Origin of the sequence: Caenimonas koreensis DSM 17982 (assembly GCF_009646335.1) — a bacterium.
In the GTDB taxonomy this organism is placed as follows: domain Bacteria; phylum Pseudomonadota; class Gammaproteobacteria; order Burkholderiales; family Burkholderiaceae_C; genus Ramlibacter; species Ramlibacter koreensis.
The window spans coordinates 1-111,581 of the sequence record NZ_WJBU01000004.1; the positions used below are offsets into that span (position 1 = coordinate 1).

The 111,581-nt window shown below is 63.4% G+C and carries 110 protein-coding genes (1 of these 110 running past the window's edge); 61 read left to right on the top strand and 49 right to left on the bottom strand.

Annotated features, from left to right (window positions below; all coding sequences use genetic code 11):
- Positions 1–253 precede the first annotated feature (253 nt).
- A complete protein-coding gene (locus tag GHT07_RS04300) occupies positions 254–514 on the top strand; it encodes a hypothetical protein (RefSeq protein WP_153583839.1) in 261 nt (86 codons plus the stop codon).
- The gene (locus tag GHT07_RS04305; RefSeq protein WP_153583840.1) at positions 490–960 is read left to right on the top strand and encodes a hypothetical protein; all 471 of its coding nucleotides are present in this window, start codon (positions 490–492) and stop codon (positions 958–960) included. The genes GHT07_RS04300 and GHT07_RS04305 overlap by 25 nt, the downstream gene beginning before the upstream one ends.
- A 70-nt stretch (positions 961–1,030) precedes the next feature.
- Here GHT07_RS04305 and GHT07_RS04310 read toward each other — a convergent pair whose 3' ends face one another.
- The gene (locus GHT07_RS04310; RefSeq protein WP_323740804.1) at positions 1,031–1,795 is read right to left on the bottom strand and encodes an IS1595 family transposase; all 765 of its coding nucleotides are present in this window, start codon (positions 1,793–1,795) and stop codon (positions 1,031–1,033) included.
- 83 nt (positions 1,796–1,878) lie between these two features.
- On the opposite strand from GHT07_RS04310, the gene GHT07_RS04315 reads away from it, so the two are divergent.
- Positions 1,879–3,279, top strand: a complete 1,401-nt coding sequence (locus GHT07_RS04315) for an ATP-binding protein (protein WP_153583842.1) — start codon at positions 1,879–1,881, stop codon at positions 3,277–3,279.
- A gap of 71 nt (positions 3,280–3,350) precedes the next feature.
- Here the strand turns inward: GHT07_RS04315 and GHT07_RS04320 are convergent, their stop codons facing one another.
- Both GHT07_RS04320 and GHT07_RS04325 read right to left on the bottom strand, forming a co-directional pair.
- Positions 3,351–3,869: a superoxide dismutase family protein gene (locus GHT07_RS04320; RefSeq protein WP_153583843.1), complete on the bottom strand. Its 519-nt coding sequence runs from the start codon at positions 3,867–3,869 to the stop codon at positions 3,351–3,353.
- A 32-nt stretch (positions 3,870–3,901) separates the two neighbouring features.
- Complete coding sequence (locus GHT07_RS04325; RefSeq protein WP_228488182.1) at positions 3,902–4,489, bottom strand: gamma-glutamylcyclotransferase; 588 nt, start codon at positions 4,487–4,489, stop codon at positions 3,902–3,904.
- A 106-nt stretch (positions 4,490–4,595) separates the two neighbouring features.
- Here GHT07_RS04325 and edd point away from each other — a divergent pair, with 106 nt between their 5' ends.
- Positions 4,596–6,416: a phosphogluconate dehydratase gene (gene edd, locus GHT07_RS04330; protein ID WP_153583844.1), complete on the top strand. Its 1,821-nt coding sequence runs from the start codon at positions 4,596–4,598 to the stop codon at positions 6,414–6,416.
- A complete protein-coding gene (eda, locus tag GHT07_RS04335; RefSeq protein WP_153583845.1) occupies positions 6,407–7,048 on the top strand; it encodes a bifunctional 4-hydroxy-2-oxoglutarate aldolase/2-dehydro-3-deoxy-phosphogluconate aldolase in 642 nt (213 codons plus the stop codon). The genes edd and eda overlap by 10 nt, the downstream gene beginning before the upstream one ends.
- Before the next feature lie 53 nt (positions 7,049–7,101).
- Here eda and gloA read toward each other — a convergent pair whose 3' ends face one another.
- A complete protein-coding gene (gene gloA / locus GHT07_RS04340; protein WP_228488183.1) occupies positions 7,102–7,488 on the bottom strand; it encodes a lactoylglutathione lyase in 387 nt (128 codons plus the stop codon).
- 82 nt (positions 7,489–7,570) lie between these two features.
- On the opposite strand from gloA, the gene GHT07_RS04345 reads away from it, so the two are divergent.
- The gene (locus tag GHT07_RS04345; protein WP_153583847.1) at positions 7,571–8,785 is read left to right on the top strand and encodes an amidase; all 1,215 of its coding nucleotides are present in this window, start codon (positions 7,571–7,573) and stop codon (positions 8,783–8,785) included.
- Between the two features lie 15 nt (positions 8,786–8,800).
- Here GHT07_RS04345 and GHT07_RS04350 read toward each other — a convergent pair whose 3' ends face one another.
- The gene (locus GHT07_RS04350) at positions 8,801–9,346 is read right to left on the bottom strand and encodes a PaaI family thioesterase (protein WP_153583848.1); all 546 of its coding nucleotides are present in this window, start codon (positions 9,344–9,346) and stop codon (positions 8,801–8,803) included.
- A 67-nt stretch (positions 9,347–9,413) separates the two neighbouring features.
- On the opposite strand from GHT07_RS04350, the gene GHT07_RS04355 reads away from it, so the two are divergent.
- From GHT07_RS04355 to GHT07_RS04365, 3 genes are all read left to right on the top strand, one after another.
- Entirely contained in the window at positions 9,414–9,869 is a 456-nt protein-coding gene (locus GHT07_RS04355; RefSeq protein ID WP_153583849.1) for a MarR family winged helix-turn-helix transcriptional regulator, read from the top strand.
- On the top strand, positions 9,862–11,082 hold the full coding sequence (locus GHT07_RS04360; protein WP_153583850.1) for an MFS transporter: 1,221 nt from the start codon (positions 9,862–9,864) through the stop codon (positions 11,080–11,082). The genes GHT07_RS04355 and GHT07_RS04360 overlap by 8 nt, the downstream gene beginning before the upstream one ends.
- Before the next feature lie 74 nt (positions 11,083–11,156).
- Positions 11,157–11,756 (top strand): thioredoxin fold domain-containing protein, encoded by a 600-nt coding sequence (locus GHT07_RS04365; protein ID WP_153583851.1) that lies wholly within the window; start codon positions 11,157–11,159, stop codon positions 11,754–11,756.
- A gap of 22 nt (positions 11,757–11,778) precedes the next feature.
- Here GHT07_RS04365 and GHT07_RS04370 read toward each other — a convergent pair whose 3' ends face one another.
- From GHT07_RS04370 to GHT07_RS04410, 9 genes are all read right to left on the bottom strand, one after another.
- A complete protein-coding gene (locus tag GHT07_RS04370) occupies positions 11,779–12,591 on the bottom strand; it encodes an SDR family NAD(P)-dependent oxidoreductase (protein WP_153583852.1) in 813 nt (270 codons plus the stop codon).
- Positions 12,588–13,238, bottom strand: a complete 651-nt coding sequence (locus GHT07_RS04375; RefSeq protein ID WP_153583853.1) for a 2-dehydro-3-deoxy-6-phosphogalactonate aldolase — start codon at positions 13,236–13,238, stop codon at positions 12,588–12,590. Before GHT07_RS04375 ends, GHT07_RS04370 begins: the two co-directional genes overlap by 4 nt.
- Positions 13,235–14,140: a 2-dehydro-3-deoxygalactonokinase gene (locus tag GHT07_RS04380; protein ID WP_153583854.1), complete on the bottom strand. Its 906-nt coding sequence runs from the start codon at positions 14,138–14,140 to the stop codon at positions 13,235–13,237. The genes GHT07_RS04375 and GHT07_RS04380 overlap by 4 nt, the downstream gene beginning before the upstream one ends.
- On the bottom strand, positions 14,137–15,057 hold the full coding sequence (locus GHT07_RS04385) for a sugar kinase (protein WP_228488184.1): 921 nt from the start codon (positions 15,055–15,057) through the stop codon (positions 14,137–14,139). The genes GHT07_RS04380 and GHT07_RS04385 overlap by 4 nt, the downstream gene beginning before the upstream one ends.
- Before the next feature lie 11 nt (positions 15,058–15,068).
- Entirely contained in the window at positions 15,069–15,467 is a 399-nt protein-coding gene (locus GHT07_RS04390; protein ID WP_153583856.1) for a type II toxin-antitoxin system VapC family toxin, read from the bottom strand.
- Positions 15,467–15,712: an antitoxin gene (locus GHT07_RS04395; RefSeq protein WP_153583857.1), complete on the bottom strand. Its 246-nt coding sequence runs from the start codon at positions 15,710–15,712 to the stop codon at positions 15,467–15,469. Before GHT07_RS04395 ends, GHT07_RS04390 begins: the two co-directional genes overlap by 1 nt.
- 68 nt (positions 15,713–15,780) lie before the next feature.
- Positions 15,781–16,815: an L-idonate 5-dehydrogenase gene (locus GHT07_RS04400; protein ID WP_153583858.1), complete on the bottom strand. Its 1,035-nt coding sequence runs from the start codon at positions 16,813–16,815 to the stop codon at positions 15,781–15,783.
- A gap of 16 nt (positions 16,816–16,831) precedes the next feature.
- Positions 16,832–17,602, bottom strand: coding sequence for a glucose 1-dehydrogenase (locus tag GHT07_RS04405; protein ID WP_153583859.1), 771 nt, complete (start codon positions 17,600–17,602; stop codon positions 16,832–16,834).
- Positions 17,599–19,335 carry an IlvD/Edd family dehydratase gene (locus GHT07_RS04410; RefSeq protein ID WP_153583860.1) on the bottom strand — a complete coding sequence of 579 codons (1,737 nt, stop codon included), beginning with the start codon at positions 19,333–19,335 and terminating at the stop codon, positions 17,599–17,601. Before GHT07_RS04410 ends, GHT07_RS04405 begins: the two co-directional genes overlap by 4 nt.
- Before the next feature lie 181 nt (positions 19,336–19,516).
- Here GHT07_RS04410 and GHT07_RS04415 point away from each other — a divergent pair, with 181 nt between their 5' ends.
- The 6 genes from GHT07_RS04415 to GHT07_RS04440 all read left to right on the top strand — a co-directional run bounded on the left by GHT07_RS04415 (position 19,517) and on the right by GHT07_RS04440 (position 25,632).
- Positions 19,517–20,893 (top strand): ABC transporter substrate-binding protein, encoded by a 1,377-nt coding sequence (locus GHT07_RS04415; protein WP_153583861.1) that lies wholly within the window; start codon positions 19,517–19,519, stop codon positions 20,891–20,893.
- A gap of 49 nt (positions 20,894–20,942) precedes the next feature.
- On the top strand, positions 20,943–21,809 hold the full coding sequence (locus GHT07_RS04420) for a carbohydrate ABC transporter permease (RefSeq protein ID WP_153583862.1): 867 nt from the start codon (positions 20,943–20,945) through the stop codon (positions 21,807–21,809).
- Between the two features lie 12 nt (positions 21,810–21,821).
- The gene (locus GHT07_RS04425) at positions 21,822–22,676 is read left to right on the top strand and encodes a carbohydrate ABC transporter permease (protein WP_153583863.1); all 855 of its coding nucleotides are present in this window, start codon (positions 21,822–21,824) and stop codon (positions 22,674–22,676) included.
- Between the two features lie 101 nt (positions 22,677–22,777).
- The gene (locus GHT07_RS04430; RefSeq protein ID WP_153583864.1) at positions 22,778–23,848 is read left to right on the top strand and encodes an ABC transporter ATP-binding protein; all 1,071 of its coding nucleotides are present in this window, start codon (positions 22,778–22,780) and stop codon (positions 23,846–23,848) included.
- Positions 23,845–24,585 (top strand): FadR/GntR family transcriptional regulator, encoded by a 741-nt coding sequence (locus GHT07_RS04435; protein ID WP_323740796.1) that lies wholly within the window; start codon positions 23,845–23,847, stop codon positions 24,583–24,585. The genes GHT07_RS04430 and GHT07_RS04435 overlap by 4 nt, the downstream gene beginning before the upstream one ends.
- A 246-nt stretch (positions 24,586–24,831) precedes the next feature.
- Positions 24,832–25,632 (top strand): transglutaminase-like domain-containing protein, encoded by an 801-nt coding sequence (locus GHT07_RS04440; protein ID WP_153583865.1) that lies wholly within the window; start codon positions 24,832–24,834, stop codon positions 25,630–25,632.
- Here GHT07_RS04440 and GHT07_RS04445 read toward each other — a convergent pair.
- Positions 25,606–26,166 carry a Rossmann-fold NAD(P)-binding domain-containing protein gene (locus GHT07_RS04445; RefSeq protein ID WP_323740797.1) on the bottom strand — a complete coding sequence of 187 codons (561 nt, stop codon included), beginning with the start codon at positions 26,164–26,166 and terminating at the stop codon, positions 25,606–25,608. The two genes, GHT07_RS04440 and GHT07_RS04445, sit on opposite strands and share 27 nt — an antisense overlap.
- A gap of 7 nt (positions 26,167–26,173) precedes the next feature.
- Positions 26,174–27,940, bottom strand: a complete 1,767-nt coding sequence (locus tag GHT07_RS04450; RefSeq protein WP_153583866.1) for a DEAD/DEAH box helicase — start codon at positions 27,938–27,940, stop codon at positions 26,174–26,176.
- A gap of 314 nt (positions 27,941–28,254) precedes the next feature.
- Between GHT07_RS04450 and GHT07_RS04455 the strand changes: the two genes are divergently transcribed.
- Positions 28,255–30,459 (top strand): DUF1631 family protein, encoded by a 2,205-nt coding sequence (locus tag GHT07_RS04455; RefSeq protein ID WP_153583867.1) that lies wholly within the window; start codon positions 28,255–28,257, stop codon positions 30,457–30,459.
- A gap of 112 nt (positions 30,460–30,571) precedes the next feature.
- Positions 30,572–31,096, top strand: a complete 525-nt coding sequence (locus tag GHT07_RS04460) for a CesT family type III secretion system chaperone (protein WP_153583868.1) — start codon at positions 30,572–30,574, stop codon at positions 31,094–31,096.
- Here the strand turns inward: GHT07_RS04460 and GHT07_RS21265 are convergent.
- On the bottom strand, positions 31,059–31,316 hold the full coding sequence (locus GHT07_RS21265) for a hypothetical protein (protein ID WP_194792819.1): 258 nt from the start codon (positions 31,314–31,316) through the stop codon (positions 31,059–31,061). The two genes, GHT07_RS04460 and GHT07_RS21265, sit on opposite strands and share 38 nt — an antisense overlap.
- Positions 31,317–31,413: 97 nt before the next feature.
- Between GHT07_RS21265 and GHT07_RS04475 the strand changes: the two genes are divergently transcribed.
- On the top strand, positions 31,414–33,468 hold the full coding sequence (locus GHT07_RS04475) for a hypothetical protein (RefSeq protein WP_194792820.1): 2,055 nt from the start codon (positions 31,414–31,416) through the stop codon (positions 33,466–33,468).
- Positions 33,469–33,501: 33 nt separating this feature from the next.
- On the top strand, positions 33,502–35,163 hold the full coding sequence (gene ettA / locus GHT07_RS04480; RefSeq protein WP_153583871.1) for an energy-dependent translational throttle protein EttA: 1,662 nt from the start codon (positions 33,502–33,504) through the stop codon (positions 35,161–35,163).
- 103 nt (positions 35,164–35,266) lie between these two features.
- Here ettA and GHT07_RS04485 read toward each other — a convergent pair whose 3' ends face one another.
- Positions 35,267–35,830, bottom strand: a complete 564-nt coding sequence (locus tag GHT07_RS04485) for a YidB family protein (RefSeq protein WP_153583872.1) — start codon at positions 35,828–35,830, stop codon at positions 35,267–35,269.
- 97 nt (positions 35,831–35,927) lie between these two features.
- Here GHT07_RS04485 and GHT07_RS04490 point away from each other — a divergent pair, with 97 nt between their 5' ends.
- From GHT07_RS04490 to lpdA, 5 genes are all read left to right on the top strand, one after another.
- The gene (locus GHT07_RS04490) at positions 35,928–38,186 is read left to right on the top strand and encodes a DUF1631 family protein (protein WP_153583873.1); all 2,259 of its coding nucleotides are present in this window, start codon (positions 35,928–35,930) and stop codon (positions 38,184–38,186) included.
- A 137-nt stretch (positions 38,187–38,323) separates the two neighbouring features.
- Positions 38,324–39,559, top strand: a complete 1,236-nt coding sequence (locus GHT07_RS04495; protein ID WP_153583874.1) for a 3-methyl-2-oxobutanoate dehydrogenase (2-methylpropanoyl-transferring) subunit alpha — start codon at positions 38,324–38,326, stop codon at positions 39,557–39,559.
- 2 nt (positions 39,560–39,561) lie between these two features.
- Positions 39,562–40,605 (top strand): alpha-ketoacid dehydrogenase subunit beta, encoded by a 1,044-nt coding sequence (locus GHT07_RS04500; RefSeq protein WP_194792821.1) that lies wholly within the window; start codon positions 39,562–39,564, stop codon positions 40,603–40,605.
- A gap of 85 nt (positions 40,606–40,690) precedes the next feature.
- Positions 40,691–42,016 carry a dihydrolipoamide acetyltransferase family protein gene (locus tag GHT07_RS04505; protein WP_153583875.1) on the top strand — a complete coding sequence of 442 codons (1,326 nt, stop codon included), beginning with the start codon at positions 40,691–40,693 and terminating at the stop codon, positions 42,014–42,016.
- 4 nt (positions 42,017–42,020) lie between these two features.
- A complete protein-coding gene (gene lpdA, locus GHT07_RS04510; protein WP_153583876.1) occupies positions 42,021–43,418 on the top strand; it encodes a dihydrolipoyl dehydrogenase in 1,398 nt (465 codons plus the stop codon).
- A 24-nt stretch (positions 43,419–43,442) separates the two neighbouring features.
- On the opposite strand, the gene GHT07_RS04515 is transcribed toward lpdA, so the two are convergent.
- From GHT07_RS04515 to GHT07_RS04535, 5 genes are all read right to left on the bottom strand, one after another.
- On the bottom strand, positions 43,443–46,409 hold the full coding sequence (locus GHT07_RS04515) for a type I restriction endonuclease subunit R (protein ID WP_153583877.1): 2,967 nt from the start codon (positions 46,407–46,409) through the stop codon (positions 43,443–43,445).
- Between the two features lie 16 nt (positions 46,410–46,425).
- Positions 46,426–47,715 carry a restriction endonuclease subunit S gene (locus GHT07_RS04520; protein WP_153583878.1) on the bottom strand — a complete coding sequence of 430 codons (1,290 nt, stop codon included), beginning with the start codon at positions 47,713–47,715 and terminating at the stop codon, positions 46,426–46,428.
- A complete protein-coding gene (locus GHT07_RS04525) occupies positions 47,712–48,764 on the bottom strand; it encodes a virulence RhuM family protein (protein ID WP_153583879.1) in 1,053 nt (350 codons plus the stop codon). Before GHT07_RS04525 ends, GHT07_RS04520 begins: the two co-directional genes overlap by 4 nt.
- Positions 48,761–51,148: a type I restriction-modification system subunit M gene (locus GHT07_RS04530; RefSeq protein WP_153583880.1), complete on the bottom strand. Its 2,388-nt coding sequence runs from the start codon at positions 51,146–51,148 to the stop codon at positions 48,761–48,763. Before GHT07_RS04530 ends, GHT07_RS04525 begins: the two co-directional genes overlap by 4 nt.
- Before the next feature lie 108 nt (positions 51,149–51,256).
- Complete coding sequence (locus GHT07_RS04535) at positions 51,257–52,261, bottom strand: P1 family peptidase (RefSeq protein WP_153583881.1); 1,005 nt, start codon at positions 52,259–52,261, stop codon at positions 51,257–51,259.
- A 120-nt stretch (positions 52,262–52,381) separates the two neighbouring features.
- Here GHT07_RS04535 and GHT07_RS04540 point away from each other — a divergent pair, with 120 nt between their 5' ends.
- Complete coding sequence (locus tag GHT07_RS04540; RefSeq protein WP_153583882.1) at positions 52,382–52,648, top strand: hypothetical protein; 267 nt, start codon at positions 52,382–52,384, stop codon at positions 52,646–52,648.
- A gap of 30 nt (positions 52,649–52,678) precedes the next feature.
- Complete coding sequence (locus GHT07_RS04545; protein WP_153583883.1) at positions 52,679–53,749, top strand: DMT family transporter; 1,071 nt, start codon at positions 52,679–52,681, stop codon at positions 53,747–53,749.
- A 13-nt stretch (positions 53,750–53,762) separates the two neighbouring features.
- Here the strand turns inward: GHT07_RS04545 and GHT07_RS04550 are convergent, their stop codons facing one another.
- On the bottom strand, positions 53,763–53,912 hold the full coding sequence (locus GHT07_RS04550) for a hypothetical protein (protein ID WP_323740805.1): 150 nt from the start codon (positions 53,910–53,912) through the stop codon (positions 53,763–53,765).
- A gap of 179 nt (positions 53,913–54,091) precedes the next feature.
- Between GHT07_RS04550 and GHT07_RS04555 the strand changes: the two genes are divergently transcribed.
- The 3 genes from GHT07_RS04555 to GHT07_RS04565 are packed head-to-tail and all read left to right on the top strand — an operon-like array spanning position 54,092 to position 55,546.
- Positions 54,092–54,595 (top strand): GFA family protein, encoded by a 504-nt coding sequence (locus GHT07_RS04555; RefSeq protein ID WP_153583885.1) that lies wholly within the window; start codon positions 54,092–54,094, stop codon positions 54,593–54,595.
- A gap of 7 nt (positions 54,596–54,602) precedes the next feature.
- Positions 54,603–54,947, top strand: coding sequence for a DOPA 4,5-dioxygenase family protein (locus GHT07_RS04560; RefSeq protein WP_153583886.1), 345 nt, complete (start codon positions 54,603–54,605; stop codon positions 54,945–54,947).
- A complete protein-coding gene (locus GHT07_RS04565) occupies positions 54,947–55,546 on the top strand; it encodes a 2OG-Fe(II) oxygenase (protein WP_153583887.1) in 600 nt (199 codons plus the stop codon). The genes GHT07_RS04560 and GHT07_RS04565 overlap by 1 nt, the downstream gene beginning before the upstream one ends.
- A gap of 3 nt (positions 55,547–55,549) precedes the next feature.
- Here GHT07_RS04565 and GHT07_RS04570 read toward each other — a convergent pair whose 3' ends face one another.
- Positions 55,550–56,512: a Bug family tripartite tricarboxylate transporter substrate binding protein gene (locus GHT07_RS04570; RefSeq protein ID WP_153583888.1), complete on the bottom strand. Its 963-nt coding sequence runs from the start codon at positions 56,510–56,512 to the stop codon at positions 55,550–55,552.
- A gap of 88 nt (positions 56,513–56,600) precedes the next feature.
- Here GHT07_RS04570 and GHT07_RS04575 point away from each other — a divergent pair, with 88 nt between their 5' ends.
- The 5 genes from GHT07_RS04575 (at position 56,601) to GHT07_RS04595 (ending at position 63,689) form a co-directional block, all read left to right on the top strand.
- Positions 56,601–58,295, top strand: a complete 1,695-nt coding sequence (locus GHT07_RS04575) for a long-chain fatty acid--CoA ligase (protein WP_153583889.1) — start codon at positions 56,601–56,603, stop codon at positions 58,293–58,295.
- A gap of 83 nt (positions 58,296–58,378) precedes the next feature.
- Positions 58,379–59,374: a catalase family protein gene (locus GHT07_RS04580; RefSeq protein WP_153583890.1), complete on the top strand. Its 996-nt coding sequence runs from the start codon at positions 58,379–58,381 to the stop codon at positions 59,372–59,374.
- A 144-nt stretch (positions 59,375–59,518) separates the two neighbouring features.
- Positions 59,519–61,036, top strand: a complete 1,518-nt coding sequence (locus tag GHT07_RS04585; protein ID WP_153583891.1) for an ATPase domain-containing protein — start codon at positions 59,519–59,521, stop codon at positions 61,034–61,036.
- The gene (locus GHT07_RS04590; RefSeq protein WP_153583892.1) at positions 61,036–62,730 is read left to right on the top strand and encodes an ATP-binding protein; all 1,695 of its coding nucleotides are present in this window, start codon (positions 61,036–61,038) and stop codon (positions 62,728–62,730) included. Before GHT07_RS04585 ends, GHT07_RS04590 begins: the two co-directional genes overlap by 1 nt.
- Positions 62,731–62,792: 62 nt before the next feature.
- Positions 62,793–63,689 (top strand): ion transporter, encoded by an 897-nt coding sequence (locus GHT07_RS04595; RefSeq protein ID WP_323740798.1) that lies wholly within the window; start codon positions 62,793–62,795, stop codon positions 63,687–63,689.
- Positions 63,690–63,701: 12 nt separating this feature from the next.
- Here the strand turns inward: GHT07_RS04595 and GHT07_RS04600 are convergent, their stop codons facing one another.
- The 3 genes from GHT07_RS04600 to GHT07_RS04610 form a co-directional block, all read right to left on the bottom strand.
- The gene (locus GHT07_RS04600; RefSeq protein WP_153583893.1) at positions 63,702–64,091 is read right to left on the bottom strand and encodes a DUF488 domain-containing protein; all 390 of its coding nucleotides are present in this window, start codon (positions 64,089–64,091) and stop codon (positions 63,702–63,704) included.
- 29 nt (positions 64,092–64,120) lie between these two features.
- Positions 64,121–65,035: a diacylglycerol/lipid kinase family protein gene (locus tag GHT07_RS04605; RefSeq protein ID WP_153583894.1), complete on the bottom strand. Its 915-nt coding sequence runs from the start codon at positions 65,033–65,035 to the stop codon at positions 64,121–64,123.
- Positions 65,036–65,103: 68 nt separating this feature from the next.
- Positions 65,104–66,447 (bottom strand): NAD(P)/FAD-dependent oxidoreductase, encoded by a 1,344-nt coding sequence (locus GHT07_RS04610; protein ID WP_153583895.1) that lies wholly within the window; start codon positions 66,445–66,447, stop codon positions 65,104–65,106.
- 41 nt (positions 66,448–66,488) lie between these two features.
- On the opposite strand from GHT07_RS04610, the gene GHT07_RS04615 reads away from it, so the two are divergent.
- From GHT07_RS04615 to GHT07_RS04655, 9 genes are all read left to right on the top strand, one after another.
- Positions 66,489–67,508: a methionine synthase gene (locus GHT07_RS04615; protein WP_153583896.1), complete on the top strand. Its 1,020-nt coding sequence runs from the start codon at positions 66,489–66,491 to the stop codon at positions 67,506–67,508.
- Positions 67,505–68,659 (top strand): serine hydrolase domain-containing protein, encoded by a 1,155-nt coding sequence (locus tag GHT07_RS04620; RefSeq protein ID WP_228488185.1) that lies wholly within the window; start codon positions 67,505–67,507, stop codon positions 68,657–68,659. Before GHT07_RS04615 ends, GHT07_RS04620 begins: the two co-directional genes overlap by 4 nt.
- 12 nt (positions 68,660–68,671) lie before the next feature.
- Positions 68,672–69,199, top strand: coding sequence for a cupin domain-containing protein (locus GHT07_RS04625; RefSeq protein ID WP_153583897.1), 528 nt, complete (start codon positions 68,672–68,674; stop codon positions 69,197–69,199).
- Positions 69,196–69,999, top strand: a complete 804-nt coding sequence (locus GHT07_RS04630) for an SDR family NAD(P)-dependent oxidoreductase (RefSeq protein WP_153583898.1) — start codon at positions 69,196–69,198, stop codon at positions 69,997–69,999. The genes GHT07_RS04625 and GHT07_RS04630 overlap by 4 nt, the downstream gene beginning before the upstream one ends.
- A 146-nt stretch (positions 70,000–70,145) precedes the next feature.
- Positions 70,146–71,408, top strand: a complete 1,263-nt coding sequence (gene egtB / locus GHT07_RS04635) for an ergothioneine biosynthesis protein EgtB (protein ID WP_153583899.1) — start codon at positions 70,146–70,148, stop codon at positions 71,406–71,408.
- A gap of 65 nt (positions 71,409–71,473) precedes the next feature.
- Positions 71,474–72,400 carry an L-histidine N(alpha)-methyltransferase gene (gene egtD / locus GHT07_RS04640; RefSeq protein ID WP_228488194.1) on the top strand — a complete coding sequence of 309 codons (927 nt, stop codon included), beginning with the start codon at positions 71,474–71,476 and terminating at the stop codon, positions 72,398–72,400.
- A 13-nt stretch (positions 72,401–72,413) separates the two neighbouring features.
- On the top strand, positions 72,414–72,695 hold the full coding sequence (locus GHT07_RS04645; protein WP_153583901.1) for a DUF427 domain-containing protein: 282 nt from the start codon (positions 72,414–72,416) through the stop codon (positions 72,693–72,695).
- Positions 72,696–72,705: 10 nt separating this feature from the next.
- Entirely contained in the window at positions 72,706–74,088 is a 1,383-nt protein-coding gene (locus GHT07_RS04650; RefSeq protein ID WP_153583902.1) for a mercuric reductase, read from the top strand.
- Positions 74,089–74,191: 103 nt separating this feature from the next.
- Positions 74,192–74,920, top strand: coding sequence for a 2OG-Fe dioxygenase family protein (locus GHT07_RS04655; RefSeq protein ID WP_153583903.1), 729 nt, complete (start codon positions 74,192–74,194; stop codon positions 74,918–74,920).
- On the opposite strand, the gene GHT07_RS04660 is transcribed toward GHT07_RS04655, so the two are convergent.
- From GHT07_RS04660 to GHT07_RS04685, 6 genes are all read right to left on the bottom strand, one after another.
- Complete coding sequence (locus GHT07_RS04660; protein WP_153583904.1) at positions 74,886–75,218, bottom strand: YqjK family protein; 333 nt, start codon at positions 75,216–75,218, stop codon at positions 74,886–74,888. The two genes, GHT07_RS04655 and GHT07_RS04660, sit on opposite strands and share 35 nt — an antisense overlap.
- A gap of 2 nt (positions 75,219–75,220) precedes the next feature.
- Positions 75,221–75,607 carry a phage holin family protein gene (locus GHT07_RS04665; protein ID WP_153583905.1) on the bottom strand — a complete coding sequence of 129 codons (387 nt, stop codon included), beginning with the start codon at positions 75,605–75,607 and terminating at the stop codon, positions 75,221–75,223.
- Between the two features lie 11 nt (positions 75,608–75,618).
- Complete coding sequence (locus GHT07_RS04670) at positions 75,619–75,933, bottom strand: DUF883 family protein (RefSeq protein WP_153583906.1); 315 nt, start codon at positions 75,931–75,933, stop codon at positions 75,619–75,621.
- 64 nt (positions 75,934–75,997) lie between these two features.
- Complete coding sequence (gene bktB / locus GHT07_RS04675) at positions 75,998–77,182, bottom strand: beta-ketothiolase BktB (protein ID WP_153583907.1); 1,185 nt, start codon at positions 77,180–77,182, stop codon at positions 75,998–76,000.
- Positions 77,183–77,254: 72 nt separating this feature from the next.
- Positions 77,255–78,010 (bottom strand): SDR family NAD(P)-dependent oxidoreductase, encoded by a 756-nt coding sequence (locus GHT07_RS04680; RefSeq protein WP_153583908.1) that lies wholly within the window; start codon positions 78,008–78,010, stop codon positions 77,255–77,257.
- Between the two features lie 33 nt (positions 78,011–78,043).
- Positions 78,044–78,694, bottom strand: coding sequence for an RluA family pseudouridine synthase (locus tag GHT07_RS04685; RefSeq protein WP_153583909.1), 651 nt, complete (start codon positions 78,692–78,694; stop codon positions 78,044–78,046).
- Between GHT07_RS04685 and GHT07_RS04690 the strand changes: the two genes are divergently transcribed.
- From GHT07_RS04690 to GHT07_RS04700, 3 genes are all read left to right on the top strand, one after another.
- Positions 78,693–79,061, top strand: coding sequence for a DMT family protein (locus GHT07_RS04690; protein WP_153583910.1), 369 nt, complete (start codon positions 78,693–78,695; stop codon positions 79,059–79,061). The two genes, GHT07_RS04685 and GHT07_RS04690, sit on opposite strands and share 2 nt — an antisense overlap.
- A 73-nt stretch (positions 79,062–79,134) precedes the next feature.
- Positions 79,135–79,779 carry a DUF47 domain-containing protein gene (locus GHT07_RS04695; RefSeq protein WP_153583911.1) on the top strand — a complete coding sequence of 215 codons (645 nt, stop codon included), beginning with the start codon at positions 79,135–79,137 and terminating at the stop codon, positions 79,777–79,779.
- Positions 79,780–79,796: 17 nt separating this feature from the next.
- A complete protein-coding gene (locus tag GHT07_RS04700) occupies positions 79,797–80,807 on the top strand; it encodes an inorganic phosphate transporter (protein ID WP_153583912.1) in 1,011 nt (336 codons plus the stop codon).
- Positions 80,808–80,823: 16 nt separating this feature from the next.
- Here the strand turns inward: GHT07_RS04700 and GHT07_RS04705 are convergent, their stop codons facing one another.
- The 3 genes from GHT07_RS04705 to GHT07_RS04715 form a co-directional block, all read right to left on the bottom strand.
- The gene (locus tag GHT07_RS04705; RefSeq protein WP_153583913.1) at positions 80,824–81,366 is read right to left on the bottom strand and encodes a GNAT family N-acetyltransferase; all 543 of its coding nucleotides are present in this window, start codon (positions 81,364–81,366) and stop codon (positions 80,824–80,826) included.
- Between the two features lie 119 nt (positions 81,367–81,485).
- Positions 81,486–81,932 carry a TM2 domain-containing protein gene (locus GHT07_RS04710; protein ID WP_153583914.1) on the bottom strand — a complete coding sequence of 149 codons (447 nt, stop codon included), beginning with the start codon at positions 81,930–81,932 and terminating at the stop codon, positions 81,486–81,488.
- Positions 81,929–82,462: a GNAT family N-acetyltransferase gene (locus GHT07_RS04715; protein WP_153583915.1), complete on the bottom strand. Its 534-nt coding sequence runs from the start codon at positions 82,460–82,462 to the stop codon at positions 81,929–81,931. Before GHT07_RS04715 ends, GHT07_RS04710 begins: the two co-directional genes overlap by 4 nt.
- Before the next feature lie 121 nt (positions 82,463–82,583).
- Between GHT07_RS04715 and rpsP the strand changes: the two genes are divergently transcribed.
- The 6 genes from rpsP (at position 82,584) to GHT07_RS04745 (ending at position 86,548) form a co-directional block, all read left to right on the top strand.
- Positions 82,584–82,850 carry a 30S ribosomal protein S16 gene (rpsP, locus tag GHT07_RS04720; protein WP_153583916.1) on the top strand — a complete coding sequence of 89 codons (267 nt, stop codon included), beginning with the start codon at positions 82,584–82,586 and terminating at the stop codon, positions 82,848–82,850.
- A gap of 10 nt (positions 82,851–82,860) precedes the next feature.
- Positions 82,861–83,427 (top strand): ribosome maturation factor RimM, encoded by a 567-nt coding sequence (rimM, locus tag GHT07_RS04725; protein WP_323740799.1) that lies wholly within the window; start codon positions 82,861–82,863, stop codon positions 83,425–83,427.
- A 31-nt stretch (positions 83,428–83,458) separates the two neighbouring features.
- Positions 83,459–84,205 (top strand): tRNA (guanosine(37)-N1)-methyltransferase TrmD, encoded by a 747-nt coding sequence (gene trmD / locus GHT07_RS04730; protein WP_153583917.1) that lies wholly within the window; start codon positions 83,459–83,461, stop codon positions 84,203–84,205.
- Between the two features lie 135 nt (positions 84,206–84,340).
- Positions 84,341–84,733, top strand: coding sequence for a 50S ribosomal protein L19 (rplS, locus tag GHT07_RS04735; RefSeq protein WP_153583918.1), 393 nt, complete (start codon positions 84,341–84,343; stop codon positions 84,731–84,733).
- Between the two features lie 79 nt (positions 84,734–84,812).
- Positions 84,813–85,523: a CoA pyrophosphatase gene (locus tag GHT07_RS04740; RefSeq protein WP_153583919.1), complete on the top strand. Its 711-nt coding sequence runs from the start codon at positions 84,813–84,815 to the stop codon at positions 85,521–85,523.
- A 32-nt stretch (positions 85,524–85,555) separates the two neighbouring features.
- The gene (locus GHT07_RS04745) at positions 85,556–86,548 is read left to right on the top strand and encodes a CobD/CbiB family protein (RefSeq protein WP_153583920.1); all 993 of its coding nucleotides are present in this window, start codon (positions 85,556–85,558) and stop codon (positions 86,546–86,548) included.
- Here the strand turns inward: GHT07_RS04745 and rsgA are convergent.
- Genes rsgA through GHT07_RS04760 form a run of 3 tightly spaced genes read right to left on the bottom strand, consistent with a single transcriptional unit; the run spans position 86,545 to position 89,074 of the window.
- Positions 86,545–87,465, bottom strand: a complete 921-nt coding sequence (gene rsgA / locus GHT07_RS04750; protein ID WP_194792822.1) for a ribosome small subunit-dependent GTPase A — start codon at positions 87,463–87,465, stop codon at positions 86,545–86,547. The genes GHT07_RS04745 and rsgA overlap by 4 nt on opposite strands.
- On the bottom strand, positions 87,465–87,815 hold the full coding sequence (locus GHT07_RS04755) for a 4a-hydroxytetrahydrobiopterin dehydratase (protein ID WP_228488186.1): 351 nt from the start codon (positions 87,813–87,815) through the stop codon (positions 87,465–87,467). The genes rsgA and GHT07_RS04755 overlap by 1 nt, the downstream gene beginning before the upstream one ends.
- Positions 87,812–89,074 carry a M48 family metallopeptidase gene (locus tag GHT07_RS04760; RefSeq protein ID WP_153583922.1) on the bottom strand — a complete coding sequence of 421 codons (1,263 nt, stop codon included), beginning with the start codon at positions 89,072–89,074 and terminating at the stop codon, positions 87,812–87,814. The genes GHT07_RS04755 and GHT07_RS04760 overlap by 4 nt, the downstream gene beginning before the upstream one ends.
- 37 nt (positions 89,075–89,111) lie before the next feature.
- On the opposite strand from GHT07_RS04760, the gene orn reads away from it, so the two are divergent.
- Positions 89,112–89,711 carry an oligoribonuclease gene (orn, locus tag GHT07_RS04765; protein WP_153583923.1) on the top strand — a complete coding sequence of 200 codons (600 nt, stop codon included), beginning with the start codon at positions 89,112–89,114 and terminating at the stop codon, positions 89,709–89,711.
- Between the two features lie 204 nt (positions 89,712–89,915).
- Positions 89,916–91,727 carry a DEAD/DEAH box helicase gene (locus tag GHT07_RS04770; protein ID WP_153583924.1) on the top strand — a complete coding sequence of 604 codons (1,812 nt, stop codon included), beginning with the start codon at positions 89,916–89,918 and terminating at the stop codon, positions 91,725–91,727.
- A 73-nt stretch (positions 91,728–91,800) separates the two neighbouring features.
- Here GHT07_RS04770 and GHT07_RS04775 read toward each other — a convergent pair whose 3' ends face one another.
- From GHT07_RS04775 to GHT07_RS04795, 5 genes are all read right to left on the bottom strand, one after another.
- Positions 91,801–95,004, bottom strand: coding sequence for an efflux RND transporter permease subunit (locus tag GHT07_RS04775; RefSeq protein ID WP_153583925.1), 3,204 nt, complete (start codon positions 95,002–95,004; stop codon positions 91,801–91,803).
- A 10-nt stretch (positions 95,005–95,014) separates the two neighbouring features.
- Positions 95,015–96,151: an efflux RND transporter periplasmic adaptor subunit gene (locus GHT07_RS04780; RefSeq protein ID WP_323740800.1), complete on the bottom strand. Its 1,137-nt coding sequence runs from the start codon at positions 96,149–96,151 to the stop codon at positions 95,015–95,017.
- Between the two features lie 141 nt (positions 96,152–96,292).
- The gene (locus tag GHT07_RS04785) at positions 96,293–97,528 is read right to left on the bottom strand and encodes a multidrug effflux MFS transporter (RefSeq protein ID WP_153583926.1); all 1,236 of its coding nucleotides are present in this window, start codon (positions 97,526–97,528) and stop codon (positions 96,293–96,295) included.
- A complete protein-coding gene (locus GHT07_RS04790) occupies positions 97,525–100,161 on the bottom strand; it encodes a Mur ligase family protein (protein ID WP_153583927.1) in 2,637 nt (878 codons plus the stop codon). Before GHT07_RS04790 ends, GHT07_RS04785 begins: the two co-directional genes overlap by 4 nt.
- Positions 100,158–101,267, bottom strand: a complete 1,110-nt coding sequence (locus GHT07_RS04795) for a CaiB/BaiF CoA transferase family protein (protein WP_153583928.1) — start codon at positions 101,265–101,267, stop codon at positions 100,158–100,160. The genes GHT07_RS04790 and GHT07_RS04795 overlap by 4 nt, the downstream gene beginning before the upstream one ends.
- A 36-nt stretch (positions 101,268–101,303) precedes the next feature.
- Here GHT07_RS04795 and GHT07_RS04800 point away from each other — a divergent pair, with 36 nt between their 5' ends.
- The 3 genes from GHT07_RS04800 to dbpA are packed head-to-tail and all read left to right on the top strand — an operon-like array spanning position 101,304 to position 104,836.
- The gene (locus GHT07_RS04800) at positions 101,304–102,188 is read left to right on the top strand and encodes an FAS1-like dehydratase domain-containing protein (RefSeq protein ID WP_153583929.1); all 885 of its coding nucleotides are present in this window, start codon (positions 101,304–101,306) and stop codon (positions 102,186–102,188) included.
- Positions 102,166–103,398, top strand: coding sequence for a CaiB/BaiF CoA transferase family protein (locus tag GHT07_RS04805; protein ID WP_153583930.1), 1,233 nt, complete (start codon positions 102,166–102,168; stop codon positions 103,396–103,398). The genes GHT07_RS04800 and GHT07_RS04805 overlap by 23 nt, the downstream gene beginning before the upstream one ends.
- Before the next feature lie 49 nt (positions 103,399–103,447).
- Positions 103,448–104,836, top strand: a complete 1,389-nt coding sequence (gene dbpA, locus GHT07_RS04810) for an ATP-dependent RNA helicase DbpA (RefSeq protein WP_228488187.1) — start codon at positions 103,448–103,450, stop codon at positions 104,834–104,836.
- A gap of 24 nt (positions 104,837–104,860) precedes the next feature.
- On the opposite strand, the gene GHT07_RS04815 is transcribed toward dbpA, so the two are convergent.
- Positions 104,861–105,280: a hemerythrin domain-containing protein gene (locus GHT07_RS04815; protein WP_267237588.1), complete on the bottom strand. Its 420-nt coding sequence runs from the start codon at positions 105,278–105,280 to the stop codon at positions 104,861–104,863.
- A gap of 229 nt (positions 105,281–105,509) precedes the next feature.
- Here GHT07_RS04815 and GHT07_RS04820 point away from each other — a divergent pair, with 229 nt between their 5' ends.
- Entirely contained in the window at positions 105,510–105,893 is a 384-nt protein-coding gene (locus tag GHT07_RS04820) for a VOC family protein (protein WP_153583933.1), read from the top strand.
- Between the two features lie 24 nt (positions 105,894–105,917).
- On the opposite strand, the gene GHT07_RS04825 is transcribed toward GHT07_RS04820, so the two are convergent.
- Complete coding sequence (locus GHT07_RS04825) at positions 105,918–106,406, bottom strand: CreA family protein (RefSeq protein WP_153583934.1); 489 nt, start codon at positions 106,404–106,406, stop codon at positions 105,918–105,920.
- Positions 106,407–106,581: 175 nt separating this feature from the next.
- On the opposite strand from GHT07_RS04825, the gene GHT07_RS04830 reads away from it, so the two are divergent.
- Both GHT07_RS04830 and GHT07_RS04835 read left to right on the top strand, forming a co-directional pair.
- The gene (locus tag GHT07_RS04830; RefSeq protein WP_153583935.1) at positions 106,582–107,409 is read left to right on the top strand and encodes a hypothetical protein; all 828 of its coding nucleotides are present in this window, start codon (positions 106,582–106,584) and stop codon (positions 107,407–107,409) included.
- Between the two features lie 100 nt (positions 107,410–107,509).
- Complete coding sequence (locus tag GHT07_RS04835) at positions 107,510–109,681, top strand: PKD domain-containing protein (protein ID WP_153583936.1); 2,172 nt, start codon at positions 107,510–107,512, stop codon at positions 109,679–109,681.
- 18 nt (positions 109,682–109,699) lie between these two features.
- On the opposite strand, the gene GHT07_RS04840 is transcribed toward GHT07_RS04835, so the two are convergent.
- Positions 109,700–110,212, bottom strand: coding sequence for a hypothetical protein (locus tag GHT07_RS04840; RefSeq protein ID WP_153583937.1), 513 nt, complete (start codon positions 110,210–110,212; stop codon positions 109,700–109,702).
- A gap of 6 nt (positions 110,213–110,218) precedes the next feature.
- The gene (locus tag GHT07_RS04845) at positions 110,219–111,061 is read right to left on the bottom strand and encodes a peptidoglycan DD-metalloendopeptidase family protein (RefSeq protein WP_194792823.1); all 843 of its coding nucleotides are present in this window, start codon (positions 111,059–111,061) and stop codon (positions 110,219–110,221) included.
- Positions 111,062–111,378: 317 nt separating this feature from the next.
- On the opposite strand from GHT07_RS04845, the gene GHT07_RS04850 reads away from it, so the two are divergent.
- On the top strand, positions 111,379–111,581 hold the 5' end (the start) of the coding sequence (locus GHT07_RS04850; protein WP_153583938.1) for a hypothetical protein. 1,258 nt of this gene lie beyond the right edge of the window; only the first 203 of its 1,461 coding nucleotides appear in the window; its start codon is at positions 111,379–111,381; its stop codon lies beyond the right edge, outside the window.

Genomic DNA, 111,581 nt, shown 5'->3' on the forward strand with positions numbered 1-111,581 from the left:
GTTGGGGTTCGGGGGGGGGGGCGGGGGGGGGGGGGGCCTTTTCCCTCCGTGTCCCCCGCCGGCCCTAGGGGCCGAGCTCCTCCTGCGTGAAACGGCCACCCACCGCCCGACGCACTGTCCCGAACAGGAGTGAAAGAATCCGCAGGATTGGCTTTGCCGTACCCCCCAGATGACCGGTCCTCATCAGATTGAACTAGAGAAGCAGTGTCGTTACTAAGTGTCCGTGAACGACTTTCCCATACACTTGCACCCCATGGCCCTTTTTGTGATTATCCCGACTGTCTCCGACACTTCGGCGCTCGACAAGGCGATGACGCGATATGAAAAAAAGGCATACCAGCTTCCGCGTGGCGAGTGGCTTGTCGCATATGAGGGAACTTCGCGACAGCTTTCTGACGAACTGCAAGTGACTGACAACCAACTCGGTGTTCCCTGTGTAATCCTTGGATTCGGCAGCTACTTTGGCCGCGCGGGGAAAGACATTTGGGAATGGATTTCAGTCAATTCGGCGTAATGGCAACTCGAAACCCAACTCGCCAACAGGCACAGGAAGTCACGCCTGAGGCAGTCGAACGGCCGACGACCCCTACACCGATGGGGTCGGACTACTCGCATTTCGTGTGGACGCAGCTTAGCGAATTGCAACGTGCAGTCGGCGCGATCCAGGAATCACAAGCGACGCTTCAAGGTTGCATCGAAAAGCTAGAAGAAAAACTCAGCGGCAAGCTGACGAAGGTCACGGACGACACCGCGACCATCATAAGGGTCCATCACACCACGAAATGGGTAGGCATCGTCCTTTTGAGCATCGGTGGGTTTGCCTTAGGTGGCGTACTCTACGTGGCAAAAGAGGTGTGGGAATTGTCGAAGCCTTTGATCATTCAAAAGCTGACGGCGGCACCGACCCCACCGGTGCCTGTTACGCCAGTCGCGCCAGAAAAGGTCGAGAAGCGCCGATAGAGACTGGGGACCGCTCGGACGCGTCTACATTTTTGGCGGGATGAGAACGCCGACTGCCCGCTCAAACGCCTCACCGGTCTCGTCGGCCTCCAACTGCTTCGTTATTTCGATGAAACGCGCCAATTGCACCGGGTCGCTCGACGGCAGCTAGCCGCGCTTTCGTTTCTGTGCGACCGACTTTGGCTTTTTCCTTGTTGCCATCGGCCTTCGCGTTGAGTGCGATGTTCGCCCGCAGAATGGGAATCAGCGTGGTCACCTTCAGATCGATCGAGCGCGCCTTGCCGGTGGCGCGATCCACAAGCGAAAGCGCCTTCATTTTGTGCGTGCGGCCGAGCTTGCGCTTCTGGCCCTTTTGGCGGGGTTCCTTGTTTCCGATGAACGTTTCGTCCACTTCGACCGGGCTACCGGTGACGCCGAACAGGTCCATGCCGCAATCCCTCGTTGCTTCGCGAATGCGATGCGACAGGAACCATGCGGCCTTGATCGTGATGCCGAGCGTGCGCTGAAGTTGATTGGTCGACGTTCCCTTGTTGCCCGATGCAATCAGGTAGATCGCTTGCAGCCAGTGGCGCTGGGGCAGGTGCGACGACTCAAACACCGTACCGACCTTTGCTGTAAAGGGTTTGCGGCAGGCGTAGCACTTGTAGACACCGATGTGAGTCGAAGCGCCATTCAGCTTGCCGCTCTGGCCGATAACGCCGCACATGGGACATACGCGACCCTTCGGCCATAACCGCGATTCGATGAAGTCATGGGCGGCTTGCTCATCGTGAAAGAACGGTTGGCGAGGGCGGTCATGTTTTAGACCTTCGAAATGCCTTGCGACACCGGTTATTTTGTATTAACCGGTGTATATCGCGATAAATATCAAAAATATGATAGATTTACACCGTTTAAAAGATAAAGAACGGGTGCCAAATGGACTTCATCGCCGCCAACGAAATCACCGGTGCCGAACGGGATCGCCTGCTCACGCTGGAGGAAGACACGTTCAATGACTTGAAGGCAATTGAGGTATCAACCAAGAAACTCTCTGCCGCTGTCTCAGCTTTCGCGAACACCGCCGGTGGCGACCTCTACATCGGGATTGCCGAAACCGAGTTCATGGGCGCGAAGATGCGGCATTGGCACGGGTTCAAAGATCAGGAGGCGGCCAACGGCCATATCCAGTCGCTTGAAGCGCTTTTTCCACTCGGTTCCGAGTATTCCTATGGCTTTTTGCGCGCCCCGGGCTCAGAGGGCGTTGTTCTACACGTTCAAGTGCAGCGCACGGCGCAGATTGCCAAGGCGCATGGGAATAAGGCCTACGTTCGGCGCGGCGCGCAAAACCTCGAAGTTAAAGGGAAGGCACTTGAGGCGCTAAGACTGGCGAAAGGCATCGACAGCTACGAGAAGCAAACTGTCAACGTCAGCGCATCTGTCGTTATCAACTCGCCAATCCTGCGCGACTTTGTGAAGCAGGTGGTGCCGAATCTGGAGCCGAAAGTTTTCCTACAGAAGCAGAACCTCATCAAAGGGAACAAGCCAACCGTTGCGGCTCTGCTGCTATTCGCCGAAGAGCCGCAAGCGGCGTTGCCGAAGCGGTCGGCCATAAAGCTCTATCGCTATGCAACGTCAGGCGCGCCAAGTCGCGAGACGCTGGTAGGAGTGCCCAAGTCAATCGAGGGACCGGTGGTTTCGATGATTCGACAGGCTGACGTGGAAACGGTGCAAATGATCGAGGGAATAAATAAGCTCGGTCCGCGCGGTCTTGAGCCAGTGAAATACCCCATTGAAACATTGCATGAAATTCTGACGAACGCCGTTCTGCACAGAGACTACAGCATCGCCTCCGACGTTCATGTCAGAGTATTCGATAACCGCATTGAGGTTGAAAGCCCCGGGATGCTCCCCGGGCAAGTCACCGTAAAAAATATTCTGGACGAGCAATTCGCCAGAAATGGGATGCTGGTGAGGATGGTCAACAAATTCCCCGACCCGCCAAACAAAGATGTGGGCGAAGGGCTTAACACGGCATTCAAAGCGATGCAGAAACTTCGCCTGAAGGCGCCGGTGATCGATGAGACTGAAAACGCAGTCCGAGTCGATATCAAGCATGAACCAATGGCGTCTCCTGAGCAGTCGGTAATGGACTACTTGGAGAATCACACAGAAATCAAGAACGGCATTGCCCGGGAGCTAACCGGGATCACGTCTGAGAACTCCATGAAGGATGTGTTTCTGCGGCTGGCGAAAAGCAATCTGATTGAGCGCGTGCCAGACAAGAAAGGCGCGGCTGCCGCTTGGCAGAAGAAGCCGCGCCCACCGGTGGCCGCTTAAGACATTCATGAACCGGTGGCTCAGCCGCCGGTTTCCCCCTTGGGTACGGCAAATCCAATATCGCGAAAAAATTAGACCCCTGAAATCACAGCACAAGCCAGGCGAGGCCCCGAATTGCCCGTAGGCTGCGTCTTGAAATCATCCGGGTCGCGGTGAACGATCAAACCGCGGCCGACGATGTCAGCTGCACCCGAACCAATCGTCATCGTGGTCGCTGAGAAGTTGATCGTGGCGACACCATTCGCGTCGGCCTTCAAGCTCGGCAAGTCACCCACGTGATGCGAACCCATGCCGTGCTGGCCATGCGGCGTGGCAGAAGGATTGAAGTGACCGCCCGTGCTCATGCCATCGCCACTGGAGCAATCGCCCTTGTCGTGGACATGGAAGCCATGCTCGGCGTTCGGCTTCAAGCCGCGAATTTCACCAGTGACCTGAACAACACTGCCTGATTGCGCGAAGCGCACGGCCCCGCTCGTCGTGTTGCCCTTGGTGGGCTGCAGGTTCGCCGTGGCGATCGGGCCCGACATGGATGCGCACGCGCCTAGCGTGGCGCATGCGGTTGCGATGAGTGCGATGTTCAAGAGTTTCATTTTTGTCTCCTCAGGTTGTGCAAATGATGGGCCTATCGCTCGATGAGCTTCAGGAGCTTTTCCAGCCCGCGGTCGTGAATGTTATGCCGCTTCAACTCTTCCAGAGTCCGATGCGCGTACTCATGCGTCGTGCCATAGATGCCGGACGCCTCCATGAAGATCCGCCGGTATTCCTCTTCGCTGAGCACCCCCGTGTGCTGCGGACTCTTGCGCGACAGCGTGAATGCCAGCGCCTTCACGGGGCCGGATTGCGTATGGCACTCCAGCCACCTCGGGTCATACACGGCGAGCGACATCTCGCGTGCCCAAAGTTGGGCCAGCACCTCGCGACCCTGCGCGCGCGCAATGCGAAACACCATGCCCTGGCAACTGCCGCCCGACAGCATGCCGAACACCAGGCCGGGTCGCTCAGGCGTGCCGCGATTGATGCGGCTCCACATCTTCAAGGCGCGGTGCCAGCCATGGACCTTCGCGGGCCGGCGCTCCTCAAACTCGAACTCCGGGCGCCAGATAAGTGAGCCATAACCGAAGACCCACAGGTCTTCACGCTCGCCCCATTCCTGGAGCGTCTGTGCCAGCATGGCGGCAGGGTCTCGCAGCGGCATGAGCGGTTCGGCCATGGCGAAACTGTACCGTGGATGTTGCGCTGGCAGCGTGTGAACGTCCCACTTGCCGCCGAAAGCGCCTTTAGTGCTGCCTGTGCTTTCAGGTTAGGATGAAAACACGATGAAACTCCACCCCGTCGTCGCCGCTGTCACCCAGCGCATCCGCGAGCGAAGTGCGCCCGAACGCAACGCTTACCTCGACCTCATCGACAAGATGGCCTCGCGTGACCGCGGCTCGGACAGGCTGGGCTGCGCCAACGTTGCACACGCCTTTGCGGGCCTGCCGTCCAACGACAAGTTCCGCATCGTCGAAGAGCGTGCGCCCAACATCGGCATCGTCAATGCCTACAACGACATGCTGTCGGCCCATGCGCCGTACGGCACCTTCCCGGACCTCATCAAGGACGAAGCGCGCAAGCACGGTGCCACGGCGCAGGTGGCAGGCGGCGTGCCTGCGATGTGCGACGGCGTGACGCAAGGCACGGCAGGCATGGAGCTCAGCCTGTTCTCGCGCGACGTGATTGCGATGGCCACCGCCGTCTCGCTGAGCCACGATGTGTTCGATGCGGCGCTCATGCTTGGCATCTGCGACAAGATCGTGCCGGGCCTGTTGATCGGCGCGCTGCAATTCGGCCATTTGCCCACGGTGTTCGTGCCCGCAGGGCCGATGACAAGCGGCTTGTCGAACAGCGCCAAGGCCAAGGTGCGGGAGCAGGCCGCGCAGGGGCTCGTAGGCCGTGCGCAATTGCTGGAGGCAGAGTCGAAGGCCTATCACTCGCAGGGCACGTGCACCTTCTACGGCACGGCCAACAGCAACCAGATGCTGATGGAGGCAATGGGCCTGCATGTGCCTGGCGCTGCGTTCATCAACCCCGGTACCGGGCTGCGCGAGGAGCTCACGCGCGAGGCCGTGCGCACGGTGCTGCAGATCGTCAAGGCGAAGCGCTTTGCGCCGATTGGCCAACTCGTTGACGAGCGTGCGATCGTCAATGCCATGTGCGCGCTGCTTGCCACGGGCGGCTCGACGAACCACCTGATTCACTGGGTGGCGGTCGCGCGCAGCGCAGGCATCACGATCGACTGGGATGACTTCGCGCAGCTGTCGTCCGTCGTGCCGTTGCTGGCGCGCGTGTATCCCAATGGGGCGGCCGACGTGAACCAGTTCCAGCATGCGGGCGGCCCCGGCTACGTGATCCGTGAGTTGCTCGACGCCGGCCTCATGCACGAAGACGTGTTGACGGTGCGCGCTGGCGGCTTGCGCGAATACACGCGCCTGCCAGCCGAAGACGAGGCGCAGAAGCTCACATGGGCCGACATTGGCGCATCGCGCGACACCGACGTAGTCCGGCCTGCCAGCGATCCATTCAGCGTGACGGGCGGCTTGAAGCTGCTCACGGGCAACCTCGGCCGCAGCGTGATCAAGGTGTCGGCGGTGCCGGATGACCGGCATGTGATCGAAGCGCCCGCGCGGATTTTCAACGCGCAGGAAGAACTGACTGCCGCTTTCAACAACGGCGAGCTCACGCAAGACGTCGTGTGCGTTGTTCGCTGGCAAGGCCCGCAGGCCAACGGCATGCCGGAGCTTCACAAGCTCACGCCGCCACTCGCGGTGCTGCAGGGCAAGGGCCTGCGTGTGGCGCTGGTGACGGACGGCCGCATGAGTGGCGCATCGGGCAAGGTGCCTGCCGCCATTCATGTCTCGCCCGAAGCGGCAGCGGGTGGGCCGCTTGCCAGGCTGCGTGATGGCGACATCGTGCGGGTGGATGCAGTGGCAGGCACGCTGCAGGCGCTGGTGCCGCATGACGAGTGGGCGGCGCGCGAGGTTGCCGTGATGCCGCAAGCGCTTCGTGACGCGAATGGCCGTGGCATGGGACGTGAGCTGTTTTCCTCGTTCCGGCGCAACGCACTGGCCGCAGAACATGGTGCGTGCACATGGCTGTGACACTCACATCGCCGGAGGTGATGAATGATGCGCCGGTGATCCCGGTCATCGTGTTGAACGATGTCACGCATGCGGTGCCGCTGGCGCGCGCGCTGGTCGCCGGAGGCATTCGCATGCTGGAGGTGACGCTGCGCACGCCTGTGGCGCTGGCGTGCATTGAAGTCATCGCACGCGAGGTGCCTGATGCGGTGGCGGGCGCAGGCACTGTGCGCAGCGCGTCAGATGCGCAGGCGGCCGCATTGGCAGGCGCGCGCTTTGCGGTGAGCCCGGGTTACACCCACGCGGTGGGGCGCGCGTGCCGCGAGGCCGGCTTGCCCCTGCTGCCGGGTGTGGCCACGGGCGGCGAGATCATGGCGGCGCAGGAAGACGGCTATAGCGAGCTGAAATTTTTCCCGGCGATGCAGGCAGGTGGGGCCGCCATGCTGCGCGCCTGGCATGGGCCTTTTGGTGATGTGCGCTTTTGCCCGACGGGCGGCGTCACGTTGGCGAACGCGCCAGAGCTGCTGGCGCTGCCGAATGTCGCGTGCGTGGGCGGCTCGTGGCTGACGCCAGCCGATGCCATCGCGCAGGGCGACTGGGCGCGGATCACGCAGCTGGCGCGGCAGGCCACGGCGCTGGTACGCCGTCGTTAAGCCTTCGCTCAGGTACCGTCGCTAAGCCCTGGCTTAGGTGCCGCGGCCGGGCCTCAATCGTCGCGCTGGATCAGCTCGATCTTGTAGCCGTCCGGGTCGGTCACGAAGGCGATCACGGTGGTGCCGCCTTTTACAGGCCCGGCTTCGCGCGTGACGTTGCCGCCGCCGGCCTTGATCTTCTCGCACGCGCCGTACACATCGGCAACGCCCAGCGCGATGTGGCCGTAAGCCGTGCCCAGCTCGTAGCTGTCTACACCATAGTTGTAGGTGAGCTCGATCTCTGCGTGGTCGGGGTTGGTGCCGTAGCCGACAAAGGCCAGCGAATATTTCTGCTCGGGCCGCTCGGTGGTGCGCAGCAGTTTCATGCCGAGCAGGCGGGTGTAGAAGTCGATGGAGCGCTGCAGGTCGCCCACGCGGAGCATGGTATGGAGGAGTCTCATGCGGCGATTATGGGCAGAAGTGCGTGCAAGCGTTGCCGTTGGCATGCAACCCCGGTAAGCTGGCTGGAAAACAAGGCACAGCATGGCGAACGATCAGCGACTCATAGCGCAACTGGCAGCGATCCGCGCTGCCGAACCTGAACTGAAAGCCTTCGCATGCGTGGCCGGTGATGCGCCCGCTGCCGCTGCAGCCGCGCTGGCGGACGGGCCGCTTGCGGGCCGGCTCATTGGCATCAAGGACATCTTCGACACGGCCGATTTGCCCACGCAATATGGAACGCCCATCTACGCAGGCCACCAGAGCGCATCAGACGCAGCCATCGTCGCCGTGATTCGCGCGGCAGGCGGCGTGATCGCCGGCAAGACGGTGACGACCGAGTTCGCGTTTCTTCACCCGGCCGCCACGCGCAACCCGGTGGCGCCTGGATGCACACCGGGCGGGTCGTCGGCAGGGTCCGCCGCCGCAGTCGCCGCGGGCCTGATCGACTTTGCTGTCGGCTCCCAGACAGGCGGTTCCACTGTGCGGCCCGCGTCGTACTGCGGCATTGCCGGCTTCAAACCCACCTTCGGCTTGTTGCCGACACCGGGCATGAAGTGCTTTTCATGGTCGCTCGACACGGTGGGGCTGTTTGCCGAGACAGTTGAAGACGTGAGTGAGTTCGCGCAGGTTGCCAGTGGCGGCCGCATCCCGCCGCCCGAGCAGCGGCCCGCCAACCATTGGCGGGTGGGCATTCCGTCGAACTATCCGTGGGGCGAACTGAGTGCGAGTGCAAGCATGGCCATGGAACGCGGCGTCGAGGCACTGCGCGCCGCCGGTGTGCAGGTGGTGGAATGCGAGATGCCCGCCTGGGTAGGCAGCGCATTCGTTGCGCACGATGCCATCCAGGCCTGGGAGGCCGCACGCTCGCTGAAATTCGAAATGGCCCATCACGAGGCGCAACTCTCGCCGTTGTTGCGCGACTATCTGGCTGCGTGCCTGCGGGTGACGGATGGCGACTATGCGGCGGCGCAGTTTGCCGCGCAGCAAGCCCGCGATGGTTGCCGCCTCTGGATCGACGGAATCGACGTGTTGCTGACCCCGGGCGCGCCCGACGAGCCGCCTGAAGGTTATGCGTCGACAGGTGCTTCCACCTTCAACCGTGCCTTCACGCTGTTGGGCACGCCTGCCTTGAACGTGCCCGGCGCCGTGGGCGTGAACGGCCGGCCCATGGGCGTGCAGGTGATTGCGCCGCCCAGTGAAGATGCCGTGTGCCTTGGTTTTGGCGCGTTGATGCAGGACTTGCTCTTGCGTGTCTGACAGCAGGCGGGGCCCTTACTTCAACTCGAACACCAGGCATGTCGTCGTGCCCTGTGCGTACAGCGTCCCGTCGGGGCCGTAGAGCCGCGCCTCGGCAGTAGCAAGCTGGCGGCCGCAATGGATGACTTTGCCTTCGGCCCGCACACGCGGCGCCTTGTTGCCGATGGCCCGCACAAGATTCACGCCCAGCTCTGCCGTCGTGTAGCCGCGGCCCACCGGCATCATCGTGTGCACGGCGCAGCCAAGCGCTGAATCGAGCAGCGTGGCGTACCAGCCGCCGTGAATGCCACCCATGGGGTTGAGGTGCTCGGGGCTGGGCGTGCCCTGGAACACGGCGCGGCCCTCGCTGACTTCCATCAGCTGGAAGTTCAACGTCCTGGCGATGGGCGGGTAGGGCAGCTCGCCACGCAGCATCGCCTGCATCACTTCAAGGCCGGTCTTTCCGGCGACCTGGTCGGGCCGGGCGACGCCGGGTCCATGTGCCTCGGCTGCGTGCAGGCGCGCTTGCACTTCAGCTTCCTGCGCAAGCCACGCCTGGAGTTCGTCGGGTTTTGTCGTCATTCTGGATGGCCCATTCACTTGTCTGTTTTTACTTGCATATGCAACAGTTGCAGCTACAATAATCAGCATGGACACTGCTGTCAAGCCCCAGGGCTGCACCAACATCAAGCTGCGCCAGCTGATGCGCCGCGTGGCGCAGCACTACGACGCAGAGGTCGGCAAGAGCGGGTTGAAGGGCACGCAGTATTCGCTGCTGTCGTATGTCGTGAAGCTCGGGCCGATCCGCCCCGGCGATCTCGCTCGCGAAATGCGTATCAGCTCATCCACACTCACCCGCAACCTGCGCCCGCTGATCGACGCGGGCTATATCGAGCAGGGCCCCGGTGCTGATGCGCGCAGCCGCCTCGTGAGCGTCACGGCCGCTGGGCGCGACAAGCGCCAGGAGGCGCAGCGTCGCTGGCGTGTTGCACAAGAGGGCCTCAACCAGATGCTGGGGCCGCGCCGCGTGGTGGAGTTGCACGCGCTGCTCGACGAATGCATGGACCTGCTTTCACCCCTTCCTGATGGAGATACCGATGACTGATGCCGCTGCTGACCGCAAGCGCGCCATGTTCTGGCTGGTGCTGCTTGCTGCTGCTGGTACCTTTGCCCTGACCATGGGCACGCGCCAGACGATGGGCCTGTTCATGAGCCCGATGAACACCTCGACGGGCCTGGGCGTCGGCAGCATCAGCCTCGCCTTCGCGTTCGGCCAGCTGTGGTGGGGCCTGACGCAGCCTTTCGCAGGCGCATTTGCCGACAAGATCGGCGCGGGCCGCGTGCTGTTCATAGGCGCTGTGCTGGTGGCGCTGGGCACATTCATCACGCCCTACATGACGACGACGCTCGGCCTCATCTTCTCCATTGGTGTGTTGTCTGCGGGCGGTGCCGGCATGGCGGGGCCGGCGGTGTTGATGGCGGCGACAACGCGCTTGATTCCGCCTGAGCGGCGCGGGTTGGCCACGGGCATCGTCAACGCGGGCGGCTCGTTCGGCCAGTTCATCATGGCGCCGATCGCCGGCTGGCTGATGGTGTCGATGGGCTGGTCGAGCGCGATGCAGGTGCTGGGCCTGGTCGTGCTGTTGTGCCTGCCGGGCGCCTTCCTGCTGCGGGGCAATTCGCTGCAATCGGCGCCCGCGGGCCAGAAGGTCGTGGGCACGGGCGAAGCGATCCGCACGGCGCTGCGCAACCGCAGTTTTCTCTTGCTGGCAGCAGGCTTTTTCGTCTGCGGCTTTCACGTCGCGTTCTTGGCCACGCACCTGCCGGGCGTGATCGCCGCGTGTGGCTTGCCCGTGCAGTACGCCGCGTGGTCGCTGGCGATGCTGGGGCTTTTCAACATTGTCGGCAGCGTGTCCATCGGTTGGGCGGTGGGGCGCTGGCGCATGAAGTCGCTGTTGTCGATGCTCTATGCCGCGCGTGCGCTCGCCGTGCTGGTGTTCCTGCTGTCACCCAAGACGGGGCCCGTGGTGCTCATCTTCGCCGCCGTGATGGGTGTGACGTTTCTCTCCACCGTGCCACCCACAGCCGGGCTCGTTGCCAAGTTTTTCGGCACGGCGAACATGGCGACGCTCTTTGGCATCGTCATGCTCACGCACCAGGTCGGTGGTTTTCTTGGCGCGTACCTGGGTGGCCAGATCTTCCAGGCTACCGGCTCGTACGACTGGGTCTGGTACATCGACATCGTGCTGGCTGTGGGCGCAGCGCTGGTTCACATGCCGATCCAGGAGGCCAAGGTCGTTCGGGGTGCGGCTGCTTAGGTTTGCTGCTGCTGCGCAGCCCGCCAAGAACCACAGCAACCCGCACAACAACAATTTCAGGTGAAAATCAGCCCATGAACCTCCTCAAGCCCGTTGCCATTGCCGCTGCCCTCGCGGCCAGCTTGTTGCTCACCGCGTGCGACAAGACCCCCGACCCCGCAGCCGCCGCTGCCGCCGCCAAGGCCGCACCAGCACCCGTGACCATCGACGCGATCAAGGCCGAGACCACCGGCTTTACCGTCGGCTCGCCAATGAGCGTGCGCACGGTGTATGTGTTCTTCGACGCGCAGTGCCCGCATTGCGCAGCACTGTGGAATTCCGCCAAGCCCTTGAAGAGCCAGACAAAATTTGTCTGGATTCCGGTGGGCGTGATCAACAAGGCGAGCACCACACAAGGCGCGACGATCCTCAGCTCGAAAGACCCGTCGGCCACGATGGAAGAAAACGAGACGTCCATCCTGTCGAAGCAGGGTGGTATCTCCGCCGGCTCGGGCATCGACGACATGGTCGCCAAGGTCGGCAAGAACACAGAGCTGTTCAACAAATTCGGCTTCGAGTCGATTCCCACCGTGGTCGCGCTGCACGCGCAGACTGGCCTGCTGGTGAAGAAGGAAGGCTCGATGCCTACGCCGGAGCTTGCGAACTTCCTGGGCCTGGCCCAGCCCGCGCAATAAGCACGGGCGCCTTCGTGCCGGGCTACACCGGCACGACGTAGTTCAGCGTCATCCGGCCGCCATCGACCACGATGATTTCGCCGGTGACGTAGCTCGATGCGTCGCTGGCGAGATACGCCACTGCATCCGCGATTTCCGAAGGCTCGCCCAGCCGCCGCATCGGCGTGCGGCTCAGGATGCGCTGCTTGGCCTCTTCGCTCGTCAACACGGCCTTGGCAGCCAGCTCCGTTGCAATCGTGCCCGGCGCCACCGCATTCACACGCACACCCTGGTCAGCCAGTGCCAGCGCCATCACGCGCGTGAGCTGGTTGATGCCGCCCTTGCTCACGTTGTAGCTGGAGATCGTCGGGATGGTGAGCATGCCGTTGACCGAGCTCATGTTGATGATGCTGCCGCGCCGCACCTTGGCCATCTCGCGCGCCACGGCCTGGCCCATGAGGAACGAGCCTTTGAGGTTCACGCGCAGCACGGCGTCGAAATCGGCCTCGGTCACTTCCAGAAAATCGGCGGCCTTGAAGATGCCGGCGTTGTTCACCAGCACATCGATCTGGCCGTAGGCTTCGAGCGTGCGTGCGATGACGGCATCGACCTGCGCCTTGTCACCCACATCGCAATGGATGTAGAGCCCGCCGACGTCATCGGCCAGCGCCTGGCCGCGTGCGTCGTCGATGTCCACGATGACGTTTCTGGCGCCTTCGCGTGCGAAGCGCCGCACGCACGCCTCGCCGATGCCTTGCGAGCCACCGGTGGTGATGCAGACGCGGCCCGAGAGGCCGAACGAGACGGTGGAGGAGTTGGTAGAGGAGTTGGCGGGGGAGCTGTTGGCGCTGTTCATGCGCGCATCGTACCCGCCCACGCTGACTTGAATTCGAGCGCCTGCCGCTGGACCTGCGCGGCCGTCATACCGGGCTTGAAGAGCGATGAGCCGATGCCAAATCCGCTGGCACCAGCCGCACGATATTCGGCCATGTTGCGCACGTGGATTCCCCCGACGGGGATCAGTTTCGCCTCAACGAGCAGCACGGCGCGCATCGCCTTGACGGCGGTGGGCGAAATCATCTCGGCAGGGAACAGCTTGAGCGCGTGCGCGCCTGCTGCAAGTGCCGCGAATGCTTCGGTGGGCGTCATCACGCCGGGCACATAAAGCAGGCCCATGCGCGTGGCCTCGGCCGCAACCTCTGCATTGAAATTGGGCGCGACGATGAGTTGGCCGCCAGCGGCGTGAACATCGCGAACCTGCTGCGCATCCAGCACAGTGCCGGCGCCGATCAGCGCATTCGGAAACTGCGACGCGAGGGTGGCGATGCTTTTGAGCGGATCGGGCGAGTTCAGCGGCACTTCGATCAGCCGCCAGCCGCTGGCGACCAGCGCCGTGCCGATGTCTGCGGCTTCAGCAGGCTGCAGGCCGCGCAGGATGGCGACCAGGGGCAAGTCCTGCATGGCCTTGTCGAAGCGTGCGGTGTGATTCATCGCGGTCGTCATTGCGCGTTCTCCAGATGGCGGGCAATTGCGCCAAGACCGCGCCACGTTGCTTCAGAGCCGATGCTGCGCGAGCGCACATCAAGCAGGCTGAGCGCCACTTCATAGCGATGCGTGAGTGCCTCATTCGCGATGATGACCACGGGCCCCGCGTTGGGCGAGAGTTGCAGCGACCGCAGCTCCTCGCCGATCACCAGGCCCGACAGGTAACTCGGCGCGGCGCCGGCATCGAGCTGGCCGAACAGCGAGCGCGTGCGCGTGCTGAAGGCGGCGGCCAGCAGGTTGCCCGTATGCATCGCGTAGTGCACGCCATCGCTGAAGGCGTGTTCGTCCAGCGCGTCTTCGGCTGTTTCGACAGCCATCGTGCGCGCCAGGATGGAATGGCGGCGCAACAGCGCGAAGAATTCGCCCGTCATGAATGTGGAGAAGCGCTCGATGCGGCCATCGCTCACCTGCACCCATTTGCTGTGCGTGCCTGGCAGCACGAGCGTTGCGTCGCTCATGGCAAGTAACGAAAGTGCGCCGAACACCTGCGTCTCTTCGCCGCGCATCACGTCGGGCATGCCGTCGTGCTCGCAGCGCATGCCGGGCACGATGGCGATGCGCCCGGGCTCCACCCACTTGAGGTGGGCGGCAACGTCTGCAAACCCTGCAGGGCAGGCGCAGTAGGGCGCTTCAACCCAGCCTTGCTGGCTGCCCGCCATACCGCACACCAGCACAAGTGCATCGCGGTTGCGCAGCCAGTCGCCGCACACGTCGGCCAGCGCAGCGGGAAAGCCGCCAGGCGGCACCGACAGGATGCCGTTGGGTACGGCTCGCTCTTCGCTGGCGTCGCCTGGGCGGTCGATGCGCGCGACGCGCAGCGACGAGGTGCCCCAATCGACTCCGATCAACATGCGACTCATCCCAGCAATTCCTTCACTTGGCTTGCACGTGGCAGCGGCGCGACGGCGCCGAAGCCCTGCACGGCGATGGCCGCGGCGGCATTGGCATAGTGTGCGGCCTGGAAGATCGAGTCGCCCTCAGCCAGCCGCGCAAGCAGGTTGCCGCAAAAACAGTCGCCAGCACCTGTTGCATCAACCAGTGGCACTCGCCAGCCTGCGATGCGCTCGCGACTGGTGCCGTCGCTGACCAATGCGCCGTCGGCGCCGAGCTTGAGCGCCACGCGCGACGCGCCTGCATCGTGCGCCCAGTCGATGATGGCGTCTGGATCGCATTCGCCGGTGAGCGCCGTGATGTCGTCCAGGCTCGGCAGGAAAACATTGCACAGGCCGATCGCCTTGATGAGTGTTGTGCGCGCCTCGTCGAGCGGCCAGAGTTTGAGGCGCAGGTTCGAGTCGAGTGAAACAACCGTTGTGCTGGTGCGGGCGCAATCCATGGCTGCGAAGACCGTGTCGCGCGCGGTGTGCGAGATCGCCAGCGAAATGCCCGAGACGTGCAGGATTTTCGAATCGCTGATCACGGCGCGCGGCAGCCATTGCGGCGTCATCAGGCTCGCTGCAGAGCCGGCACGCCGGTAGGTGAATTCATGGCCCGCTGCGCCGTGCGTGACGAAGTAGATGCCGGTCGGTGCCGTTGCATCGCGCTCGACTGCGCTCGTGTCCACGCCTTCACGCTGCCACAGCTGCATGAGCGCATCGCCAAAGGTGTCCTGCCCCAGCCGCGTGAGGTAGGCCGTGCGCGCACCCGCGCGGCTGGCGGCGATGGCTGCGTTGCTCGTGTCGCCGCCAAAGCCTTGCAGGTAGTTCGGCTCGCCGGGATGCGTCTGGTTGAACTCCACCATCGCTTCGCCGAGGGCTGTGACGTCGAAGCGGCGGGGCATGCAGGCCTCGCTCATGAGCCTTCCCAGTTTTCGGCGGCGAGGCCGGGCACACGCCGGAACTCGCGCATATTGCGGGTGACCAAGGTCAATCCACGAGCACGCGCCTGGCCTGCGATCAGGACGTCGTATCCGCCTATGGGAGTGCCTTGCAAGGCCAGTCCTGCGCGTACTTCTCCCGCGTTGCGCGCGTCTTCCTGGTCGAAGGGCACAACTTCAAAAGGCAGTGTGTCCACGAGCGCGAGATTGCGGTCGCGGCGCTGGCTCTTGTAGGCGCCGAAGTACAGCTCATGCAGAACGACTGCCGACAGGCCGATCTCGCTGGGCGAGCGCTTGCGTGCGTGCGATGAAACTGCGCCACCTGGGTCGTTCAGCAGCGCGATGACTGCATTGGTGTCGAGCAGGAACAGCATCAACGGAACAGTCCGTCCAGGCCTGGGCGCTCCTGTGGAGCAGGTTGTTCCTCTATAGCCTTCACAAAATCAGCATCTATCTGGCCTGCGAGCGCGTCGAGCCAGGCCCAGTCTTGGGGGATGGGCTCCAGGATGACACCAGCGCCGTGGCGGCGAATGCGCACCTCGTTGCCTTCGAACCGGAATTCCTTGGGCAAGCGCACGGCCTGCGAGCGGCCGGACCAGAAGACTTTGGCGGTATCCATGATGGCACCTCTTGATATGTATCAACAGGATATATCATAGATCGCAATGGCCGTCTCGCGGCGAGGCGCTACTCGAAGTCCAGCAGCACCTTCATCGCCTGTGTCCTGTCCGCGGCGAGTGCAAATGCACGCCCCGCATCACGATAGGGCACCGTCGCAGAGATCAGCGGCTTCACATCGACCAGGCCCTTGTTGAGCAGCTCGACGGCAATGCCGAACTCTTCGTGGAAGCGGAAGGTGCCGCGCAGGTCGAATTCCTTGGCGACGATGGCGTTGATGGGCAGCGTCATCTCGCCGCCTAGCCCCACCTGCACGATGATGCCGCGCGGCGCGAGCGCATCGAAGGCGCCGCGCAGCGCGCGCTCGTTGCCGCTGGCTTCGAACAAGACGTCGAACTGGCCTTTGTCCACGGCGAACTCGGCGAGCGCGTCAGGCTGCAGCGCCATGTTCAGCGCGCGGTCTGCGCCGACTTTCAATGCACTGCGCAAGGGGTAGTCGCCCATGTCCGTCACGACGATGGTTGATGCGCCCGCGCGGCGTGCAGCAACCACCACCAATGCGCCAATCGGCCCGCAGCCCGTGACCAGCACCTTCTTGCCGAGCAGCGGCCCAGCGCGCCGCACGGCATGCAATGCAACGGCGAGCGGCTCGGCCATCGCGCCTTCCTTGTCGCTGACCGAGTTGGCGAGTTTGAAAGCCTGCGCCGCCTCCACCACGATCTCGCGGCGGAACGCGCCCTGTACGTGCGGCATGCGCATGGCGCTGCCGAAGTAGCGCATGTCGAGGCAGTGGTTCTGCAAACCCTGCTGGCAGAAGCGGCACGCGCCGCAGGGCCGGCTCGGGCTGATCGCGATGCGCTCGCCTATTGCGAATCCGTCTGCTTCGCTGCCCACTTCCTCGATGACGCCGGCGACCTCATGCCCCAGCACCATCGGCTCTTTCACGCGCACGGTACCAAAGCCCCCATGCTGGTAGTAGTGCAGGTCAGAGCCGCAGATGCCGCCGTAGCGCACCTTCACGCGTAGCTGGTGCGCGAGCACTTCGGGTGTCACGACATCTTCGACGCGCAGGTCGCCGGCGGAATGGATGACAAGTGCGTCCATGGTGGGTCCGTTATGCCTAGAGTGTTGCCGTCACGCCGCCATCGACGTAGAGGATATGTCCGTTCATGAAGCGCGATGCGTCGCTCGCCAGGAACACGGCAGCGCCCATCAAATCTTCGACGTCGCCCCACCGGCGCGATGGCGTGCGGTTGAGCAGCCAGGCGCTGAACTCGGGGTTGTCCACCAGCGCCTGGTTCAACTCCGTCTTGAAGTAGCCGGGGCCAATGCCGTTGACCTGCAGGCCCTTCGGGCCCCAGTCGATGGCCATGCCTTTGGTCAGCATCTTCACCGCGCCCTTGCTCGCGGTGTACGGCGCGATGCCGGGCCGGCCGAGTTCGCTCTGCACGGAGCAGATGTTGACGATCTTGCCGCGGCCTCGCGCAATCATGTGAAGCGCCACGGCCTTGCCCACGAGGAACACGCTGTCGAGATTCGTGCGCATCAGCTCGTGCCAATGGCCCTCATCGAATTCATGCAGCGGCGCGCGGCGTTGCATGCCGGCGTTGTTCACCAGAATGTCGATCGCGCCGTGGTCCGCTTCAATGGCGGCCACGGCCTGGTTCACCGCTGCGCCGTCGGTCACGTCGAAGCACGACGTGACCACATCAGCGCCTGTCGTACGCAGCTGCGCGGCGACCTGCTCGAGCTTGGCTGCATTGCGCCCGTTCAGCACGACGCGCGCGCCTGCTTGCGCCAGGCCCGTTGCAATCGCGAGCCCGATGCCCGCACTGGAGCCCGTGACGAGTGCCGTGCGCCCGGTGAGCTTGAATTGGTCGAGGACGTTCAATGGTTGTCTCGCGGCACGGCCGAGCCTCGTTTGCCCACCAGGAAGTCAAGGTCCGCACCCTGGTCGGCCTGCAGGACGTGATCGACATACAGGCGCCAGTAGCCTGATTCCATCGGCGGTGCAGGTGCCCTCCATTCGGCGAGGCGCGCCTTCAGCTCTTCATCGCTGATGTCCAGGTGGATCCTGCGGTTGGGCACATCGAGCTCGATCATGTCGCCGTTGCGCACGACAGCGAGTGGCCCGCCCGCTGCGGCCTCTGGCGCGGTATGCAGCACGACGGTGCCGTAAGCCGTGCCGCTCATGCGCGCATCGCTGATACGGACCATGTCGGTGATGCCTTTGCGCAGCACCTTGGGCGGCAGCGGCATGTTGCCCACTTCGGCCATGCCGGGGTAGCCCTTGGGGCCGCAGTTCTTCAGCACCATCACGCAGGTCTCGTCGATGTCGAGGTTCTCGTCATCAATGCGTGTGTGGAAGTCTTCGATGTTTTCGAACACCACGGCGCGGCCTTTGTGGACCATGAGCGCGGGTGTGGCGGCGCTGGGCTTGATCACGGCACCGCGCGGCGCAAGGTTGCCGCGCAGTACGGCGATGCCGGCTTTGTCCTTGAACGGACTGGCCAGCGGCTGGATCACTTCGGTGTTGTAGTTCTGCGCGTCGGCAATGTTCTCGCCCACGGGTTTGCCATTGGCCGTGATTGCACCCAGATGCAGATGCTGCGCGATCTCCTTCATCACGACAGGCAAGCCGCCCGCGTAGCAGAAGTCTTCCATCAGGTGCTTGCCGGAAGGCTGCAGGTTGACCAGGCACGGCAGCTCGCTCGCGAGCCGGTCGAAGTCTTCAATGGCGAGCTCGACGCCGATGCGCCGCGCAATCGCAATCAGGTGAATGACTGCGTTGGTCGAGCCGCCGATCGCGGCGAGCGTCTTGATCGCATTCTCGAAGGCCTCGCGCGTGAGGATTTTGGAGAGCGTCAGGTCTTCATGAACCATGTCGACGATGCGCCGGCCCGCGTTGCGCGCCAGCACATTGCGCCTGCCATCGACAGCGGGGTAGGCGGCATTGCCCGGCAAGCCGATGCCCAGCGCTTCGACCATGCTGGCCATCGTGGAGGCCGTGCCCATCGTCATGCAATGGCCGTGGCTGCGATGCATGCAGCTTTCTGCCTCGAAGAAGTCCTGCAGTTTGAGTGTGCCGGCGCGCACCTGCTCGCTCATGCTCCACACGCCCGTGCCGGAGCCGAGTTCCTGGCCGCGCCACTTGCCGTTGAGCATTGGGCCGCCCGACACGCCGATGGTCGGCAGGTCGACGCTCGATGCGCCCATCACGAGCGAAGGCGTGGTCTTGTCGCAGCCCATCAATAGCACGACGCCGTCAACCGGATTGCCGCGAATGCTCTCTTCAACATCCATGCTGGCCAGGTTGCGGTAGAGCATGGCCGTGGGGCGCAGCAGCGTCTCGCCGAGCGACATCACCGGGAATTCGAGCGGAAATCCGCCGGCCTCGTACACGCCGATCTTCACTTGCTCGGCCAGCGTGCGGAAGTGCGAGTTGCACGGCGTGAGCTCGCTGAAGGTGTTGCAGATGCCAATGACGGGGCGGCCGTCGAACTGGTCGTGCGGCACGCCCTTGCCCTTGACCCAGCTGCGATAGGCGAAGCCGTCGCGGTCCTGGCGGCCGAACCATTGCTGGCTGCGCAGTTCATGGGGCTGTTTGCGGGGTTTGTTCTGCATCAGTCTCTTTCGAAGATCAGGGGTTGTCGCGCACGTCCAGGATCGCTTTAAACATATTATGGTACGACCATTGGCGCCGGATATTTTGCTGGCTTCTAGGGTTTCCCCGAGCAGTGCAGGTGACGTTGTCTTTCATCATATGAATAGTCAAACGACGCGTCCAGACCTAGGAGACATTGCAATGAGACAAAGGATTCTTTTCACCGCGGCGGCATTCGCTGCGGCCGCGCTCTTCGGCGGTCCTGCCGCCGCACAGGAAAAGCTCACCGTCTGGTGGGTCAAGGGCTTCTACAAGGCCGAAGACGACGCCCTGTTTGCCGCCATCAAGAAGTACGAGGCGAAGAACAAGAACGTCAAGATCGAGCTGTCGCAGTACCCGATCCAGGACATGATTCCCAAGACGGTGGCTGCGCTCGATTCGGGCAACCCGCCTGATGTGGCTTATGCCGACGTGTATGACTTCCAGGTCACGGCCAAGTGGGCCTACGACGGCAAGCTCGAAGACATCTCCAGCGTGATCGACCCGCTGCGCGCGAGCTTCGAGCCGCACGCGCTGTCGACGACCTTCCTGTACAACGACCAGGCCAAGAACCGCGCGTATTACGCCTTCCCGCTCAAGCAGCAGACGATGCACATCGAGTACTGGAAGGACATGCTGGCCGACGCGGGCTTCAAGGAAAGCGACATCCCGAAAGACTGGAAGGGCTACTGGAGCTTCTGGTGCGACAAGGTGCAGCCCGCCTATCGCCAAAAGAGCGGCACGCGCGCCTTCGGCATCGGCCAGCCGCTGGGTGTGGATTCGAGCGATTCGTTCTACTCGTTCCTCACGTTCATGGATGCCTACAACGTCAAGCTCGTGAACGACTCAGGCAAGCTTCTGGTTGATGACCCTGCAGTGAAGGCAGGCCTTGTCAGCGCGCTGAGCGATTACACCGCGGTGTACAGCAAGGGCTGCTCGCCACCGTCGTCCACCAGCTGGAAGGACCCGGACAACAACGTCGCGTTCCACAACAAGACGACCGTGATGACGCATAACGCGACCATCTCGATTGCCGCGAAGTGGCTTGACGACATGAACAACGCAGCGCTGACCGAGCCGCAACGCGCGCAGGCCAAGAAGAACTACACCGAGCTGATTGCCACCGCAGGCTTCCCGATGAAGCCGGACGGCACGAAGATGATTTACCGCGCTGCGGTCAAGACCGGTGTTGTGTTCAAGGATGCGAAGAACAAGGCGCGCGCCAAGGACTTCCTGCAGTTCCTGCTGAGGGAAGAAAACCTCACGCCCTATGTGGAAGGCTCGCTCGGACGCTGGTTCCCGGTGACCAAGAACGCGCAGCAAAGCGCCTTCTGGAAGGCCGACAACCACAGGCTCGCGGTGTACAACCAGTTCATGAATGGCACCACGCCGTTCGAATTCACCAAGAACTACAAGTTCACGGTGTTGAACAACGAGAACGTCTGGGCCAAGGCGGCCAACCGCGTGCTCAACGAGAAGATCCCCGTTGACAAGGCTGTGGACGAGATGATCGCCCGCATCAAGGAAGTCGCGCGCTGATGCGCTGAGCCCATAGCAACACACCTTCGCGAAGTTTCAGCAGCACACCATGTCCCAGGCCGCAGCCCTGCCGATCGAAGATGCGCCTGCCAACAGGCCCAGCCGCTCGTGGGAGTTCTGGGGCCGGGTCATGGTGGTGCCGTACCTGCTGATCTTCGCGATCTTTGTTGTCTATCCGGTCGGCTATGGGCTGTGGCTGGCCCGCCACCCCGAGAGCTACGTCAAGCTCTTTGCCGACCCGATCTTTTTCCGCACGGCGATCAACACCGTCGTGTTCCTTGTGGTGGCCATCAATATCAAGATGGTCATTGCGATGGTGCTGTCCGGCTTTTTCATGCAGACGCGCTGGTGGATCAAGGCGATGTCGGTGCTGTTCATCATTCCGTGGGCCGTGCCGTCGATCCCGACGATCCTCTCGGTGCGGTTCATGCTCAACCCCGAGTGGGGCGTGATCAACACGCTGATCTACAAGCTCACAGGTCTTGATGGCCCCAACTGGCTGAACGACCCGACGCTGGCGCTGTCTTTCTCGATGCTGATGCACGTGTGGAAGTCGCTGCCGTTCTGGACGCTGATCCTGATTGCGGGCCGCATGTCGATTCCCGCCGAACAATACGAAGCCGCTTCGGTCGATGGCGCCACCACCTGGCAGAAATTCAAGTTCATCACCTGGCCGTCGATGCGCACGCTGTACCTCACGTCAACGATTCTCTCGATGATCTGGACGCTGGGCGACTTCAACAGCGTGTACCTGCTCACCGGTGGCGGCCCCGCTGACCTCACGCACGTGCTCGCCACACTGGGCATCCGCTACCTGCGGCTGGACCAGGTCGACCTGGCGATGGCATCGATCGTGGTGGCACTGCCGCTGGTGCTGCCGCTCGTCTATTTCATGATGAAGCGCCTGTCCAAGTGAAGCACGCACGCAATGAGTAAGAAGATCACCTGGCGCATGGTGTCCACGGAAGCAAAGCTGCTTCTGATCGGCATTCCGTTGTTCTTCTGGACGATGATCCCGATCTATCACCTGTTTCTCTTCTCGATTTCATCGAAGGACTCGGCAACGTCGGGGCGGCTCTGGCCCAAGGACCCAACGCTGCAGAATTTCGACTTCGTCTTCCACCAGAAGCACTTCTATCTCGATCATTTCTGGCAGCAGATGTGGAACTCGGTGGTGATCGCAGTCGCCGTTTCGGTCATCACGTTGTTCATCGCGACAACCGCCGCATTCGCGATCAGCCGCTTGAAAGTGAGCTTTGGCCGCACGGTGATGAACCTGGCGCTGTTCACGTATTTCATTCCGGCTGCTTTTCTCGCGGTGCCGATGTACAAGGCCATGGGCAACTATGGGCTGTTGAACAACCAGTGGGCGCTGATCCTGGCCATGGTGACGATTGCGTCGCCGTACTGCATCTGGGTGTTGAAGCAGGCGTCGGACAAGCTTCCCTTTGAGCTTGATGAAGCCGCGCGTATGGATGGTGCGACGGCATTGCAGCTGTTCCGCCTGGTGTATGTGCCGTTGATGGTGCCGTCGCTGGTGGCCGTCGGCACGTATTCGCTGCTGCTGGCCTGGAACGAATATCTCTATGCGTTCTTGCTGCTGTCGCATGACAAGCAAGTCACGCTGGCTGTGGCGCTGGGCAATTTCCTCTCGGCGGACGACTCGCCCTGGGAACTGCTGATGACGACGGGCCTGATCTACGCATTGCCTCCAGCGGCGATTTACTACGCCTTCAAGCGCTACATGGTGTCCGGCCTCACGGCGGGCGCCGTGAAATCATGACCCACCCCCGAAGCGCCTTCGGCGCCTCCCCCTCAAGGGGGCGCCGCCAGTGGCCCGGCAAAGCCGGTTCCACGGCGGCCCCGCAATAGGCATTAAAAAAGATGGCAACTGTTTCGTTTCGAGCAGTCGAAAAGAGTTTCGGCAAGTTCAAGATCATTCACGGCATCAGCTTCGACATCGCCGACGGCGAATTTGTCGTGCTGGTGGGGCCGTCGGGCTGCGGCAAGTCCACCTTGCTGCGCATGCTCGCCGGTCTTGAAGACATAGGTGCAGGCGAGATCGCGATCGACGGCCGCGTGGTCAACGATATCGATTCGAAAGATCGCGATATCGCGATGGTGTTCCAGAGCTATGCGCTGTATCCGCACATGACGGTGCGTGACAACCTGGGTTTTTCGCTGCGCCTGCGCAAGGCCGATCCGGCGCTCATCGATCAGCGTGTGGTGGATGCCGCACGCATCCTGAATCTCGACGCGCTGCTCGACCGCTTTCCGCGCGAGTTGTCGGGCGGCCAGCGCCAGCGTGTTGCGATGGGCCGGGCGATTGTCCGCGACCCGAAGGTCTTTCTCTTCGACGAGCCGCTGTCCAACCTCGACGCCAAGCTGCGCGTGGCGATGCGCGCCGAAATCAAGGCGCTGCACCAGCGGTTGAAAACCACCACGGTATACGTCACGCACGACCAGATCGAGGCGATGACCATGGCGGACCGCATAGTCGTCATGCACGACGGCATCATCGAGCAGATCGGCACGCCGCTGGAGCTGTATGACCGGCCGGGTAACCTGTTCGTCGCGCAGTTCATCGGTTCGCCGTCAATGAATGTGGTGGAGGGCACGCTGCGAAGCGGGGGTGGCGCTTCGTGGGTCGAGGCGCTGGGCCGCAAATGGCCTGCTGTCCCCAATCCAGGCGGCACCGATGGCATGGCAGTTCACTATGGCGTGCGGCCCAGCGATATCGTGCCCACCGCAAGCGGCCAGGGCATCGAGGCGACAGTCGTCGTCGTCGAGCCTACCGGCGCTGAGACCGAATTGCTGGTGGACGTCGGCGGCCAGCAGATGATCGTGGTGATTCATGGCCGCACGTCGGCGCAGCCGGGTGACCGCATCGGCCTGCAGATCGACCCTGTGTCCGCTCACCTGTTCGCTTCGTCGGACGGCCGTCGCCTGCAGTGAAGAACGTCCACGGCAACACACTCGACCATCTTGGGGAAGCGATCGTCGCCGGTCGGTATGGCGAGAGCGCGCCCATGCCGCCTGAGCCAAAGCTGTGCGAGGAACTGGGTGTCAGCCGCACGGTGATCCGTGAGGCTGTGAAGTCACTGGTGGCGAAAGGGCTCGTGAGCACGGGGCCCAAGGTCGGCACACGTGTGCTTCCCCCCGCCGACTGGAACTGGTTCGACCCCGATGTGATCCTGTGGCAGGCCCGATCCGGCCTCACGCCCGAATTTCTTCGCGACTTGCTCGACCTGCGGCGTGTGATGGAGCCTGCCGCTGTGCGCATGGCCGCCGAGCGCGCCACGCCCCGCGACATCGAACAGATCGAGGCCGCCTACCAGGGCATGCGCCGGGCCATCGAAGAGGGCGGTGACTACGTCACGTACGACTTGCGTTTCCATCAGGGGCTGCTGGCCGCCTGCCACAACCGCATGGTCGTGCAGATGAGCAAGGCGCTGTCTGCCTTGCTGCGCACGAGCTTCGAGATATCGACATCGCGAAAAGGCGGCCCGCGAGACTCGCTGCCGCTGCACCGCGCGGTGCTCGACGCGATCATCGCGCGCAATCCCGGCAAGGCTGAGAAAGCGATCCTGGTCCTGATCGACGGTGCCAACAAGGACATCGAGCATGTGCTGTCTACCAGGCGCAAGCTGCCGCGGCTCAACCGGCCCGCGTCGCCGCTGAAAGCCGCCTGAGCCTTGTGAGCGCCGCGCCTTGTCGGCCGCAACGGCGCGGACGTGGCAATGCGGCGATGCAGCAATGCAGCAATCACAAACCTGAAACTTCCCGGCGCACGTACGTAAATTTCGCAAGCGTCTGGCTCTTCTGTGCGCTTAGAATTTGTCTATACAAGATCCGCGCTCCGGTGAAGGCATGGGGGACGCGGACAGCAAGGGTGGCATCGCTGCCCGCACTTATGCGACTGTTGGAGTGTTGTATCCGTGACGGAATCTCCAGGAAGGACAGGCGTCGATCGCCGTAATGCTCTCGATGATCCGGGACAGTGGCTGAAGTCCACGCCCCTGCTCGATCTCGAGGACCCCAAATTGCGCCTGCGCGCGCATGCGCTCACCCAGCTTTGCAAGAACGACCGCGAAAAGGCGATGGCCATCTACGGCTTCGTCAAGCGCATGCCCTTTCACAAGCCGATCAAGATCCGCCTGCGCACCGCGCGCGAAGTGATCGACGCCGGCCGCGGTGATGCAGAAGACAAGTGCACGGCGCTCATCGCCCTGCTGCGCGCCAGCGACATTCCCGCGCGCATCCGCTACATCGAACTGCGCGGCGAGATCCTGCGCGGGCTCACCTCGGGTGTTGCCTCAGCCGTTCGCTCTGTCGCCGAGATCTGGCTGAACGACAGGTGGAACTCCACCGACACCTATATTTTTGATGCCGCCTACATGGCCGCAGCGCGCGAGCGGCTGAAGAAGGCGGGCTGGGACTGGGGCTACGGCATTCACCGCGAAGGCAACATGATCTGGCCCGGCGCGGGCGACGCGTGGCTGGGCGGCATGCCGACCGATCGCGACCCGATGGTCATGAGCGACATGGGGGTCTACAACGACCCGATGGAACTGCTCGATTCCGCCATCTGGCGCGCCTCGTATCCGCGCCTGGCGCGCTCGGTGCAATGGAACGTGCTCGCTCCCATGATGGAGCGGGTGGTTCGCGAATTGCGCGAGGAGGCGTTGGCGCCCGTGCCCGCGCCGCGGGCTTCACGCCCGCATCGATCCGGACAGTAAAACCTGTTTGCCTGTGTCGCGCGGCACGTGTGTAAGCAACGCATGGGCCACATCGGCAGCCGCAATCGACTTGTAGTTGTCGGGGATGAGCGGTGCGAGGATGCGGCTGAGGCGCATGGCCAGCTTTTCGCCGCCGCGCAGTGGCTGGCCGAGCGCCTCGCGGTCACCCGCCAGGAAGGATGGCCGTGCAATCACCAGCGTGGCGAACCCCATCGCAGACAGCGCCTCCTCGGTTTCGCCCTTGACCCGGTTGTAGAAGATGCGTGAGTGCTTGTCAGCGCCCATCGCGCTCACGACGCCCAGGCGTGTCGCACCCGCAGCCCTGGCAGCCTGTGCCACCGCCACGACGGCATCGTGATCAACAGCGCGGAAAGCCGCCTCACTGCCTGCGACCTTGATGGTGGTGCCCAAAGCAATGAAGGCTTCGCTCGCGCGGGGCAGCGCGGGCAAAGCCTTCAAAAAATCAACCCGGTGCTGCGTGAGCTTGGCGTGGGTCAGGGGTAACTCGCGGCGGCCCACGGAATGGACCGCCACCACCGAGTTATCGGCCAAAAGTCCTTGCAGGATTTCCCGGCCCACGAGGCCCGAAGCCCCCGCCACCAGAACGGTTCGACCTTCCGCCGCCGCCACCGCCGCCGTTGCGTCGGCCGCGCCCGCCCATGCTGTCGACGCTGGTGCGAAGGGGGTCGGGTTGTCCATCGGTGTGCCTCACGGTTGCGTCACGTTGTACGAACGGACTCGAGATATTGTGCGCGCCATCGCGGGGCTGGTCTTCAAGATCGCGGCGCGGGGGGCGGTTGGCGCCATTGCCATTGCCATTGCCGTACCCGTTGCCGCCACCATTGCCACCGTTACCGGCATTGCGGCTTTGCTGCGGACGCGGGCCCTGGGCGCGCTGGCCCTGCGGTTGCTGTGCGCCATTGCGTGCGCCATTTTGCGGGCCGCCGCGCGAGCGGGCGCCGTTGCCTTCGGTCTTGCCAGCGCCATTGCGCTGGCCGCCACGGCCGCCGCCGCCATCAGCGGCCTTGTTGTCGCGGATGCGCGTCATCATTTCCTGGCGTGCGGCCTTGGCAGCGGCCTGCATCACGTCGCGGCCCGGCGGCTTGCCGGCGCCGCCCCAGATCGTCTGGCGGCCCATGGCGATCGGCTCGGCGCGCTCGCCCGGCTCAGGCTGGAAGCCCTCGATGACCTGCGCGGGGATGCGTTGCTTGGTGAAGCGCTCGATCTCGGCCATGAAGCCCTCTTCGTCCAGGCAGACGAAGCTCACCGCCGCGCCTTCGTTGCCGGCGCGGCCCGTGCGGCCGATGCGGTGCACGTAATCTTCAGGGACGTTCGGGATTTCGTAGTTCACGACGTGCGGCAGCTCGTCGATGTCGATACCGCGGGCGGCGATGTCGGTGGCCACCAGCGCGCGGATGTCGCCGCTCTTGAAGCCGCCCAGCGCCTGCGTGCGCGCCGACTGGCTCTTGTTGCCGTGCAGCGCCATCGCGTTGATGCCGTTCTTGGTCAGGAATTCGGCCACGTTGTTCGCGCCGAACTTGGTGCGCGTGAACACCAGCACCTGGCTCCAGTTGTGCTCATTGATGATGTGGGCGAGCAGCTGCTTCTTCTTGCCGCGGCTGACCGGATGCTGAGTCTGCGTGATGCGTTGCACAGTGGTGTTGCGCGGCGTGACCTGGATGCTTTGCGGATTGCGCAACAGTTTGTCAGCGAGGTCGCGAATTTCATCGCTGAACGTGGCCGAGAACAACAGGCTCTGTTTTTCACTCGGCATGAGCGCGAGGATCTTCTTCACATCGGGCAAGAAGCCCATGTCGAGCATGCGGTCGGCTTCGTCGAGGATGAGGATTTCGACGGTCGACAGGTCCAGGAAGCCCTGCTGCTGCAGGTCGAGCAGGCGGCCCGGTGTGGCCACCACGATGTCGACGCCGGCCTTGAGCTTGGCGGCCTGCGGATTCATGCCGACGCCGCCGAAGATCACGGTGGACGTGAGGTTCAGGTACTTGCCATAGGTGCGGATGGACTCTTCCACCTGGGCGGCGAGTTCACGCGTGGGCGTGAGCACGAGGGCGGCGATGCCGTCCTTGCCGAATCGGTTGGTCTTGCTTTGGCCCTTGCTGAGCTTGTGCAGCATGGGCAGGGTGAAGGCGGCTGTCTTGCCGGTGCCCGTCTGGGCGCCGCCGAGAAGGTCGTGGCCTTCGAGCACGGCGGGAATCGCCTGGGCCTGGATGGGGGTGGGGGTTTCGTAGCCTTGCTCGTGCACGGCTTTGAGGATGGCGGGAGCCAGGTTCAGTTCGTCAAAAGTCATTCGAAGGGGCGCCGTCCTTGGCGCTTGGGAATCGGCCTGTACGGTGCAGCGCACCGAGCCAGTCAAAGGCAGATGGAGGTCTTAAGGTTTGGGAGCAGCGGGCCTGCAATGAGGCTGCGTGGTCCCCAGCGAGACGCTGAGGTTGCGGGCAACTGGAGTCCGCAACGAGCCGATTGTCTCATGAATCAGTGGGGTGCCCTGCCGCTGCCTCATTCGCGGGGGTTGTATGAACCGCCACGGCTGGGTACGCTTGGCAAAACTCTGTAAACAATGAGCTCTGCCGACCGATAATCAGCGGGTCCCACAGGAAATCAATGGCCAATTTGCTGAAGCTTCGTCTCGGCGTTTCAGACGACCCCACAGCCTTCCAGCCGTCCCTCAACGACTGCCTGGATGCCATGCTGCAGCAGGCTGACATGCTCGTCTCCGACATGCTGGGCGGCCTCGTCGCAGCGGTGTCGCCCAATAGCCCGCGCCGTATCGCCAGCTTCCAGCAGCCAAGCACCAAGCTTGCCATCCAGAGCCTGGCTGTCAACACCAAACAAGTCTGCGCGACCTACAAGCGTGAACTCACCCGCCTGGTCTACGAGGGCGGCGGCAAAGAGCAGGTCAATGCTGAGCTGCTTCGCTTCGAAGACCTGCGCCTGTTCGAGGATTCCGAGCTCGACCAGAGCATTGAAGTTGCTCGCGCCCAACAGGAGGTGTCCAGCGCCGTCGACGACGTTTTGCCGGCGCTCGATGCACTGATGAGCACACTACTGGGCTGGCGCACCATCCAGCCAGGGTTGAACCCGCTGCGCCCGGATGTGTTCGTTCGCGCGCTGCAGTCCACGCTTGCAGAGCATGTGCCGGAAGACCACGTGCGTGAAGTGCTGATCGCCCCCGCAGCGGGGCTGTTGGGCACGAACCTGCGGCGTCTCTACAAGGAACTCGCGGAGTGGCTTCGCTCGTCTGGTGTGGAGCCGGCGGTTCCGGTGGGCGGGCGCATCAACAAAGGCTCGGGTGCAAGCGGTGCACCAGTCGTCGATTCGATGGCCAAGACGCTGCTCACGCTTGACAGGCTGCGCAAGCTGCTGGCAGGCGACTTCGATGCCAACCCCACGGGCCAGCGCGATTTCCTGCACACCATGCCCGCCTCGATGTCGATGCTGCAGGACATGAAGCAGGTCGACGTGCTGGTGCAAAAGCTTGAGAAGCGGCCGAAGGCGCCGCCACCTCCGCCCGTTGACATGCTGGTCGAGGCCGAGGCGCCCAAGCAGGCAGGTCCGCGCCTGGGGCACCAGCTCGGCGAGGAAGTGGTGCGGCTGATGTTCGACAACCTCTCGCTCGACAAGCGACTGCTGCCGCAGTTCAAGGGCCAGCTGAAGTCCATCGAGCCAGCCGTGCTCAAGCTCGCAGAAGGCGACTCGCGCTTTTTCAGCGACCGCACGCATCCGGCGCGGCAGTTTCTCGATCGGATCACGCAGCGCAGCCTGGCTTTCTCTGAAGAAAAAGACCCGGGCTGGGCACGCTTTCTCTCGACAGTCGAAGACGCGACCGCATGGCTGACCAGCAAGGAAGTGGATGCCGAAACGTTCGGCGAGCTGCTTGACCACTTGCAGGAGCAATGGACGGAGCACGATCAGTTCGTCAAGCAGCGGCGCGAAGAAGCCGCGCGCGCCTTGCTGCATGCCGAGCAGCGCAACCTGCTCGCGCAAAAGCTCGCGACCGAGTTCACGCTGCAGTTCGGCGAGCTGGAAGTGCCCGATTTCGTGGCCGACTTCCTGCGCAACTCGTGGGCGCAGGTGGTGGCCGAGGCACAGCTGAGTTGTGCCGATGGCTCTGACGACCCGTATGGCTATCGCGCCCTGGTGGACGACCTGACGTGGAGCGTGCAACGCAGCACTGCCACACGCGGCCGCGCTCGGCGCCTGGTGCAGATGATTCCGGGCCTGCTCGCCAAGTTGCGCGAAGGTCTCGACCGCATTGACTACCCGCCGGAACTCACGGCGCGGTTCTTCAACAACCTCATCGTCATCCACCGTGCAGCCGTGCACGAAGGGCGCGACAAGGTGTCGCAGGCTGCAGCCGAGGCGGTCGAGGCGGAAGAGTCGGATTTCAACCAGAACCTCGCCGCCGTGAACGAGCTCTGGCTGGACCACCAGGAATCGCAAGACTCAGGCTTTATCGACAGCGACGCCCTCACCACCGAGCACGTGGCCAGCCCTGAAGCCGTGCTCGACGAGCCGCCCGCGCTGGTGCGCACGGGCGAGCTGCGAACGGGCACGTGGGTCGAGCTGCTCGTGAAGAACGAGTGGGTCCGCGCGCAGCTCACGTGGGCCAGCCCGCATGGCACGCTGTTCATGTTCACATCGCTGCAAGGCACGGCGCATTCCATGTCGCGCCGCACGATGGATCGCCTGCGCACGCAAGGTGCGATCAAGATCATTGCTGACCGCAATGTGATCGACGAGGCACTCGACAAGGTCGCCAAGGCCGCGTTGAAGAACAGCCTGAAGTCTGGTCCCGAGCCAAAGTAGGCATTTAGTGGGACGGGGCGCCAGCGCCTCTTGAGATTTGCACCGCAGCAGCGGGAACGATTCGCTTTCGCGGGTTACTCATTTCACATCGAGTAACCACCGAAAGACGCAAATGATCCATCAGCCTGATCGCGGCGCAAGCGCTGCTGATGACGACAAATTCGGAGTTGATGCGGACGGCATTCCACACGCCTACCGTCGTGCAGTGACTGATTTTGCTGGCGCACTTGGCCTTGACGCCGAGGCGTTGATGGCAGGCGGCAGGCTCGATAGTGGCGGCCTTGGCTTCTGGTTGCTGCATCACGGTGCACGCGACCCGCGCGCGATGACTGTGTTCGTTGACGTCGGCGAGCTGCCTGACGATCCTGCCCAGCAACTCGCCATCCTGCGTGAGTTGCTCGAGAAGAACGTGACCACCCCCGGTGCGGTTGCTGGCTACTACGGCGTGGTCCCAGGAACATCGAACTGTGTGTTGTGCACACGCCTGAGTTTTGAAAACGTCGAGTCGGAAGGCGATGCGCTCGGCACGTTGATGGCAACGCTGATCAGTGGCGTGGACAAGACCCGCGAAGTGCTTCAGCTGGTGCTGGACGAGATGGTCAAACGTTCGGCCGACGCGCCCCTCGAACGGGTATGAAGTCGCCGACACGACGCAGGTTTAACGCCATGTCTCCCCTAAGGCCCACCACCACGACGTCCACGACGTCCACCACGAGCACGACGCCCGGCCCACACACCGCCACCACGCCGGCCACCACGCCGGCCACCACGAGTTCAGGCACGACGGCGGCCACGTCCGCAGCTGCCTCGGCGACCACTTCAACGACTACATCAACGACTACATCAACGACCGCCACCACCCCGACGGCGGTCCCTGCAACGGCAGGTGAGAGAGCGTGGGTTGTTATTCATACTGCCGCGTTCGCAGGCACCGGCACGGTCCTCGGATTTTCGATGCGTCCGCTGCTGATGAACATGTGCATCAAGACGGCGGCGCAGTTCCTGGGCGACGATCCTGCCCATCCGGGCCCGCTGGCCATTGCGCTCGGCACTGCCGTCTCCGAGGGGCTCGTGGCGCCCGGTGTGCTCGGCCTCGGTGCCACTGTCGCCGAGGCCGCAGGCCGGCTCATGAAGCGCACGTGGACATCCGCCGATGTGGTCGGGCCGAAAAGCCCTGACTTCGCGCCAGATCTCGCGAGCCACATCGGCACAGCTTTCACGATCATGTCGTTCGCTCTGGCCTACCAGGCCGCGATGGGCGAGGCTCGTATTACGGCTGAGCAGGTTTTCGTCCCGGCGGCAATTGGCGGCGGTGCGACAGGGGCTGTTGCCGTCGGCACCGCTTTGCTCGGGCCCGAGTTGCGTGCCGCGCGTGCGTGGCTACGGGGCACACCGCTGCAGGGCAACCACAATCTGGTCATCCAGGGGCCGCAGCAGACGGGCCACTGCGGCGCCCGGCTTTGCGCGCGCCTGCGCAGCGCGAGCACGGGTCTTGGCGACTACGCAGCAGCCCGCGTCCGCGCAGCTGCCGAGATGAATCGCGAGCTTGTCCTGGGCATCCTCCCGGTGATCGAGGCTCAGATGATTCTGAATGTCATGCAGCCCCACCTTGATCCGGCGCAGGAGAACCTGCTGGGGCTTCAGGACATGGAAGGCATGACGGCGCATGAGCAGTTCGCGCTGTTGTCCGCGAGCCTGACCATGATTGTCCACATGAAGCGCGTCGAGGGATGGACGAATCAGTTGTTCGGCGGGCCGGTGCCCAAAGCGGATATGCAAAAGATGACGGTGCCGCACTTGCTGACAAGCTGCGGCGCTGCGGTGGTCAACTTGGCGATCACCTGTATTTCTGGCTACCTTGCACGTGAGGCGGTGCTTTGGGGCGAGGGCGCATCCATCGCGGGTGCCGCTGGGGACGCCGAGTACGGATTCGATGGTGGCGTCCATGAACTCGACCTCATCGCCGGGCTGATGATTGGTGCGCTCGCACTTCGTGCGATTGGCAGCGGCCCGATTGGCGATGCATTTCGCCGCAGCGAGATGGCGGGCAGCCTAATCACTGGCATTGGTGCCGGCGTGCTCACCACGGTGCCTGGCGCCGGCTCGATGGCTGCGGGCCTGGCCTTGTCGTCCGGGGCGCACGCGTTGGCGCAACCACCGTACGAACGGCCCGATGTACGCACCCCTGCTGGCCGCGACCGCTGGCGCGCGACGGGCATCCACGGCTTCACCGGCAAGGTGGGGCACCTGGTTGTGGACACGCTCGGCGCGCTCGGCACTGGTTTGGCGAGAGGGCTGGGTTGCCTGAAACTCAGGCAGCCTCTGAAGCAAGCACAAGCGCATGCGGACCATGGCGGCGCGGCGACCAACAACGCCACGCCTCAAACCCCAGACCTCGAAAACCAGCGGCAGGACCTGCCCGAGATCGAGCTGGTGCACCACCTCTGGCGCGACGGAGTGGAAGATAACAGCCCGAGTAAAGCTCATGAGCGCGAGCGCATTGTTGGACTCTATACGCCGGAAGAGGCCAATCGAATCTCCGCCGAAAGAGAAACAAAGTTCGACATGGTGCTTCCAACTGATTTGGCTGAGTGGGGACTTGAACCGTCAGCGCTCGGCATGATGATGGAAAGGCGCCCCAACACGAACGTCAACCTTACCCCCATGACTGCCGGCCGCCCGGTCACCGCATCTAGCCTGACGACGGGAACTTCATCTTCGACTACTTCCTCATCGAGTTCCTCATCTAGTTCGACTGGGTCGGCAACGGTGGCGTCAACTTCGAAGCTACGAGTGGAATTGCCAAAATCCCCGTCAACGGTGTTGCGACCGGTGCAAGACCTGGCATCACCGACATCGCCTCAATCGCCGACATCGCCGACATCGCCGACATCGTCCCTGCCGCTCATGTCGCCTGCGCAGCTGCGAACTCCGCTGCGGAATCAACAAACGCCACTTGTGATCAGAACACCGTCGTCACCACGCGGAGGCGCCGGCAAGCCGCGATAATGGGCGCTTCCTCAGCGCAACCAGAATCACACCTTGGCTCAATACGTCTTTACCATGAACCGCGTCGGCAAGATCGTGCCGCCGAAGCGGCAGATCCTCAAGGACATCTCGCTGTCCTTCTTCCCCGGCGCCAAGATCGGCATGTTGGGCCTCAACGGCTCGGGCAAGTCCACCTTGCTCAAGATCATGGCCGGGGTCGACAAGGAATACGAGGGCGAGGCCACGCCCATGCCCGGCCTGAACATCGGCTACCTGCCGCAGGAGCCCAAGCTCAACCCGGACCACACCGTCCGCGAGAGCGTGGAAGAGGCGATGGGCGAGGTGTTTGCGGCCAAGGCCAAGCTCGAAGAGGTCTATGCCGCTTACGCCGAGCCAGACGCCGACTTCGATGCACTCGCTGCCGAACAGGCGCGGCTCGAAGCGATCATCGCCACCTCTGGCACTGATTCCGAACACCAGCTTGAAATCGCCGCCGATGCGCTGCGCCTGCCTCCGTGGGACGCGCAGATCGGCGTGCTGTCGGGCGGTGAAAAGCGCCGCGTGGCGCTGTGCCGCCTGCTGCTGTCCAAGCCCGACATGCTGCTGCTCGACGAGCCGACCAACCACCTGGACGCCGAATCGGTGGAGTGGCTCGAAGTATTCCTCACACGCTTTTCCGGCACCGTGGTGGCCATCACCCACGACCGCTACTTCCTCGACAACGCCGCTGAGTGGATTCTTGAACTCGACCGGGGCAACGGCATTCCCTGGAAGGGCAACTACAGCACCTGGCTCGAACAAAAGGGCGCACGCCTGGCGCAGGAGCAAAAGAGCGAAGAAGCCCACGCCAAGGCATTGAAGAAAGAACTGGAGTGGTCACGCCAGAACCCGAAGGCGCGGCAGGCCAAGAGCAAGTCACGCCTGGCCCGCTTCGAGGAGCTGTCGGATATCGAATACCAGAAGCGCAACGAAACACAGGAAATTTTCATTCCTGTGGCCGAGCGCCTGGGCCAGCAGGTCATCGAATTCCACAACGTCACCAAATCATTTGGCGACCGCGTGCTGATCGACAACCTGAGCTTCACGGTGCCGCCGGGCGCCATCGTCGGCATCATCGGCCCGAACGGCGCCGGTAAATCGACGCTGTTCAAGCTGATCGCCGGCAAGGAAAAGCCCGATGCGGGCGAAGTCATCATCGGCCAGACCGTGCAGATGGCCTTTGTGGACCAGCATCGCGATGAGCTGGCCAACCAGAAGACGGTGTGGGAAGACGTGTCGGGCGGACTCGACATCCTGACCGTGGGCAAATTCCAGATGGCCAGCCGCGCCTATTGCGGCCGCTTCAACTTCAACGGTGGCGACCAGCAAAAGCGCGTGGGCACGCTGTCGGGCGGTGAGCGCGGGCGGCTGCACCTGGCCAAGACGCTGATCGCTGGCGGCAATGTGCTGCTGCTCGACGAGCCGTCGAATGACCTGGACGTGGAGACGCTGCGCGCGCTGGAAGATGCATTGCTTGAATTTGCGGGCAGCGTGATGGTGATCAGCCACGACCGCTGGTTCCTTGACCGCATCGCCACGCACATCCTGGCCGCCGAAGGCGACAGCCAGTGGACGTTTTTCAACGGCAACTACCAGGAATACGAGGCCGACAAGGTCAAACGCCTGGGCGAAGAGGGCGCACGGCCCCACCGCATGCGCTTCAAGAACCTCAAATGACGACGGGCTTTGCCCGCGGCATTTGAACGCCGTCGACCAACGCCGACAGCTGCGCTGCGGGTTGTCTCCGGCGGGTGGTGCTGCAGGCTGGCTGCAGGGCTTTTTATGTCGTCATGCCGGTCTGGATTTCATTCAGCTCTTTTTCCAGGGTATGGACGCCCGCGTCCAGCGCCTCATCGGCTTCTGACGCAATCGCTCCCGCCGGGGAGAGCTGGTTGACGACTTCCGGCAGGATTTCTGCGAGGCCGCTCGACACTTCTGTCTCCTGCACGCCGAGCTGGCGCGCCAGCACCGACACGTCTTCGTGATCGACCACACTGTCGATCGCCTCGGCCTGCAGCGGTGTGTTGGCCCCGGTTGACAACCACGACAACGCCTGCGCGCCATAGCCGCGCTGCCTGAAGCTTTCAAGCACGCCCCGCACACCCCCGTTGCGCTGGATCCAGCGCATGGCAAAGGGCAGCAGCATGGCGAGCAGCAAGCCGCGATCGCGGCCCAGCGTGTGGCCGCGATCCATGGGGGCGCCGCGGCCCATCAGGCCGCCAACCAGCATGCTCAACGAGCCAATCCCCACGTCCGGTGAATGAAACGAATGGCTGTGTGGACGTTCGGCCATCGCATTCGCGAATGTGCTTGCCAGAACTTCGCCCAGCGCAGGTGTGGACATCCTGTTACTCCTGTTGAATGACCAACACAGCTTAGACTTCAGCCGAATGTGCCGCGCGTAGGCTCGCACCGCTCAACCATGCGGGCAATGCGCCTTCATGGCTTGGCTCATGGGAGAAATGATCATGGCGAGTCCCGCTCCTCCTACGCAGTACCAGGTGCTCTACCGTGCCGCCATGAAGCAGGCTGCCACGCAGGGCCGGGCGATCATGCAGAACCTCGTTGTCCAGGCGTCGGAAGGTCTGTCCAGGGCAGCCGCGCAGGCCTTCGACGAGATGGAGCGCAGGGTGCTCGGCGAGGCCTCGCGCGCGCTCATCAGGCATGAAGCGAGCCTGGTCGAGAACTATCCGCAGGCGTTGCTGCATGAATTCGCGCAGGCGATTGCCGGCGACACGCGCAAGGCGGCAACGCTGAGCTTCGATGCGCTCGAACTCATGGGCGACGACGAGATGCAGGAATCCGTCGACCAGATGCGCATGCAGCAGATCGTCGCAAGCCAGGTCGAGCTGGAGCTGGCTGAGCTCAATTCGTTGCTGTGCGCTGTGCAGGGCATGAAGACCATGCCCGCCGAGCGCAGCCCATTGCGGCCCCAGGTGTACGTGCGCAGCCTGCGTAGCGTCACGATGCAAAGCCCCGTATCCGCAGCGGTTCGCAGCCGTTGGCTCAAGCTCATGGGCGACGCGCTGGGGCGGGAACTGGCGCGCGCCTACAAGGAGCTGTCGGTCGAGTTGCGGATGCAGGGCGTCGAGCCCGCTGGATTCAACGCGACGCCGTCGCGCGATGCAGTGGCAATTGCGGCGGCGCCCGCCCGTCAGGCGGGCGGGCCAGCGGCTGTGGCGCCGGGCACGCTGCTCAACCTGAAGGAGCTCAAGCGGCTGCTGTCAGGCGACTTCGACGACCAGGCGCCAGGCGACGAAGCCGACGCGCGGGCAACCGATTTCGGGCTCACGGTGCCGGCGGCATTTGAAGTCCTGCAGGAGATGAAGCAGGTCGACCAGGTCATGCACAAGCTCAAGCAGCGCCAGGCGGGCGCTGCGCACGCCGACCCGCTGCAGGCGCAGTTGCGCGCACACGCGCAAAGCCATGCGCAATCGCTCTCGCTCGAAGTGGTGAACCTGATGGTCGAGAAAGTCGCACACGATGCCCGCTTGCTGGCCCCGGTGCAACAGGTCGTGCGCGAGCTCGAGCCCGCACTCTTGCGCCTGGCGATGAACGACCCGCGTTTTTTCAGCGACCGCAAACACCCTGCGCGCCGCCTGCTCGACGAATTGACGCAGCGCAGCCTGGCGTGGCAGTCCGTCGATGCACCGGGCTTCGCCGCATTCATGGAGCCGCTGCACCAGGCGGCGGAAGTGCTTTTGTCCACTCGCATCGAAGGCGCCGAGCCGTTCGACTACGCGCTCAAGACGCTGGAGCAGGCATGGGGCGAGGCGCAGCGCCGCGACCGGCACCACCGCGAGAAGGCCGTGCGCGCCTTGCTCAAGGCCGAGCAGCGCAATTTGCTGGCGGACAAGATCGCACAGGAGCTGCGCGCGCGCCCCGATGTGCAGGCGGCACCGCGCGAAGTCACCGCATTTTTGGCGGGGCCGTGGTCGCAGGTGCTGGCGCAGGCGCGCCTGGGCGACGACACAGGCGCGGCTGACCCGGGTGGCCATGCGGCCTTCATCGCTGACTTGCTCTGGAGCGTGCAGCCCCGCATGAGCGCAGCGAACGTCGCGCGACTGGCCAGGTTCGCACCGCTCATCGTCGAGCGCCTGCGCAGCGGCCTGGCCACGATCGACTACCCCGCGCCTGCCGCGCAGCGCTTCATCGACTTTCTCGCGCAGGCGCACCTGCAGACCATGAGCGCCGAGAGCGCGCAGCAGCGCCCGGCTGCGTTGTCGACCACGCTGACGCGCCAGGAGCTCGAAGCGATGTTCGGCGAGAACGATGCGCAGGGCGGCCATGCGTGGCTGGGTCACTCGGAAGCGCAGCAGTCGGGCTTTATCGATACCGACTATCCGCAAGCGCCCCAGCCGCTGTTCCAGCCCACGCAGCCCGCGACCGGTGCTGCGGCGCTGGCAGCGACCGACAAGGGCGCCGATCTTCCCGAGACCGGCCTGCAGCAGGGCGACTGGGTCGAACTGCACATGGACGGCAAGTGGGGCCGCTACGAGGTGACGTGGGCCAGCCCGCACCGCACGCTCTTCATGTTCGCGAGCGCCACGGGCAAGCAGCACTCCATGACGAGGCGGCTCGTGGGCCGGATGCTCAAGGCCGGCAACCTGCGCCTCATCTCGGGCCAGACGGTGGTCGATCTCGCGCTCGATGAAGTGGCAGACGAAGCGCTTCGCCGCAGCATGGATCTGAACCTGTAGGCGCCGGCTTGCGCCTGATTTCCCCTTACACTGGCCGCCTCGCGTGATCCAGCGCGGGATGAGTGCTGAGGGCGTTACCCCGCCACCAGCGCAGTCAAAACCCCGCGGGCGACACGATCGCGCGCGAAAGGAAACGGATGAACCAGCCACAGGCACTGCGTCTGCACGTGCCCGAGCCCAGCGGACGGCCCGGGTGCGATACCGACTTCTCCTATCTCCACGTCTCCCGGGCGGGCGCTGTGCGCCGGCCCCCAGTGGACACCTCCCCGGTCGACACGACCGATCTCGCCTACCAGCTCATACGCGTGCTCGACGAAGACGGCGCCGCCGTGGGGCCGTGGGCGCCTGACCTGGACGCCACGCGCAAGCGCAAAGGCCTGCGCGCGATGATGAAGACGCGCACGTTCGACGCGCGCATGCTCATCGCGCAGCGCCAGAAAAAACTCTCGTTCTACATGCAGAGCCTGGGCGAAGAAGCGATTGGCTCGGCCCATTCGTTCGCGCTCGCTGCGGGCGACATGTGCTTTCCCACGTATCGCCAGCAAAGCCTTCTGCTCGCACGCGATGACGTGCCGATGTGGGAGATGATGTGCCAGCTCATGAGCAATGCACGCGACCCGATGAAGGGCCGCCAGCTGCCGGTGATGTATTCGTACAAGCGCGCCGGCTTCTTCACGATTTCCGGCAACCTCGCCACGCAGTACATCCAGGCTGTGGGCTGGGCGATGGCGTCGGCGATCAAGGGCGACACAAAAATCGCATCAGCGTGGATCGGCGACGGCGCTACTGCTGAAGCGGACTTCCACACCGCGCTCACGTTCGCGCATGTGTACCGCGCGCCGGTGATCCTCAACGTCGTGAACAACCAGTGGGCGATCTCGACATTCCAGGCCATCGCAGGCGGTGAATCGACCACGTTCGCTGCACGTGGTGCAGGCTGCGGCATTGCATCGCTGCGCGTGGACGGCAATGACTTCCTGGCGGTGTACGCGGCCTCACAGTGGGCGGCAGAGCGCGCACGCAGCAACCTCGGCCCCACGCTGATCGAATGGGTTACGTATCGCGCGGGCCCGCATTCGACATCGGACGATCCGTCGAAGTACCGGCCCGCCAACGACTGGCAGCGCTTCCCGCTGGGCGACCCGATAGCGCGGATGAAGCAGCACCTGATCAAGATCGGCGAGTGGTCCGATGCGCAGCACGAGCAAGTGCAAAAGGAGCTCGACATCGAAGTCGCCGCTGCGCAAAAAGAAGCAGAGAGCTACGGCACGCTGCTTGACGGGCAGATCCCGAGCGCGGCAGGCATTTTTGAAGACGTGTACGAGACGATGCCGGCGCACCTGCGCCGCCAGCGCCAGGAAATGGGGATCTGACGATGACCACTGTTGCAGACACCCCCGTGAAGACAACGCCGATGACGATGATCCAGGCGCTGCGATCAGCCATGGACGTGATGATGGAGCGCGACGACAACGTGGTCGTGTTCGGCCAGGACGTGGGCTATTTCGGCGGCGTGTTCCGCGTGACCGAAGGCCTGCAGGCGAAGTACGGCAAGCCGCGCTGCTTTGACGCGCCGATCAGCGAAGGCGGCATCGTCGGCGTGGCGGTCGGCATGGGCGCGTATGGCCTGCGGCCCGTCGTCGAAATCCAGTTCGCCGACTACTTCTACCCCGCGTCAGACCAGATCGTTTCGGAAGCAGCGCGCCTGCGTTATCGCAGTGCCGGTGACTTCACCGCGCCCATCACGATCCGCATGCCTTGCGGCGGCGGCATCTATGGCGGCCAGACGCACAGCCAGTCGCCCGAGGCGCTGTTCACGCATGTGTGCGGCATCCGCACCGTGATGCCGAGCAACCCGTACGACGCGAAGGGCCTGCTCATCTCATCGATCGAGAACAACGACCCGGTGATCTTTCTCGAACCCAAGCGCCTGTACAACGGCCCGTTCGACGGCCATCACGACAAGCCGGTGGTGCCGTGGTCCAAGCACGAGATGGGCAACGTGCCCGAGGGCTACTACTCGATACCGCTGGAGAAAGCGTCGGTGTTCCGCGAAGGCAAGGACGTGACCGTCATCACCTACGGAACGATGGTGTGGGTGGCTGAAGCCGCGGCGCGCGAGAGCGGCGTGGACGCAGAGATCATCGACCTGCGTTCGATCTGGCCGCTGGACCTCGACACGATCGTCGAGTCCGTGAAGAAGACGCGCCGCTGCGTCGTCGTGCATGAAGCCACGAAGACAAGCGGCTTCGGCGCCGAGCTGGTGTCGCTGGTGCAGGAGAACTGCTTCTATCACCTGGAAGCGCCGATCGAGCGCGTTGCAGGCTACGACACGCCGTATCCGCATGCGCAGGAGTGGGCGTATTTCCCGGGGCCTGAACGCGTTGGTGCGGCTCTCAAACGAGTCATGGAGGACTGAACATGAGCCCCCGCGTTCACTATCGTTCACTGCCCCCCGAGGGGGCGCATGCCTCCCTAGGGGCGGCCCGTCGGGAGTCATGAAAATGGGCATGCATGTTGTAAGAACGCCGGACATCGGCGAAGGCATCGCGGAAGTCGAACTCGTCGCGTGGCACGTGAAGGTGGGTGACACGGTGCAGGAAGACCAGGTGCTGGCCGACGTGATGACGGACAAGGCGACGGTCGAAATCCCGTCGCCCGTGCACGGCAAGGTCGTGTCGCTCGGCGGTGAAGTCGGCAAGCTGATCTCAGTTGGTGCAGAGTTGATCCGCATTGAAGTCGAAGGCGCCGGGAATTTGAAGGACGCACCTGCTGCGAAGGCGCCTTCAAGTGCCGCGCAGAACCAAACCGCTTCTGCGGCAGCTGCACCTGCAGCAGACGCAATTGCAGTGCCTTCCGAAGCTGAGCCCAAAGCGCCTGTCGTCGCACAAGCAGTCGCAGCGCCCGCTGCCAAGCGCACACCAGCGCCGCAAGCACCTACCCGCACAGCAGGTGAGAAGCCCATCGCTTCGCCCGCCGTTCGCCATCGCGCGTGGGAGCTGGGCATTGAGCTGCGCTTTGTGCATGGCAGCGGTCCGGCGGGCCGCATCGTGCATGAAGACCTCGACGTGTATCTCGCCTCGCGCGGCCAGGCTGCGGCTACAGGGCGCAGCAACGCGTATGCCGAGCGTCATGAAGAAGAGGCGATTCCCGTCATCGGCCTGCGCCGCAAGATCGCGCAGAAGATGCAGGACGCCAAGCGCCGCATTCCGCACTTCAGCTACGTTGAAGAAGTCGACGTGACCGAGCTGGAGCAACTGCGCGCCAAGCTCAACGCCAAGTACGCCGCGTCGCGCGGCAAGCTCACCATCCTGCCGTTGATCGCACGTGCTGTCGTCCTGGCGGTGCGCGACTTCCCGATGATGAATGCGCGCTTCGATGATGACGCGGGTGTCGTTACGCGTCATGGCGCGGTGCATCTGGGCATCGCCGCGCAGACGGACGGCGGCCTCATGGTGCCAGTGCTGCGCCACGCTGAATCGCATGACATGTGGTCTACCGCGAAAGAGATTGCGCGGCTGGCAGATGCTGCACGGTCAGGCAAGGCCTCGCGCGAAGAGCTGTCGGGCTCGACCATCACGATCACGAGCCTGGGCGCGCTGGGCGGCATCGTGACGACGCCTGTCATCAACCACCCGGAGGTGGCGATCATCGGCGTGAACAAGATCGTGGAGCGGCCGATGATGCGCAACGGCATGGTGGTGGGGCGGATGATGATGAACCTGTCGTCGTCGTTCGATCACCGCGTGGTCGACGGCATGAACGCCGCCGAATTCATTCAGGCGATTCGCGCGATGCTCGAGTCACCTGCCATGCTGCTGGTGGAGTGACGCCATGAAAATGTTGCACACCACATTGCTCGTGATCGGCGGCGGCCCCGGCGGCTACGTCGCGGCGATCCGCGCGGGCCAGCTCGGCGTGAACACGATGCTTGTCGAAGCCGAGTCGCTCGGCGGCACGTGCTTGAACATCGGCTGCATTCCGTCGAAGGCGCTGATCCACGCCGCTGACGAATTTGCGAAGGCGCGCCATTGGAGCGGCGCGTCGTCGGCGATGGGCATCAGTGTCCAGTCGCCATCGATTGACCTTGCGACCACCGTGAAGTGGAAAGACGGCATCGTCGGCAAACTCACGGGCGGCGTCGGCGCTTTGCTGCGCAAGAACGGCGTGAAGGTCGTCAAGGGCTGGGCCACGATTCTTGACGGCAAGACCGTGGAAGTGACCACGGCCGATGGCGAGCCTGCCCGCATCCAGTGCGAGCACCTGTTGCTCGCAACGGGCTCTGTGCCTGTCGAGCTGCCTTTTATGCCGTTCGGCGGCGCGGTGATTTCGTCGACCGAAGCGCTTGCTCCACCGTCGTTGCCCAAGCGACTGGTCGTTGTCGGCGGCGGCTACATCGGGCTCGAACTTGGCATGGCGTATCGCAAGCTGGGGTCAGAGGTGGCGGTCGTTGAAGCGACCGAGCGCATCTTGCCGAGCTACGACGAAGCGTTGACCAAGCCTGTGCTCGCATCGCTGAAGAAGCTCGGCGTCGTGCTGCATCTTGGCTGCTCCGTGCAGGGGCTGGACGAGGGCGGCGGTGTGCGCGTGCGCAGTGCCCATGCCGATGAGTTTGCGTTGCCGGCGGACCGTGTGCTCGTTGCCGTCGGTCGCAAGCCGCGCACCGATGGCTTTGGCCTGGAGTCGCTGCAACTCGATATGGCGGGCCGCGCGATCAAGATCGACAACCAGTGCCGCACCTCGATGCGCAACGTGTGGGCGATTGGCGATGTAGCGGGCGAGCCGATGCTCGCGCACCGTGCGATGGCGCAGGGCGAGATGGTGGCGGAGATCGTGTCGGGCAAGAACCGCCGGTTCGAGCCCGCTGCGATACCGGCCGTGTGCTTTACTGATCCGGAGGTCGTGGTTGTCGGCATGACACCGGATGACGCGAAGAAGGCGGGCCTCGATTGCATCGAGTCGTCGTTCCCGTTGTCGGCCAATGGCCGCGCGATGACGCTGGAGGCCACGGATGGTTTCATTCGCGTGGTCGCGCGCCGCGACAACCATCTCATCATGGGCTGGCAAGCGGTGGGCAGCGGCGTGTCGGAGTTGACGACGGCGTTTTCGCAGTCGATCGAGATGGGTGCACGGCTCGAAGATGTAGGCGGCACGATCCACGCGCACCCGACGCTGGGTGAGGCTGTGCAGGAAGCCGCGTTGCGGGCCTTGGGGCACGCGCTGCATATTTGAGTATGCAGCGGACGTCGCTTTCGTTCAGCGGCCCAACCTGCTGCCAATGTCACGGATCGTCAGCAGTCTCGAAATACTCGCATCAAACGCGCGCTTGAAATCCGGGTCGCCAGCGTAGCGTTTGTACAAGTCCAGCTCGCGGCGGCGCTCAACGCTGACGGCATGTTGAATCAGCCTCTCCAGCGCCAATTGGCGGTTCTGGGCATCGGGATTGTCTTCCACCTGTGCCTTGTAGTCGGCATGGTCCACCACATGCTTGGCAATGTTGATGAACTTGACGCGCTGCTCTTCGGGCGTGGCCTCCCAGCCAGCGAAGTGCCTGTCATTGAAAGCGCGGACGATTTCTTCCAGCGGGTCTTTGTCACCTGGGCCAATGTGCGTGCCACGCACATTCGGGTTTTGCGGCTCCAGCTCGCCTTCGTTCTCATCGAGGCCAATCTTGGCTTCAAGGCGGGAGCGTTCCAGACCGTAGGTGGAGAGATCGACGCTGTTTAGCAGCTCATCGAGCTTGTCCTGGTCGGGGTCTTTGACCTTCAGCTTGGGGACCAAGAACTTCAGGAACCAATGCAGCATTTCCCAGTTCACATTGTTGAAGGGAATGATGGCCGCAATCTGCGCGTAAATCTTGACGAACTGTTTGGCTTTGATCTTGAAGTCGACGCGCTGCTCGTCGTCCAAGTCGGCATCGAAGCGGGCCACGACGGTGTCAATGATGGGGGCGAGTTCTTCGGCTTCGGCACTGGCAAAGAACTTCTCGTTGAAGGTTTTCACCTCTGCCCAGTCGTAGATGCCGAAGCCGTCGAGCGCGTCCTTCAGATCGTGCAAGACGTTCACATTGGTTGGTTCGCTGAGACTGGTGGACGTGTAGAACGGGTCAAATGCCGCCTTGATGTCGTCAACCGAGTTATAGAAGTCGAGCACAAAGGTATCGGTCTTGCCCAGCTTCCAGTTGCAGCGGTTAAGGCGTGAGAGCGCTTGCACTGCCAGAACGCCTTGCAGCTTTTTGTCCACGTACATCGTGTGCAGCATGGGTTCGTCAAATCCGGTCAGGTACTTGTTGGCAACCACCAAAATCTTGGCGTCGTCCTTTTCGAACTCCTCGGGCAAGTCGCGAGCGGAAAAGCCGTTCAAGGCCTCTTCGGTGTGCTTGATGCCATCGACCATCTTCTCGCCAGAGAACGCCACCAGCGCCTTGAACGGCGCATTGGCCTCCTCTAATGCGGTACGGATGGCAAAGAAGTAGCGGACGGCGCATTCGATATTGCGCGTCACCACCATAGCCTTGGCTTTGCCCTTTAACTTCTTGGCCTGCCAGACACTTGCAATGAAGTGATCGACCATGATTTTGGCCTTCACCTCAATGGTCTTGGGGCTGGCTTCGACAAAAGCTTTCAGCCTCTTCTGAGCCTTGACGGTATCGAACAGTGGGTTGTCTTCTACCGACTTCTGCACCTCGTAGTAGCTCTTGTACGTGGTGTACTTCTCCAGCACATCGAGTATGAATTTCTCCTCGATGGCCTGCTTCATTGAATACAGGTGGAAGGGGTAGAACTTGCCGTCAGCGGCTTGGCGGCCAAACTTCTCCAGCGTGGCGGGCTTGGGCGTTGCAGTGAACGCAAAGTAGCTGGCGTTCTTGCTCATCTTGCGCTGGTTCATCGCTGCCAGGATCAGGTCTTGTACGTCCGCTGGTCCGTCGAAATCAGCGTCTTCGTCGCCCGAAAGGGTCTCGTTGACTCTGTCGGCAGCTACGCCGGACTGCGATGAGTGTGCTTCGTCAATGATCACTGCAAATTTTCGCCCAGACAGTTGCCCGATGCCCTCCACGATGAAGGGGAATTTCTGCACTGTGGTGATGATGACTTTCTTGCCGAGCTCGAGGTTGTACTTCAGTTCCTGCGCGCTTTCGCAGTGAGCGACGATGTTCTTGGTTTCTGAGAAGAGCTTGATGTTGTCTTTGAGCTGTGTGTCCAGCACACGCCGGTCCGTCACGACCACCACGGAATCGAAAAGGTTTGCCGTGCCCGTGGTGTCGTACTGCTCCACCAGTTGATAGGCGAGCCAAGTGATGGAGTTGGACTTGCCCGAGCCTGCCGAATGCTGAATCAGGTAGGTTTGCCCTACGCCGTTTTGGCGGGCATCCTCCAATATTCCGCGCACTACATTCAGCTGGTGATAGCGCGGGAAGAAAAGCGTTTTGCGCTCCTTGCCAGTCTTCTTGTCCTTCTCAACGGTGAACTTGGCGAACTGCTCAATGACGTTGGCGAGGCTCTTGCGCGGCAGGATGTCTTGCCACAGGTACGCCGTCTTGTGCCCGCTCGGATTGACCGGGTTGCCCTTGCCATGTTTGTTGCCCTTGTTGAACGGCAGAAAGTTGCTATCGTTGCCCGCGAGTTGGGCGCACATGAAAGCCTCGTCCGGGTCCACCGCGAAGTGCACCAGGCAGCGGCCAAACTCGAACAACGGCTCCTTCGGGTTACGGTCGGTGCGGTACTGGCGAACGGCGTTCTGCACGGTCTGGCCTGTCCACGGGTTCTTGAGTTCCAGCGTCGCCACCGCCAATCCGTTGACGAACAAGGCCATGTCCACCGACTTGAACGTATCAGTCTGGCTGTAATGGACCTGCCGGGTTACGCTAAAGCGGTTGGCTTCGAAGTTGGCTCCAACCTCGGGGTTGAGGTCGTTGTAGGGGAGGCGATACAGCAGGTCGAAGTGGGCATCGTCAATGTCCAGCCCTTTCTTTAGCACGGCCAGCGCGCTGTCTTTTTTGATCTTCTTGTTCAGTCGCTCCAGAACCAGTCGCTGCCAGTTGGGGCGGTCTTTCAGCTTCGCCAATTCCTTGGGCTGCGTGGCTTCCAGGAATTCCCAAAAGAGCTTGGTGTCAACAGCGAATTCCCGGTCAAAGTCAGCCGGATCGCCAACGCGATAGCCGTCCATCGCAAGAGCGTTTTCGATGTGCGACTCGAGTGCGGCTTCGTTGATTTGGCTGACCATTTCGCATCCTTTGTATTCAGACCTTAATCTGACCTAGCACTGTCTCAGATATCAGGCTTGCTCTTAACTCGCGAAATTTGTTGATTTCAATTCGTTGGTGCGAGACTAAACTGTCAATGTTTGAAGTGACGTGATCAAGATAGTTGGCTATGTCGATTTGCTCATTCACTATTGGCGCCGCGATCTTGAGCTTGTGCAGCTTACTTGCTTTGATACCTTGCGCGGTCGAGCCTGTTGCTTCCCTAGCGAGCAAAGACTGAAAATATTGGGACTGCATTGCGTAAATCACGAATCGTGGATTGAGGCGATCCTTGCGAAGTCGGAGCTTTATGATTCGCTGTGCGAAAGCAACGTCGGTGCGATCCACCAGCGCGACTTCTCCCAACGGAGCTTCGGTCGTGAAAATTAGGTCGCCGAGTTCCGGCAGTCCTCTCGCCATGACTTTAGGATAGTCTTTGGGGGATATAAATTCTTCAGAGATCAAGTAGTCTATTTTTCCCCGCTTAATGTTTTTCGCCGTTACGAGGAACACTCCATCTGCCACTTTTTCCGGAGTCTTTCCTCGGTAGTCAACAACTGATCGCGCGTATTTTGTTAAAGGCACCATTTCCCAATTTTCCGGTATGTCGCCAATCCAGTCTAAGCCACTGAAAACTTTGGGGACCTCAGGTCGAATCCCGTGGCTGACGGCCGCATTCGTCAATACATCTTTCTGCATCAAAAGCAGATCAATCAATTTCAATTTCTTTTCTATTGCGGCATCAAATTCCGCAGTCTTAATGTCGAGAAATTTGACTATGCGGGTCTGCTCTGCGTAGGGAGGAGTCGGGACAGGCAACCTCTTGAAATCCCAGAAGTCGATGTTTTGCCTCAAGCCCGATCCCATGCCGTAGAACACCTTCATGGCATCGTAGCTTTCAAGTAGTCTGAAAACGTATTCGGGATTGATCTCAGTCTTGCAGCGCAGTCCGAGATATGCCGAAGTAATCATCCCTTTGTCCTTTGCCAGGCCCACCCGCAAACTTGTCTTATCGTTTTGCAGGTCCGTGGTGCGAATGACAATGTCGCCGGGTTTGATAAGTTGATAGGTTTCGAATGACTCGGGGACTAGGCCCGTCATCTTTTCTTCGGGCTTGACAATGATGCGGCCGTAGCTCAGAGACAAGACGGTCTTTTCAATGAGTTTTTTGTTCCGGTCTTTGTTTTCCTCGAAGCAAGTGAAGCCGGGACGTACCTCCCAATGTGCTGGGATTTCTCCAATCCACTTCACGCCGCTCGGCTTGTACTCTTTGTGTCTCTGCGTCACTTTGCGGCTTTCCTCTTTGGCGGCGACTTGCTGAGCTCCAGCACCTTGACCTGCTTGATGGCAGCGTCAAAGTGCTCCTCCACGGGGCTCTTGGTATTGATAAGTGTTTGCCTGTACTTGTCGAACTCGATCTGGGCTTTCTGCATCGCCTTGTCGTGCGATACGGAGCCTGCGCCAGACAGTACTTCCCGCTCCGTCAGGCGCAGGAACTCGTCAAGCTTGCTGATCCAATCCGTCATGTACATAGGCTTACGGCCCAGTGCTTGCAGTTCGGCGAATTCCAGGTAGAAGTTGACGATGCGGTTCAGCGGGTCAATCTCATCATGGGCCAAGTAGTTCTTGGCAATGGTGGCATCTGTTTTGCGCGGCTTGCCTCCGGCTTGCGCATTCGCCCAGGAGGTCAAGCCCATGTTGGGCTTGCTGGCGTCGGCGCGTTTGAAGACGATTTCTGCGGCAGTGTGCCCATGTGCCGCCCAATGCATCTTGTTCTGGATGGTCGCGAAAAATGCCTGCGAGGCTTCGGCGCTGGGGTCGTAGTCGATGCTGGTCGCATAGATGTCCAGCACCTTGCGCCAAAACATCTTTTCGCTGGAGCGAATGTCGCGAATGCGGGACAACAGCTCGTCGAAGTAGTTGCCGCTGTTGGCACGCTTGAGGCGCTCGTCGTCCATGGCGAACCCCTTGATGAGGTATTCGCGTAGGCGCTGACTTGCCCAAATGCGAAACTGGGTGCCACGGTGCGACTTCACCCGGTAGCCCACCGAGATAATCACGTCCAGGTTGTAGTACGCCACCTTGTAGGTCTTGGCGTCTGCGGCAGTTGTTGCAAAATTTGCAACAACTGAATCTGCCGCCAGTTCGCCCTCATCAAAGACATTCTTGATGTGGCGGGAGATCACCGACTTGTCCCGCTGGAACAACTCTGCCAACTGTGCCAGCGAGAGCCAGACGGTTTCGCCATTGAGCCGAACTTCCAGCCGGGCTTGGCCGTCTTCGGTCGTGTACAGCAGGAACTCACCTTCGGGCGGCAAGGCGCTGACCTGGCTCATGCCTTGACTCCCACAAAGCCGACCAGTTGCTTCAACAGGCCATCGGTTTCCGCTTCCAGCGCCAGGATTTCCCTCGTCACCTCTTCAAGGCTGCGCAGTGGCTTGTGCTTATAGAAGTACTTGTTGAAGCTGATCTCGTACCCAATCACTGTCTTGTCGATGGCAATCCATGCCTCGTCAACGTGCGGCCGTACTTCGCGGATGAAGTATTCGTGAATGACACTTGAAGCCGTTGGAGTCTTGCTCTTGGCCAGCGGCACGTTTTCCGTGTCGCGCAGCTCGCTGTCCGGCTCGTACTCGATGTACTCGCCCGCTTTGCCAGACTGTGGCGACTGGGGCCAATAGCCGTAGTCGCCCAGATGATCAGCAGTGGTCTCCAGCTCGCTGAGCAGCTCCTTGAGCTTTGTGCCGGTGAGCTTGTGCTGCTTCTTGATAACCTTGGCAGCCCGCGGTTCGCGCCAGCTCACTGCGCTCAAAACCTGCTTGCGCTCGGATGCGGAAAGCTTCAACTTCAGGGCGGTACAGGCTTCGTCCGCCATCTTTTCAAACAGGTTGAAATCGAGGTGTTCGTCTGATCCGATCTTGTCGGCGATTTTCTGCGCAGCCAGCATGATGTTGCGTTGAACTTCCCATGTGGTTTGCGCCAGCAGCTCTTTGCGGTTCTTGGGCGACAAGTTGATTTCTTCGCGCTCAATCTGGTTCTCAATGGCTTCGGCGTGGGATTTGAGGTCGGTGTAAACCTCGTCGCCGTACTTGCCGTAAACCCATTCCATGATCTCCTGCATGCCCGGTGTGAAGCGCAGTGTGGCAATGCGCTCAACACTGAACTGCGCGGCAAGGCGCAATGGGCGCTCCACCGTGACCTTGTAGTAGCCAAAGTCCCGGTTGTCGAAGACCTTAGAAATACCGTCGTCGGCAAGGCTCAAGTAGAGCTGGGTGATCTGCTGGATATGCTCAGCAGTGAATTCGCAGTTCTTTTCGCCAAGGTTCTTTCGCAGCTTCTGGTACAGGTTGGATGCGTCGATCAATTGCACCTTGCCTTGCCGCTTCTCCGCTTTGTGGTTGGACAGCAGCCACACATAGGTGGTGATGCCTGTGTTGTAGAACAGGTTGTTCGGCAACTGAATGATCGCTTCGAGGTAGTCACTCTCGATGATGTGGCGGCGGATATTGCTCTCGCCGCTGCCTGCATCGCCAGTGAACAGGGCGGAACCGTTATGCACGGAGGCGATGCGCGAGCCTGAAAACCGGGTGGCGTTCTTGTCGCTCAGGTCTGAGCGCCGCTTCATCTTGTCCACCATCTCCATCAGAAACAGCAGCTGACCGTCTGATGAACGCGGGATGGCGGGGTACAAGTCACGCAGCTCGCCGGTGTAGTCCGTCAGGTTCACCTGAAAGCGATGATCAAGAACCTGCTTGCCTTCGACGATGCCTTTCTGGTCACTTTTCCATGACTTGCCATAGGGCGGGTTGCTCAACATGAAGTCGAAGCGCGTACCAGAGAATTCATTCGTGGCCAGCGTCGAGCCAAACTTGATGTTCTCGGGGTCGTTGCCCTTGATCATCATGTCGGACTTGCAGATGGCATAGGTCTCGGGGTTGATCTCTTTGCCGTACAAGAACACGCCCACCTTGGCCTTGATCTCGCCTTCAGCGTCAGTCACGAAGTCTTGCGACTCGGTCAGCATGCCGCCGCTGCCGCAAGCGGGGTCGTAGATGGTGAGCGGGTTGGGAAGTTGGTCTTTCACCGGGATGAACACCAAATTGGTCATCAGGTTAATGACCTCACGCGGCGTGAAGTGCTCCCCAGCCTCTTCGTTGTTCTCTTCGTTGAACTTGCGGATAAGTTCTTCGAATACATAGCCCATGCCAAGATTTGACAGCCCAGGCTGCGTGCGGCCATCTGGCCCTTTGCGGTCATCGGGGCCGAGGTTGATTTCCTCCGAGACGAATTTCTCGATCACGTCATGCAGCACATCTGATTGCGCCATCTTGCGAATTTGGTTGCGCAAGTCGAACTTGTCGACGATCTCTTTGACGTTGTCTGAAAAGCCATCAAGGTAGTTTTTGAGATTGGCTTCCAGCTGCGACGGGTTGCCCAGCAAGGACTTGAGCGTGAACTTGGACGTGTTGTAGAACACGTAGCCGGAGGCTTCTCGCAGGCCATGGGGGTCGAGGTCAGCCATGTCAGCGTCTTCCCGCTGAAACCGCACTTCCTCCAGCACTGTGTCCTTTGATGGCTCCAGCAGGCAATCCAGGCGGCGCAGGACAAACATCGGCAGGATGACGTCGCGGTACTTGCCGCGAACAAAGACATCACGAAGGCAGTCGTCCGCGATTGACCAGATGAACGAGACGATCTTGTTATGTGTTGAGTGATCCATAGACCCTTGATCTTAGGCCCCGTTCCAAGCAGGGCGAAGCGAGCTGAGACCTCGTCACACCCCCCAGTAGGTGGATGCCGCCTGTCGCGCACCCTGAAAGAAGCCACCCTACAGGTCAGACACCGCAGGCAAGTACAACCCGCCAGCTGTCACGCCACGAGCTGCCCTGATCGCGCGCACCACGGCCATCGCAGTCACCTCCGCAGCCATCGTCCCGAGCGTCATCATCCCCAAGGTCTTGCCTGACTTGCCAGTCCCCAGCGCAAACATCGTGTCGCCGTCGGACATGGTGTGAACCGGGTTGATGCTGCGGGCCAGCCCGTCATGCGACATCGTGGCCACGCGAGTTGCCTGGGCCTTGGTGATGACCGCATCCGTGGCCACGACACCGATCGTCGTGTTTGTTCCGGTGATCAGGGGCTTGGGCGCCTCACCGCGCAGCAACGAGCGCCGCGTGTCGAACAATGATTTGCCGTCGGGCGTGCGTGAACCCGCGATCACGCGGCCTGTATCCGGGTCGATGACATCGCCGAGCGCATTGCACGCCACCAGCGCGCCGACCGTCACGCCATCCACCGTCACCGATGCCGTGCCGATGCCGCCCTTCATCGCGCGATCAATGCCGAACACCTTGCCGATCGCAGCGCCCGCACCGGCGCCAACGCAGCCTTGCGCAGGCGCGTGCACAGAAGCGGCCTCACACGCGGCATAACCTGCCGCAGCGTCCGGCCGGATGGTGGAATCACCCAGGAACAAGTCGAACAGCACGGCGGCAGGAACGAGCGGCAACTTCGCCAGGCCCACCTCCATGCCGACGCCTTGCGCTTCGAGCCAGCGCATCACCCCGCCCGCTGCGTCCAGGCCCCAGGCGCTGCCGCCGGCCAGCAGGACGGCGTGCACACGGTCAACCAGGTTCGTCGGCGAGAGCAGATCCGTCTCACGCGTTCCCGGCGCGGCACCTCGCACATCGACGCCGGCCACCGCGGCGTCGCGAACAATGACGACGCTGCAGCCCGTCGGTCGCCGCGTGTCGGTGAAATGACCGACTTCGATGCCCGCGACATCCGTGATGGAGCCTGCGCTGCGCAGGGATGAGTTTGATGTCGTGCCCATGGCCAATGGTAGCGCCGCAGGCGAGGTCCTACAGCCGTTGCGGCGCATTGCCTGACAGCCGCTCGCCCTTGATCTCCTAACAATGAGGGCATTGCGCACCAGACTTCCCAAGGAAACTCCATGAACACAGAAACCACCGACAACTACACCGCCACCAGCCCCTCCGCCGTGCTCAACGGCGCAAACAGCGACGGCACCGTGCGCAAGGTCGCGCAAAAGGCGCACAACGCTGTCGACTCGATCGAGCAGGTCGTCGGCAAGAGCGCCGAGCACGTGGTGAGCTGGCAGCAGGAATACGGCAACCTTGCCCGCGAACAAGTGCGCGCCAACCCGCTGGCAATCGTCGTCGGCGCGTTCGCCATCGGTTACCTGTTCGCCAAGATCTAAGCCACTGATCCAGGCGGCTACGATGTCCTGATGACATCGGCAGGCCGCTGGGCACCCGCTTCACGAGGCATTGCTGCGGCGCTGGCTGCAGCCATGCTTTTTGGCGCCGGAACGCCGCTGGCCAAGCTGTTGCTCGCGCACGCGAGCCCATGGCTGCTGGCGGCGTTGCTGTATCTGGGCTCGGGCACAGGCCTGTGGCTGTTTCGCCTGCTGCGCGGCAAGCCGCGCGTGACCTTGCCGCGCGGCCAGGCGCGCTGGCTGGCGGCAGCCGTGGTGGCCGGTGGTGTGTGCGGCCCCGTCTTGCTGATGCAGGGCCTTGCGCTGACTACTGCATCCACGTCTTCGCTGCTGCTCAATGCAGAGGGCGTCCTCACGGCGCTGATCGCCTGGATCGTCTTTCGTGAAAACGTCGACAAGCGCATTGCCGCTGGCATGCTCGCCATCGTGGCCGGCGGCTTGGTACTCGCATGGCCATCAGAGCTCGCGTGGTCGGGCGACTGGCGTGGTCCGGCCTTGATCGTGGCCGCGTGCCTGGCCTGGGCGATCGACAACAACCTCACCCGAAAGGTGTCACTGGCCGACGCCTCGTGGGTCGCGATGGTCAAAGGGCTGTGCGCGGGTGCGACCAACCTGGCGCTCGCGCTGCTCACGGGCGCGCAGTGGCCTTCCTGGCACGTGGTGCTGGGCGCCGGCCTTGTCGGCTTTGCCAGCTATGGGGTGAGCCTGACGCTCTTCGTGGTGGCGCTGCGCGAACTCGGAACGGCCAGAACGGGCGCGTATTTTTCTGTCGCACCGTTTTTTGGTGCGGTGCTTGCCATCGCACTGCTCGGCGACGCCGTCACCACGCCGCTCGTCGCTGCTTTTGTGTTGATGGCCGTGGGCGTTGCGCTGCACCTGGCTGAGCGGCATGCGCATGCCCACTCGCACTCGCCGATGGAACACACGCATGCCCATGTGCATGGCGCGAGCGACCCGCACCACGACCATGCGCATGAATCATTCGTGGCGCCGGGCACGCGCCACAGTCATCCCCACCAGCATGAGCCGCTTGTTCACACGCATGCGCACTTTCCGGATGCGCATCACCGGCACGAACACTGAGGGCCCTGGCGCGCTAGCGAATGGCCACGGGTGGGGGTAGCTGCATTGCGCGCGCCTGCATCACGGTGCGCACCCTGTCGGGGTAGTCGCTGATGATTTCGTCCACGCCCCAGCCGATCAGGCGCTCGATGTCTGCAGGCGCATTGATGGTCCACGGAATCACTTTCAAGCCCAGCTCATGCGCTTGCTGGGGCCCGCGGCGCAGGCGACGCCCATGGCGAGCGCCAGGCCCGCACGCACAGCGGCGCCGGTGAACAATTGGGTGAATGCCATGGCGGCATTCTGCATCCAGCCGTGGCGCACTGCTATAACTTGGTGAACTGTCAAAACAGGGGTTGCCTCATGGCTGAGCGGATCAGTGGCGAAGCGTTTGTCCAGGAAGGCGGTTGCGATTGCCGCACCGTCCGCTATCGCATGGAGTCGCGCCCGATGTTCGTCAACTGCTGCCACTGCCGCTGGTGCCAGCGCGAGAGCGGCTCTGCATTTGCAATCAACGCCATGATCGAAGCAGACCGCGTGACGCTGCTGGCAGGCACGCCGGAAGTCATCGACACACCGTCGGCCAGCGGCCGTGGCCAGCGGGTGTCGCGGTGCCCGCATTGCAAGGTGGCCGTGTGGAGCAACTATTCGGGCGCCGGTGCGTCCGTGCACTTCATTCGCGTCGGCACGCTGGACAACCCTGACGTGCTGCCACCCGACATCCATATCTTCACCACCACCAAGCAGCCGTGGGTGGTATTGCCGCCCGGCGTGCCGGTGATGGACGAGTACTACGACGCAAACGTGCATTGGCCGCCTGAGAGCCTGGAGCGGCGCGCTGCGTTGCGTGCGCGGTCAGCCGGATAATTTCGCCATGCCCCGCTATCCACAGAACGTTGCGCCTGCGTATCACGCGCATATCTACTTCGACGCTGCCACGCTCGAGCAGGCCAAGGCCTTGCGCGAAGAAGCGGGGCGACGCTTCCAGGTGCAGCTGGGCCGCGTGCACGAAAAAGAAGTGGGCCCGCACCCGCGATGGAGCAGCCAGATCGCGTTTGACGCCAGCGAGTTCGACAGGATCGTGCCGTGGCTCGATGCGCATCGCAACGGGCTCGATATCTTCGTGCATGGCTTGTCGGGCGACGACCTCGCCGATCACACCACGCACGCCTACTGGCTGGGCAATGAGTGGCCGCTCAAGCTGGAGATGTTCCGCTGATGGCGCGGGCGTCAACGGATCTTTTCGATCTGTACCTGCAGCCCGATTTTTTCGACCCGCCGACGTGCCAGCGAGTCCTGGCGGACTTGGTCAATGCCGCGGGCGAGCAGGCCGCTGTGTATGGCGTGAGCGAAGGCGGTGTTGTCGACGAGCGCGTGCGCAAAGTCATGCGGCTTGCGCCTTCGCGCGCGACTGTCGATTTCGTGGAGAGCCGGCTGATGCAGGCTCGCGTGGCTATCGCAGCACACTTCAGGCTGGAGTTGGCCGGCTGTGAAGCGCCGCAATTCCTGTGCTATGGCGAGGGCGGCCATTTCGTGGCGCACCAGGGCGGCGGCACGGGCATGTTGCGCTCGCATGCCGAGCAATCGCGCAAGGCCTCGGTCGTCATCTTCCTCAACGCGCCCTGCGAAGATGACCAGGCGGGCACCTACGCCGGAGGCTCGCTGGTCTTCACCGAGTGGCGCGCGAACCGCACCAATGGGCGCTTTGACTTGCGCGCTGGGGCGGGCTCGCTCGTGGCGTTCCTGCCGGACACCACGCATGAAGTCACGCCGGTCACGCGGGGTGAGCGCTATTCGATCGCGACGTGGTACTGGTGATCGTCAGTCCATCCGCGCGCCAGACTTCTTCACGGCGTCGGCCCACCGGGGCATTTCAGCATTGAGAAACTTGCCGAAATCCTCGCTGCCGAGGAAGGCAGGGTCTGCCCCCTGTGCAACCATTCGATTGCGGATGTCGGGTGTCGCAAGCACCTGGCGGAACGCGTCGCTCAATTTCGCGGTCACGTCTTTGGGCAGACCTGCAGGCGCCAGAAAGCCGTAGAAGCCGACCACCTCGAAGTCCTTGAGGCCGGTTTCCATCACGGTTGGAATGTCCGGCAGCGCAGGATTGCGCTCGCGGCTGGTGACCGCCAGCGCTCTGACCTTGCCTTGCTTGTGATAGTTCGCGGCTTGCGGAATCGACTCTGCCATGAACTGCACCTGGCCGCCCATCAGGTCGGTGAAGGCCGGTGCACTGCCGCGATAGGGAATGTGCACGAGAAAAAGTCCGGTGGCGCTCTTGAACATTTCGGGCACCAGGTGGCTGATACCGCCGTTGCCGGCCGAGCCGTAATTCACCTGGCCCGGTCGCGCCCGCGCGTACGCAACGAATTCATTGAGCGACTTCACCGGAAGGCTCGTGTTCACGAGCAATGCGAGCGGCTGCATGGCAGTGCGTGCGATCGGTGTGAAGTCGCGCGTGGTCTGGTAGGGCAGCTTGCTGTAGAGCGCGGGGTTGATCACCATCACGCCGGTGTTGGCCAGCATGAGTGTGTAGCCGTCTGGCGCAGCTTTCATCACGTCCTGTGCGCCTACGGTGCCGCCTGCACCTGCCTTGTAGTCGATGATGACCGGCTGGCCCAGCACCGCCTGCAGCCGTTCACTCAGCAGCCGCGCATGCTGGTCCAGGGGGCCGCCCGCAGGAAAGCCGATGACGATGCGGATGGGCTTTTCGGGAAAGGCAGCGTGCGCGCTCCAGCTGGCAGCAAGCAGGACGAGCGTGATGATGCGCTGGGTGAATGTCATTGCAGTTTGTCCCCTCGGGTCTGGTTGGCGACACATGATAGGGCGATTCCCTGATGCCTTTGCCCCAGTGCGCAGCTAGCCTGAATTCATGCAGCAGCGTCCCCACTACAAGTTCTGGCCCAAGCGGCTTCCCCATTCACTCACCGCTGCGGCCACCACGCTGTGGGACAACCTGGAGACCAGCGCGCGCCGTTTTCCCGACAAGGCAGCACTGGTGTTTTTCGGCACCCCCATCACCTATCGCGAAGCCGTGCGCATCGCCGAACGCCTGGCAGCGCGCCTGCACGCGCTGGGCGTGCAAAAGGGCGACCGCGTGGTGCTCGACATGCAGAACTGCCCGCAGCTCGTTATTGCGCACTTTGCGATCCTGCGGGCCAACGCGGTGGTCGTCCCGGTGAACCCGATGAATCGCGCCGAAGAGCTCAAGCACTACATCACCGATCCGGGCACCAAAGTTGCCATCACCACGAGCGACCTGGCGCCCGAGCTTGCCCGGGCCAGCGATACGTTGCCGCCGCAAGACCGCCTGAGCCACATCATCGCGACGCATTTCACCGACACCTTCGATCCCGATGCGCCGCACCGTGACGTGATGCCCGATGCGTGGCGCGACTGGCTGCTGACGCGGCACGCATTGCCTGCGCTTGCCGGTGGCAGCGTGATGTTGTGGAGCGACGCGATCGACAACGAATTGCCTGTGCCTGCGCTCACGGCTGTGCCCAGCGACCTGGCCATCCTGCCGTACACCAGCGGCACGACGGGCCTGCCCAAGGGCTGCATGCACCCGCACAGCAGCATCATGCACAACGCGATGGCCAGCTCCATCTGGGGCAACGGCACCGCCGAGAGTGTGGTGCTGCTGGTCGCCCCGATGTTTCATGTCACTGGCATGGTCAGCGTGATGCATTCACAGATATATAGTGGCGCGACGCTGATCGTCATGCCGCGCTGGGACCGCGACCTGGCCGGCCGCCTGATCTCGCGCTGGCGCGTGACGGCGTGGACCAACATTCCCACCATGGTGATCGACCTGCTCGCCAGCCCGAACTTCGAGCAGTTCGACCTGTCGACCCTGCTGCACATCGGCGGTGGCGGCGCCGCGATGCCGCAGGCGGTGGCGCAGCGCCTGTTCGAACAGTTCGGCCTTCGCTATGTCGAAGGCTACGGCCTGACCGAGACGTCCGCGCCTTCGCACAGCAACCCGCCTGACGACCCGAAGCAGCAATGCCTGGGCATTCCGTTCATGAGCTGCGATGCGCGCGTGGTCGATCCATTGACGCTTGAAGAGATGCCTGTGGGCGAGCAGGGCGAGATCATCATGCGTGGGCCGATGGTGTTTTCGGGCTACTGGAAGCGGCCCGACGCGACCGAGGCGGCGTTCGTCGAATTCCAGGGGCAGCGCTACTTTCGCTCCGGCGATCTGGGCTATGTCGATGAAGACGGCTATTTCTTCCTCACGGACCGCTTGAAGCGGATGATCAACGCGGCCGGCTTCAAGGTGTGGCCCGCCGAGGTCGAGGCGCTGATGTTCAAGCACCCGGCCATCCAGGAGGCGTGCGTCATCTCCACCCGGGACAGCTATCGCGGCGAATCGGTCAAGGCGGTCGTGGTGCTTCGCCCCAGCCACAAAGGCAAGGTGAGCGAAGAAGAGATCATTGCGTGGTGCCGCGAGAACATGGCCGTCTACAAGATGCCGCGCGTCGTGCAGTTCGTCGATGCGCTGCCCAAGAGCGGCAGCGGCAAGGTCATGTGGCGGATGCTGCAGGAGGCCGAGCGCGATTGAACTCGTGGTGCGGCCCGCGTAGACTGGGCCGGACCACGCGACCCTTTGTCCGAAGACAAGCGACCACACGAACGGCGGAACCGATGAGCAACGTGCCAGCACCCAGCACCGGCTGGAAGGAAGTCATCGCAGCTGATGAGCAGCAGCGCTACGAGGGTTTCGCGCAGCAGTTCGCGCAGATCCAGAAGCACAAGGCCAAGCGCTGGGGTGTCGGCCGGACGCTGCACCGCAAGCAGATCACCGCCGCGCATGGCACACTGGAAGTGCTGGACGGCATTCCGGAGTTTGCCCGCCACGGCCTGTTCGCGATCCCGCACACCTTCGAGGTGTGGGTGCGCCTGTCCAACGGCGGCTTCGACCGCGCGCGTGACAGCATGCCCGACGTGCGCGGCTTCGCCTTCCGGGTGCTGGGCGTCGAAGGTGATTCGGCGCTGGGCAACGGGCCCGCCAGGAGCCAGGACTTCACGCTGATCAACCACGAGGCGTTCTCGTTTTCGGGCAGCACGGAGTTTGTCGATTTCGCCGTGGCGGCTTCGCGCGGCGGCGGCGCGCTGCTCAAGTACGTTTTCACGCGATACGGCCTGATCGGCGGCCCGAAGATGCTGGCCAAGGTCCTTTCCATCGCCAAAAAGCCATTCAGCGGTTTCGCGACCGAGGCGCTGTTCAGCAGCGTGCCGATGGCCTGCGGACCCTACGCCGTGCGTGTGCGGCTGGTGCCCGGTGAGTCCAATGGGCCGCCCACACCGGGCGCAAGCGCCGACTGGGCTGCAGATTTCAGCCAGCGGCTGGCGCAAGGCCCCTTGCACTGGGACCTGCAGCTGCAGTATTTCTCCAGCGAAGGGCTCACGCCCATCGAGGACGCGTCCGTCAACTGGCCCACGCCCTACGCCACGGTCGCGCGCCTCATGCTGCCGCCGCAAAACACGGCGTCCCCGTCGGGCTGGGCGCTTGCGCAGGAAGTCGAGGGCACGGTGATCGATCCGTGGCAGGCGCTGCAAGCGCACCGGCCGCTGGGCGATGTGCAGCGTGCGCGCAAAGTGGTGTACTTCGCCAGCCAGAAGGGGCGCGGCGCCGCTTGAAGCCCGGGCGGGCCGGCCGGTGGGCTTGCAGTGACAGCCAGGTGGGAGCGGGCGCCAGCTGAACTGTCGGAGATTGACTACAACGGGCCGACAGTGATGCCCCTACGATCACCCGTCACCACACCATTTGCAACGCTTCGACCGATGACTCCATTTCCACCAAACGTCAAACTGCCCGACCAGGCACGCGCGTCCACTGGGGTTGCAGGGCTCGACGACATTCTGGGCGGAGGTCTGCCCACGACACACCTGTACCTCGCCGAAGGCAAGCCGGGCTCGGGCAAGACCACGCTGGGCCTGCAGTTCCTTTTGCGCGGCGTTGCCGATGGCGAGGCAGGTCTTTACATCACGCTGTCCGAGACTTCGCAGGAACTGCACATCGTGGCGGCGTCGCACGGCTGGAGCCTCAAGGGCGTTGAAGTCTTCGAGCTGGTCGAGACCACGGGCCTGAGCCCGGATGCCGAGCAGTCCATCCTGCACCCCTCGGAAGTCGAGCTGGGTGAGATGACTCGCGGCGTCATGGCCGCTGTCGACCGCGTCAAGCCGGCGCGGGTGGTGTTCGACAGTCTTTCAGAGGTGCGCCTGCTTGCCCAGAGCTCGATGCGTTACCGGCGTCAGGTGCTTGCACTCAAGAGTTTTTTCGCGGCCCGCAGCTGCACGGTGCTGATGCTCGATGACTACACCGCGGAACATGACGATCTGCAACTGCAGAGCATCGCCCATGGCGTGATCCAGCTTGGCAAATCTGCCGGCCAGTACGGGCCGGAGCGCCGCAGCCTGCGCGTCGTCAAGATGCGCGGCATCCGTTTTCGCGGTGGGGACCACGACTTCAATCTTGATACGGGCGGCCTGTCGGTCTATCCGCGACTTGTCGCGGCCGAGCACCGCGCCGCCGTCAACCACGCCCTTGTCAGTGCGGGCACCGAAGGATTCGACGCGCTTCTGGGCGGCGGGCTGGCGCGCGGGAGCAACACCCTTTTCATGGGGCCGTCTGGCGTGGGCAAGACAACAACAGCGCTGTCGTGTGCACGCGCTGCCCTCCAGCGCGGCGAGAGCGTCGCCTACTACCTGTTCGACGAAGGGCTGGCCACGCTGTTGACACGCTCGCGCTCGCTGGGCATGGAGATCGACTCGTACATCGAGGAAGGCAGCCTGCAGATCCAGGCGCTCGATCCCGCCCAGGTGTCGCCGGGCCAGTTTGCCAACATGGTTCGCAGTGCGGTGGAGGAGCGCGGGGTGCAGATGGTCGTCATCGACAGCCTCAATGCCTACATGCACGCGATGGCCGGCGACAAACATCTTCTGCTGCAGGTGCACGAGTTGCTCGCCTACCTGAACCAGCGTGAAGTCATCACGATTCTCGTGCTCGGCATGCACGGGATGATTGGCGACATTCGAAGCGATGTGGACTTGAGCTACCTCAGCGACGGCATCGTGCTGTTCCGCTTTTTCGAGGCGCGTGGCGCACTTCTGAAGGCCGTGTCGGTCGTCAAGAGCCGCACAAGCGCGCATGAAGCCACCATTCGCGAATTCCGGCTCGGCTTCGGTGGGCTGGAGATCGGCCACGCACTGACCGACTTTGAAGGGGTGCTGACGGGCGCTCCTTCGTACCGGGGCTCGCATCTCATGCTTGGCGAAGCCGAGAAGGCGGCGGTCGCCTGATGGAGTTGCGCGTACTCATTCACGCCCCGTTTGGCCGCGACGCCCAGGTGATCAAGAGCGTCATCGGGCAGACGCACAAGGTGGTGCTTTGCAGCGCACGGGATGAGCTCCTCGCAGCCATTCAAGAGGGTGCGGCCGCGGCCATCATCACAGAAGAATCCATCACGGACGGCGCGCTCCTGCAGGACCTGGGCGCGTGGCTCACGTCGCAGCCCTCGTGGTCCGACTTTCCTTTTATCGTGCTGTCCAACCATGAGCCGGGGCCGCGGTCGGTGCAGGCGATCAGCATCCTGCACGCATTGGGCAACGTGATCCTGCTGGAGCGCCCGCTCAACGCGCAGACGCTTTCCAGCGCGGCAGATGCCGCCGTGCGCGCGCGCCGCCGGCAGTACGCCACGCGCCAGCATCTGGACGAGATCGGCCTGGCGCGCCGCGAAGTCGAGCGGCTCAACAGCGAGCTTGAAGAGCGCATCGAGGCGCGCACGCATGAACTGGGCAATGCGAACAACCGGCTGATGAAGGAAATCGCCGAGCGCGAGAAGGCGCAGAGCGCGCTCGTGCAGTCGCAGAAGATGGAAGCCATCGGCCGTCTCACGGGTGGGATTGCGCATGACTTCAACAACCTGCTTCATGTGGTGAACATGAACCTGGAACTGATCTCGCTGTATGCGAAGGAAGAGAAGGTGCGGCCCGTCGTCGAGCGTGCAAAGGCCGCCTCCAAACGCGGCGCGAAGCTGACCGGGCAGCTGCTGTCTTTTGCGCGCAACCAGTCGCTCTCACCCAAGCTCACGCACGTCAACAAACTGCTGCTGGGCATCAAGGATCTGCTGGAGATCTCGGCCGGCTCCTCCGTGCAAGTGCAGCTGGACCTGTGCGAGCACCCCGCGATGATTGTGGTCGACCCCAGCCAGCTCGAGATGGCCGTGCTCAACCTGGCGGTCAACTCGCGCGACGCGATGCCCGAGGGCGGCTCGCTTCACATTGCGACCGGTGTGCGCCATGTGGCCAAGGATGAAGACCAGCTCAAGGCAGGCGACTATGTGGTGGTGACCGTGACCGATACGGGTGCCGGCATCGCACCGCAGTTGCTCAGCAAAGTCTTCGATCCGTTCTTCACCACCAAGCCCACCGGCAGCGGCACCGGGCTTGGTTTGAGCCAGGTCTACGGCTTCGCGCGGCAGTCCAACGGGGTCGCGTTCATTCGCAGCGAGCTCGGCTCGGGCACGACGGTGGAGATGTATTTCCCTGCCGCCGTCGAAGACGAAGCCGAGTGGCAGGAACAGGTGAGTGCGCCATCAATACCGGCGCGGGCCAACCTGCACAAGGTGCTGGTCGTCGAAGACGATGCCGATGTGCGCGGCGTCATTGTCGAGTGCCTGGGCCTCATTGGTTACGCAGTGACCGAGGCCGCCAATGGCACGGAGGGCCTGGCGGCGCTGCGGCGCGACCGGCCTGATGTGCTCGTGGTCGACTACGCCATGCCGGACATGACGGGCGCTGAAGTGATCAAGCAGGCGCGCGAGCTCCTGGGTGACGACTTGCCAGTCATCCTGGCCACAGGCTATGCGGACATGGCCGCTGTCGAGCGACTGGCCGGCAAGCCCATCCTGCTGCGCAAGCCGTTCGACATCAAATCGCTGGGCGCTGCAGTGGCACAGGCGCTTGAGGCGACGCGCGAACGCGCCGGCGCCTGAAACCCGATCGAAGGGCCTGCGCGGTGCGCCGGGGTTGCAGCCGCTGCCATGCACAATAGCTTGTGATTGCCGCTGACGCCACTGCCCAAGACGTGTACGGCCGGCCCGACGGGGGCTGGAGGCTGGCCCTGTACAAGGTCATCTATGAGTCAGACACGGTTGCAGGCCGCCTGTTCGACAAGGTGATCGTGGCTGCGGTCGTGCTCAGCGTGTTGGTGGTGGTGGCCGACAGCGTGCAGTCGCTGCACAAGATGCACTCGAGCCGTTTTGCGGTGATGGAGTGGACCTTCACGATTCTCTTCAGCATCGAATACGTCGCGCGGCTTCTGGCCGTGAAGAATCCGTGGCGCTACGCACGCAGCTTCTTCGGCATCGTTGACCTGGTCGCGGTGTTGCCGACTTATCTGGCGCTGTTCGTGCCGGAGCTACACGCGCTGATCGACGTGCGCATCCTCAGGTTGCTGCGCATCTTCCGGATTTTCCGGCTCACGGCCTATGTCAGCGAATACCAGCTGATGGGCGAAGCGCTGATGGCCAGCCGCCGCAAGATCCTGGTGTTTCTCTCGGCGGTGCTGATGGTCGCGTTTGTGCTGGGCACGCTGCTTTATGTGGTCGAGGGCCCTGAGCATGGCTTCAACGACATTCCGACTGCTGTCTATTGGGCGATCACCACGATCACGACCGTAGGCTTTGGCGACATCACGCCCAAGACCGAACTTGGCCGCCTGATTGCGTCGATCATGATGCTGATCGGCTGGGGCACGCTGGCCGTGCCCACAGGCATCGTCACCGCCGAGATGACGATACGCCGGCATGCGAGCCATGCGCCGGGTGCGACAGGGCCAATCTCCATGCCGCGTACCTGCGCCGCGTGCGGTGCGCGTGGTTACGCACCCGAAGCAAATTTTTGCCAGCAGTGTGGTGCGGCCCTTGCGGGCAGCGACACACGATCGGGCTGAACCCCGGCGGCGTCAGTCGTCGAATCTGGCGCTTCGCGCGGCGAGCAACTCACGCAAGACGGAGCGGTGGCAGCGGGCTTCGTTCTCGCAATAACAACCCAGGGCGAGTGACGTCTGATGCGACATGGCGGCGAGCAAGTCCAGCACGTGACTGGCATCCGGCTGCTTCATCTCGGCGGTGAACTTGCGGCGAAAGGTGTTCCACGACTTCTCGTCCTGCGCTGCCTGGCCCAATGCCATCAGTTCGGCGCTCGGCGCGAGATTCGGCAACCACGTGTCATAGAAATCACGCGAAGCGAATTCACTTTTGGGCACGCCGCGCGGCGGTCGCCGCACGGTGCCCAGACGCAGCCCTTCGCCGGGGCTGCGCGGCGTTCCCAATTGCACGATACGGATGCCCATGACTCGCCTCCTGTCTGCTGACAGCCGCACTATACGGCGGGTGATTCGCCAGGAAGGCTGGCAGGCACCATCACGCGCAAGGCAGCCGGCCGGATGCGGTAGTGCAGCGGCGTTTGCATCAGCGTGACTTCGCCATCGGTCGCGACGCGGATGGATCTCTTGTGTGTGTCCACCATGACCGAGGTGGCCGTGAGCATGTCGAAATCGCGTGCCTGCTCAAGCCGCCCGAACAGCGCGCGAAGGGCCAGCCACACCAGCCCGAAGCGGCCCATGCGGTGCGTGACGTAGAGGCTCAGCTTGCCATCGGCCAGGCCGGCGCGCTCGCCGATTTCAAAGCCCGTCATCGTGTATTCGTTGTTGCCGATGAAGACGAATGCGCTGCGCCGCTCCAGCTTCTTGCCATCGACTTCGAAGTGCAGCGACAGCACCGGGTAGCGCTGGGCGGCGCGCAGGCAAGCGTGCAGCAACGCCGCCCATTTGCCGCGGCCCAGGCGCCGCTGCTGCGCCTCGCGTTCGCGCACGATATCCGGATACAGGCCCAGCCCGGAGTTGTTGATGAAGAGCCGGCCGTTGACTTCGCCGGCATCTACATCCAGAACCTTGCCGCGCACGAGCACGTCAATGGCGCCTTCGGCTTCGAGCGGAATGCCCAGGTCCTTCGCGAAGTGGTTGAGCGTGCCCATCGGGATGACGCCCATGGTGACGCCCGTGCCGGCGACTTGCGATGCCACAGCACTCACCGTGCCGTCACCACCGGCGGCCACGACGAGCGAGGCGCCCTGTTCGATGGCATCGGACGCGGCCCGAGTGATGTCTTCGCCATCGCGCACGAGCACCGCCCGCGCGTCCAGGCCACGGCGGCGGCATGCCGCCTCCATCTCGCCGGCCCCCTCTGCCGGGCGCCCCTGTCCGGCCGATGCGTTGGAAATGATGACGGCAAGCATCTGTACAGGATGAGGCACGCGCGCGTTGCAGAGTGTCGGAGAACTGCGCGATGCCGCTGTTGCTGCGCCTACAGGTGAGGCGGCTTGTCGATATCGGTGATCACGCGGGCGTAGCGCTGCTTGCTCCAGTAGGCGGACGCCCAGTCGATCAGCACGACGATGCGGTTGCGAAAACCGATCAGGAAGTAGATGTGCGCAAACAGCCAGAACAGCCACGCGAAGTAGCCGCTGAATTTCAGGTGGCCCGCAGGCGTGGCCACATCGACGACCGCAGCATTGCGGCCGATGGTGGCGAGGTTGCCGTAGTCGCGGTAGCGAAACGCCGCGGTGGGCTGGCCTGCGATGCGCCGCAGGATGTTGGCCGCAGCAACGCGCCCCATCTGCTTGGCGGCGGGCGACACACCGGGTACGGGGCGCGGCTCGTGCCCGCCCAGGTGGCTCTTGGCCGCAGCGAGGTCGCCGATGACGCTGATCTCAGGGTGGCCCGCAAGGGACAGATCGGCTTCGACAGCAACCCGCCCTGCGCGATCAGTGGGCAAGCCCAGCGACTGCGCGAGCTGCTTGCCCAGCGGTGAGGCGGCTACGCCTGCCGCCCACGTGACGCAGTGGGTGGCGATGGTGTACACGTCGCCGGGCGCGGCTGGCTGCACCTGCACGCCATTGGCGTCGATGGCCGTGACCTTCGCATTCAGCCGCACCTCCACGCCGAGCTTTTGCAGCTGCTGCGTGGCCCGCTCACTGAGTTCAGGCGGCATGGCCTGCAGCACGCGCGCGCTGCCTTCCAGCAGGATGATCCGCGCCTTGGCAGGGTCGATGCGGCGGAACTCGCCCGACAGGGTGTGGTGCGCGATCTCGGCGAGGGTGCCGGCCATTTCCACGCCCGTCGGGCCACCGCCGATCACCACGAAGTTCAGCCACGCGGCCTGCTTCTCCAAGTCGGCTTCCTTCTCGGCAGATTCGAAGGCGAGCAGGATGCGGCGGCGAATTTCGAAGGCGTCGTCAAGTGTCTTCAGGCCCGGCGCGTAAGGCGCCCAATCGTCGCGGCCGAAATAGCTGTGCGTGGCACCGGCGGCGACGATGAGGTGGTCGTAAGGCAGCGCCATGCCGCCCGCGAGCAACACCTGCCGCGAGGCTGGGTCGATGGAAGTCACCTCGCCCAGCAAGCTGGCCACGTTGGCCTGGCGGCGAAACAGGTGGCGCACAGGCGCTGCGATTGCGGGTGCCGAGAGGCCGGCGGTGGCCACCTGGTAGAGCAGCGGCTGGAAGAGGTGGTGGTTGGTGCGGTCGACGAGGGTGATATCGACCGGGGCGTGCCTGAGTGCGCGCGTCGCCTCCAGCCCGCCGAAGCCGCAGCCCACGATCACGATGCGGGGCTTGTTCGCTGTTGCTGATGTGTTGCTTGCCGATGTCATGGGATGATTATGGGCAAACGACGGCACTCGAAAGGATCCTCATGTTCTCCACCTGCATCGCGGGCAGCCTGCCCAAGCCCGCCTGGCTTGCCGAAACGCAAAAGCTCTGGCCGCAATGGAAATCGCAGGGCGATGAGTTGAAGCAGGCCAAGGCTGATGCGACGCTGCTGTGGATCAAGGCGCAGGAAGATGCGGGGCTGGACATCGTGGGCGACGGCGAGCAGTCGCGCCAGCACTTCGTGCATGGCTTCCTGGAGCAGGTCGAGGGCATCGACTTCGAACACAAGGTGAAGATGGGCATTCGCGACAACCGCTACGACGCGATGGTGCCGCAGGTGGTGGCGCCGCTGCGCCTGAAGGGCCGCGTGCATGCCTTCGAAGCGCAGCTCGCACGCGCCCACACGAAGAAGAAGCTCAAGTTCACGATGCCCGGGCCCATGACGATTGTCGATACGGTGGCCGACAAGTTCTACGGCGACAAGGTGAAGATGGCCTTCGCGTTTGCCGAGATGCTCAACCAGGAGGCGCTTGCGCTGCAGGCCGACGGTGTGGACATCATCCAGTTCGATGAGCCCGCATTCAATGTGTACATGAAAGACGCCGCCGACTGGGGCGTGAAGGCACTCGAGCGCGCGGCGCAGGGGCTGACGTGCACGACGGCTGTCCACATCTGCTACGGCTACGGCATCCAGGCGAACAACGACTGGAAGAAGACGCTGGGCGAAGAGTGGAAGCAGTATGAGCAGGTGTTCCCGGCGCTCGCAAAAAGCTCGATCAAGCAGGTGAGCCTGGAGTGCTTCCACTCGCATGTGCCGCCGCACCTGATGAAGCTGCTCGAAGGCAAGGACGTGATGGTGGGCGTGATCGACGTGGCGAGCGACGCGATCGAAACGCCGCAGCAGATTGCAGACACGATTGGCACCGCGCTGCAGTTCGTCGCGAAGGACCGCCTGTTTCCTTGCACCAACTGCGGCCTCGCGCCCATGAGCCGTGAGGTGGCGCTGGCCAAGCTCGATGCACTGGCCAAGGGCGCTGCGCTCGCGCGCCAGAGGTACGCATGATGGGGCGTTTGAATCGCAAGGGGCTCGCCCACCTGCGCGACGCGTTCGAGTCGAGTATCGAGCGGGGGCGCATACCGGGCGCGATCACCGTGGTGGCGCTGGGCGGGCATGTCGAGATGTTCGACACGCTCGGCATGCAGGACCATGCCGCAGGCAAGGCCATGCAGGCCGATGCAATTTTCCGGATCTATTCGATGACGAAGCCGCTGGTGTCGCTCGCCTCGGTGATGCTGATGGAAGACGGCGTGCTGCAGCCGGTGGACCCGGTGTCGAAATGGCTGCCGGAATTCGCGGGGCAAAAGGTCGCGATCGAGCAGGGCAGTTCAATCGTTCGCTACGAAAGTGTGCGGCGCGAAGCCACGGTGCACGACCTGCTGCGGCACACCGCAGGCCTCACGTATGAATTCCTCGGGTCCAGCCCTGTGCAAAAGCTGTACGAGGCTGCCAACGTCACTGACAGGTCACGCACGAACCGCGAGTTCAGCCAGATGTTTGCGCAGCTGCCGCTGGCGCACCAGCCGGGCAGCTGCTGGCAATACAGCCGTGCCACGGATGTGCTCGGCGCGGTGGTCGAGGCTGCGTCGGGGCAGGCGCTGGGTGCTTTCATGAAAGAGCGCATCTTTGATCCGCTCGGCATGAAAGACACTTCATTCAACGTGCCGCACGAGCAGCTGCATCGCATGGCCGAGCCTTTCGCGAATGACCCCGACACGGGCGCGCGTGTTGTGATGATGGACGCGAATGAGACGGCCGCGTATGAGTCGGGCGGCGGTGGCCTGTTTTCCACAGCGGCTGACTACATCCGCTTCCTGCAACTCATGCGCAACCGCGGCAGCCTCGATGGTGCGAGGCTTGTGTCGCGCAAGGCAGTGGAGTGGATGACATCGGATCATCTGGGCGGCATTCCCGCCAATGGCGATCTGCTGCCCGCGGGGCATGGTTTCGGCCTCGGGTTTGCGGTGCGCACTGCTTCGGGCCTGGCACCGCAGCCCGGCTCGCCCGGCCAGTATTTCTGGAGCGGCATTGGCGGCACGCTGTTCTTCGTCGATCCGGCGGAAGACCTGTTTGCCATGATGCTCACGCAGGCGCCCAACCAGCGCATCTACTTTCGCAACCTGTTCCGGCACCTGGTTTACGGCGCGCTGGATTGAGGAGACAAGCCCATGGGCAATCACGATCACGGCCATAACCACGACCACGGCCACGACCACGGGCAGGACCATTCGCATGACGCGCCCTGGAAGCACGACGGCGTGCGCGTGGTGCCCGGCAACCAGCTCGATGGCAACACGGCGCAGACGCCGGGCATGGACCGCAAGGCGGCCATCAACTTTGCGCGCGTGGGCGCGCAGAAGCTGTGGGCCGGCACCGTCACGATTCATGCGAATGCGAAGACGGGTGCGCACCATCACGGCCCGCTCGAAAGCGTGATCTACGTGGTGAAGGGGCGTGCGCGCATGCGCTGGGGCGATCACCTCGAGTTCGTGGCAGAAGCCGGGCCGGGCGACTTCATCTATGTGCCACCCTATGTGCCGCACCAGGAGATCAATGCCAGCCCCACGGAAGCACTCGAATGCGTGCTGTGCCGCAGCGACGGTCAGGCGGTGGCGATCAACCTCGACATCGAACCGGCAGAAAAGCCCGAGCAGGTGCTGTGGGTGGACCCGACGCATCCGCAGGGGGGCGTATGAATCCAAAAGCCACTCGTGCGCTCGCACTGATCACCGGTGCTTCTTCGGGCATTGGCGAATCGCTTGCGGGCTGCTTCGCGGCGTCCGGGCACGACGTCGTGCTGGTCGCGCGCAGCACTGCCAAGCTGCAGGCACTCGCCACGGATCTGGCGGCCACGCATGGTGTGAAGGCTTGGGCCGAACCCTGCGACCTTGCGCAGCCCGGCGCTGCTGCAGCGCTGGCAGCCACCTTGCGCAAGAAGCGCAGGACGATCGACGTGCTCGTGAACAACGCGGGTGTCCTGTCGCAAGGCGCATTCGTCAAGATGAAGCCGGCGACGCACGCGCAGATGATCGACTTGAATATCTCCGGGCTCACGGCGCTGCTCGGCGCCTTTCTGCCCGGCATGGTGGAGCGCGGGCATGGGCGCGTGCTCAACGTCGCTTCGATCGCGTCGTTCCAGCCGGTGCCATCGCTTGCCACGTATGCGGCGACGAAGGCTTACGTGCTGTCGCTCACCGAGTCGCTGGCCGAAGAGATGAGGGGCACCGGCGTGACGGTCACCGCGTTGTGCCCGGGCGTGACGGCAACGCACATGCTGGCGGCGGCCAAGGACGAGAACCCGACGCTGGGGCAACTGCCTTCGTTCCTGATTGGCGACGTTGACGACGTGGCCCGGCAGGGCTTCGAGGCGTGCATGAAGGGCGATGTGATCTGCGTGCCGGGCGTCGTCAATCGCGCTGCGATGATCGCGTCGCGCTCCACGCCGAAGTGGCTGGTGCGGCGCATCGGCGGCATGCTCGGGCGCAAGGCGAGCTGAGCCATTCCTGTCAGTAGACTTCGCTTCTTGCGGCGCGAAGCCTGCCCGGGCAAGACAAATTTCATCTGCCTATGCTGTAATGAAATTGAACCGGTTTCGACTGATGTCGTACTCGACAAGCCGGATGAAACCAGGAGACTCGCCGCATGCCCGCGTTACCGTCAACGGCAACGATTCAACACCTTGACTTGCCGGGCCGGCACGGCCTGCTGCAGCGCTTTGCTGCGGTGCGTGCGCATAGCCTGGCGATCACGAGCGGCCTCACGCCTGAGGACCAGTGCGTGCAGTCCATGCCCGACGCGAGCCCCACCAAATGGCATCTCGCGCACACGAGCTGGTTCTTCGAAGCGGTGGTGCTTTCGCAGCATGCCGCCGGCTACCGCGCGTTCGACCAGCGTTTTTTTCATCTGTTCAATTCGTACTATGAAGCGCTCGGGCCTCGCCATCCGCGAGCGCAGCGCGGCTTGCTCACGCGCCCGGCGCACGATGAAGTGCTGGCTTATCGCATGCATGTCGATGCAGCGATGCAGGCGCTCATTGAAACCGCGAGCCACGACACATGGCTGGCGGCGCAGCCGCTCGTCGAGCTGGGGCTCCATCACGAGCAGCAGCACCAGGAGCTCATCCTCACGGACATCCTGCATGCGTTCTCGTGCAACCCCTTGCTGCCCGCCTGCGAGCCTGCCGGCGTGCCCGCATTGCGGCTGGCAGCAACAGCCTCTGATCCCAAATGGCTGGCGATGCCAGGTGGCATCGTCGACATGGGCCACACTGGCGACGGCTTCGCGTTCGACAACGAAACGCCGCGCCATCAAACGCTGCTCGCGCCCTACCAGATCGCCGACAGGCTCGTGACGTGCGGTGACTACGCGCAGTTCATCGCAGACGGCGGCTACGAGCGCGCGAGCTTCTGGCTCTCCGATGGCTGGGCTGCCGTGCAGGCGGCTGGCTGGAAGGCGCCTGCCTACTGGATTGCACCCGGCGATGCGCGGGCGCCCGCTTCGCACTGGCAGGTGTTTGGCCTGCAAGGCGTGCGGCCGCTCGATCCGTCTGCGCCGGTGTCGCAGCTGAGTTTCTATGAAGCGGCTGCCTATGCAGAATGGGCCGGTGCACGACTGCCGACAGAAGCTGAATGGGAGGCTGCTTTCACGGCCCCCGGCATCACGCAGATGACGGGCCACGTGTGGCAATGGACGCGTTCTTCCTACGACCCGTACCCGGGCTTTCGACCGCTTGCAGGCGCCGTGGGCGAATACAACGGCAAGTTCATGGTGGGCCAGATCGTCCTGCGCGGCAGCAGTGTTGCGACGCCCGCAGGTCACGCACGGCCGACCTATCGCAACTTCTTCCCGCCGGCGGCACGCTGGCAATTTTCGGGCTTGCGCCTGGCGAAGGACGCCACATGCTGATGAGCAAATTCATCGAGGTCGGCACGAGTGACGCGGTTGATGCGCAGTCGCGGCTCGAAGCCCCGATGGACAACGCTTTTGCGCAGGACCTGTGCGCCGCGCTTTCGACGCGGCCCCGCGCGATTTCGCCAAAGTACTTCTACGACGAGGCTGGCTCGCTGCTGTTTGATCGCATCTGCGACTTGCCTGAGTACTATCCGACGCGCACCGAGCTGGGCATTCTGGAGCGCAACGCGCAGGACATCGCAGCCCACATGGGCCCGCGCGCGGAGATTGTCGAGTTCGGTGCGGGTGCGCTGCGCAAGGTACGCATCCTGCTCGATGCCATGGACCGGCCCGCACGCTACCTGCCCATCGACATTTCGGGCGAGCATCTGTCGCGCGCGGCGTCGGCGTTGCAGCAAGACTATCCGGGCCTTGATGTGCAGCCTGTGGTGGCTGACTACACGCAACGCCTGCTGTTGCCCGCACCTTTGCCGGGGGCCGGGCAGCGCGTGGGTTTTTTCCCTGGTTCGACGATCGGCAATTTCACGCCCGACGAAGCGCTGCACTTCCTGCAAGTCACGGCGCAGGTGCTGCGCGGCGGCGCGTTGCTGATCGGCGCGGATCTGGTGAAAGACCCGGCTGTCCTGCACGCGGCCTATAACGACTCGCAAGGCGTGACGGCTGCTTTCAACCTCAATTTGCTCGCACGTGCGAACCGCGAGTTGGGCGCGCGTTTTGTGCTGGAGCAGTTTGCGCACAGCGCGTTCTACAACGCACCGCGCCAGCGCATTGAAATGCATCTGGTCAGCAAGCGTCGCCAGATGGTTTCGGTAGGTGGCCAGTGCTTCGAGTTTGAAGAAGGCGAGACGCTGCATACCGAGAACTCCCACAAGTTCACGATCGACAGCCTTCGCTCGCTCGCCGTGCGCGCAGGCTTCCGGCCGGGGCCGGTCTGGACGGACCCCGACAACCTGTTCAGCGTGCACTGGCTGCACGCCCCGCTTTGAAAGGGCGTATCGCATGAAAGCCATCTGGAACGGCGTGACCATTGCCGAGAGCGATGACACGGTCACCGTCGAAGGCAATCATTACTTTCCCGCGAGCTCGCTCAAGCGCGAGTACGTCACGTTCAGCAACCACCAGACGACTTGCCCCTGGAAGGGCAAGGCGAGCTACTACTCGCTGATGGTCAATGGCGAGATGAACACTGACGCCGTCTGGTACTACGCGGACCCCAAGCCCGAAGCCGAAGCCGTGCGTGACCGCGTGGCCTTCTGGCGTGGTGTGAAAGTTCAGCCCTAGGAGTTTTTTCATGACGAAAGCAATGCAAGCCGATGCAGTGGTCGTCGGCTCGGGACAAGCTGCGCCTGCGCTTTGCGTGGCGCTGGCCCAGCGCGGCGAGAAGGTTGTGCTGATCGAGGGTGCGCAGGTGGGCGGCTCGTGCGTCAACTACGGCTGCACGCCGACCAAGACGCTGCGCAAGAGTGCGCGTGTGGCGTATCTCGCTCGCCGCGCGGCGGAGTTTGGCGTGCATCTTGGCAAGGTCGAAGTGGACTTTGCTGCTGCGATGAACCGGATGCAGTCGCGCGTGGATACGTCGCGCGGCGGGCTGGAAAGCTGGATCGGCGGGGAGCCCAACATCACGCTGCTGCGGGCGTGGGGCTCGTTCGTGGGCGGGGAAGAAGGTGCGTTCGATTTACTGGCTGGCGAGCAGCCGGTGCGAGCGAAGCGGGTGTATCTCAACACCGGCACGCGCGCGTTCATTCCGCCGATCCCGGGCCTCGACCAGGTGCCGTATCTCGACAACGTGTCACTGCTGAAGTTGCGCGAGCGGCCACGGCACCTCATCGTGATTGGCGGCAGCTATATCGGCCTGGAGATGGGCCAGATTTTCCGGCGGCTGGGCAGTGAGGTGACAGTGATTGAAACAGGGCCTCGCATCACGAGCCGTGAAGACGAAGAGGTGTCCGCCTGCATTGCCTCGTTCCTGGAGGAGGAGGGCATCAACATCGTGGCGGGCCTGCCCGTGACGCGCGTGGCTCGCTCGGGCGATGGCGTGGTGGTGGAACTGGGCGCGCGCAAGGTCGAAGGCTCGCATGTGCTGGTGGCAACGGGTCGCTTGCCGAATACGGAGAAGCTCAACTTGCAAGCCGTGGGCGTCGACATGGATGCGCGCGGATTCGTGCCGACCAACGCGCGGCTTGAAACCAATGTGCCCGGCATTTGGGCGCTGGGCGACATCAACAAGCGCGGCGCATTCACGCACACGAGTTATCACGACTACGAAATCGCGATTGCGAATCATGATGGCGGGCACCGCAGCGCCGACGACCGGATCATGGCCTACGCCATGTTCACGGACCCGCCGCTGGGACGCGTGGGCATGTCGGAAGCCGAGGCGCGGGCGAGCGGCCGCAACATCCTGATGGCGACGTTCGACATGAAGAACGTGAGTCGCGCCAAGGAGGAGGGCGAGACGACGGGCCTGGTCAAGATGCTAGTGGACGCAGACACCGACCAGTTTGTCGGCGCGACGCTGGTGGGCATCAACGCCGACGAGATCATCCAGGTGATCAGCAATTTCATGGCCGCCGGTGCGAGCTGGCGCGTGATGAAAGACGCGCTGCCTGTGCACCCGACGGTGACGGAGTTCTTTCCGACGATTCTGGGCAAGTTGCGGCCCTTGGCAGGTTGAGCGTCAGGCGTCAGGCGTCGGGCGTTGAGCGTTGAGCGTTGAGCGTTGAGCGAGAATCGATCTTCCACGCCGAACGCCTGACGCTCAACGCCGAACCTCTCCGATGATTCTCGAGCCTGCCTTCACCTACCCGGACCAGCTGCCTGGCCTGCTTCGCCGTCAGGGCTATGCCGTAGTGAGCCCGCGTGCCGTGTGTGAGCTGACTGACTGCAGCTTCGACGAGCTGATGGCGCTGCGCCCGAGCTGGGACGATCTGGCGCCCGATGCCTACCTGAAAGACGGCGGGCACTACCGGCGCAGGCGTCACTCATGCTTCGTGGTTGAGGGTGGCAAGGTCACTGAAGCGCCGCATCGCGCGCACTGGCAGCCCGTGGAATACAACGCGCTGCATGGCGGCATGCAGCGCTGGTTCGAGCCGATGGACCACCACGTGCTGCAGGCGCCAGCCTGGAACAAGCTGCTCGTTGCGCTGGCCGAGGTCACGTCAGACCTGAAGGGCGAGAAGCCATGGTTTGTAGAAGCGCATCAGTTCCGCATTGATACCGACGGCGGCATCGGGCGGCCGACGCCCGAGGGCGCGCATCGCGACGGCGTCGACCTGGTGGCGGTATTCCTGGTGGGCCGTGAAGCGATCAAGGGCGGCGAGACGCGTGTTTTTGAATCGGATGGACCTGCCGGCCAGCGCTTCACGCTCACGCAGCCATGGAGCCTGCTGCTGCTTGACGACGAGCGGGTGATCCACGAGTCAACGCCGATCCAGCCGCTGGGCGCACACGGCTATCGCGACACGCTGGTGATTACCTTGCGCGCCAGCGGTTTCCAGGGGAGCTGAGCAGCCCCAGCAGCCCGGCGATGCGCTGGGCGCGCCGCCACACACGCCAGTACGCGAAAGCCTTTGCCGCCAGCCCCGCAATTTTTCGGGGCCGCAGCAGTACCGGCGCGGCCAGGCCGATCAACAGCCAGTGCGGGTTGGCCATGAGCCATCGCCATCCATCGCCAATGCGGTCGGCCACGGCGAAAGGACGCTCGAGCACGGCGGCGTCCTGCGCGAAGGAGGCTCGCAACTCGCGGCTGCGGGCCACCAGTTCGGTTTGGCGCCGCACAAGTTCAAGTTGCTGGTCGTGAAACATGCCTATTCGCGCGGCGCAAGCGCTTCGCGGTCTTGCGCGATTTCAGCGAGCGTGGCCTGGAACATGTGCGTCTTGGCCCGCAACCGCTGGCCGCCGGCCCGCATGGCGAGGATGCCGCCGCCGATGAACACAATGGTCATCACCGCCAGCGCCACGATGCGATAACCCTCGGCGAACAGCATGATGATCAAGGCGCACAGCAGCACGGCGCCAATGGAGGTCAGCATGAGGCCGATGGCCGCGACGATGAGGCCGTCGAACAGGCGAAGCTTTTCCTGCTCCAGCTCGTTGCCCAAGATGTGCAGCCGCACCTGCCCGATTTCGAGCACGGTGGCAAACATGCGCCGCAGCGAAGCGAGCAGGCCGCCCGAGGCGCCAGCCTCTGTCATGGCAGGGCGGTTCAGCGGCGGCTGATGAGCATGCCGACCACGAGGCCGACGCCAGCGGCAATGCCGACGGCACGCCACGGGTTGTCTTGCACGTAGGCGTCGGCGGCGCGGCCCGCGTCGCGAACGCGCACCACGGCCATGTCCTGCAGGTCAACCAGGTCGGCCTTGGCCTGTTCCATGCGCGCTTGCATGCGGATGCGCATCTCGCTTGCCTTGTCGCCAACGTTGCCGGCGGTGAGCTTCAAAAGCTCCTCGGCATCGGCGATGACCAGCTTCAGGTCGCTCATGAGTTTGTCTTTGTGCGATTGGGTCAGTTCTTCAGACATGGGCCGCTTTCGTGAATGGCAAGTGGATAGTGAATGGTAGCGTGATTGCTGCCGGGCGACGCCATCAGACGCGCTCGAAAATCGCCGCAATGCCCTGGCCGCCACCAATGCACATCGTGACAAGGGCGTAGCGCCCGCCGATGCGTTGCAGCTCGTGCAGTGCCTTCACCGTGATCAAGGCGCCCGTCGCGCCGATGGGGTGCCCGAGCGAGATGCCGGAGCCGTTCGGGTTGACCTTGGCAGGATCGAGTTCCAGGTCGCGTGTGACTGCGCAGGCTTGCGCTGCAAAGGCCTCATTGGCTTCGATGACGTCGAGATCCTTGATGGACAGCTTGGCCTTTTGCAGCGCCTTGCGCGTGGCCGGCACCGGGCCTATGCCCATGAACTTCGGATCGACGCCTGCGTGCGCGTAGGCAACCAGCCGGGCCAGCGGCTTGATGCCGCGACGCATGGCGACGCTGCGCTCCATCAGCACGACGGCAGCTGCGGCGTCATTGATGCCTGACGAATTGCCGGCCGTCACGGTGCCTGCCTCTTTCGCAAACACGGGCCGCAGCGTCGCCAGATCTTCCAGCCGGACGCCGGTGCGGAAATGTTCGTCGGTGTCGAACACCGTCTCGCCCTGCCTGCCCTTGAGCACGACGGGCACGATCTGGTCCTTGAAATAGCCCGCCTTGGTCGCGCGTTCAGCGCGGTTGTGGCTTTCGACGGCCAGGCGGTCCTGGTCTTCGCGGGTGATGCCCCACTTGGCTGCGACGTTTTCGGCGGTCATGCCCATGTGGATGTTGTGGAAGGGGTCGTGCAGGGCACCGGTGAGCATGTCGACCATCTTCATTTCGCCCATTCGCACGCCCCAGCGGGCGGTGAGCGAGGCGTAGGGCGCGCGGCTCATGTTTTCAGCGCCGCCGCCGATGGCGATGTCGCAGTCGCCAAGCTGGATGGTGTGGGCAGCCGACAGGATGGCCTGCAGGCCCGAGCCGCACAGGCGATTGACGTTGAAAGCGGGGGTGCCTTCAGCGCAGCCGCCGTTGATGGCCGCCATGCGGGAGAGGTACATGTCGCGCGGCTCGGTGTTCACGACGTGGCCGAACACCACGTGGCCGACATCGGCGCCCGCAACCGCTGCCCGCGAGAGTGATTCGCGCACGACCAGCGCGCCGAGATCGACGGGTGGCACGTCTTTCAGGCTGCCGCCGAAGGTTCCGATGGCGGTGCGCACTGCGCTGACGACGACGACTTCCTGGATCATGGGAATACTCCTCCTTGGGGTGCAGCTTTTATTGGACAACGAAACAATGTAACCCGAGCGCCGCCCCCTCGGCTAGTCGCGGATGTCGGAGACGGGGTTGGCGCCAAAGTCAGGACGGGCGAGGTAAGCCAGCACGCGCGTGGCCGCGTCTTGCGGTGACACCAGCATGCCTTTTTCCTTCATGCCGACAAAGTTGCCTGCATCGGGGAACTGGCTCGCGTCGGAGGAGCGCAGGTGCACTTGCATGTCGGTGTCGATCACGCCGGGGGCGAGTGAGCTGATCTTCGCGCCGTTGGGCCGCAGCGCTTCTTCGAGGGCGACACACCGCGAGAAGTGGTCCATGCCGGCCTTCGACGCGCAATACGGGGCCTGCGATGCCATTGGCCTGCGGCCCAGGCCCGACGAGATGTTGAGTACTTTGCGCTGCGAAGCCCAGTCATGCGTTGCCCGAAGGAAAGCCGAAGCCAGCAGCATGGGCGCTTCCAGGTCGATGCGCATGGCCTGGGCAATTTCAGCGGCGCTCAACGCAGACAGGGGCACCAGGCGCGGCAGCATGCCGGCGTTGTTGATCAGCGTGACGGTGGCGATGTCGCGGGAGCTGACATTCGCCAGCCACGCTTCCAGGCGCAGGGCTGCTGCCTCGGCATTGGCAAGATCGACCGGCCACTGCTCGCAGCGCTGTCCTGCGCGCGCTGCGTGCTGGCCCAGCGCGTCATTGTGGTGTCGCGACATGCAAAGCAGGTCGTGCCCCGCATCGAGAAGCTGTTCGGCCATGGCAAGGCCCATGCCGCGCGAGGCGCCGGTGAGGATCGTGAGGTGTTTGCTCATCCCTTGATCGTAGCGGGGCGGCGACACGCGTGCTCAGAATGGCGGCGGGCTGGAGAACGTGACGCGCTGGCTCGTCGCGGGATGGGTGAGTTCAAGCTGCACCGCATGCAGCAACAGCCGCGGGCTGAGCGCCTGCACGTGGGGCGGTGCGTAGAGCGCATCGCCGAGGATGGGGTGCCCGAGCGATTTCAGGTGCACTCGCAGCTGGTGGGTGCGGCCCGTCAGGGGCTCGAGCGCGACGCGCGTTGTGTTGCTCGCCCGGTCGTGCGAGAGGGCTCGCCACTTTGTCTGGCTGGGCTTGCCGGCAACGGCGTCGACGATTTGCAGGGGACGGTTCGGCCAGTCAGCGGCCAAGGGCAGATCGATCGTGTGCCAGCTATTGTCGTGTTCAGGCTCAAGGCAACCCGCGACAACCGCCATGTAGTGTTTGGTGACTTCACGCCGTTCGAAGGCGGCGCTCAATTGCTTTTGGGCTTGAGGGCCTCGCGCCATCAAGCACAGGCCGGAGGTGGCCATGTCCAGCCGGTGCACGACGAGTGCATCGGCAAATTCTGCCTGTGCGCGGCTGGCGAGGCAGTCCTGTTTGTCCTCGCCGCGGCCAGGCACGCACAGGAGGCCCGCGGGCTTGTCGAGCACCAGCAGATGAGCATCGCAAAACACCACCAGCCCAGATAATCCCGGCATGAATTTCCTTCACTCGATTCCGCTGTCGGTGCAGACAATCGTGCTGCTCATAGCGTCCAACGCTTTCATGACGATGGCCTGGTACGGCCACCTGAAAAACCTGGCAACGGCGCCGTGGTACATCGCAGCGCTAATCAGCTGGGCCATCGCGCTGGCCGAATACCTGCTGCAGGTGCCCGCCAATCGCATCGGCTTCCAGCAGGCCGGATTCAGTGTCGGGCAATTGAAGATCATGCAGGAGGTCATCACGCTGGCTGTATTCCTTCCGTTCTCGTTTTTCTATCTCGACGAGCCGCTCAAGCTGGACTACCTGTGGGCTGCCCTGTGCATGGTCGGCGCAGCCTACTTCATCTTCCGCCACGCCTGATAACGGGAGCGGTTGCAGGCAGACGGTACACTCGCCGCACTTTCACCGACGTTATCCAATTCAGGAGCCGGCAATGTTTGGCAAGCTGCTGCCGCGCGAAGGCAACTTTTTCGAGATGTTCAACCAGCACGCTGACAAGATCGTGGAGGCTGCGCGCGCCTTCTCGCAGCTGGTGGCGAACTACAGCGATCCGCACCTGCGTGAGCAGTACAACCGCGACGTCGACAACGCCGAGCGCGCTGCGGATCGAGTGACCCACGAGGTCAACCGGCTGCTTCACAAGACGTTCATCACGCCGATCGACCGTGAGCAGATCCACAAGCTGATCAACACGATGGACGACGTGGCCGACCTGATCCAGGACTCGGCCGAGACCATGGCGCTGTACGACGTGCGCATGGTCAACGAAGAAATCATGCGCCTGACGGACCTGTCGGTGCGTTGCTGCGACAGGCTGAAAGAGGCCGTCTACATGATCGGCAAGCTCACAGACCCCGCCACGGCCGAAGCGGCGCTGAAGACCTGCGAGGAAATCGACAAGCTCGAGTCCGACGCCGATCGCGTGATGCGCTCGGCCATGAGCAAGCTCTTTCGCGAAGAGCCCGATGTGCGTGAAGTGATCAAGCTCAAGGCAATTTATGAGCTGCTGGAGACGATCACCGACAAGTGCGAGGACGTGGCCAACGTGATCGAGGGCATCATCCTCGAGAACTCTTGATTCGCAGGGCACGCTGAATGGAAGCCACGCAAGCCGCGTTGTGGATGGTCGTCATGCTGGTGGTGCTGGCACTGGCGTTCGACTTCATGAATGGCTTTCATGACGCCGCGAATTCGATTGCCACCGTCGTCTCCACTGGCGTCCTGCGGCCGGGGCAGGCGGTGCTGTTCGCAGCTTTTTTCAACCTGGTAGCTATCGGCGTGTTTCACCTGAGCGTGGCGGCCACGGTGGGCAAGGGCATCGTCGAGCCGGGCATTGTGGACACGCACGTGGTGTTCGGCGCACTTGTTGGCGCCATCACCTGGAACCTGTTGACGTGGTGGTGGGGCATCCCGAGCAGCTCGTCGCACGCGCTGATTGGCGGCATCGTCGGCGCCGTCCTCGCCAAGGCGGGGGCGGGTCACCTTGTCGCCGCGGGCATCTGGAAGACCGTCCTGTTCATCTTTCTCTCGCCATTGCTCGGGTTCATCTTCGGCTCGATGATGATGGTGGCGGTTTCGTGGATATTCAGGCGCACGACGCCTTCACGTGTTGACCGCTGGTTCCGACGCTTGCAGCTGGTGTCCGCGGGCGCGTACAGCCTGGGGCACGGCGGCAACGATGCGCAAAAGACGATCGGCATTATCTGGATGCTGCTCATTGCCACCGGCCACGTTGCGGCTGACAGCAAGATGCCACCTTCGTGGGTGATTTATGCGTGCTACCTCGCCATCGGCCTCGGCACGATGTTCGGAGGCTGGCGCATCGTCAAGACAATGGGCCAGAAGATCACCAAGCTCAAGCCGGTGGGTGGCTTTTGTGCAGAGACAGGCGGCGCGATCACGCTGTTCCTGGCGACTGCGCTCGGCGTTCCGGTCTCGACGACGCACACGATCACCGGGGCGATCGTGGGTGTGGGCGCAACCCGGCGTGCCAGCGCCGTTCGTTGGGGCGTGGCGGGCAACATCGTCTGGGCCTGGATCTTCACCATCCCGGCGGCTGCGTTTGTTGCCAGCATCGCCTACTGGCTGAGCCTGCAGATCTTCTAGGCCTGCCTGGCGGCGGTCAGTCAGTGATGCGCGGCGCGTTGGGGTGCAGCCGCGCCATCGAGAAGCAATCGACAAAGCGGCCATTCTTCAGCGCATACGCCTTGTGCCGCCCTTCTTCGAAGAAGCCGAATGATTCATAGAGTGCCCGCGCCCGGTCATTGTCCGCGTGCACATGCAGCTCGATGCGCAACACGTTTGCCCAGTTGTCGGCCCAGTCAACGAGCCGCGCAATAAGCTGGCGGCCGACGCCGCGGCCTTGCCATTGCGGATGAACGCCAATGCCCAGGTAGCGCACGTGGAAGCGCCGCAGCGACATCTGCGCCAGGTGCAGCCCCGCATTGCCTACCACCTTGTCACCCGCAACCGCCACGAGCCGGCAGGCGTGCGGCTCGATCTTCTGCAGGAACTCCATGCGGCCCGCTTCCGGGAAGTCGGGGGTCTGCAGCAGGCCTTCGAACGTGCCGACCTGGCCGAGCAGGTTTGAGATGGCCGCTGCGTCCGAGGGTTCGGCGCTGCGGATCACGATGGCGTTGGCGTCAGCCTGGTGGGCCGTGTCCATGTCGTCTCTCCTGGTGGGGTGAATGGACGAGCCAGCCTAGCGCAAGGCCGCAACGCAAGGAAATGCGAAACGCGCATGAAGCGATGTGCAAAATCGCAGCCACGCGCCACCACTGCCGCCTACTGCGAAATCTTTCGTCCCTCGTCGACCTGGTATTCGAAGTACTTCTGGAAGCTGTAGACGAAGCTGGCCATCAGCACCGTGGTGCCTATGAGGAGGGAAAGCGCCACCGCGAAGATGGTGAACCAGTTCGTGGAGCCAGCCCGCGAGTCTTGCGGCGACGATCGATTGAAGCGTGCGTTCCACTTCTCGCGCGTCATCAGGCCGTAGATGATGGCCATCAGGGCGCAGCCGGCGATGTTGAATCCAAGCAACGGAATGAGCACCCAGCTCCAGGGGTCGTCCAGGCCGTATTGCTGCACGCGGGAAATTCCGTACACACCGATCGCAGTTGGAATGGGCAACGCCCAACCGAGCCAGTCGCCGAATCCGTGGAGGTAGAAACGATGCAAGCCAATCGGGCCGCCTACAAATGCAAGCCATGCGGCCACGGTCTTGTTCTTCATGCGGGGATGCCAGCCGGTGCAGTTGTGTCGGCCTGGCCGATGCTTTTTTCCATCATCACGATGTCGAGCCAGCGGCCGAACTTCCAGCCGCACGATTTGATGGTGCCGACTTCGGTGAAGCCGAGTGCGCGGTGCACACCGATCGAGCCCGCGTTGCCAGAGTCGCCGATCACGGCGATCAGTTTGCGAATGCCTGCAGCTTCCGCTTCACGTTCCAGTTCGATCAACAGAATTTTCCCCCAGCCCTTGCCCGCCGATTGCGGGTGCATGTAAATCGAGTCTTCGGCTGAATAGCGATAGGCGGGGCGTGGCTTGAACCATTGGCAATACGCAAAGCCGACGACTTCGCCCGCCACTTCCATGACGAGGTACGGCAGGCCTTTCGAGAGGACGTCGGCCCGGCGCGCCTTCATGTCATCTTCGCTGGGAGGTGTCGTTTCGAAGGTTCCCGTGCCGTGCAGCACGTGGTGGGAATAGATGGAGGTGATCGCAGGCAGGTCGCTGTCTTTGCTGGGGCGGATAGTTGGCATTTAGGGTTACGGGCTATAATTGCGGGCTCTACAGCGTGTGCCGGCCGGGTGGCCTTGGCGCGTGTCTCAACGCTGGAAGATTCGGGGAAGTGAAACTCCCCTCCACCCGACAGGATAAATCATGGTCGTCATTCGACTCTCTCGCGGCGGCGCTAAAGCCCGTCCTTTTTTCAACATCGTCGTCGCTGACAAGCGTACGCGTCGCGATGGCCGATTCATCGAGCGCCTGGGTTTCTACAACCCGATCGCCAAGGGCGGTGAGGAATCGATCCGCGTTGCGCAGGATCGCTTGACCTACTGGAAGAGTGTCGGCGCGCAAGCATCGCCCACTGTTGAGCGTCTGCTCAAGCAAGCTGCGGACAAGGCTCCGGCCGCCGCAGCTGCGTAATTCGATTCAAGTGACTTTTCCCGGCCTCGAACCTGCGGAACTTCCCGCGGATGCCATCGAAGTCGGGCGAATTCTTGATGCCTGGGGCATCAAGGGCTGGTTCAAAGTCCTGCCCCACAGCGCTTCCCCGGAAGCGCTTTTTTCTTCCAAGCGCTGGTATTTGCAACCGTCCGAGCGAGGTGCCAAAACCTTCTCGGGCACGGTGCTGATGCGTGTGCGCGAGGCGAAAGAACACTCTGACTCCGTGGTGGCGCAGGCGCAGGATGTCGATGACCGCAATGCGGCCGAGTCATTGAAGGGCGCGCGCATCTTCGTGCCGCGCTCCAGTTTCCCGACGGCTGCAGCTGATGAGTACTACTGGGTAGACCTGCTCGGGCTGAACGTCGTCAACCGCGAAGGCGTCGCGCTGGGGCAAGTCAAGGACCTCATGTCCACCGGGCCGCAGACGGTGCTCGTCGTCGGTCTCGAGCTGGACGGCAAGCCGCAGGAGCGGATGATTCCGTTTGTCTCGGCCTTTATTGACAGCGTCGATGTCGCTGGCAAGCTCATCACCGTTGACTGGCAGCCTGACTACTAGGCTTGGCACGCAAGGGCCTCTCTTTTTCGCCATGCGCTTTGATGTCATCACGCTCTTCCCGGAAGTCTTCGCGCCGTTCATGGCCGTTGGCGTGACCCGACGCGCGTTCGAATCGAAGCTCGTGGATGTCAGGCTCTGGAACCCGCGCGATTGGGCCGACGGCAACTATCGGCGTATCGATGACCGACCGTTTGGCGGAGGCCCGGGTATGGTGATGATGGCTGAGCCACTTGCCAGGTGCTTCGCGGCCATTCGCGCAGAGCGCAACGATGACGCGCCGCTTGTTCTCTTCTCCCCCGTGGGCCGCAAGCTCGACCACGCCGCGGCCACGTCGTGGTCGGCCAGCCAGGGTGCGATTCTGCTTTGCGGTCGCTACGAGGGCATCGACCAGCGGTTTATCGACAGCCACGTCGATATCCAGATGAGCCTCGGGGACTTCGTGTTGTCCGGCGGGGAGATCGCAGCGATCGCACTACTCGATGCGGTTGCCCGCCTGCAGCCGGGCGTGCTCGGTGATGAAGACAGCCACCACTTCGACAGCTTCAATGCAGCACTCGATGGGCTCCTGGACTGCCCGCATTACACCCGGCCAGAAGTGTGGAACGGCCGGGCCGCACCAGCCGAACTGCTGTCGGGCCACCACGCGCACATCGAGCGGTGGCGGCGTGACCGCCGCCTGGAACTGACGGCCAGGCAGCGCCCGGAGCTGATCGCTGCGGCGCGCGAAGCGGGGCGCTTGAGCAAGGCTGACGAAGCGTTCCTCAAGAAGCTGGGCTGAGATTGGCTATAATCATGGGCTTTCCGATCCTCTGCCTGGGTCCCAAAGGAAGCCAGCACATTGTTGGCTTCCGCGCAGCACCAGCTGGTGTGGCGTCCCATTCCTAATTGCCCGGCACGATCCTAGAGGTGAAACATGAATCTGATCGAAACGCTCGAACAGGAAGAAATTGCCCGCCTGGGCAAGAAGATTCCCGAGTTCTCCCCTGGCGATACCGTCATCGTCAACGTGAACGTCGTTGAAGGCACCCGTAAGCGCGTGCAGGCCTATGAAGGCGTTGTGATTGCCAAGCGCAATCGCGGCCTGAACAGCGGCTTCACGGTTCGCAAGATTTCCAGTGGTGAAGGCGTGGAGCGTACGTTCCAGACCTACAGTCCGCTGATCGCTAGCATTGAAGTCAAGCGCCGTGGCGATGTGCGCCGTGCCAAGCTGTACTACCTGCGCGAGCGCAGTGGCAAGTCGGCCCGCATCAAGGAAAAGCTGGCCCATCGCAATAAGCCCGCCGAGGCTGCCACCGCCGCCGAATAAGCCGGTAGCACCGCAAAAGAAACCGCCGCCGGCCTTGGGCTTGTGGCGGTTTTTTCGTTCTGGTCATCCTGAGCACTTCATGTCGTCCTTTGACTCGGTCCCTGCCGATACGCCGCTATCCAAGCTGCCGAACTTCGACCCGCGCAGCGTGCCGGTGATCGGCATCGACACGCATCTTCCGGCGGCGAGCCCTTCGTTGCTCACGCCATCGGCCCTGCGCGAAAGGTTCCGTTCACCGCCGGCCTGGGAGCCCGAAATCTGGGGCGAGCGCAAGTTCGCCGAGCGGCAGCCCGCACGCGCCTCGGTGCTCGTGCCGATCGTGATGCGCCAGCGGCCAACGATCCTGCTGACCGAGCGTACGACGCATCTCTCCACGCATTCGGGCCAGGTTGCTTTTCCCGGTGGCAAGCAGGACGACACAGATACTGATGCCGCCCACACAGCCTTGCGCGAAGCACGCGAAGAGGTGGGCCTGGACCCGGCCCATGTCGAAGTGATCGGCCAGATGCCCACCTACACGACGGGCACGCGATTCATCATCACGCCTGTCATTGGCCTCATACAGCCCGATCACCAGCTCACCCTCAACGCCTTCGAGGTGGCCGACGCGTTCGAAGTGCCGCTTGATTTCCTGATGAACCCGGCCCACCACCGCCGGCATGCGCTCGAGTGGGGAGGGCACCGCCGCGAGTGGTTCTCCATGCCCTACATGGACGGCACGACCGAGCGCTACATCTGGGGTGCCACTGCAGCGATGCTGCGCAACTTCTATCGCTTGGTGGTCGCCTAGGGGCCGGTTGCGGCGCGCTTTATGATCGCCGCATGAGTTTTTTCGCCATCCTGTTCGCGTTGCTGATCGAGCAGGTGCGCCCATTGGGTCGCGGCAATTCCATCCACGCCACCTTGCGTGCGTGGGCCAGGTGGGTCAGCGGCAACTTCGATGCCGGCAAACCCCACCACGGATGGATTGCGTGGACGCTGGCGGTAGGGCTTCCGTCCGTCGCTGCGGTGGCCGTGCACTGGCTGCTGATCATTTTTCTGGGATGGCCATTTGCCGTGCTGTGGAGCACAGCCGTCTTGTATGTCACCCTCGGCTTTCGGCAGTTCAGCCATCACTTCACTGACATCCGCGACGCACTGGACGCAGGTGATGAAGACCGGGCGCGCCAGTTGCTGGCCGACTGGCAGCAAGTCGATGCACGTGAGCTGCCGCGCAGCGAAATCGTGCGGCACGTGATCGAGTATTCGGTGCTGGCTGCGCATCGGCATGTGTTCGGCGTGTTGACGTGGTTTTCAGTCCTGGCAGCGTTTGGCTTCGGGCCGGGCGGGGCGGTGTTCTATCGCATGAGCGAGTTTGTCTCGCGCTACTGGAAGCACCGCAGCCTGAGCGAAATACAGCCCGCAAGCGAGGCATTGCAACTGGCCGCGTCGCAGGCGTGGGCGGCGATCGACTGGATCCCTGCGCGCACCACTGCACTGGCGTTCGCGGTGGTCGGCAGTTTCGAAGATGCGATCGACTGCTGGCGCAACCACGCACAGCGGTTCCCGAACGACAACGACGGCGTGGTGCTTGCGGCGACGTCAGGCGCCGTGAATGTGCGGCTGGGTGGTGAGGCGTTGAAATCCGCGCTTTCGCCTCAGGCCGCGGCAGCGTCGTCGCCTGGTGACGCCAGCGCCCCGGGGTCGACTGAGAGCACGCCCGGACGTGAAGCCGAAGTGGGGCACCTGCGCAGCATCGTGGGCCTGGTCTGGCGCTCGGTGGTGCTGTGGATGGTGTTGCTGGCGCTGCTGACCCTGGCGCGCTTGTTGGGCTAGTAACGCTGCGGCTGCGATAACTCCGCAAACAACTCTTTGTAGATGCGGTAGCGCGACGTCGTGATGCTCCCGGCGGCCCCGGTGTCTGCAACAGCCGCCATCACATCGCAGCCGGGCTCGTGCAGGTGCGTGCAGTTGTAGAACTTGCAGTTGCCCATGTGCGCCTTCAGGTCGGGCATGCAGCTGGCAAGGTTTGTCGGCGCTATGTGGTTCAGGCCGAACTCCTGGAAGCCGGGTGAATCGATCAGCGCCGTGCCACTGGCTCGATCGGCCCAGTAGAGTGTCGTCGCTGTCGTCGTGTGCTTGCCCGAGTTGAGCGCTTGCGAAATCTCGCCAGTCTGCGCAAGCGAGCCGGGTGCGAGCAGGTTGATCAACGTACTTTTGCCCGCGCCCGACGGGCCGAGCACCAGCGTTGTCTTGCCGTGCAGGTGCTTGAGGAGCAACGCCTTGTCGACGTCGCTCGACAAGCGAAGCGATAAAGGCAGCACGCCATAGTGCATGTGCTGGTAAGGCAGCAGCCTGGCCCAGGCGCGCTCGAAGGGATCGACCAGGTCGCTCTTGTTCAGCGCGATCAGCGGAGTGATCTGCGCGGCCTCGGCCGCGATCAACGCGCGCGCGAGCTGGCTCTCGGAAAAAACAGGCTCCGCCGCAATGAGGATCAACACCGTATCGAGATTGGCCGCAAATGACTTGGTGCGGATCTCATCCTGCCGATAAAAGAGGCTGGTTCGCGGCTCGACCTTTTCGATGGTGCCTTCGTCGCGCGAAGCCTGCCACAGGACGCGGTCACCGACGACGGCAGCGCTCTTCTTGCCACGCGGGTGGCAAATGACTCGCTTGCCGTCAGGCGTTTCAACAAGCACATGGCGACCGTGCGCTGCGACCACCAGCCCTGAATCGAGCTCCGATCGATCCATCAAACGGAGCCTTCCGGCAGCAAGGCATCGACCTGCGCAGCACACTCGAAATCAGTGTCGGACAGGCCTTTCACATCGTGCGTGTTGAATCGCACGACGCAGCTGCCGTATTGCACAGTGAGTTTCGGATGGTGATCTTGCGCGTTGGCAATGAACGCCACGGCATTCACGAACGAGATCGTCTCGTAGTAGTTTGCAAAGGTGAATGTCTTTTCGATGGCGACGTCTTCGCCGTCTCCGCTCAAAGCCCAGCCGGGCACCGTGGCCAACTTCGTGACCACCTGCGTTGGATTCAGCGCGCGCCTGGCCTGCCGGGCCCAGTCGCGCTTTTTCAGCATCGACTCGCTCATGCTGCGCCCGCCATCCGCGCGAGGCGTTCCGACGCAGGCGGATGCGAGTAATAGAACTTCACGAACACCGGATCGGGCGTGAGCGTCGATGCGTTGTCTTCATAGAGCTTGAGCAGTGCAGTGCTCAAGTCGTTGCCGCTCGTTTGCTGCACGGCGTAGGCATCGGCTTCGAATTCATGTTTGCGCGAGAACTGGGCAAACACCGGGCCGATGAACACGGTAAAAACGGGCACCGCCAGCAGAAACAGCAATAGCGCGAGCGCGTTGTTCGGGCCGTCGAGGTTGGGCCTGACACCCAGCCCCGTGTAGAACCACGCATTTGCCGACAGCCATCCGAGCAATGCGAAGCCCACGAGACTCATCGCAAACAGGCTCGCAATGCGCTTGATGATGTGCTTGTGCTTGAAGTGCCCCAGTTCATGGGCGAGCACTGCATCGACTTCGCCTGGCGACAGCTTGGCCAGCAGCGTGTCGTAGAACACGACGCGCTTGGACGATCCAAAGCCCGTGAAATATGCGTTGGCGTGCGCGCTGCGCTTGCTGCCGTCCATCACGAACAGGCCCTTGGCCGCAAATCCGCAGCGGCGCATCAGTTCCGTGACGCGCGCCTTCAGCGCCTCGTCGTCGAGCGGCTTGAACTTGTTGAAGACCGGCGCGATGAACATGGGGTACACCACGAGCAGCAGCATGTTGAACCCCATCCATACGCACCAGGCCCACAGCCACCACAGCTCGCCGGCGCTACCCATCAGCCAAAGGATCAAGGCGGCAATCGGCAAACCGATAGCAGCGCCTATCAACGTTGATTTGACGAGATCGATGACCCACAAGCGAATCGTCATCTTGTTGAAGCCGAACCGCTCTTCGAGAACGAAGGTCTCGTAGAGCGTGAACGGCAGGCTCAGCACGCCGCCGATCGCGACGAACGAGGCGAGCAGCAGCAACTGCTGCGCCATGCCTGTGCCCACAGCCGAAGCCAGAGCCTGGTTGAGGATGTCGAGCCCGCCGAGCAACGTCCAGGCAAGCAGCAACGCGGACTCCCACGCGAGCGTGATCATGCCGAAGCGCGTTTTTGCAATCGTGTAGCTGGCTGCCTTCTGGTGCGCAGCAAGACTGACTTGCGCGGCGAATGCAGGCGGCACGACATCACGGTGCGAAGCGACGTAGTGAATCTGCCGCGAGGCCAGCCAGAACTTCAGTGCGATGCCAGCAAGCAGCGCAATGGCGAAAGTGATCGTGAGGGTGTACGAAGGTGACATGCAGGCCGCAGTTTAGGCCATGCGCGACAATCGGGGCATGCCGGATAACGATACGTCCACCCTGAAGAGAAGTGACCAGAACCTCATCTGGCTCGACTGTGAAATGACGGGGCTCGACCCCGAGAATGACCGCCTGATCGAGATCGCTGTCATCGCGACAGGGCCCGACCTGACGCCCCGGATCGAAGGCCCCGTGCTGGTCATTCACCAAAGCGATGCCCTGCTCGACAAGATGGACGCGTGGAACAAGGGCACGCATGGGCGCAGCGGCCTCATCGACAAAGTGAAGGCATCGACCATCACGGAAGCGCAGGCGGAGCAGACGATCATCGAGTTCATCGCGAAGTACATCCCGCGCAATGGCTCACCGATGTGTGGCAACACCATCAGCCAGGATCGCCGCTTCCTCGTGAAGTACATGCCCAAGCTCGAAGCGTACTTTCACTATCGCAATCTGGACGTGAGCACGCTGAAGGAACTCGCCAAGCGCTGGCGGCCCGACGTGTATGCATCGTTCAAGAAGCAGCAAAAGCACACTGCGCTGGCGGATGTGCATGAATCCATTGACGAACTTGCGCACTACCGCGACCAGTTCCTGAACCTCAATGCACCCATTGGTGTTGCGGGCAAACCCTGAACATGCGATAATCAATGGCTTGGCCGCGCACTGCGGTCCTCGTGCATCCTCCTTCACACAAGGCCTCCTGAGCAAATGGAAGCCACCAGTGGCGGGCTTTAGAAAGTCCTCAATGCCTCTGACAGTCGTTTGATGGTTGATGTCCTTTAACCATTGACGACAGCACTGCCGTTGCGCGGTCGTGCTACTCGTGTGAGCAATTGAATGACCGACACTTTTGAAGTGCAGGGCGACTTCGCGCCTGCCGACACCATCGATACCACTATCGACACCACCATCCACGTCATCGACACCACTGTCGAGCTGGCACCCGCCGAAGTCGCTCCCAACGGCTTTATCAAACTGGGCCTCGCGCCGGAACTGATCCGTGCCGTTGAGGAACTGAATTTCACCCAACCCACACCCGTCCAGCAACAAGTCATTCCGCAGGCCCTGCCGTCCGATGACGAAGCCGCCGGCTTCACTGACCTGATGGTCTCCGCCCAGACGGGCAGCGGCAAGACAGCCGCGTTCCTGTTGCCCGTTCTGCACACGTTGCTCAAGCAACAAGCTGATGCAGAAACCAAATCCCGCCTTGAATTCGAGCGCCTCACGGCCGAAGCACTGGCCAAGGGCGAGCCCGCCCCCAAGCGCCCCAAGCGCCTGGACCCCACCAGCTCGCGCAACTTCAAAGCCGCCACACCCGGCGCGCTGATCCTCTGCCCCACGCGCGAACTCGCGCAGCAAGTCGCCAGCGATGCGATCGACCTCGTGCGTCATTGCCGCGGCCTGCGCATTGCCAGCGTTGTTGGCGGCATGCCGTACCAGCTGCAACTCGCGCGCCTGCAAAACGCCGACCTGGTCGTCGCCACGCCGGGCCGCCTGCTCGACCTGCAGCGCTCGTCGCAACTCAAGCTCGACAAGGTGCAGTTCCTCGTCGTCGATGAAGGCGACCGCATGCTCGACCTCGGCTTTGCCGACGACCTGGCTGAAGTGAACCAACTCACCATCGAGCGCAAGCAGACGATGATGTTCAGCGCCACCTTCGCTCCCCGCATCCAGCAGCTGGCAGCACGCGTGATGCGTGAGCCGCGCAAGGTGCAGATTGACAACCCTGGCGAGAAGCACGTCAACATCAAGCAAGTGCTGTTCTGGGCTGACAACGCCCAGCACAAGCGCAAGCTGCTGGACCACTGGCTGCGCGACACCACGATCAACCAGGCCATCGTTTTCGCCAGCACGCAGATCGAGTGCGACGGCCTCGCCAACGACTTGCAGCAAGCCGGCTTTGACGCCGTTGCCCTGCACGGCGCGCTGAACCAGGGCATGCGCAACCGCCGCCTGATGGCACTGCGCCAGGGCCACGTGCAGATCCTGGTCGCCACCGACGTCGCCGCTCGCGGCATCGACGTGCCCACCATCACCCACGTCTTCAACTACGGCTTGCCGATGAAGGCTGAGGACTACACGCACCGCATCGGCCGTACAGGCCGCGCTGGCCGCGATGGCCTGGCAGTGACATTCGCCGAGTTCCGCGATCGCCGCAAGATCTTCGACATCGAGGCGTACAGCCGCCAGCCGTTGAAGGCCGAGACGATCCCCGGCCTTGAGCCGCAGCAGCGCATGCCGCAGTCGCGCCCGCCGGGCAACTTCGCCGACCGTGGCCCGCGCGAAAACCATTCGCGTGACCGCAAGTTCGGCGGCGCACCGCGCAGTGGTGGCTTCGACCAGCGCCGTGCTCCGGCGGCGGGTTACGCCAACAAGACCGGCTTCAATGACTTCGGTGGTGGCGGCCGTGGCCGTGACGAAGGCGGCTTCGCTGGCAAGCGCGAAGGCTTCGCGCCTCGCGGTGACTTCGCCCCGCGTGGTGACTTTGCCCCCCGCGGTGGTGACTTCGCTGGTCGTGGCGACTTCGCTTCCCGTGGCGACTTCGCTGGCCGCCCGCCCGCTTTCGGCAAGCCCGCGAAGATGGGCAACGGCGGCAAGGTGTTCGTGCCGCGCGACGTGAAGAAGAAGCCGTACAAGCCGGCGAACTGACCAGTCGCGGCGGGCTCAGCCTGCCAATAAAAAAAGCCGGGTACGTCCCGGCTTTTTTCATTTCAGCGACGCATCACGCTGACGACGTGGCAGGTTGCCCGCGGCTGGCCATGAACTGCCGCACGGCGCGATACGCAAAGCGCAGCATCAACAAGGTCAACACCGCCTCACCAATCGTCGCCGCCATCGCCACGAACGTCGGCATCGTGGCTTCGCGCCTGTGGAATTTCGCAATCGCGCGGTCCTTAGCGATCTCGATGCTGTCGTAGAACGACGGCACCACCAGCAGCGTGAGCAGCGTAGCAGTGATCGTTCCGCCGATGATCGCGATGGCCATGGGCCGGTAAAAGTCGCCGCCTTCGCCAATGCCGATCGCTACGGGCAGCATGCCCGCGATCAACGCAAACGTCGTCATCAAAATCGGTCGCAAGCGTGCGCGGCCAGCAGACATCAGTGCTTCCTCACGCTCCATGCCCTCAGCCTCGCGCTTGCGCGCGGCGTCGAGCAGCAAGATCGCGTTCTTCGCCACCAGCCCCATCAGCATGATGATGCCGATGAAGCTCATCAGGTTGAGTGTGCTGCGCGTGAGCACCAGCGCCAGCACCACGCCTATGAGCGACAAGGGCAGCGAAAGCATCACCGCCAGCGGCGCGGTGAATGAGCCGAACTGGATCACCAGGATCAGGTACATGCAGCCCACACCCATGATCAGCGCCGTGAACATGGCCGAGAAAACCTCCTTCTGGTCCTTGCCCGCGCCGCCAAGCTCCACGCCGTAGCCGGCGGGGAAGTCGAGCGACTTCGCCAGTGCCAGCGCGTCCTTCGTCACATCGCCCGAAGCGCGGCCCTGTGCGTTGGCAGACACGGCAATCATGCGGCGCCCATTCAAGTGCTGCACCTGCGCAGGCGCAACGCTCATCGTCACCGTGGCGATCTGGTTCAGCGGCACCACCATATTCGTGCCTGCGACTGCGATCGGCAGGCGCTCGATGTTTTCCGCGTCTACGCGATCCTTCGGGTCAAGCCGCACCGCCACGTCACGCGCCTGGCCGTTGGGGTCGATCCAGTCGCCGACTTCCACACCCGCAAACGCAACCCGCAACGCCTGTGCAGCGTCGTTCACGCTGATACCCAGCGAATTCGCAAGGCCGCGGTTGAGCTCGATGCGCAACTCGTCCTTGGGGCTCAGCTCTGACAGGCCCACGTCCACCGCACCGTCGATCTTGCGCATGCGCTCCATGTAGGCGTTGGTGATGTCCAGGAGCGTGCGTGTGTCCTGCCCATAGAAACGGATCTCGACGGGCTTGCGCGTGCCGTTGTTCAGGTCGTCGAGCACGACATATTCCGCACCGACCAGCTGCGCCATCAGCTTGCGCAGATCGACCGCCACAGCCTGTGCCTTGCGGCTGCGGCCTGTGGTCTTGCCGATGTCCACGTACACCCGCCCGCCGCCGATGTTCACGCGGCTGTTCGTCGCCACAGTCTCCGGCAATGTGCGCGCAAGCTCGGCCGCCTTCTCGACCTTCAGCTTCGTGTAGTCGAGGCTGGCGGAGGAGGGCGTACGCACCTCGATGGCGATCACGTCGGCATCGGCCACCGGCAGGAAGCTCTGTCCACCGAACGCGGCATGCAAGCCTGCTGCTGCACCCAGGCTGGCCAGTGCGGCCACGGCCATCCACTTGCGATGGTGCAGTGCCCAGGCAATCACGTCGCCGTAGCGGTCCGCCTGATGGTCGAACCATTCATTGAACCGCTTCAACTGCCTGGAAATCCTGCTGCGGTTCTGCGCATGGTGATAGCCCGGCGGGTCGCCCCAGTAGGCCGACAGCATCGGGTCGAGCGTGAACGAGATGAACAGGCTCACCATCACCGAACAGGCCACGGTCAAGGCGAACGGGCGGAACCATTCGCCCGCCACGCCCGGCATGAACGCGACCGGAATGAAGATCGCGATGATCGAGAACGTCGTCGCTGCCACTGCCAGCCCGATCTCTGCCGTGCCCTCGCGCGATGCCGTGACGCGGTCCGCACCGCGCTCCATGTGCCGCACGATGTTCTCTCGCACCACGATCGCATCGTCGATCAGCACACCAATGGCGAGCGACAGCCCCAGCAGCGTCATGAAGTTCAGCGTGAAGCCGCACAGCCACACGGCAATGAACGCCGCGATGGCCGACGTGGGCAGGCTCAGCGCCGTGATCAGCGTGGAGCGCCACGAATTCAGGAACACGTACACCACAAAGATCGTCAGCCCCGCACCCAGCGTGAGCGCGTGGATCACGTTGTTCAGGTTGTCCTGCGCGCTCTCGCCGCCGTCGTAGGTCACGTCCAGGTGCGTGCCCTCGGGCAGCGTCTTGTTGATCTCGACGATGGCCTTCTTCACGTTGTTGGCCACGCTCACCGTGCTCGCGTCACGAGCGCGGGTGACGAACATGCCCACATTCGGATTGGCGCTGCGCAAACTGAAGCTGCTGCGCTCCGCAAACCCATCCACCGTGGTGGCGACCTGCGACAGGCGCACCACCTGGTCGCCGCGCCGCTTGATGATGATCTGGCCGAACTCCACGGGCGATTCAATGCGCCCCACCAGGCGGATGCTCTGGTCTTTCAGCGGGCCGACAACGCGCCCCACCGGTGCATTCGTGTTTGCGCCTTGCACGGCGGCAATCACATCCGACACGCCCACGTTGAATTCGCGCATGCGGTCAGCCTTGAGCAAAATCGACAGCTCGCGCTTGAGCGAGCCGCCGACTTCCACAGTGGCCACACCGTCGATGCCGCGCAGCCGGTCGGCCAGGTCGTCTTCGGCCAGGCGCGAAATCTCGGCCTGCGTCTGCCTGGACGACGACAGCGCGAGGTTCAGGATCGGGTCCGAGTTGGGGTCGATGCGAATGAGCACCGGCTCGCGCATTTCCACCGGCAGCTTGTAGCGCACGGTCGCGATGGCGTTGCGCACTTCGTCGCTCGCCTCGATCATGTTCTTTTTGAAGTTGAAGATGATCACGAACTGCGCGCTGCTGTCCTTGGCGGTGGAGCGCATTTCATAAACGCCCGTCACGCTCTGCAGCGTTTTCTCGATGCGGTTGATCACCTCGCGCTCAACCGTCTCGGGCGAAGCGCCCGGATACGCGATCTGCACGACCAGCACCGGCTGCTGCACATCGGGCACTTCATTGACGCGCAGCTTGGACAGTGCGAGCAGGCCCAGCGCCATCAGCGCCAGGATGACCACCACCGTCGCGATCGGACGGCGAATGCTGAAGTCGGAGAGAAACATCGCAGCCCTTTCAGCGCACGATCGGCGAAGACGCTGATGCTGAAGCTGCAGCTGGGGCGCCCGCCGAGGTCGTCGCCGCGATGGCCTGCCCGTCCTTGAGCGTGGCCACGGGGTGGCGCAGAAGCTGGTCGCCTTGCGCCACGCCCGACTTCACGATGTAGTCGCCGCTGCGCAAATCGCGCTCGCCAAGCGCCAGCGGCACCTTCTGCAGCGTGGCGCCCTTCACGCGCCAGGCAAAGGCGCGCTCGCCATCCCGCACGATCGTGGAGGCGGGCACCATCAGTGCCGTCGTGCTCGATGCTTCGATGCGGCCTTCAGCGTAGAGGCCTGCCATGCGCGCCGGCACATCGCCATTGATATCGACGAGCACTTCCACCTGGCGCGTCGTGGCATTGGCCGTCGGCGCGACCAGCCGGATCTTGCCGGTGAACTGCTGGTTGCCCCAGCCGTTGACGCCAAAGCTGACCGACTGGCCCGCCTTGACGGTCGAGAGCGCGTCTGACGACACCAGCCCCTCAAAGCGCAGGCTGCGCGGATCGATCACCTTCAGCAGTTCCTTGCCCACCTGCGCTGTGTCGCCCGCCGACACCTTGCGGTCGCTGACGATGCCGTCAAAGGGCGCGCGTGCTTCGGTGCGCTGCAGCTGCTGGCGGGCAGAAACCACACGTGCCTTGGCCGCCGACAGGTCGCTTTGCGTCGTGTTGCGGCGAATCTCCGCGTCTTCCATCATCTGGGCCGAAGCCATGCCCGACTCGCGCAGTGTCTTCAGGCGCTGGAACTGCCGCTCGGCCTGTTCGGCCGCCTGCACGGCCACACGCTCAGCCTCCTGGGCTGAAATGAGCCCGTCACGGATCGACGTGTCGTCCAGCCGCACCAGCAAGTCGCCCTTCTTGACGGCCTGCCCGTTCTCTTTCATCACGCCCAGCACCACAGCCGAGACTTCAGCGCGCAGGTCGGCCTTGCGGTCAGGCTCGATGGTGCCGGTGATCAACGGCCCGGACGATGTCGAGCCGGGCTTGAGCGTCACGGTGTCTTCGGGTGCAATCAGCAGGGTCGCAGGCGCTGGTGCCGCCTTGGCATTCGCGTCGCCCCGGTTGCAGCCGGCCAGGGCCATCGAGATGGCCACAATCAAAAGTAACAGCCGCACATTTCCTCCGGTCGGTCGTTGTGGGCTGGATTATCGGAAACCGGCACCTGCAGGTCACGCGCCATGCGACGAACAGCGGGTTAATGCGACAGACTGCTGAAAAGGCGGGGCCGGATGTCAGGCCGGCCCGGCACGCGGCCTTCAGTTGCCGGCCGTGACAGCCTTGCCCGTGTCCGGCCAGCGCCAGTGAATGAAGATCCACGCCACCAGGCCGATCCCCATCATCAGCAGCGAGGTGAGCGCGAGCGCTCGCGTCGAGTGCATGACCAGCGGCGCGATACCCCCCGCGACAAAGCCGTTGGCCGTGGAGCCGATCACCGCCTGCAGCGACGACGCCATGCCCCGCCGCTCGGGCACCATGTCCAGCACCAGCAGCGTGACCACGGGCACCATCAGCGCCCAGCCGTAGGCAAAGATCGCGATGGGCAGCAGCGCCCACCAGGCAGTGGGCACGAAGAGGAAGTTCGCCGTCACATTCACGAGCGAGACCACCAGCATGATGCTGAAGCCGTAGCGGATCTGCCTTCGCGGCGAGATCTTGCCGGCGAGCCTGCCGCTGGTCCACGCGCCGCCCATGATCCCGGCGATCGTGAGCAGGAAGAACCAGAAGAATTGCGTAGGCGCGAGCCCCAGGTGATCGCCCAGGAACGCGGGCGCGCTCAGCACGTACAGGAACATGCCGTTGAACGGAATACCGCTGGCCAGCGCCAGCAGGAAGAAGCGCATGTTGGAGCTGAGCTGCCAGTAGCCCTGCATCAGGTTGCGCACATTGAAGGGCTGGCGCTGCGACGCGTGCAGCGTCTCGGGCAGCAGCTTGTAGTTGGCCGTCCAGAGCACGATGCCCACGCCCGTCAGGAAGATGAAGATGCTGTGCCAGCCCAGGTGCACGAAGAGCCAGCCGCCGATGATCGGTGCCACCGCGGGCGCCACGCCGAAGTAGATCGTGACCTGGCTCATCACCCGTTGAGCCTGGTTGGGCGGGAACATGTCGCGGATGACCGCACGTGAAACAACAATACCCGCGCCGGTCGACAAGCCCTGCAGTGCGCGGAAGAACACCAGCTGCGCGACGTTCTGCGAGAGCGCGCAACCGGCAGACGCCACCGTGAACATCGCGATGCCCCACAGCACCACCGGCCTGCGGCCGAAGCTGTCCGACAGCGCGCCGTGGAACAGGTTCATGAAGGCGAAGCCGAAGAGGTAAGCCGACAGCGTCTGCTGCATCTGCACCGGCGTTGCCTCGAGCGCCCTGGCGATGCCCGCGAACGCGGGAATGTAGGTGTCGATCGAGAACGGCCCGAGCATGCCGAGCACGGCGAGCAGCACGGCCAGCGCCCAGCGCGGCCCTCGCCAGAGTTTGTCTGCGTCGGGATTCATGTGAGGGCCATCAGTTCAGGGATTTCGCGGCGAGTGGCCTCGCTCACATAGGTTGCAACAACGAGCAGGTCACCGGCTTTCGAGCGGCTGAATGCGTCGACGACTGCGGTGTGGTGATCGGGCGCCACGATGATCCTGTCGGCATCGACGCCGGCGTCGAGCAATCCTTTGGCCAGCAGCCGTGCAATGACCAGCGGCTTGCGGCCGCGCAGGTCGCTCCAGTCGGCCACCACAAATTCGTCGAAGCCATGCGCCGCTGCCGCACCCATTGCCACGACGAAGTCGTCAGGGCGGTTGCCCACGGCGCACACCATGAAGCGGCGCTTGCCCGTCACCTCGATCGTCCTGGCCAGTGTCGCCACTTCGCGGGTGGGGTGCTGGCCGTCGCACCAGGTCAAGAGCAGCTTGAAAGGCAGGCCTTCGACGAAGTTCATGCGACCGGGATTGGTGACCTCGTTCGACTGGAACTTGCGCAGCGCCGCGTCAATCGTGCTGAACGCCACGCCCAGCCCGTGCGCGATGAGCGCCGCTGTCATGGCGTTGATCGCTGCCGGGCGGTACGCGCCGCCCCAGGTCGACGGAAGATCCCGCGCTGCCATCTCGCCAATCAGCCGCTGGCCCTGGGCGATGTGTATCGTCGTCGCGGCGCCCGAGCCTTCCAGCCACGCCGCGATACCGCCGGCGTCCACATGGGCGCGCAGTGCCGGGTTGTCCGCCTGCTCGCTGAACAGCGCGACAGGCGCCTTGACGCAGTCGCGCATAGCCAGGCACAAAGGCTCGTCGGCGTTGAGCACGGCGAGCTTGCGGGCGTGTTCGACGACCAGGCGCTTCACACGCGCCAGCTCTTCGCGGCTCGTGATGCCGTCCAGCCCGAGGTGGTTGTCGTGAATGTTCAGCACCGCGCCGACGTCCAGGCTCTCCAGCACCAGCCCCTTGCGCACCAGGCCGCCGCGCGCGAACTCGAAGGCGCAGGCCTGCACGCGCGGATCGGTCAGCAGGTGGCTGGCCGTCGTGCCGCCTGCCATGTCGCCATCGCGCAGGCATTCGCCGCCGACAAACATGCCTTGCGTCGTGCTCACGCCGACGGTCAGGCCCTGCTGCGCGAGCAGCGCCCCCACGAGCTGCGTGGTGGTCGTCTTGCCGACGCTGCCGGTGATACCGGCGGTCGGGATGCGACCGTCGGCGCCATCGGGAAAGAGGTAGTCGATCATCGGGCTGATCACGTCGCGCCCCGGGTTGGCGCCGATGTGCGGCCGCAGGCCCGGCGTCGCGTTCACCTCGAGGATGGCGCAGGGCACATCGCGCCACGACTGCGAAATGTCGGGCGTCATGAAGTCGATGCCGGTGACGCCCACGCCAATCGTCAGTGCCACGCGTTCGGCCAGTGCGCGGTTGTCGGGGTGGCATTCGTCAGTGAGGTCCACCGCGGTGCCACCCAGCGAAATGTTCGCCGCCCCGCGCAGCACGATCGTGCGGCCAGCCTCGGGCACGCTCGCTTCCGACAGCCCTGCCGCGCGCACCAGCGCCAGGACTTCTTCGTCGACCTCCACTCGCTCCATGAGCTTTTCGAAAGGCATGCCGCGCCTCGGGTCGGCGTTCAACGCCGCGATCAATTCGGTCACGGTGTGTTGGCCATCGCCCGTGATCCGCGGTGGCCGCCGCGAGGCGACAGCCACCAGCCGCGAGCCCACCACCAGCAGGCGGTGATCGAATCCCTCGATGAATCGCTCGACCAGCACGCCCATGCGGTTGATGGCATGGGCCACTTCGAAAGCCCTGCGGACGGACTCTTCATCGTGCAGGTTCACCGACACACCTGCGCCTTTGCCTGCAGCCCTGGGCTTGATAACGGCTCGCTCGCCACCAAGGCGGCGCCAGGCTGCCACGGCCTCATCGGCGGTTGTCACCAGCACCGGTTGCGTGGTCGGCACGCCCAACGAGCCCAGCACAGTCGCAGTGGCGTGCTTGTCGCTCGCCAGCCAGTTGGAGAGCGGGCCAGCGCGATCAACGGCCGTCTCCGAGATGCGTTGGCGCAAGTGTCCCTGGCCAAGCTGCACGAATTCCGCTGGCGGCGCGAGCCGCTGCACGGGAATGCCGCGCCGCACGGCACCACGGGCCATGGCCAGCGTGGTCTGGTTCAAACCCTGCACACGCGCCATGCGCCGGAAGGCTTCGTAGCCCTGCGCCAGCCGCTGCCGGGTGCCGGGCACGCGTGGGCCGGTGGACACCAGCATGTCCATGGCGGCCAGGGTGATGCGCAGGGCGGCCAGGCCAATGGGATGGTCGTCGCAGGGAATGAACAGGCGAAGTTCACGGTCACGAATCGTCACCAGCCGCCCCTGTCGGGGCTGTATGACGAAGTCCCGCACGAGCACTTCGCAAACGGCCAGGGTGAGCGCGATCAGCGGGCGCTGCGCAGTCACCAGGCCGGCAGGCTGCGCCAGCACGTGCGACTCCCCCATCACGGGAAAGAGCGGGCGCAGTGTGTTGACCAGCAGCTCGAGTTGTTGCGCGCTCGGCTTCCAGCGCACACGCGCTGCATCGGCCTCATCGCATTCGATCGTCAAGAGCACGCCCGTGTGCGCAGCCCAGATGTTGGCGCCGCGGTAGAACGCGTCTTGAACGATCTTCATTTGCGCCCGCTGCCGCCTGCGCGGTCGACTCCCCAGGCACCCAGAATTTCATCGGCGCTCGCGTGCCTCACTGGCCCCGCCTGCCCGGGCGTGCGGCTCAAGCGTGGTGCCGCGGCCGGTTGCACCACGCCATCGTGTTCGACGAAAGTGCCGCGTGCCACGTTGTGCGGGTGTTGAACCGCTTCGTCCCAGTCAAGCACAGGTGCAAAGCAAACGTCCGTGCCTTCCATCAACGCGCACCATTCATCGCGCGTTTTTGTCTTGAACACAGCTTGCAGTTGTTGCGTGAACTCGGGCCAGCGGCGCTTGTCGTTCTGCATGTCGCGAAGCGGCCCTTGCGCAATGCCGCAGTGCTCCATGAGCAGCGCATAAAACTGCGGCTCGATCGAGCCGATCGACACGTACTTGCCATCGGCGCATTCGTACACGCGGTAGTAGGGCGCGCCGCCATCGAGCATGTTGTCTTCGCGCTCCAGCGTCCAGCGGCCCGCGGCGCGCATGCCGAACATCATGGCCGACAGCAAGGCGGTGCCGTCCGTCATGGCGGCGTCCACCACCTGTCCGTGGCCGGACGTTCGCGCTTCAGTCAGTGCCGCCAGAACGCCGAAGGCCAGCAGCATCGCGCCGCCGCCGAAGTCGCCGACCAGGTTGAGCGGCGGCACGGGCGGCTCGCCCTTGCGGCCGATGGCGTGCAGCGCACCGCCCAGCGAGATGTAGTTGATGTCGTGGCCTGCCGCCTTGGCGAGCGGGCCGTGCTGGCCCCAGCCCGTCATGCGGCCATAGACCAGCTGCGGGCGGCGCGCGAGGCACACATCCGGCCCCAGGCCCAGCCGCTCCATCACGCCGGGGCGGAAACCTTCGATGAGGATGTCTGCCTTGTCGACCATGGCAAGCACGGTCTGCACGCCTTCTGCACTGCGCAAATCGAGCTCGAGCGCGGGGCGGCCCCGTGCGGTGACGTCCGTGCTGTTGATCTTTGCGGCTGCACCGGGCCGCTCGATCCGCACGACTTGCGCGCCCATGTCGGCGAACATCATGGCGCAAAAGGGCGCGGGGCCCAGGCCCGCCATTTCGACCACCTTGAGCCCTGTCAACGGTCCTGGCATTTGTAGTCCTTGAATTAGAGTCGTATCGTAGCGAACATGGCCGACGCAACCGCACCCCAACCCCTGACGGCTGAGCTCGTGGCCGAGCTGCGCAGCTGGGAAGGCCGCAGCGAAACGATGGTGGACCTCATCACTGCCGCACCGCTGCGCGGCCTGGCGGCCACGCTCGACCGCAACGATCCGGAGCCGGCCGTTGGCACGGAAGTGCCGCCGCTGTGGCACTGGCTGTACTTCCTGCCGCGCGCGCCGCAGCGCGAACTGGGTGACGACGGCCATCCGCGCCTGGGCGGCTTCTTGCCACCCGTGCCGCTGCCGCGCCGCATGTGGGCGGGCGGGCGCATCCAGTGGCATGCGCCGCTGCGCGTGGGCGATGCCGCACGGCGCGTCTCGACCATTCAATCGGTGATGCACAAGACAGGCCATTCGGGCGACCTGGTGTTTGTGGTCGTGCGCCACGAGATCAGCAATGCGCAGGGCCTGGCTATCACCGAAGAACATGACATCGTCTATCGCGAGCCCGCCCATCCCGATGACCCCGAGCCGCCCGGCCAGGCCGCGCCGAACGACGCAGTGTGGTCGCGCGCCGTGCTCGCCGATCCGGTGATGCTCTTTCGCTATTCGGCCCTCACATTCAATGGCCATCGCATCCACTACGACCGCTCTTACGTCACCCATGTCGAGGGCTATCCGGGGCTCGTCGTGCACGGCCCGCTGATCGCGACGCTGCTGGTGGACCTCGTTCGCCGCGAAAGGCCCAGCGCAGCCATCAGGAGCTTTGCGTTCAAGGCCATGCGGCCGACGTTCGACATGTACCCGTTCCGCCTGTGCGGGCGGCCTGCGGTGGATGGCCACAGCATCGACCTGTGGGGCCAGGACTTCAGCGGCTGGCAGACGATGCATGCGCGCGCGCAGATCGGTTGAGCGCGCGTTGAACCCGGCCCACTCACCTGCCAAACGCCCGCTCGACGGCATCACCGTCGTCTCGCTCGAGCATGCGATTGCTGCGCCTTTTTGCACGCGCCACCTTGCGGACCTTGGCGCGCGCGTCATCAAGGTGGAGCGGCCCGGCGCTGGCGACTTTGCACGCGCATACGACAGCCGCGTCAAGGGGCTCTCATCGCACTTCGTGTGGGTCAACCGCTCGAAGGAAAGCCTCACGCTCGACCTGAAGCAGCCCGCGGCATTGGCCGTGCTCGACGAACTTGTTGCGAAAGCCGATGTGCTGGTGCAGAACCTCGCGCCGGGCGCAGCCGCCCGCATGGGTTTGGGCTGGCAGGCGCTGCACGCAAAGTATCCGCGCCTGGTCGTGTGCGACATCTCGGGTTACGGCAACGACGGACCGTACCGCGACAAGAAGGCGTATGACCTGTTGATCCAGAGCGAGGCGGGTTTCCTGTCCGTGACCGGCACGCCGCAGGAGCCGGCGAAGGCGGGCAACGCGATCGCCGACATCGCGGCCGGCATGTATGCGTACAGCAGCGTGCTCGCCGCATTGCTCCAGCGGCAGAAGTCAGGCGAGGGCTCGCACATCGATGTGTCGATGCTCGAATCGCTCGGTGAGTGGATGGGCTTTCCGATGTACTACGCGTACGAAGGCGCTGCGCCACCACCGCGCAGCGGCGCAGCACACGCAACGATCTATCCGTACGGGCCATTCCCGGCTGGTGACGGCAAGACCGTGATGCTCGGCGTGCAGAACGATCGCGAGTGGCAGGCGTTCTGCGAACAAGTGTTGATAGCGCCCGGGCTTGCCAGCGACACGCGCTTTGCCACCGGCGCGCGGCGCAACGAGCATCGCGAGGCATTGAAGCGCCTCATCGTGGAGGCGTTCGAGTCGCTGACTGCAGAGCAGGTCATGAAGCGACTCGACGACGCGCAGATCGCGAATGCGCAGGTGAACACCGTGGGCGATGTGTGGGCGCATCCGCAGCTGCAGGCGCGCGAGCGGTTTCGCGAAGTACCCACGCCGCACGGCCCGGTTGGCGCGATGCTGCCGCCCGGTGTGAACAGCAGCTTCGACTACCGCATGGACGCCATCCCTGCCGTGGGCGAGCACACCGTGGCGATCCTGCGTGAGCTCGGGCTAAGCGACGACGCCATCGCCGCATTGCAGGCCACCTGCGCGATCTAGCCCAAGCCCGGGACATTGCCGGGCAGGTGAGTGTGGAATGATCGGGCGCATGTCCCAAGCGCCTTCCACACGATTCGACTCGCTCCCCCTGGCTCCGGCCACGCTGGAGAACCTGCAAAAACTCGGCTACCTCGAGATGACCGCCATCCAGGCCGCGAGCCTGCCGGCGGCCCTGCTCGGCAAGGACGTCATTGCGCAAGCCAAAACGGGCAGCGGCAAGACAGCTGCCTTTGCGCTCACGCTGCTCGCCAACCTCAACGCGCGCCGCTTCGCCGTGCAGGCACTCGTGCTGTGCCCCACGCGCGAGCTGGCCGAACAAGTCGCCACGGAAGTGCGCAGGCTCGCCCGCGCAGAAGACAACGTCAAGGTCGTCACGCTCATGGGCGGCGTGCCGTTGCGCGGCCAGGCCGCGAGCCTGGAGCATGGCGCGCATATCGTCGTGGGCACGCCGGGTCGCGTCATGGATCACCTCGATCGCGGCAACCTCAAGCTCGACGCACTCTCCACACTCGTGCTCGACGAAGCCGACCGCATGCTCGACATGGGCTTCGCCGATGACATTGCCAAGGTTGCGCGGCAGTGCCCCACGCAGCGGCAGACACTGCTGTTCTCCGCTACGTATCCCGAAGGCATCGCCAAGCTCGCGGCGCAGTTCATGCGCAGCCCGATCACCGTCAAAGTCGAGGCACAGCACACGGGCGAGCAGATCGAGCAGCGCTGGTATGAAGTGCGCGAACCTGAGCGGCTGGCCACCGTGGCGCGCCTGCTCGATCACTTCCGGCCCGCGAGCACACTGGCGTTTTGCAACACACGCGCACGCTGCCGTGAACTTGTTGAACTGCTGCAGGCGCAGGGCTACAGCGCGCTCGCATTGCACGGCGACCTGGAGCAACGCGACCGCGACCAGGTGCTGATCCAGTTTGCCAATCGCAGCTGCTCTGTGCTGGTGGCCACTGACGTGGCTTCGCGCGGGCTCGATGTCGCGGGCCTGGCAGCCGTGATCAATGTGGAAGTCACACCCGATGCAGAAGTGCACGTGCACCGCATCGGCCGCACGGGCCGTGCAGGCGAGACGGGGCTTGCGCTCAGCCTCGCCAGCCTTGACGAGATGGGCGCAGTGGGCCGCATCGAGCTGCTTCAGGGCAGCGAGTCGAAGTGGCACAAACTCGATGAGCTCACGCCTGCGTCTGGTGAGCGGCTGAAGCCGGCGATGGTGACTGTGCACATCCAGGCGGGCCGCAAGGAGAAGATCCGCCCCGGCGACGTGCTGGGCGCGCTCACCGCCGATCTTGGCTACACGCGCGAGCAAGTCGGCAAGATCGACATCAATGAATTTGCGACTTACGTTGCCGTGGAGCGCGCGATCGGCAAGGATGCCGTCGCGCGTCTGAATGCCGGAAAGATCAAGGGCCGAAGTTTCAAAGCCAGGCTGCTGTAGGCAGCGGCTGCAACTGAACCAGCCTCAGGCCTGCGCCATCAGCGCCTGTTTGCGGGCGAACATCTGCTCGCCAAGCGCCATCAGGTCGAGCTTTGAATTCTTCGCCTTGGGGAACATCTCGTTTTGTTCTTCCTTGACGTGGTGCTTGACGAATTCGCCCATTACCTTGACCCGGGCGTCGTACTCGTCGCCGCCGGGCTCCACGCCCTGCACCTGTGCGATCAGGTCCTTGACGCACTGGTGTTCGACGTTGGCTTCAGGCACCAGCTCGTGGTCCTTGAGCGCAGCCTGGAAGGCGGGATAGAAAATTTCTTCTTCGAGCTGCGTGTGGATCGTGAGCTCCTTGCAGATTTTCTCGACGATGGCCTTCTTCTTCGTGGCCGAACGCGTCTGCTCGAACTCGTCGAACAAGCCGCTCACCAGCTTGTGGTCAGCGCGCAGCATTGCTGTCGCTTCTTGTGGTTTTGCTGCCTTGGGGGCGGGTTTTTTTGCAGTAGCCATGAAGCACTCTCTGTTTGGTTGAAACGGGTTGTTCAAGCCACCTTAAAGTCGCCGCGCGAGCGCGGCGTCGGCCACATTGGAGAGATCCTGTAAGACATGTGCGACACGACGCGCATGGCGCACCACTTAACATCTCGCTGCCCAGTCGCAATTCAACACCACGAGGAGTCTTATGTTTTCACACGTGATGGTCGGCACCGCTGACCTCGAGCGGTCCAAGCGCTTCTACGACGCCGTGCTTGGCACGCTTGGCATCAAGCCGGGTTTCGTGGATCGCCACCGCGTCTTCTGGCGCTCTGCAACGGGCTCGTTCGGCTCCAGCATTCCCATCAATGGCGAGCCGCAGACCATTGGCAATGGCAGCACTATCGGCTTTGCGTGCGACTCACCCGAGCAGGTTGAGGCCTGGCATGCAGCCGGCGTGCAAAACGGCGGCACCACGTGCGAGAACCCACCGGGCATCCGCGAAGGCGCAGCAGGCAAGATGTACCTGGCCTACCTGCGCGACCCGGACGGCAACAAGCTCTGCGCGTTGCACCGTTTGCCCAAAGAATGAGTGCAGGCCGTGCGCTGAAGCCCTTCAGCGCTTGACCGGTATCACCGTTGCGCGGTCAACCGCCACAGCCGTGATGCTGTTCATCGGGCTGCCGTCGATCAGCCTGTCGCTATACGTGAGGTACACGAGCGCATTGCGCTTCGTGTCCACCACACGCACGATGCGCAGCTTCTTGAACAGGATCGACATCCTTTCGTTGAAGACCTCTTCACTCGCGGGCAACGGCTGTGAAAACGAGACGGGGCCGACCTGCCTGCACGCGATCGACGCTTCTGCCTTGTCCTCGGCAAAACCCAGCCCGCCGGCAATGCCCCCCGTTTTTGCACGCGACACGTAGCACGCCACGCCCGCCACGAGCGGGTCGTCGTAAGCCTCGATCACGATCTTGTGGTTGGGGCCGATCAGCTTGAAGGCCGTGGAAACCTCGCCGACCTGTTCGGCGTGAAGGGCGTTGCCGCACGCCAGGAGCAAGAGGCTGGCGGCGCCGAGGAAGGGAAGGGCAAGGCGATGCATGCTGCGTTTCCGGCTGCGTTGGTGTGGGAGCCAGAGCTTACGGTGTTTTGCGCTGCGTGCGGCCGCCGCACGAGGGCCGGCTGCCGATGCAATGAACCCCCGGTTTTGGGGGTACCCCGCCACGCCAGCTCATGTGACCATCGCCGCACATCTTTTTATTTGTGCGGAGTGTTTCATGCGTTCGTTACTTCACCTGGCCGTGCTGGCCATCGCCTTGACTTTGAGTGCCTGTGGCGGGGGCAGCGAAGCCGTCGTCGCGCCGCAGGCGGTCGCCAAGGCACTGAAGGCCCGCGCGAAGCCATTGGCCGGCCTGTCGGTCTCCACCGTGCCGGCTGCCGAGCAGGCCGAACAGCTTTTCGCCAAGGCAGAGGCGTCGTTTCCCGGCTACTTTCCCGAGCACGCCACCACTGCCTTTGCCGGCCCCTTCGCCTATCGTTACTACTCCACCGGCGTCTACCTGGGCGTGGTGATCGAGCAAGGCACGGCATTTGAATACCTCGGTGTGTACGTGGTGGGCGACCTGTTCGGCGCCTCACTCGCCAGCCCCATGTATGCCGGCCAGCTCTCGCAATACGTCACCGTGGTTGACCCGGGCACAGGCGGTGGCACAGGCACGCTCACGGTGACCAACGCCACCAACAGCGCGAGGAACGGCACCTTCGCGCCCCAAACGGCGCGCGGCAGTTCCACGGGCACGGACATCGACACCACCGGCTACACGCAAGATGGCCTGTTCGAGATGGACGTGCTGCGCACCGATGCCGGCGCGATCAAGCACGCCTTCGTGTGGTACTTCGTGGGCGAGAACATTGTGTTCTTCGGTTGCGACAACGGCATTGCGGAACTGTCCTGCGCGGGCACCGTGACGTATGACGGCTCGCTGGGCCAGCTGCAATTCAACGCGACTACGCTCTACGCCATCGACTTCCCGTTCCCCGGCCCTGCCACCAAGGCGGCCAGCGGGGAAGTGCTGACGATTTCCGGCTCGGTGGACGGCAAGTAGTACGGGCGCCGCGCGCTGCCGCGTAGTTCGAATCACTTATAGTTTGCAGCTCAGCGGTATCGCGAATCGGCGCGGTACCGATACCGGGAGCTGTGCGTTGATGATCTCGAACTTGAACCTGGCCGGGTTGCGTGCCGGCGCCGCGTTGATTGGCTTGCTGGCGAGCCTTGGCATGCCGCTTCAGGCGCATGCGCAGGCCAAGGATGGCGGCAACGCCACGGATGCGATCAACCCGTACTCACCCCGGTACGGCCACCCTTATCGCCATGGCGTCGTACCGACGCGCGAAGTGCATTCACTGATGAAGGCATGGGCCGACAGGAATGTGGGCGTCGACCCCGCTGCGGCCGCCCAGAAAATCCCGCCCGGCACCCCTGCAGTCGGCGTCAACAGCAAAACGCTGTCGTTCAATGGTGGCGTCAATGGCGTCGGCGTGACGAGCGGCACGCCCAAGGTGTACCTGGTGTTCTGGGGCTCGCAGTGGGGCACCCAAGGCACCGATTCAAATGGCTACATGACGCTCACCGGCGACCCGATGGGCGCTGCCCCCTACATGCAGAAGTGGATCAAGGGCCTGGGCACCAACAGCGAAGGCTGGTCGGGCGTCATGACGCAATACTGCGACGGCCCGCTCGTCGCCAAGGGCGCCACCACCTGCCCCGCAGGCGCTCCGCGCGTGGGCTACCCAGGGCCAGGCACGCTGGCCGGCGTCTGGTATGACAACGCGGCACCTGCACCACGCGCCGCCAATGACCACGAGATCGGCGCTGAGGCTGTGAGGGCGGCAGCCTTTTTCGGCAACACCACGGCAGCGTCGAACCGCTACGTGCAATACATCATCATGTCGCCCACGGGCACGACGCCTGATGGCTTCAACACACCCAATGGCGGCTTTTGCGCCTGGCACGACTTCACTGGCGACACGGCGCTGACTGGCGGCGCCGTTCCGTCGCCCTACGGCGACATCGCATTCACCAACATGCCCTACGTGACGGACGCGGGCGAGAGCTGCGGCGCGAACTTTGTGAGCAATGTGCTCGACGGCTTTTCGCTGGTGGGCGGCCACGAATACGCAGAGACGATCACCGACCAGTTTCCTGATGGTGGCTGGATCAACCTGACGGGCATTACCTATCGCGGCGAGGAAAACGCGGACGAATGCTCGTGGATCAGCAGTGGACAAGGCGCGTCGGCAATGGTGACCTTTGCCACCGGGTCCTTCGCGATGCAAAGCACGTGGTCCAACGACACCAACCGGTGCGACATCACGCACCCCACCGTTACCGGCAGCGGCGGCACACCGACGGCCAATTTCACCTTCAAGACAACAGGGCTGACGGCAGCCTTTACCGATACCTCCACTGACAGCGGCGGCACCATCGGCGCGCATGCCTGGACATTCGGTGACGGCGGTACCTCCAGCGCCACCAACCCCTCGCACACCTACGCCGCAGCAGGCTCCTACAGCGTGACCGAGAAGGTGACCGACTCGGCCAACGGCAAGACCAGCTCCAAGACATCCACAGTGACGGTGAGCGCGGGCGGCGGTGTGCCGTCTGCCAACTTCACGGTGACGACCAGCGGGTTGACGGCGAACTTCACCGACACGTCCACTGACAGCGGCGGCACCATTGGGTCGCGCGCGTGGACCTTCGGCGACGGCACCACGTCCACCAAGGCAAACCCCTCGCACACCTATGCAAGCGCAGGCACGTACAGCGTGAGCGAGACGGTCAAAGACAGCGTGAATGGCAGCATCAGCACCAAGACGGCAACAGTGACGGTTCCTGCGGGCTCGCCGTCGCAGCTGGTGTTGAACCCCGGCTTTGAGGCCGGCGCATCATCGTGGACCGTGACTGCAGGCGTCGTGTGCACCAATTCAACGTGCCCCGGTGAAACCGCCCGTGCGGGCACGGGCTTCATCTGGCTGGGCGGCAATGGCCGCACGCTCATTGAATCGGCCACGCAGACCATTGCCATTCCAGCGGGCAAGACCAGCGCGACGCTGTCGTTCTACCTGCATATCGATTCGAAAGAATCCGGCACGGTGGTGCACGACACGCTCAAGGTCCAGGTGCTCAACGCCAGCGGCGCCGTGCAGGCCTTGCTCGCCACCTATTCGAATGTGGATGCGGCATCAGGCTATTCGCTGGTGTCGATCAACATGAATGCGTACATCGGCCGCACGATTTCCTTGCGCTTCCTGGGCAAGGAAGATGCATCGCTTGCCACGTCATTCGTCATTGATGACGTGGCGCTCACGGTGCAGTGAGCGCGCCGCTGCGCGCACCTACAACTGCGTTTGCGCCGGCACTCTTTCATAGCGCACCGTATTGCGGTGAATGTGATCGGTGCCCACGAACGTGTCGCGCGACTCGAAGTGAATCTCGAATGTTGCGAAGGGCAGGTTCAGCCGTGAGGGCGGATGACCGTTCATCAAGGTGTATTTGCGTTTGAGATTGGTGCCGTCGTAGAGCCAGGTTCCGGCGTGCTCGTGTGTGGTGACCTCGCCATTGGCCGCCACAAGTTGCACTTGCTCGCGGAAGGCGCCGGAGGCGTCCAGGTGCAGCAGCCGGCGCGACCGCATGCCTTGCCCGTCCTGTTCATGCTGCTCGCGCAGCCACACGCCCGGCAAGCGATCCGCCAGATCCACCTTCTGCGAAGCATCCGCGCCAGATGCTGCGCGGGTGAGGGCAGCGTCCGGGGCAGGGCGGTCGTAGCTGGCGGAGATCAGTGCGAGCGACGCAACCCCGACTGCGATGGCAGTCGCAGCGCGCCAGCCGGAAAGCGAGTGTCGGGGCATGGTGGTTCACGCCAGAAACAGCGCAGGGTCCACCATCGTGCGGTTGAGCATCACGCCCCAATGCAGGTGCGGCCCGGTGGCACGGCCGGTGGCGCCGACGGCACCGAGCTTGTCGCCCGTGCGCAGCACATCGCCGACACGCACGCTCGTCTCGCTCAGGTGGCAGTGCAGCGACAGCAGCCCGCCACCATGGTCGAGCCACACTGTTCCGCCGTTGAAAAAATAGTCGCCCGTGTCGATCACGGTGGCGGCCAGCGGCGCCAGCACGGGCGTGCCTGTCGGCGCTGCGATGTCCATGCCCGAGTGGGGGTTGCGTGACTGGCCGTTGAAGACCCGGCGCAAACCGAAGGAACTTGAACGCGGGCCAGCCACAGGCGCTGCCATAGCGAGCGCATCGCCGCTGAATGGTGGCGCAGAAAACGTGGCCATGACTTTGAGCTGGTGCTCGCGTTCGCGTTCGTAGCGGGCTTGTGATTCGGGCGACAGATCGACCTGGCCCGGCGCGACGCGCAGCCGTTGCTCCGGGTATTTCTTGGGCCGGATGTCGTACTGGAGCGAGCGCGGGGTAGCGTCACTCGTTCGAACTTCAATCGTCGCGGTGCCGACAGGTGCGGCGAGCGGAATGCCGACGAGGGCCGTCCATGCGGATGAGTCGCCGACGACGAGCAACGTGAGCTGCGCTTGCTGAGCGATGGGGCGCGTTGCTGCAGCGCCAAGAGGGATGCGGGCGACGCCACCGGGCACGCTTGAGTGCCGCGGCGCTGCAAGTGCGGGCGCTGCGCGCGCGTCCCATCCGGCGGCTGCGAGCGCGATCAGGATGGTGCGGCGGGAGAAGGGCGTTGGGTGCAAGGTAGTCCACGAGGCACAGCGAGTATGGCGGCTGTTTGTCAATAGCGGACACCAAGTCAATCCGTGTGGCGCGCTTAGCGAGCTCGTGCGCCCAAGATATTTGAAACCAATGATTTCATCCGTTGTCGGGTTATCCCTTAATCAACACTGATGAGGTGACCACTTCAGATTGTTGTGATTTGTAACATTGAGGATGACAATTGTGCGGGAGAGATGGTCGCAGATTAGTTCGACAGATTTGATCGTTGATTTGCAAATTTAAGCGAGTGAACGACATCGAACAGTTCGAGGAACTCAGATAAACGAGGAGGATTCATATGAAAAGCTCACGCATGGTTTGTCATGCCGCGCTCGCTGCCGCTCTGGCCGTAGTCGCTTTTGGCGCCGGTGCCGGCGGCTTGAATTCGATTCTCAAAGCCTTGAAGAACGGTGGAGCGGACGACTCGCAACGCCAGCCTGCGCAGGCACAACCTTCGCAAGGCGCTGCGGGAAACTCGGGAGGTGGTGGAATCGGCGCGGG

Bases quoted from the DNA above. Each gene is read 5' to 3' on its own strand.
- egtB (WP_153583899.1), top strand. From the start codon at position 70,146: ATGCCCGCGTTACCGTCAACGGCAACGATTCAACACCTTGACTTGCCG.
- GHT07_RS04530 (WP_153583880.1), bottom strand. From the start codon at position 51,148: ATGGATCACTCAACACATAACAAGATCGTCTCGTTCATCTGGTCAATC.
- GHT07_RS04755 (WP_228488186.1), bottom strand. From the start codon at position 87,815: ATGAGCGAGTCGATGCTGAAAAAGCGCGACTGGGCCCGGCAGGCCAGG.
- GHT07_RS04700 (WP_153583912.1), top strand. From the start codon at position 79,797: ATGGAAGCCACGCAAGCCGCGTTGTGGATGGTCGTCATGCTGGTGGTG.
- GHT07_RS04615 (WP_153583896.1), top strand. From the start codon at position 66,489: ATGTTCTCCACCTGCATCGCGGGCAGCCTGCCCAAGCCCGCCTGGCTT.
- GHT07_RS04685 (WP_153583909.1), bottom strand. From the start codon at position 78,694: ATGCCGGGATTATCTGGGCTGGTGGTGTTTTGCGATGCTCATCTGCTG.
- GHT07_RS04560 (WP_153583886.1), top strand. From the start codon at position 54,603: ATGCCCCGCTATCCACAGAACGTTGCGCCTGCGTATCACGCGCATATC.
- GHT07_RS04710 (WP_153583914.1), bottom strand. From the start codon at position 81,932: ATGAAGAACAAGACCGTGGCCGCATGGCTTGCATTTGTAGGCGGCCCG.
- GHT07_RS04620 (WP_228488185.1), top strand. From the start codon at position 67,505: ATGATGGGGCGTTTGAATCGCAAGGGGCTCGCCCACCTGCGCGACGCG.
- lpdA (WP_153583876.1), top strand. From the start codon at position 42,021: ATGAAAATGTTGCACACCACATTGCTCGTGATCGGCGGCGGCCCCGGC.
- GHT07_RS04375 (WP_153583853.1), bottom strand. From the start codon at position 13,238: ATGACGACCGCGATGAATCACACCGCACGCTTCGACAAGGCCATGCAG.
- GHT07_RS04795 (WP_153583928.1), bottom strand. From the start codon at position 101,267: ATGCCAGGACCGTTGACAGGGCTCAAGGTGGTCGAAATGGCGGGCCTG.
- GHT07_RS04325 (WP_228488182.1), bottom strand. From the start codon at position 4,489: ATGGCCGAACCGCTCATGCCGCTGCGAGACCCTGCCGCCATGCTGGCA.
- GHT07_RS04745 (WP_153583920.1), top strand. From the start codon at position 85,556: ATGAGTTTTTTCGCCATCCTGTTCGCGTTGCTGATCGAGCAGGTGCGC.
- GHT07_RS04695 (WP_153583911.1), top strand. From the start codon at position 79,135: ATGTTTGGCAAGCTGCTGCCGCGCGAAGGCAACTTTTTCGAGATGTTC.
- GHT07_RS04430 (WP_153583864.1), top strand. From the start codon at position 22,778: ATGGCAACTGTTTCGTTTCGAGCAGTCGAAAAGAGTTTCGGCAAGTTC.
- GHT07_RS04555 (WP_153583885.1), top strand. From the start codon at position 54,092: ATGGCTGAGCGGATCAGTGGCGAAGCGTTTGTCCAGGAAGGCGGTTGC.
- GHT07_RS04680 (WP_153583908.1), bottom strand. From the start codon at position 78,010: ATGAGCAAACACCTCACGATCCTCACCGGCGCCTCGCGCGGCATGGGC.
- GHT07_RS04840 (WP_153583937.1), bottom strand. From the start codon at position 110,212: ATGCCCCGACACTCGCTTTCCGGCTGGCGCGCTGCGACTGCCATCGCA.
- GHT07_RS04415 (WP_153583861.1), top strand. From the start codon at position 19,517: ATGAGACAAAGGATTCTTTTCACCGCGGCGGCATTCGCTGCGGCCGCG.
- GHT07_RS04370 (WP_153583852.1), bottom strand. From the start codon at position 12,591: ATGAACAGCGCCAACAGCTCCCCCGCCAACTCCTCTACCAACTCCTCC.
- GHT07_RS04600 (WP_153583893.1), bottom strand. From the start codon at position 64,091: ATGGGCATCCGTATCGTGCAATTGGGAACGCCGCGCAGCCCCGGCGAA.
- GHT07_RS04775 (WP_153583925.1), bottom strand. From the start codon at position 95,004: ATGTTTCTCTCCGACTTCAGCATTCGCCGTCCGATCGCGACGGTGGTG.
- GHT07_RS04800 (WP_153583929.1), top strand. From the start codon at position 101,304: ATGGCCGACGCAACCGCACCCCAACCCCTGACGGCTGAGCTCGTGGCC.
- GHT07_RS04540 (WP_153583882.1), top strand. From the start codon at position 52,382: ATGAACACAGAAACCACCGACAACTACACCGCCACCAGCCCCTCCGCC.
- bktB (WP_153583907.1), bottom strand. From the start codon at position 77,182: ATGATCCAGGAAGTCGTCGTCGTCAGCGCAGTGCGCACCGCCATCGGA.
- GHT07_RS04830 (WP_153583935.1), top strand. From the start codon at position 106,582: ATGCGTTCGTTACTTCACCTGGCCGTGCTGGCCATCGCCTTGACTTTG.
- GHT07_RS04825 (WP_153583934.1), bottom strand. From the start codon at position 106,406: ATGCATCGCCTTGCCCTTCCCTTCCTCGGCGCCGCCAGCCTCTTGCTC.
- GHT07_RS04365 (WP_153583851.1), top strand. From the start codon at position 11,157: ATGAACCTCCTCAAGCCCGTTGCCATTGCCGCTGCCCTCGCGGCCAGC.
- rsgA (WP_194792822.1), bottom strand. From the start codon at position 87,465: ATGGATCGATCGGAGCTCGATTCAGGGCTGGTGGTCGCAGCGCACGGT.
- GHT07_RS04450 (WP_153583866.1), bottom strand. From the start codon at position 27,940: ATGACTTTTGACGAACTGAACCTGGCTCCCGCCATCCTCAAAGCCGTG.
- GHT07_RS04485 (WP_153583872.1), bottom strand. From the start codon at position 35,830: ATGTCCACACCTGCGCTGGGCGAAGTTCTGGCAAGCACATTCGCGAAT.
- GHT07_RS04580 (WP_153583890.1), top strand. From the start codon at position 58,379: ATGAGCAACGTGCCAGCACCCAGCACCGGCTGGAAGGAAGTCATCGCA.
- orn (WP_153583923.1), top strand. From the start codon at position 89,112: ATGCCGGATAACGATACGTCCACCCTGAAGAGAAGTGACCAGAACCTC.
- rplS (WP_153583918.1), top strand. From the start codon at position 84,341: ATGAATCTGATCGAAACGCTCGAACAGGAAGAAATTGCCCGCCTGGGC.
- GHT07_RS04345 (WP_153583847.1), top strand. From the start codon at position 7,571: ATGGCGAACGATCAGCGACTCATAGCGCAACTGGCAGCGATCCGCGCT.
- gloA (WP_228488183.1), bottom strand. From the start codon at position 7,488: ATGAGACTCCTCCATACCATGCTCCGCGTGGGCGACCTGCAGCGCTCC.
- GHT07_RS04605 (WP_153583894.1), bottom strand. From the start codon at position 65,035: ATGCTTGCCGTCATCATTTCCAACGCATCGGCCGGACAGGGGCGCCCG.
- GHT07_RS04320 (WP_153583843.1), bottom strand. From the start codon at position 3,869: ATGAAACTCTTGAACATCGCACTCATCGCAACCGCATGCGCCACGCTA.
- GHT07_RS04805 (WP_153583930.1), top strand. From the start codon at position 102,166: ATGCGCGCGCGCAGATCGGTTGAGCGCGCGTTGAACCCGGCCCACTCA.
- GHT07_RS04460 (WP_153583868.1), top strand. From the start codon at position 30,572: ATGATCCATCAGCCTGATCGCGGCGCAAGCGCTGCTGATGACGACAAA.
- GHT07_RS04355 (WP_153583849.1), top strand. From the start codon at position 9,414: ATGGACACTGCTGTCAAGCCCCAGGGCTGCACCAACATCAAGCTGCGC.
- GHT07_RS04400 (WP_153583858.1), bottom strand. From the start codon at position 16,815: ATGGACGCACTTGTCATCCATTCCGCCGGCGACCTGCGCGTCGAAGAT.
- GHT07_RS04760 (WP_153583922.1), bottom strand. From the start codon at position 89,074: ATGTCACCTTCGTACACCCTCACGATCACTTTCGCCATTGCGCTGCTT.
- GHT07_RS04715 (WP_153583915.1), bottom strand. From the start codon at position 82,462: ATGCCAACTATCCGCCCCAGCAAAGACAGCGACCTGCCTGCGATCACC.
- GHT07_RS04565 (WP_153583887.1), top strand. From the start codon at position 54,947: ATGGCGCGGGCGTCAACGGATCTTTTCGATCTGTACCTGCAGCCCGAT.
- GHT07_RS04380 (WP_153583854.1), bottom strand. From the start codon at position 14,140: ATGAGTCGCATGTTGATCGGAGTCGATTGGGGCACCTCGTCGCTGCGC.
- GHT07_RS04770 (WP_153583924.1), top strand. From the start codon at position 89,916: ATGACCGACACTTTTGAAGTGCAGGGCGACTTCGCGCCTGCCGACACC.
- eda (WP_153583845.1), top strand. From the start codon at position 6,407: ATGGCTGTGACACTCACATCGCCGGAGGTGATGAATGATGCGCCGGTG.
- GHT07_RS04505 (WP_153583875.1), top strand. From the start codon at position 40,691: ATGGGCATGCATGTTGTAAGAACGCCGGACATCGGCGAAGGCATCGCG.
- GHT07_RS04660 (WP_153583904.1), bottom strand. From the start codon at position 75,218: ATGTTTCACGACCAGCAACTTGAACTTGTGCGGCGCCAAACCGAACTG.
- GHT07_RS04790 (WP_153583927.1), bottom strand. From the start codon at position 100,161: ATGAAGATCGTTCAAGACGCGTTCTACCGCGGCGCCAACATCTGGGCT.
- GHT07_RS04590 (WP_153583892.1), top strand. From the start codon at position 61,036: ATGGAGTTGCGCGTACTCATTCACGCCCCGTTTGGCCGCGACGCCCAG.
- GHT07_RS04410 (WP_153583860.1), bottom strand. From the start codon at position 19,335: ATGCAGAACAAACCCCGCAAACAGCCCCATGAACTGCGCAGCCAGCAA.
- GHT07_RS04630 (WP_153583898.1), top strand. From the start codon at position 69,196: ATGAATCCAAAAGCCACTCGTGCGCTCGCACTGATCACCGGTGCTTCT.
- GHT07_RS04425 (WP_153583863.1), top strand. From the start codon at position 21,822: ATGAGTAAGAAGATCACCTGGCGCATGGTGTCCACGGAAGCAAAGCTG.
- GHT07_RS04475 (WP_194792820.1), top strand. From the start codon at position 31,414: ATGCGTCCGCTGCTGATGAACATGTGCATCAAGACGGCGGCGCAGTTC.
- trmD (WP_153583917.1), top strand. From the start codon at position 83,459: ATGCGCTTTGATGTCATCACGCTCTTCCCGGAAGTCTTCGCGCCGTTC.
- GHT07_RS04670 (WP_153583906.1), bottom strand. From the start codon at position 75,933: ATGTCTGAAGAACTGACCCAATCGCACAAAGACAAACTCATGAGCGAC.
- GHT07_RS04495 (WP_153583874.1), top strand. From the start codon at position 38,324: ATGAACCAGCCACAGGCACTGCGTCTGCACGTGCCCGAGCCCAGCGGA.
- GHT07_RS04705 (WP_153583913.1), bottom strand. From the start codon at position 81,366: ATGGACACGGCCCACCAGGCTGACGCCAACGCCATCGTGATCCGCAGC.
- GHT07_RS04300 (WP_153583839.1), top strand. From the start codon at position 254: ATGGCCCTTTTTGTGATTATCCCGACTGTCTCCGACACTTCGGCGCTC.
- GHT07_RS04820 (WP_153583933.1), top strand. From the start codon at position 105,510: ATGTTTTCACACGTGATGGTCGGCACCGCTGACCTCGAGCGGTCCAAG.
- egtD (WP_228488194.1), top strand. From the start codon at position 71,474: ATGGACAACGCTTTTGCGCAGGACCTGTGCGCCGCGCTTTCGACGCGG.
- GHT07_RS04690 (WP_153583910.1), top strand. From the start codon at position 78,693: ATGAATTTCCTTCACTCGATTCCGCTGTCGGTGCAGACAATCGTGCTG.
- GHT07_RS04740 (WP_153583919.1), top strand. From the start codon at position 84,813: ATGTCGTCCTTTGACTCGGTCCCTGCCGATACGCCGCTATCCAAGCTG.
- GHT07_RS04585 (WP_153583891.1), top strand. From the start codon at position 59,519: ATGACTCCATTTCCACCAAACGTCAAACTGCCCGACCAGGCACGCGCG.
- GHT07_RS04515 (WP_153583877.1), bottom strand. From the start codon at position 46,409: ATGGTCAGCCAAATCAACGAAGCCGCACTCGAGTCGCACATCGAAAAC.
- GHT07_RS04625 (WP_153583897.1), top strand. From the start codon at position 68,672: ATGGGCAATCACGATCACGGCCATAACCACGACCACGGCCACGACCAC.
- GHT07_RS04650 (WP_153583902.1), top strand. From the start codon at position 72,706: ATGACGAAAGCAATGCAAGCCGATGCAGTGGTCGTCGGCTCGGGACAA.
- edd (WP_153583844.1), top strand. From the start codon at position 4,596: ATGAAACTCCACCCCGTCGTCGCCGCTGTCACCCAGCGCATCCGCGAG.
- GHT07_RS04535 (WP_153583881.1), bottom strand. From the start codon at position 52,261: ATGGGCACGACATCAAACTCATCCCTGCGCAGCGCAGGCTCCATCACG.
- GHT07_RS04545 (WP_153583883.1), top strand. From the start codon at position 52,679: ATGACATCGGCAGGCCGCTGGGCACCCGCTTCACGAGGCATTGCTGCG.
- GHT07_RS04835 (WP_153583936.1), top strand. From the start codon at position 107,510: ATGATCTCGAACTTGAACCTGGCCGGGTTGCGTGCCGGCGCCGCGTTG.
- GHT07_RS04360 (WP_153583850.1), top strand. From the start codon at position 9,862: ATGACTGATGCCGCTGCTGACCGCAAGCGCGCCATGTTCTGGCTGGTG.
- GHT07_RS04315 (WP_153583842.1), top strand. From the start codon at position 1,879: ATGGACTTCATCGCCGCCAACGAAATCACCGGTGCCGAACGGGATCGC.
- GHT07_RS04815 (WP_267237588.1), bottom strand. From the start codon at position 105,280: ATGCTGCGCGCTGACCACAAGCTGGTGAGCGGCTTGTTCGACGAGTTC.
- GHT07_RS04575 (WP_153583889.1), top strand. From the start codon at position 56,601: ATGCAGCAGCGTCCCCACTACAAGTTCTGGCCCAAGCGGCTTCCCCAT.
- GHT07_RS04395 (WP_153583857.1), bottom strand. From the start codon at position 15,712: ATGGATACCGCCAAAGTCTTCTGGTCCGGCCGCTCGCAGGCCGTGCGC.
- GHT07_RS04655 (WP_153583903.1), top strand. From the start codon at position 74,192: ATGATTCTCGAGCCTGCCTTCACCTACCCGGACCAGCTGCCTGGCCTG.
- GHT07_RS04490 (WP_153583873.1), top strand. From the start codon at position 35,928: ATGGCTTGGCTCATGGGAGAAATGATCATGGCGAGTCCCGCTCCTCCT.
- GHT07_RS04305 (WP_153583840.1), top strand. From the start codon at position 490: ATGGATTTCAGTCAATTCGGCGTAATGGCAACTCGAAACCCAACTCGC.
- GHT07_RS04570 (WP_153583888.1), bottom strand. From the start codon at position 56,512: ATGACATTCACCCAGCGCATCATCACGCTCGTCCTGCTTGCTGCCAGC.
- GHT07_RS04390 (WP_153583856.1), bottom strand. From the start codon at position 15,467: ATGCTGTTCCTGCTCGACACCAATGCAGTCATCGCGCTGCTGAACGAC.
- GHT07_RS04385 (WP_228488184.1), bottom strand. From the start codon at position 15,057: ATGCCCCGCCGCTTCGACGTCACAGCCCTCGGCGAAGCGATGGTGGAG.
- GHT07_RS04785 (WP_153583926.1), bottom strand. From the start codon at position 97,528: ATGAATCCCGACGCAGACAAACTCTGGCGAGGGCCGCGCTGGGCGCTG.
- GHT07_RS04420 (WP_153583862.1), top strand. From the start codon at position 20,943: ATGTCCCAGGCCGCAGCCCTGCCGATCGAAGATGCGCCTGCCAACAGG.
- GHT07_RS04525 (WP_153583879.1), bottom strand. From the start codon at position 48,764: ATGAGCCAGGTCAGCGCCTTGCCGCCCGAAGGTGAGTTCCTGCTGTAC.
- GHT07_RS04665 (WP_153583905.1), bottom strand. From the start codon at position 75,607: ATGACAGAGGCTGGCGCCTCGGGCGGCCTGCTCGCTTCGCTGCGGCGC.
- rpsP (WP_153583916.1), top strand. From the start codon at position 82,584: ATGGTCGTCATTCGACTCTCTCGCGGCGGCGCTAAAGCCCGTCCTTTT.
- GHT07_RS04350 (WP_153583848.1), bottom strand. From the start codon at position 9,346: ATGACGACAAAACCCGACGAACTCCAGGCGTGGCTTGCGCAGGAAGCT.
- GHT07_RS04645 (WP_153583901.1), top strand. From the start codon at position 72,414: ATGAAAGCCATCTGGAACGGCGTGACCATTGCCGAGAGCGATGACACG.
- GHT07_RS04455 (WP_153583867.1), top strand. From the start codon at position 28,255: ATGGCCAATTTGCTGAAGCTTCGTCTCGGCGTTTCAGACGACCCCACA.
- GHT07_RS04610 (WP_153583895.1), bottom strand. From the start codon at position 66,447: ATGACATCGGCAAGCAACACATCAGCAACAGCGAACAAGCCCCGCATC.
- dbpA (WP_228488187.1), top strand. From the start codon at position 103,448: ATGTCCCAAGCGCCTTCCACACGATTCGACTCGCTCCCCCTGGCTCCG.
- GHT07_RS04500 (WP_194792821.1), top strand. From the start codon at position 39,562: ATGACCACTGTTGCAGACACCCCCGTGAAGACAACGCCGATGACGATG.